Below are 115343 nucleotides of genomic sequence, written 5' to 3'. Positions count from 1 at the left end.
ACCGATCGTCGGGGAAAAGTTGTGATCATTAACGAAAAAGCACAGGAAATGTTAAATATTTCCCAGGAAATAGCTTTTGGAAAATTAATTATGGATATTTTGAATAGCGAAATGACTTTAAGACAGTTATTAGAAATAGAGGAAGAACTTCTTTTCGATTTTTCTACTAATGACAATCAAGTGATTTTACGAGGCGGTTTTTCTTTGATTCAAAGAGAATCTGGATTTATCAGTGGGTTAGTTTGTGTGCTGCACGATGTAACCGAACAAGAAAAAATTGAACGGGAGCGTAAAGAGTTTGTTTCCAATGTATCACATGAATTACGAACTCCTTTAACAAGTATGCGCAGTTATTTGGAAGCTTTGAATGATGGAGCTTGGAAAGATGAAGAAATTGCTCCCCAATTTTTAAAAGTTACTCAAGAAGAGACTAATCGTATGATTCGAATGGTACAAGATTTGCTGGAATTATCCAGAATGGATTCTGGAAAGAGCAATCTTCAATTAGAATTGATCAATTTGAATGAATTATTCCACCATGTTCTGGATCGCTTTGAAATGATGATAAAAACCAGTACAGATGAGCCGCTTAAAAATTACTCTATTGAGCGGGAAATCACGAAACAAGAAATCTGGGTAGAGATCGATGCAGACAGAATTATGCAGGTATTAGACAATATTTTAAATAATGCCTTTAAATATTCTCCTGATGGCGGAATCATTACGTGCCGCTTAGTTAAAACACATAACAGTGTAGTGTTAAGTATTGCGGACCAAGGAATGGGTATTCCGAAAAAAGATTTATTGCATGTATTTGATCGCTTCTTCCGTGTCGATAAAGCAAGAGCACGATCAATGGGAGGAACGGGTCTAGGATTAGCTATTTCTAAAGAAGTTATTCAACATCATGGAGGAAAGATCTGGGCGGATAGTACAGAAGGAAAAGGAACTACATTCTATATTTCTCTGCCATATGTTCCATATGAAGAAGGTGATTGGGAATGAATTGGCCGTTAATAAGAAAAATCGTCTTGACTCTTTTAATTGTGCTTAGTTTATTTTTAACGGTCCTGTTATGGCGTAATCCAGGGGGCTATGTTGTTCAAACTGAGAACAATGAGGCACCGGTTGTGTCTTCCGTTACTTTTGATCGTCAATTATCCACTGTCTTTGGTCCAACTGAAGTAGCTGAACATACGAATCAAGGAACATTTATTACAAAAAATAAAGCAGTTTTAAGCAGTTTATTTACTGCTTTTCAAAATTTTGAAGTCAATGATGTAACAGACCCTATTACAATGAATGGCGAAAATTATATCGATACAGTGAGCCAAGCAAGCAATGTAGAACTTATTTTCTCCAGTGCTATTCCTTTTGGATTATACCAAGATTCTTTTTCTTTTCTTCCAAGAGAGTATGAAAACAGAACCTTTAATAGAATGTATCTCTCTCTAGATAACCCAGGAGTTATTTATTTCTACAATACTCGTTCAATGCTGTTTTATGAAGCTGAAGTGTCCAATATAGATACAGATTTAATACCCACTGCATTGAAAGAAAATGAAAGTAGTCATATAGAGGCGGAGTCTGTTTCCTTAAAGGAACACATTACTTATTTGCCTGTAAACTCTCTAGAGTTGCCCGTACTCAATTATCTAGTCGAAGAGCAGCCGAATAGTTTATTTATTGAGCGCTTATTCGATGATACTTCAGAAATTCAAACGGTCATCAATGAAGAACTTTCACGTTACTATGATTATTTCAGTGAATTGAGCATTGACAACGAGAAAGATATCTTAACGTATACACGTCCCCAAGTAGGAACGGATAATGATAGTTTGTCCACTACTGTATTGAATAGTTTTAATAAATTGATTCAATATGAGCATTGGCCTAACGAATTATATTACTATGGATATTCTTCTGTCACTAATGAAGTGGAATTCCGGCGTTATATTAAAGGGTATCCGATTTTCGGGACACCTGACTATGGCGGTACGTTTGTCACGGTTTCCGATAACAGTATGACAGCTTTAGAAATGCCGACAGTGGTAGCACAGACGCCTATTTCGGATCAAGAAACGGATAAAGAACTGTATGCTGTAGATGAGTTAACGTCAGTTCTTGCCAGTGCCGGGCAATCATTAAACGATATTGACGATATAAAAGTAGGCTATACGTGGAACTACAGTGATGAGTCTAATCGAGTTGTTACTCTAGAGCCTAATTGGTACGTTAAAGTTAATGGAAACTGGATGAGCGTTCAAACGCTGATAAGCTCATCTAAAGGAGGTGTTGATGATGGATTTTAAAAAAATCGAAATCATCTTTATCCTTGCATTTTTATGCTTAAACGGATATCTGTTGTGGCGTGTTTTAGATAACAGCCAAAATGATTTCACTGGGATTGCTACAAATCAAGTAGATTTGATTGAGGAAATGCAAGATGAAGGAATTGAATTGCCGAATTTTGCAGATGAGGCTCATGAGGTTCCATATGTTCAAGCAGAAATCAATAATCTGTTAGAAGAAAATTCAAGCCGTTTGACTAATCAAACAGGCATTATTGAGAACAATGGGTCACTGTATGCCAGTATTTTGTCAGATCCTATAAAATTGTCTCAAGGAGCAGAACTGACATCTGGTGATTTAGAAGTGTTGACGGAATTTATCTTGAGTGATGCCATTTTATATGGAGATCAATATCAATTCATTCGTTATATTCCTTCTACCAGACAAATCATTTATGGGCAAATAGCAAATAACATTCCTATTGTAGATGGAACAGCAGATATTATTTTCCATTTGAATGGAAATAAAGAAATCATTTCTTATGAACAAAAATATGTTGGACCGATCACAGTACAAGGAGAAAGCAGGACCTTGATCACAGATCAAGATGCCGTAGAAATCCTTTATCAAAATAATGAAATTCCTACTGGGGCTGAAGTGAGTAAACCGATATTAACTTACAGCCGGACGCTGAACTTGGAAGATTTGAGCATGTATGTGCCGGTATGGTTGATAGAAGTGGTAACCAGTACAGATGGTGTACTGAAACGTGTTGATGCAGTAAACGGAAGTGTTATTCAAGAAAGCAGCAAGGAAACACCTTCAGATTCGAGCAGCGAGTCGAGTGAATCGACTAGTGTTGATGAGTAATAATCAAACAGGAACAGATCAAAAAGGGACGAGGGTTTAAATGGCAATGCAAACAGAAGGATTAAGAGTGAGTATTCTGGCAAGCGGAAGTTCAGGAAATATTACTTATATCGAATCCGACAAAAAGAAATTACTTGTAGATTGTGGACTTAGCGGTAAAAAAACCACTGCATTATTAAGCCAAATCAACCGTACTCCACAAGAATTAGATGGTATTTTAATTACTCATGAACATAGGGATCATGTTCATGGAGTAGGGGTTATGGCTCGGAAATATAATTTAGATATTTATGCTAATGAACAAACTTGGCAAGCAATGTCTCCTATCATTGGAAATATCAAAACAGAGCAAAAACATCTTTTTGAGATGGGCAAAACAATGACAATAGGTGATATAGATATTGAAAGCTTTGGTGTCTCACATGATGCCATAGCCCCTCAATTCTACAGTTTCCATAAAGACAATAAATCTTTCGTGATGCTGACAGATACTGGGTACGTCAGTGATCGTATGCGAGGAATCGTGTCAAATGCGGATGCGTATCTATTTGAAAGCAATCATGACTTGGATATGCTTCGTATGGGAAGATACCCATGGAGCTTGAAACAGCGCATCTTAGGCGATAAGGGTCACTTATCAAATGAAGATGGTGCTTTAGCTCTTAGTGATGTGATTGGAGACAATACTAAAAGAATCTATCTGGGTCATTTAAGCAAGGACAATAACATGAAAGAAATTGCTTATGGTACGGTGGAAAGTATTTTAAGAGAAAAAGGCAAAGGTGTCGGTGAAGCATTTCAGCTTTACGATACCGATCCAGATGAAGCTTCTTTATTGTTCTCTTTGTAATCACTTATTTAAAAAGCTTTTTGTCTTCTAATGTTAATAAAGAAATTTCCTCCGTCCTATAGGGCAGCTTATGGAAAGCCATGGGAACGCCTTGAGCCGGAAGTTTCAAGGCTATAAGCAACACCATATTCCTCCTGAAATTACTAGAAATGGTTTCTAATAGGTTTAGGGTTAAGAATAAATGATTTTCTGTTTACCAACGATAAATATTGTAGAACCATTTAAAATAGCGAGTAGTAGAGGAAGGTGGTATAGGACCATCTTCCTTTTTGGATTCTTCATCATTCTAATGTTAGTAAAGAAATTTCTTCCGGCCTAGGGATTGCTCCTGAAATTTCTAGGAATGTGTTTCCATTAGGATTAGAATTAAAAAGAAGTGCATTTTCTATTTACCAACGTCAAATATTGTAGAACCTGTTTTTGTTCGCTTTTTTGTCACAAATATAAAAAAAAATTTTGTTCTTACTAGTTCCTATTTTCTTTTTAAAATGAACCGTGATAGACTTTGGTCAACAACTTAAGATATTTAATCATGTTTATGGGCTATTGTTTAATAACGTTCTTCCTCTAATCACACATACCATATTCATGCCTCTTATTTTTACTCTCTAATATTTCACAGATCACTGTTATTTTCTTACACATTATTCAGGCTTGTTTGTTTGTGCTGTATTTTACCATTAGACAAATTTGTTTAATGTTCTAAATTAGTTCACCAACGGGTATCTTCAAGAATGAAGTTTTTAAAAGCTGTTCATATCATTCTCCTCAAGACTTACCAAGCACACCTCGCCCCTCTTTTAACGGAATCGAGTGCGCCGTTGGATTCTTGGAGATACTCTCTTAAAAAAACATTTTTTTAATGGTTTTACATCGCCCAAAACTCTCACTACATACCCAAAGATCCTACTCCTGCAACCCTAAAGGTACACATTCACATGAAGAGAATTAAAATTCTGTTGGTACATTTTCTTTGGTGCAATTCATAGGCAAACATATAAAAGCTGATAAATTAGGAGGAACTCCAATGGACAGAATGATCACTATGGCCGAATGGATTCGTTTATTGCAGCAAAAATGGTATTGGGTAGGATTATTTTTGCTGCTTGGAATAGGAAGCGCGCACATTATCACCATTTATGTCATCGAACCAGAATATAGCGCAGAAACGAATCTTTTGGTCAGTAGAGCAACAGAAACCAACCAAGCTATAGAACTGGGAGAAATCGAGACAAATATTCAAATGATCAATACTTATCGAGACATTATCCAAGATCCAGTAGTGCTAGATAAAGTACAAGAAGAATTGGGAGATAGATTTTCTGAAGAAGAGCTAAAAGACAAAATGGAAATTATCATTCAATCAGACTCGCAAATATTTGGGATCCGGGTTATGGATACAAACCCTCAACGTGCGGCCTTGATAGCAGATACGATTGCTGCAGTCTTTAAAGACAATGTAGGATCTGTCATCAATATAGACAACGTAGCTATCTTGTCCTTAGCTACAGTCCCTTCTGCTCCAGTTTCACCAAACTACTTATTCAATATGGTCATTGGTGCAGCGGCAGGAATTGCACTTAGTACAGGGCTGATTCTGTTCCGATTTGTGGCCGATACAAAAGTTCATGATGAGAATTTCGCTGCGGATCAGTTAGGATGGATTCAATTAGGAAGTATATCTACCCTGTCTAAAAAAGAATTGATCCATTCCGATCAGCTTCTTTCTTCTCAAATGAAAGGAAATAAAGATCCTGTAGAAATAAAACGTGTGACTAGAAAGGAGCCTAACCATGTTTAGACAAAAGAAAACGCAGCACAATGAAGAAGGGAACAGTTTGATTACATTGATGAAACCCAGTTCAGTTATCTCTGAGGAATTTAGAACGCTTCGAACGAATATCCAATTTTCGATGGTAGACAAAAAATTTAAGACACTGATGTTTACATCTGCAAGTCCAGGAGAAGGAAAAACGACGGTAGCTTCAAATGTTGCTGTAGTATTTGCTTCACAAGGCAAAAAAATTCTTTTAGTAGATGCAGATATGCGCAATCCTAGTGTGCACCAACTGTTCAACGTATTAAACCATAAAGGATTGACCGATTTACTGACTGATGATCAAACGAGGATACAGGACATTGTTCACCAGACAGTCATTAAGAATCTGTTCATCCTGAGTTGCGGAATCATTCCTCCAAACCCATCGGAACTATTGGCTTCTAATAGAATGGATCAATTGCTGAGACGATTAAAGGATTCTTTTGACTTGATCATCTTTGATTTGCCTCCTATCTTAGCTGTTACGGATGCCCAAGTAATGGCGAATAAAACGGACGGAACGATTTTTGTGATCCGAGATGGAGTAGCTGAAAAAAATAATTTATATAAAGCAAAAGAGTTACTGGATCACGTTCAGGCAAATGTTATTGGAGCGGTGTATAATGACAAAAAAAGATCAACAGATGCTGCATACCATTATTATGGGATTGAAAATTGAGCACAGTGATGAGCCTGCATTAATGCTTTGAAGGAGGTGGAGAAATTGATTTCTATTATCGTGCCTGTTTATAATTCTGAAAAGCATTTAGTGAGGTGTTTAAACAGTTTACGATATCAGACGTATCACCGGATAGAAATTATTTTGATCGATGATGGTTCCAGTGATTCCAGCAGAAGCATTTGCGAAAGATATTGTAAAATGGACGAACGGTTTCATTTGATCAACACGAATAAAGTAGGGATATCAGCGGCTCGTAATATAGGTGTATTGTCTTCAGAAGGCGAGTATATTGGATTTGTTCATCCTGGAGACTGGATAGATGAAGACATGTTTGAGCAGCTGATGACTATGCTGGATAAGTACCAATCAGAAGCTGTCATCTGTCGTTACACGGAAGAAATAAGAAATCAATTGATTTTTCCTCCTGGTCCAGAAGTGATCCGGCTGTTAAGTCCGGAAGAAGCGATCAATTTGATGTTATTGCAAAACCGGACAGAAAGTTTCCTATGCAATAAGCTCTTTTCAGCTAGTTTATTTAAAAGCGGAACAATGATTTTGTTTGATCAAAAATTGCACTTATATGCAGACTTGGATATTTGCTGCCAACTTTACTTTAAAAGTCAGTCAATATTGTGTGTGCCAGAATCGAAGTATCATTATATGACAGAAAATCATGTATGGAAAAAAGAGTTTTATGACAATTACTTTTCCGGATTAGCGGCTTTACTAAAAATAATGGATCGATTAAAAATACACTCTACTCAGTTATTATGGCGGATCAAAGAAATGTATATGCGTTTGAATCTGTATTTGCTTCTGGTTGGATACAAATATAAACCAAATGGAAAAAAACAGCTCAAAGAATTGAAGCATAACTTGTATCGTTTTAAACTGTCCGAATTAAAAGATGCTTCTCTCAAGCGAAACATCCTAATGTTACGCATCAGCATTCCTATAAGTTATTCAGTTTTTGGTTATTCGATATTATACAAACACCTTGAAATAAATTCATAGTTTAAAAAAGGATGGACCTCTCTTAAAATAGAGGTTCATTTTTGTCTATTGGATCAAGTAAGCGTTGAATTGGAGAGCTAATTTTCATGGAATTTTCTTTTTTATGATAGAATAAAGAATAAGAAATGTTGTTTTATCTCAAAGGATTCATATAAAATTCAAAACTCATTTGTAGAATAGAGTTACAAACAAATTATATTAAGAGGTGAATGAGCGGTGAAAGATACATTAAAAAAGAGTTTGGTATTCGGTTTAACTGCTGTGGCACTTGCAGGTTGTCAAGCGACTTCTGATGAAGGAGCTAGTTCAGATGCTGCATCTACTCAAACAGATGGAGAAACCACACAAATGCGCGTAGAAGTTACTTCAGAAATCACAGATGCTGTGGCAAAAGTAGAAGATTCGGTTGTTTCAGTTATCAATATGCAACAACAAAATACAGAAGGATTTGGTGGAGTTTTCGGTGCAAGCGAAGAGTCATCCATCGAAGACAGCGAGTTGCAAACTGCTGGAGAAGGTAGTGGCGTCATTTACAAAACTGATGGGGATTCCTCATACATTGTTACCAACAACCACGTTATCGAAGGATCAGATGCTATTGAAGTATTGTTAAAAGATGGTACTAAAGTAGAAGCTGAATTGGTGGGATCAGATTCTTGGACAGATTTGGCTGTTTTGAAAATCTCTTCTGAAAATGTAACGACGGTTGCTGAGTTCGGCGATTCTGATGTGTTGACGGTTGGAGAGCCGGCATTAGCTATTGGATCTCCATTAGGCACCAACTATGCTTCTTCTGTTACTTCAGGTATCATCTCAGCTAAAAACAGAAGTGTTCCAGTGGATATTGATGCTAACGGAGAAGTAGATTGGGAAATGACAGCTATTCAAACCGATGCAGCGATCAATCCCGGTAACTCTGGTGGGGCATTAGTGAATATTGCAGGACAAGTCATTGGGATCAATTCAATGAAAATTTCATCAGATACTGTAGAAGGTATGGGATTCGCTATTCCAAGTAACGATGTAGTAGATATCATTGCTGAATTGGAAGCCAATGGTGAAGTGGTTCGTCCGGTACTCGGAATCAGCTTATTGGATCTAAGCCAAATTTCAGAACAACAACAAACAACTGTATTGCAATTGCCTGATGATATCAATTCAGGGGTAGTGGTAGCTCAAGTTCAGTCAGGATCCTCAGCTGAACAAGGCGGTATGGAACAATACGATGTTATTGTAGGATTCAATGGAGAAGACATCACCGACACCATTGAATTACGACAAGCTATCTATGGTACAGAAGTAGGCCAAGAAGTAGAAATAGAAGTCTACAGAGGCGGAGAACGAATGACTCTAAATGTAGTCATGACATCATCTAGTGACTTGATGTAGAACGCTGTTAAGTTCACCGGTAAAAAAATAGAATAGTAAAAGAGATAGGAGTGGGCACCTGTATCCCACTCCTATTTTTTTTGTCTTGTGGTAAATAGATGCCTGTCGATAAATTAAAGTAAAGGTCGCTTTTTGTGGATAACTTTTGTAGAATAAGGAGAAAGGTTAAATTTACGGGCTGTAAAACTTATCCACAAAGTTGTTAACAGTTGTGTATAAGTTCAAGGGAAAGTAGAAAAACAAGGGCGAAAACCTTGTAAAGGCATGCTTTTGAAAATAGTTTAACGAAAATAAGAGATGTGGATAATTACAAATAAAAATTTATCCACAAACTATATTTTGTAGTGAACGTATATTCGTATACTAAATGTTGATGCTGGATTGTGGATATGTGGATAACTTCTGTGGACAACATGTGATTAAAGGGGGATAACTGTGAATATCAAAATTATAACAGTGGGAAAACTAAAAGAAAAATATCTAAAAATGGGCATTGCAGAATACGCAAAAAGATTAGGACCATTTTGTAAATTAGAATTAATTGAAGTTCCAGATGAAAAAGCGCCTGAAAAACTGAGTGAATTGGAAATGATCCAAGTAAAAGATAAAGAAGGCGAACGCATCCTAGCTAAAGTTCCAGACCAAGCTCATGTATTTGCCTTAGCTATTGAAGGAAAACAACGTACTTCAGAAGAATTTGCTCAGGAGATCAATCAATTAGGGATCCAAGGGAAGAGTAACTTGGTATTTATTATTGGCGGCTCTTTAGGATTAAGCAAGGATGTAATGGATCGAAGCAATACGAAGATTTCTTTTGGCAAAATGACGCTGCCTCATCAATTGATGCGACTCGTTTTAATTGAGCAGATTTATCGTGGGTTTAAGATCAATCGGAATGAACCGTATCATAAGTAAATGAGGTTTTGGTAGTATTAACGTATTTCGTTACCATATACAATAATAAAAATTTGAGTTGAATATTTGTGTATACGAAACAAATATTCAACTTAATATGCATATCCAAAATGAAAGTTATAGGAGGGATACTATGCTTTTTAAAGTAAAGTTAGTTATTGAATATGATAATTTCGTAGAATTATCTGAAAATATTGAGTATAAAGTATTAGGTGAAAAAACATTATTAGAAAAAAATATATCGACAGGATACCAAGATTTTAAAAAGGTAGTTACAGAACTGAAAAGAACAATGTTTTCTAGTGGTGTTCATCGTAATTCAACTGACATAGTTTATAATGAAGGTTTTCTATCGGTTATATACAAAGTATTAAATATACCAAAAAGTTATGGTATTGAAGAAGCAGAAATAATAAAGAAGGTACAGGTTTCTTTTGAGGAATATTTATATAACTTTGAAGAAGTAAATATTATTGATAATTCCACACGATTAACTCAGAACATTAATTCTCAAATGATTAGAATCGGTTCCCAAGGATTAAACTTATCGTTTGAGGATACTGAAAAAATATTTAACTACTTAAATGAAAAAAACATTAGTTACAAAATTTATCAAGGGGAATCTGTATCTATTGAGGTAGGTGCAAGTGGAGGTTTTTCAAATATACTGATATTAATAGGTGGTGCAGCCGATGCGCTCACTATTCTAACAGCTATTAAAGATTTATTTGGGGGAGAGGAGTCTGCTGTTGTTGGTCAGAAAATAGATAATACTTTAGAAAAAAAAGCTAAAGAACTAATATCTAAAAGGTTCGATATTCACGTTAATCAAGTATTCTTTGTGGAACAAAATAATCAATACAATAAGAAGCAATTTATTTTTAAAACAAGAATTAATAATCAATTTTACGAAGTAATTTATGATGAAAATAATAAATTAGAAAGAGTGAGGACTACTGAAGACATATATTAGAGTAGATATACATAATTACTAATATAAAAAATCACAGAGACAAAAGATACTGAGAACCGTATCATAAGTAGATGAGGTTTTGAATTACTATGATGCAATTACAAGAGATAAAACAAAGTTTAGGTTACTTTGTTTGGTCTTATGTTGGAGGTATAAATGAAAAATAAAAAAAAGAAACATGAAATAATAATTTTTATTCTTCTAGTTTTATTCATTAGTATAAGTGCTATATGTGATGTTCTAAATGTTAAAATTATTACTCTGCCTATTACAAATAATGAATTTAGTACTTTAGTAATCGATTTATTTGGAATTCAAGCATCTGTTTCGACATTAGGTATAGCATTGTTAGCTTTATTACTGGAAAGCACAAGAGAGAAGAGATATGGACTTAGAGTTGGGCATTTTTTAATGACCAACCACTATAAAGTTTTTACACATCAATCGATTATTCTTTTTGAAATAGCTATCTTATTTCTTAATTATATATTTTTGATATTTAAGTTTTTAAATGGAAGTGTTTCTCTCTTTATAATCAGTTTATTTTTGGTAAGCTATTTGACCCATGATATTTTGAAATTGTTTATAAAAAAAGATGAAGTTTATAAAGATTTACAAAAGCATATTGTATTTGAGGTAGCCAATGGAATTGAAGAAGATGCAGAACAAATACTTAAGAATTTAAATAATCATTTAACAGAACTAGCTTATGAGCATAAATTATTAGAATTAAAAGAAAATTTTGAAATTTATTATGGTATTTATAATAATTCCAACAAAGAGAGAAATAATTTGATAGAAGTTCATTATGAGGAAGTATTCAAAAGAATATCATATTTTAGTACGAGGGATGTTAACGAAGTATTGTATAATTCACTTTTAAATATGTATAAAAGTGCAAATGAAGCAAAACGTCAAGTTGATTTTGATAACAACTTATTAATTCAAATGTTTGATATACTATCTTCTTTTCCTCAAAAATATTTTTACAAAGAAGCTGACTTTCCATATATCACGTTATATGAACAAATAAGAATTAATAAGAATCTTTCATCTGATAAGAGACATAAAAATTCCTCCCGAACTACAAGGTATGTTGTTCAAGTTTATAATCAGTTATTTCAAAAGGTTGATTGGGAGAGTTCATTTTTAAAAATACGCATGAAAGCTTTTCATGATATTTTAATTGGACACTTGAAAAGAGATGGAGAATTAGATGAAGTTGTTTCTTATGTGAGAGTATTGTTAGATAATAAGGAAAAACAAGTTTTAGAAACCACGTTTTTTTCTGAAATTGAATATTATAGAGAAGAAAACCTTCCACTCTATAATCAGTATTGTCTGTCAATTCTTACTTACTGTTTCTACATTCTGTTGGAAGATGTTAATTCAAATAAAATTAAAAAGTTACAGCCGTTTATTAAAGACATTGTTTTACAATACACACCCTCTATAAATGAGTATTTATATGAACTAGATGTTAAACATAATGATTTTTCCAATCTAATCCAAGATGTCACCTATCAGATTGGTGATTGGGAAGTATATCCTGACAGTCCTATAGGTTCTTCTAGTAAGTGGTTAATAATGGATAAAGTAATACGTAATTTCTTTATGGATTTGTTTTTGCATAAAGCTTATAGAACTGAAGACCTATCAGTTTACATTCAACAATCTGGATATGAAATTGACCAATTATATAATGATATTTTTCTAAGTAAAGATAATTTTCAAAAACAATATGTCATATTTAGTGATTTATTTATAGATGCATTTAATGCAATATCAGAACAATTAGAAACGGCAAAAAAAGCTATCAATCGTAATTATATTTCAAAAATATTATATGAAGCAGAAGAGATTGATGTAAACATTTATCAAAATATTGCTAGTGAATTAGGAAATCAAATACAGGAAGAAATAAATTATAAGTTGGATATAGGTCCTATAAACGAAAAACATTTAGAAAAGAAAGTTAGACAGGATGGGAAAGTATCTGAAAAAATGGCTATTAATCTTCTAGAAGATAAAAGATTTTTTAAAAAATACTTTTTCAAGAGATTTAATTCAATTATTATTAATGACTTCTTACAAGTCTTTGACAAGTCCCTGATTAAGATAATAGTAGCTTATCAAGAAAAAGAAAAACTTAAAAAGCTATTTGCAGAGCTTCCAGAAAATTCCAATCATTTTGATACTTTACTTGGCTCTCTTCCTCAAATTTTTTTCTACAAAGATTCTTGGCTAGACAAATACCAATCAATGCTAGAAGAAACAAAGTATAAAGTCGAATTAAACGGATTACGTAATGAAATTTTTTTACTGAACTCAAATGATTTAGAAGTCAGAGTCAAAAGTCTTTCTGTCACCTTTGCGCCTTTGACAAAAGAAGAGATATTAGTTATGGCTAATAAAGTAGGTTCACTTTACCAATTTGATGATAGTAGATCAGGGCGAAACTTGCTTTTCGAAGAAGATGAATTAATTCATTTGGCTTCATTAAAATATCGAAATGTAATTTGGGATTTAGAAATCGAATATGGGTTTAACTCTAATTCAAAAGGAATATATTATAAAATTGAAACAAGTAAGTAAGAACATTCTATAAAAATTAGGTTTGAAAAACCAATAAATTTCTGAAGCTAATAGCAGTAACAAAACCTCATTTAAACATAATACGGAGAACCGTATCATAAGTAGATAAGGTTTTTAGAAAGCAATGAATTTACAAGGGATTTTAAGTGTTGACAAGAAAGAATTAAAAAAATGTAAGCCTATTGGCAACAACCAACAGGCTTACATTTAAAATAGTCAAAAAATTATTTTGCGCGCTTTACTTCGATTCGATAGCCGTCAGGGTCTGTCACAAAGAAATAAGAGGGTGTGCCGCCTGAAAGTCCTCTTAACTCACCTGTTTCGTAAGCAGAAGCTTTACAAACTTCATGCATTTTTTCTAAGTCACTGACAGTCACACCTAAATGACTGAAGCCATCTCCTACATTATATGGCTCGGCATCGTAATTGTAAGTGAGTTCAATTTGAACAGATGAACCGGGCGAATTCAGATAAACTAAATCAAACTTATTTTCAGGGAATTCTCTGCGGCTGGCAATTTCAAAATCGAATAGATTAGTATAAAAATCTAAAGTAGCCTCAAGATCTCTGACACGCAGGCAAATCTCAACGAGTTGTTGTTTCATAATAATATCATCCTCCAATAGTTTCTTATTGTTATTCTAGCATGAATAGATCGTATAGGCACGCCCGTGTTATTTTCTATATTGGTTTCTAATCTATTAATAGGCAAAAAGCGCAGAGTTTAATCTGTTAATACGAGCGTTCATTGACAAAATTACATTCGACAAAGAAATAGTTGGTAGACTAAATGAATTAACGAAAGAAGCAGAGCTCACTAAGGAAGTTGAGGGTTTCGTATCATAATTACGGATATAAAAAACCACAGTGATAAACGATGCGGAGCAGCTTATCATGAATAGATAATAAGCTGAAATTTGTGCATAGTAGTACAAGAGTAGTATGATGAAGTTACTAATAAATAGTATGAGGAGTGGTAGAATGGCAGCGTACAAATTACCAAAAGTGTGGCAGTGGGAAGAAGAGAATTCAAAAAAAGGCGGCAATCGTCCAACAGCTGGCAGTCGTTTTGAACAGAAATTACCAGTAGGAGAAGCTACGTTCCAACTTTATTCGTTGGGAACACCGAATGGTATCAAAGTTACGATCATGTTCGAAGAGCTGAAAGAATTAGGTGCAGAGGGCATAGATTATGACTTGTATACTATTAATATTGGAGAAGGCGATCAATTTGGTTCTGATTTTGTCGAAATCAATCCAAATTCTAAGATTCCAGCTTTAGTAGACCAAAGTCAAAGCCCTCGTGTGGACATTTTTGAATCAGGTTCTATTCTTCTTTACTTGGCTGAGAAATTTAATGAACTGATTCCGAAAGATATTCATGGTCGGACTGAAACCCTAAATTGGTTATTCTGGCAAATTGGAGCAGGTCCGTATGTTGGGGGAGGATTTGGTCACTTTTTCGCTTATGCTCCCGAGCCTATGGAATATCCGATCGATCGCTTTACGATGGAAACGAAACGTCAATTGGATTTGCTCGACAAAACCTTAGCACAGCGTTCTTATATAGCTGGTGACACTTATACCATCGCAGATATTGCCATCTGGTCTTGGTACGGTCGTTTAGCTTTAGGAGAATTATATGAAGGCTCGTATGAATTTTTAAATCTGGATGAGTACACTCATCTTTTGGAATGGTCTCACCGCATTGCAGAACGACCAGGTGTCCAAAGAGGTCTGGCAGTGGAATATCAACCGATTGGGGAATAGTTCATAAAAACGAGGTAGTGAAGTTTTTCTTTTCATAGCTTGAGGAAAGTCTTATTTAGATATATCACGAACTAAGAAGGATAGGTATAAAATTACATTTAAAAAGAGGACATATAATGATTGCAAAAAGTGAAGAGGACTTTAATGGACTAAAAGAAATTGGCCGTATTTGCGGATCCATCAGAAATAAATTAGTCGAGTGTACTAAGCCCGGAATGACTACAAAAGAGCTTGATGAAATGGCAGAAAAGAGTTTTGAAGAAGCTGGGGCTTTGTCCGCACCTAAAGAAACATATAATTTTCCAGGGTATGTGTGCATAAGTGTAAATGAGGAAGTAGCGCACGGAATTCCAGGAGGTCGGGTTATCCAAGAAGGTGATCTTGTAAATATTGATGTATCAGCTTCTAAAAATGGGTATTTCGCAGACACTGGGATTTCTTTTGTGGTTGGTCAGGGAGAGACAAGTAAAGAAAAAGTATGCGAGGTTGCTAAAGAAGCCTTCTACGCAGGTCTTAAAAAAGCAAAACCAGGATCTAAAAAAAGCGCCCTTGGAAAAGCAGTACACAATGTAGCAAAACGACAAGGATTGACCGTAATTAAAGACCTTACTGGACATGGCATTGGACGTTCCATTCATGAAGCACCGGACCATATTTTTAATTATTTTTCTCGTTGGGATGATGAGCTCTTAAAAGAGGGTATGGTGATTGCTTTTGAACCGTTTATTTCTACTCTGGAAGAGGAAGTACTCGAATCCGAAGAAGATGAATGGACACTACTTACTCAGAAAAGCTTGGTGGCTCAATACGAACACACCATTATTCTTACGCAAGAAGGACCGATCATCACTACTTTGTGAGAGTAGCAGGAATAAATTGGCTCTTCATCTTCTAACGTTAATAAAGAAATTTCCTCCGGACTATGGGATTGCTTATGGAATGCCATGGGAACGCCTTGAGCCGAAAACCGCGTCTCAAGACTTGCAAGCGTCAAACCCCGAGTAAAAGCTGAAGCTTAACTCGGGATAATTCTCATTGCATCCTTTTCATGGTTATAAGCAACCCCATAGTCCTCCAGAAATTTCTAAAACTGAGTTTCTAATAGAGTTAGAGTTAAAAAGAAGTGTATTTTCTACTCACCAACGTTAAATGTTGTAGAATCGATAAATTTGGTGTTTGCTTAGACAGCAAACACCATTAAATAGGTCCAGACTATAAAAATAGAACTTCTTTATTTTTAGAAGTTCTATTTTTATAGTCGATAGGCGGTATAACTGAATTTTTTGTTTAGGATAAAAATCAAACTAAGGGGGAAAAGCAATGGATGTTAAACCTATCAAAGCTCTTTCTGACAATTATATTTGGGTCATTAAAGAAGGCACCGAAGCAGTAGTGATCGATCCCGGAGAAGCTGAAGGCGTCATAGATTACTTGGAGGAACAACAGCTGGATTTAATCGCTATTCTTTTGACTCATAATCACGATGACCATATTGGCGGGGTGAAAGAAATCTTAGCGAAACACCGGGGTACTCCTGTATATGGACCGAAAGAAACGGAACCTTTAGCTGATTCTATTGTTCAAGAGGGAGTCTCTTTCAAGTTGCTGGGCCAAAATATTCAAGTTTTCAAAACTGGTGGTCATACTGCTGGACACATCAGCTTTTTAATGGGAATGAGTCTCTTTTGTGGAGATGCTTTATTTTCAGCTGGCTGTGGTCGAGTCTTTACAGGAGATTATCAAGCTCAATATGGTGCTTTGCAGACATTCAAGCGTTTAGACGATAAAGTACAAGTCTATGCGGCACATGAATATACACAAACCAATTTGAACTTTGCTCATTCTGTGCAGCCGTCTAATGAGGTGATTTCTGAAGCCTTGGGCCACGTCAATCATTTGCGCGCACAAGGAGTGCCGACACTACCGTCAACCATCGGTCGGGAGAAAGAAATCAATCTGTTTATTCAGGCAGAAACGCTGGAAGATTTTATAGACTTGCGTAAAGCACGTGACGAATTCTAAAAAATTTTCCAAATCTAAACTAAGGAACCAAAACTCATTGATGTATTCACAGTGAATCTTCTTATAAGTGATAGCAAAGAGCGAATCCAACATCAAATTCTAGATTCATCTACATTGAAAACCCCCAAGCATTTTTCTGCTTGGGGGTTTTTGTTCTTATCGATATGGTCAAAATAACTTAATAGTTTAACGCTTTTAAATCTTCTATAGTCACTTCTTGCTCAGTATAGCCATCTACCATAAATCCGCTTAAATTTGAGAACTCTTTAACCAAGATGTCATAAGCGGCTATTTCAGAATTGAAATTATCTTCATTTAATTTTGAGATAAGCTCTTTCGTTTGAGCTTGAGTGTCGCTGTCCAGTTCCCAGCTGTCAGGTCTAAGTCGTCCCATTTCATCATATTCAGACTTTTCGCCATAAATCATTTCGCGGTAAATGCGGTCTTGGTGCATAATGGGTGTTTCGTGAGTTCCTTTGTCTGACATGACTTTGTATAGAGCGATGCAATAAACAGGGAAAAATGGAATCACTGAACTGGCTTTAGTTGTAACTGCAGTAGCAACCACAATTTCGGCTTTTCCGTTAATATCAGCCAGCAATTCATTAATGTTCTCCGCCTTTTCATCACAATCCGCTTTAGCAAGACCAAGAGTACCTCCACCGTAATAAGGACGATTCAACTCTGTTCCTAAATAAGAATAATTAGTTGTCAGCACTCCATCAGCCAATACACCTGCTGCTTTTAGGGCTTCCATCCATAACTGCCAGTCTTCGCCACCCATGACTTTGACTGTACCTGCGATTTCTTCATCAGTTGCAGGATCCAGAGTCTCAGTATAGAAAGAGTGGTTTTGCATATTAATATTCGGACCAACTACTGGCTCGCTAAGAGCTTTAATGGAGGAAGTATAGGTTTCTCCAGTATCAGGATCTGTTCTTCTGCCGCTTGCCAGACTGTAAACGACTAGGTCGACTTTACCGCCAAATTCATTTTTTATATAATCGATGATCTCTTGTTTGCTCTCATGGCTAAAGGCGTCTTGTACAAAGTTTTTGGCGACTAAGCCTTCTTTTTCAGCTGCTTCTCGAAAAGCGATATTGTTGTACCAACCAGCTGTTCCTAGATTCTTTTCGTTTTTTGGTCCCTTTTCAAAAGAAACACCAATGGTATCTGCTCCTGCACCGAAAGCTAGGCTGATACGGGTAGCTAAACCATAGCTTGATGAAGCACCAATGATCAATACTTTTTTCGGTCCTTCATAAGTCCCTTTGCTTTTCACATAGTCAATTTGATTCAGTACTTCTTGTTTGCATCCAAGTGGGTTTACGCCTAGGGCTACATTTCCCCGGATATTTTGTTTGAATTCCAACATGATTTATTTTCCTCCCTTAAACTGTCATAGGAATATCATATCAGAAAAAGGTTCTCAAGAATAAATAATCTAACAAAACTTCAAGTTTAAGTTAGTCCTTAGTTTTATCGACTGGCAGATAAATTAAAAAAATAGTTCATTCAAGTAAAGGAAACAGTTCTTATCTAATGGGTATCAAATTGCCTTATATGCTGTCGCAAACGTTTATATGTGAACGGTTTGTGTCAATGGATAATGAGCCGATTTTGATGTACCTATATAAAAAAAACTGTGTTACATTAAAAGTAAAAAATGACTAAAAGAGGATGCCCTATCATGAATTCACAATTGACTGCTTATGTATCAATTATCTGTACGTCTGGTGTATTGAACTTATATTTATTCTTATATGTGTATGTTAATCGGCCCCGTTACAAAAGAATTGCGCATATTTTTATGGTTTACACTGCAACAATAGCTGTTTATTGTTTTGCTTCAGCTTTTGGATTACTAGCTACAACGCTTGATCAGATCAAATTTTGGACAGTTATGCAATATGTGGGGATGCCGATTTCTACGCCGTTAGGACTACTGTTTGTTATGCAGTATTTAGGCATTTCAATTTCAAGAAAAAAAGCTTTTTCTCTTCTGGTTGTTCCTTTGATTACGTTAGTCATGGTAGCAACGAATGACTGGCATCATCTTCATTATCGAGTGTTTGAGATCGACTCATCTTTAGGCGCTCCTTATATACGGCAGGAAATAGGGCTATGGTATACGATTCATGGAATCTACATATTTACCTGTATGCTGGTTGCTTTGTTATTGGCTATCTCTCATTGGAAAGAGACTGCAAAAAATTATCGCCCACAATTATTTGCTTTAATACTCGGACAATTGATTCCTATACTGACAGCTTTTCTGTATTTAGTAGGATTGACCCCTGAAGGAGTAGACCCAGTTCCGATGGTCTTGTGGTTGTCATCTCTGTTGTATTTGTGGTCGATCAAATCTTCCCGTTTGTTCACGCTGATGCCCATTGCAAAAGATGCGATATTTAATGGCATCAATGATGGTGTAATGGTATTGGATGAGTCTCGCCAATTGATCGAGTTCAATCAGACATGTGAAGAGTATTTTCCACAATTAAATAAAACTCTACTTGGAATGGACTTTTCTAAAATTTGGTATCCATTGTCAGGCAATTCTGTTCCATTAAATCTTGAAGTGACCAGTCAGTCCCAAGAAGTACAGGTGATTGTGAATGGTGTCAAAAGTATGTACCAGATTCGTATCTCACCATTGATACAGGGGAAAAATAGTAAAGGTTTAATACTGATTTTTACAGATATTACTGAACTCAAAAGACTCCAAACTAAATTGGAGTACCAAGCCAATTATGATGGACTGACTCATATATATAATCGACGGGCCTTTATGGAACGCTGCGTACAAGATTTTGAAGCATCGAAACGAGAATACACTCCGTTTACAGTAATACTGATGGATATTGATCATTTTAAGCAGGTGAATGATACATATGGACATCATATAGGAGATCAAATACTTAAGCATGTCGTAAACATTTGTGAAAATCAGTTAACGGAAGGACTGGTGTTTGCTAGATACGGTGGGGAAGAATTTGCTTTGTCTCTGAGTGGTTATACAGCAATAGAGGCAGCAGCATTAGGAAATAAATTGCGTAAAAGTCTAGAGATTCAGAATCTTCATTCTGCAGAAGGAGACATTCCGGTTACGTTCAGTATGGGAGTGGCCGAAGCGATACAAGAGGCAAAGGAGACTGTAGATCAGTTGTTGATCAAAGCGGACAAAGCATTGTATTCAGCAAAACAATCAGGGCGTAACCAAGTACATGTCTATACGGAAGATAAAGTAAAGGCTGGCTGAAAAAGAATGTAGTAAATAGAGATGGAGCCTCAGTGAGCTTCATCTCTATTTGATGTCCAATAAAAAATACTTGTCTATCATTAAAATCAGTCTCTATTTAAATAAATACACAATTATTATAAAGCGAAATAATGAAAAATGCGGCCATTCAGGTTGTTAAATGAAGGTACATTTGATATATTTGAAACTATTAAATTCTTCGTTTATAGATAAGTCGAAGTCGTTCTTTCGTACTATAAACCAGCTTTGGCATAAAGAAGAATAAAAACGCGCTAATTGTGAGTTAACCACAGAATCGGCGTTTTTTTTTATATCATTCGTTTGATTATCGTTCTGAAAACCAGATTTCTACCAGATACTTAATGGCAATATTTCAAACATGTTGAGCGTCATATGAGGAGATTTAAATAACCAAAACACCAGATGGAATAGAAAATAATTTGTGAAGGGATCTGGATAACGTGCAGAAAGAAATTGTTCATCAACTACCTAAAGTAGAGTTACACTGCCATTTAGATGGTTCTGTGCCGATGAAAACATTAAAGAAACTAGCGGAAAAACAACAACTTGATGGAGCTTTACTGGATCAAGTAGTGGCACCGGAAAAATGCAGAGATTTATCGGATTATCTAAAAAGTTTCGATATCACTCTCCAACTCATGCAAACCCGTGAGCAGCTTGAAGAGTCAGCTTTTGCGACTGCTGAAGCAGCGGCTTTGGAAAATGTTCGTTATATGGAATTGCGTTTTGCTCCGCTCTTGCATACAGAAGCAGGAATGACGTTACCAGAAATTATTTCAGCGGTCAGTGAAGGGGTCCATCGAGCCATGGAACAATACAATATCCTAGTGAACCTATTGATTTGCGGTATGCGTCAGGATTCTAACGAAGAAAATCTTGCGATGTTGTCCGAATTGACACAAACGCAAGAAAGCTTATTGGTTGGTTTTGATATGGCAGGACCGGAACCTGATTTGGCAAATGACCACATTGAACCTTTGACTGCTTTTGCGCAAGAAAAAGGCCTGCAAATTACCCTTCATTCTGGCGAATGCGGTTGTGCTCATAATGTTGTTCAAGCAATCCATTTAGGAGCCGACCGTATTGGACATGGCATCGCCACTCAAATGGATGAAACAGCACAGGCACTGTGTGTGGAAAAAGGAACGGTCATCGAATTATGCCCGACGAGTAATATTCAAACGAACGCGGTGGATAGTTGGGAAGATTACCCCTTGCTTGATTTTATGGAAAAAGGGATCCGCTGCTGCATCAATACCGACAATCGTACGGTTTCCCACACGTCACTGACTAGAGAGTACTTGTTGTTGGCTGAACATTTAGGAATCAATTATGCAACGATGAAATCATTGAATTTAAATGGCCTGTCAGGAGCCTTCACCACTGCAGAGGTCAAGGAAAAACTTGCTGCAGTCATTGAGATAGCTTACGCGCCTTATAGTTGAATTAGGAGAAAAAAGTGGAATCTACTAGCATGAGTCTAGTTAGGTTCCACTTTTTGTGCGCTTAATTATAGAATTTTATACATTATTCCGCTTGTTAATGCATACATTAATATAAATTATTTCATTATACCTTGGGATTATAAAATTACATTGTTCGAAGTTGAACGAAATAGCTTTTTTACTCTCCTATACTATTTTATATAAATAGGGTGACGATGAAAAAACAAGTTAAATCAACAATTTATTACAGATACTCTAAAGAAAGAGCAATAAAGTAATGAAATTTTTGTTAGTAAAAAATTCACAAAATTATATAATTTTTTATATATTTAGTTGACGATTATATTTCTGGAAGGTATAATTCGAGGTGTAAAACAAATGTGAAAATGAGCACAAACTAAACCGCCGCTAGTTATTGTATGGAGGGATGGACGTGAATATAGAGCGATTTGTTGAAGCGCGTAAAGCGATAGGACTTTCTCAAAGTGAAGTGGCCGAAGGGATCTGTACACAAGCTACCTTAAGTCGTTTCGAAAATAACGGAAAAGTACCAAGTTTAAAAATCCTTATTCAGCTGTGCAATCGTCTGGGGTTGCCTTTAGGCGAGTTGTTCCCAAAAGTAGGCGTAAAATATTCAGAGATCATTGAAAAGATGAACCAAGCTGAATTTTTTTTGATTACGAGTGAATATGAGCAAGCTAAGCAGCTGCTCAACACCATCTCAATCAGTAGTGATATAGAAGAACCTAAGCTAGCAATGCGTTACCATTATTTAAGTGGTTTTGTCATGATTTTTCAGAAGCATGCAATTACGGATGTTCTTTTTATGTTCGATCACATTTTATTAGCTGAAGAGACTGAAGATTCTATTATTTTTCGTTTACTAGCTTATACGGGGAGCGGAATGGTTTATTCACGCGAAAATGATCAAGAGAAAGCTGAATTTTATTTTAATAAGATTTTGGAAAAAATTTACAGTTATCCAACCACAACCACTGAAGATACTTGGAGAGTACTCAATATTGTGTTTCAATGTGGTCTGTTTTATTCCAAAATCCAAGAAATAGACATCAGTAATGCTTTGCTCCATTATGCTGTTGCTATTTGCTCAGATAATCACGTAACGTATTATCTTGCTAGAGCAGCTATTCAGTTAGCTAAAAATGCCATTATAGAACATCAACCAAAAGAAGTGATTTTGGAATTGATTTATGATGCTAGAGCCTATTCAAAAATCAATCGAAATAAAATCGCGTTAGCTGAACTAGCAAGTTTAGAAAAAGAAGTCTTGTTGAGTCAAGGAGATGAATAAACTGATACAAAAAAGAGAAACGGTTCGTTTAATGGGAACTGTCATTGATTTATTAGTGGAACATGAATCTCCAGAGCCGATAATGTCTGAAGTAATCAATCGGTTAAAAGAATACGAACATCGATTCAGCGCCAATGATCCCAGTTCTGAATTGATGGCCGTCAATCGCCATGCAGGGATTTGTCCTGTTACTGTTCATCCCGAGTTGTATGAATTGATCCAGATAGGAAAGAGACATAGTTGTGCTCCAGGCAGTTATTTGAATATTGCTATTGGTCCGTTAGTCCAAACGTGGCGAATTGGATTTGCTGATGCCAAAGTGCCTTCAGAGCCAATTATCAAGGCGCTGCTGAAGAAGATAGATCCTCACAAGATTATGTTAAACGACAAAGAAAAATCAGTTTATTTAAGCGAGAAGGGGATGTCGATTGATTTAGGGGCTTTAGCAAAAGGCTATATTGCAGACTTAGTCATTCAGTATTTAAAAAGCGAGGGTGTGGCCTCTGCATTAATCAATTTAGGCGGAAACGTCGTTGGGTTAGGACCTTCTCAAACTTCTAAAAAAAAGTATTGGACTATAGGGATTCAAAATCCCAACTTGGATCGCGAACACTATTTGACCACGTTGAAAATCAAAAACCAATCCGTCGTGACTTCAGGAATTTACGAAAGAAGTTTAGTGAATAAGGGGAAAACCTACCATCACATTTTAAGTCCTCATACAGGGTGCCCTATCGAAACAGAGGTAGCCAGTCTGACTATTCGGTCGGATCGATCGGTGGATGGGGAGATATGGTCTACTCGCTTATACGGTCAATCAGCTGATGAAATCATCACTGAATTGAACAGAGTAGAAGGAATAGAAGGATTAGTGATTACAAAAGACGAACAGTTATGTTATTCAAAGGGTTTGGAAAAAATAAACGGTTAAAAATCGAGGAAATTGAAAGGAAGTAAAAAAATGAAAAAATTTATTGGATTAGTAGGAACAAACTCAGACCACTCAACAAATCGTACATTGCTGCAATTTATGCAAAACCATTTTTCCGCTAAAGCAGAAATTGAGATTTTGGAAATCAAAGACATGCCGGTATTCAACAAGCCTGAAGATAAAGGAATTCCTGAAATCGTGCAAGTGATGGCAGATAAGATCAATGATGCAGATGGCGTTATCATCAGCACGCCAGAATACGATCATACTGTTACCGCGGCATTGCTGAATGCGCTGAGCTGGCTTTCTTATGGTATTTTCCCTTTTGTTGATAAGCCCGTAATGATTACCGGAGCCTCTTACGGAACTTTAGGATCTTCAAGGGCTCAATTACACTTGCGTCAGATTTTAGATGCTCCAGAGTTGAAAGCACGCATTATGCCAAGTTCTGAATTTTTGCTGAGTCATTCTTTACAAGCTTTTGATGAGGAAAATCAGCTGAATGATCATGTCCAAGTGCAAAAATTAGAGGGGTTATTTGAAGATTTCTTAGATTTTGTCACTATTACGAATCAATTGAACCATGCACATGCCCAAAACAAAAAAGAAGCAGAAAACTTTTCTTGGGAAACAATATAAAGATAGGGGTTAAAAAAATGAAATTAGTCGGTATTGTAGGATCCAACGCAGAAGTATCGTATAATCGTACATTATTAAAGTTTATCAAAAAACAATTCAGCTCTTTATTTGATCTAGAGATCATCGAGATCAAAGATGTTCCAATGTTCAATCAAAGTGATGATCAAACGAACAGCCCGATTATTCAAAAAATAAACAGAAAAATCCTAAATGCAGATGGTGTGATTATTGCCACACCAGAACATAACCACACGATACCTGCCGGGTTGAAAAGCGTGCTGGAGTGGTTGTCATTTAAGATTCATCCTTTAGAAAATAAACCGGTCATGATCGTGGGTGCTTCTTATTATGATCAAGGATCTTCTCGTGCACAGCTGCATTTGCGCCAAATTCTAGATGCTCCAGGTGTAAATGCCATGGTGTTGCCCGGAAATGAATTCTTATTGGGCAAAGTGAAAGAAGCTTTTGATGAGAATGAAAATTTAAAAGACCAAGGAACAGTTGGATTTTTAGGCAGTTGTTTAGAAAAATTCCTTCAGTTCATCAAAGTGGTCACTGTAATAGAAGGGCCTAAAAAAATAGAACTTGAACCAGAAGATCTATACGCAACTGGCAAAATCAACACAACCATTGAAGACATTGATATGTACGCAGATGATTGGTTGGAACAAGCCGCAGAAAAAGTTGGTGCAGTAGAAGGAAATACGTATGTTAAATTGGATCGTGGATTATTAACGGTTGATCAATTGAATTGTTTCTTAGCTTCAATGCCAATGGAATTAACTTATGCAGACAGCAACAACCAATTCTTATATTACAATCAAACCAAACCGGCAGAGGAAATGTTAGCTGCTCGTGTTCCTGGACAAGTAGGGAACCCATTAGCCAAATGTCATCCAGAAAAAGTGCATAAAAACGTAGGGTATGTGATTCAACAATTGCGTTCTGGAGCAATGGATGCATTTCGTGTCAATGTGCCAACACATGGTCCTGACAAATATGTCGTGCATAATTATCAAGCTATGCATGATAAAGAAGGAAACTTTGCCGGAATCAATGAGTTTATTTTAGACTTTAAACCGATCATTGATTGGTATTTGAAACAAACTGGTCAAACATTAGTAGGTGATGTAGACGCTGTTTCTGGTGCTTCAGCTAAAGACCATAAAACAGAAGACGTCGATGCCACTTCAGGAGCTTCTATGAGTGCAAAAGAAGAAACCACAGAAACAGTGGACGCAGTCTCAAGTGCATCTGTTAAAGGTTAAGCTAAATGAAAAAACTTCTCGGTTATGAGAAGTTTTTTTCTTTGCCCACTAGTAAAGTTAATGGTTGGTTAAATCAAAACTTCAATGTCAGCAGCTTCATCGATATCTTTTAAGGTGAAACACATCGCGCCCCATTTACTTTTAAATTAAAAAAATCTATCATTAGCTATATCGTTTTTTACTGGGAGGTTTACTTTTGAATAAAGAAATTAAGAAAAATCCGCTTTTTTTATTAGGACTATTCAACTTTCTTATGGGAATGTTTTTTATTTTTCAAGACGAATTAATAGCAAGACCTGCTGCTTATCTCTTTCAACTAAATTTTATTATTTTGCTTTATCTTGCTAAAAAAGAAATAAAATAAAATCGAGTAAAGCGACACCCAAAAAAGTATCTGAGTTTCATTTTAAAAAAATGACACCAAGTACTTTTTGAAAGGCCTCTAATAATAAATAGAATGGACTGACGACCGTAAAGAAAACAGAAAAGCTGTAGATTCTCACCCTTGTTAGTAAGGGATTGATGAGAGATGTTGTTAATAAGGACTTGCCTTCTCTTAAAAATGATATGATGGAAACATTATGCATTAAGGAGAAGAGTAAAGAATGAAGGTTCATGTGTTGTATGAAGATAATCATTTGCTGATGGTTCAAAAACCTGTCAATATTCCAGTACAAGCAGACAAAAGCGGGGACTCAGATTTGCTGACAGTACTGAAAGAAGACCTGAAAGTGCGGTATCAAAAACCTGGAAATGTGTATTTGGGACTTATTCATCGATTGGATCGTCCAGTTGGCGGTGCGATGGTGTTTGCTAAAACATCCAAAGCAGCATCCAGGTTATCAGATATGTTCCGCCGTCGAGTCGTCGAAAGAAGCTACCTTTCTGTCGTTCACGGTGTCCCAAAGCAGAAAAAAGGGCAACTGGTTCATCATCTTCATAAAGACAAAAGAGAGAACAAAGTTTTCGTCGACCCCAAACATCCAAAAGCTAAAAAAGCCGTGTTGGATTATGAGGTACTTGAGTCTAGAAATAATTTTAGTTTGCTTTCTGTCAAACTTCACACAGGAAGACCTCACCAAATTCGTGTCCAATTGTCTTCAATAGGTCATCCGATTTTTGGAGATCAAAAGTACGGACAGCACGTCAACAAACCTGGACAGCAAATTGCACTTTGGGCGGATGTGTTGTCATTTGACCACCCTATAAAAAAAGAACCTATAGAGGTGTATTCTTTGCCTCACATGGGTCATCCGTGGAATGTATGGAGTCATTTGAATCAAAGAGAGAAACTGTTCAGCGTTCCAAGACTCAGTGGAACAAACCCATAGATCGAGAAAGTCGTTATTTCTTTTAGTAGAAGGAACGGCTTTTTTTTATATCTAAAGTCCCGTATGACCTAAGTCATTTTCCCTGACATACATCAGATAGAATAATATGATAGCGCTTTTTTATTGAATGACTGCATGCTAAGATAATGTCATCATGAATAAAAGGAGAATGAACTGATGGGGGAAAAGAAAAAATTTAGTGAATCTGTTCAACGATTTGGACGAACACTTTTGCTGCCGATAGGGGTGTTAGCACCTGTTGGGATGATTTTAGGGATCAGCGGGGCTTTTGTACAGCCTTATATGATTGAACGGTTTGCATTTTTAGGGAATGAGAACATCAATGCTTTATTGGTCAGCATTCGGACGATCGCCAGTGTTATTTTTGACAATATTCCACTATTGTTTGCAATGGGAGTCGCTTACGGGATGAGTAAAAAAGATAAAGGAATTTCCGTTTTTGCAGCTGTTACTGGATATTTGACTTTGATTATTACGATGAATGTCTGGTTGACTTTGACCGGTAAAATAGCGGATCCGGAAGTGATGACTCAAGTCGGTCAAATAACTGTTTTAGGAATCCAGACAATGAACATTAGTGCAGCTGGAGGAATCATTACTGGTTTAGTAGCAGCTTGGGCAACGGATCGTTTTTATAATTTGGAATTGCCGACAGCTTTAGCGTTCTTTTCAGGTAAGAAGTCTGTTCCCATTATTACTATTGGGATCATGATTGCAATCGGTGCTTGCTTACCGTTTATTTGGGAATTATTTGTTGGATTATTGATGAGATTATCAGTTGTTTTCTTAAGTGTTATGGGACCTTTCTTTACGGCAGCTGGAGAACGATTATTCATCCCATTTGGTTTGCACCACGTATGGAACGCTTTGTTCCGCTTTACTGAAGCAGGTGGTTCTTATGTGATCGGAGGAGAAACATTTGTCGGTGTAGTACCGGCAATGAATGAGGTATTGTTCAATCAAGGTCCTAACAGTGAGTACTGGACTATGATGCCTGATTTGACACGTTTTATGGCGCAACAACAAATGTTAGTGACGTTATTCTTATTCCCAGCGATCGCGTTGGCAATGTACAAAACAGCACGAGCTGAAAACAAAACAGAAGTGAAATCAATGCTGATCACAATGGTTTTGACAGCTATGCTTGGAAATGTTACTGAGCCGCTTGAATTTACTTTTGTCTTTATAGCTCCATTATTATTTGTAGTTTACGCGGTAATCGTTGGAATCGGAGCTGTTCTATTGTCTTTAGCTAATGTAGCAGTAGGGTATATTCGAGGGACGATTTTTGACTTTACCATTTTTGGTTTGCTTTATGAAAAAACCAATTGGATTTTCCTAGTATTGATTGGCGCAGGTTTAGGCGTCTTGACCTATTTCATTTTCAAATGGGCTATTTTGAAATACAACATCAAGACCCCAGGACGAGAAGAATCTCAGAACTTAGACAATACCTTAATCAGAGAAAAACGCTATGGTGAGATCGCTGATATCGTAGTACAAGCGCTAGGTGGAAGAAGCAACATCGATCACGTAGAAAATTGCATTACACGATTGAGGATCGATATCAAAGACGTTAATGTCGTGGACAAAAATCTGTTGGAAAAATCCGGCTGCACTGGGTTCTTTTTCCCAGCAGCTAAACATATCCATATCGTTTATGGTCCACAAGTAGAGTTTGTCAGAAACGCTGTAGATGAAGCACTGGCTTAAATTATTTAGGAGGTTTTCTATCAAATGAGAGCATTATATGATTCAAAAAGCAAAACAATAGATGACAGAGGGATAAAAGCATTATTTTCCGACGAAGAAAAATATAAAACGTGGTTGTTGTTTGAAAGTGCGCTAGCTCAAGCTCAAGCTGAAGAAGGGTTTATCCCCGAGTCAGCAGCTAGAGATATTAAAACAGCTGCTAAAGTCGAAAATATCGACTTTGAAGAAATGGATCGAATCTACCGTAAAATTGGTCATGGTTTCGTGCCGTTCTTAAAAGTACTCGTAAAAGCGTGTCCGGAAGAAAGCGGGAAATACGTCCATTACGGCATCACAACACAAAACATCCAACAAAGCTCTCAATTGTACATGGTCAAACAAGTCCATGATAAATACATGCAACTGTTAGGGGAAATTTTAGGAAACTTAAGCAAGTTAGCGGAAGAAAACAAAGATGCTGTTATGCCGGGACGTACACACGGTCGTCATGCGACTCCAATTACTTACGGATACAAAGTTTCTGCATGGATCAGTGATTTCATTGAGTGTTATGAACGAATGCAGGAAGTAGAAAAGAGAGTCTTTAAAATCATGATGGGTGGAGCTGTAGGAACATTCAGTTCCATGCCAGAAGTGGGACCGGCTGTGCAAAAACGGGTGGCTGAACTGACTGGAATGTATCCAATGGAAGTCCCATCACGTAATATCAGTACTCATAAAATAGAATACATGATGAATTTGGCATTGATGGCGAATATTTGCCACAAAATAGGGGAAGAAGTCTACAGCACAACACTAGAAGAAATCGGTGAGATTTCTGAAGGATTTAGTAAAGGAACGGTTGGGAGCAGTACAATGCCACACAAGATCAATCCTAAATTAGCTAAAGGGATCGTAGCCAATTCACAAAAACTGTATTCTTTACCAGGCGTTGGAATGTATTCTTCTGTGAGACCTTATGAAGGTGATAGCAGCTCTTATATGCTGTTTGACGGTATATTGGAGGAAGCGTTAGAACTAACTACAGAAGTTCTTTTAAGAACGGAAGAATTGACTCGTACGATGGTTCCGCATAGAGAACGAATGCTGCATAATGCATTGAGAAATCAAGGCCTGGACAATTGTGAGCATGTGATGATGGAACTAGCTACTAAACTCGGAAAAGACAACGCTCATTCGTTGATGTACGATATTGCCATGAAAACAGCTGATGAAGGTGAAGACTTTTACACTAATTTGATGGCAAATGAGACGATAGCTAGTGAATTTACGGAAGAAGAAGTAAGAGCCATGATCGATCCGCGCAATTACATCGGATTGTCTGTTCAAATTGCTGAAAAAGAAGCTGGACGTGCTGCTGCACTGGCAGAAGAAATAGCAGCAGAATATACGAATTAATTTTATTGTGTCTGGAGACCTCAATTTATATAATGGAGAGGTCTCTTTTCCTCGTTTGAGACTGTTTTACAGAAAGGTGAGAAAAGAATGGATACGAATGAGAAAAGTTTAGCTCTGCATAAAGAAAAAAAAGGTAAAATCTCTGTTGAAAGCAAAGTTTCGATCAATACAAGAGAGGATTTAGCTTTGGCTTACACGCCAGGCGTTGCGGAACCATGCAGAAAAATCCATGAAGACGTGAGAGAATCTTATACTTATACGTCAAAAGGGAATCTTGTGGCGGTCGTAACAGATGGAACAGCTGTCCTTGGATTAGGAGATATCGGACCAGAAGCTGCAATGCCGGTAATGGAAGGAAAAGCGATCTTGTTTAAAGAATTCGCTGGAGTAGATGCTGTTCCGATTTGTCTAGATACAAAAGTCTCTGAAGAAATCATTCAAACGGTACGTTTTCTAGCTCCAACATTTGGCGGGATAAACTTAGAAGATATTTCTTCGCCGAGATGTTTTGAAATCGAAAAACAACTGGATGATCTGTTGCCGATTCCTGTTTTTCACGATGACCAGCATGGAACAGCTATCGTGGTAGTTTCTGGAATCATGAATAGTTTGCGTTTGATCAAGAAAGAGTTAAGTGAGATAAAAGTTGTGTTGAACGGACCTGGAGCAGCTGGTACAGCCATCATAACGATGCTGATGGATATGGGGATAAAAGAAGCTGTCATCTGCGACGAACATGGTATTTTAGCAGAAAACAGACAAGGACCAATGGACGAACATAAAAAACGATTGGCACAGCGCTCTAATCCTCAACAAGTAAAAGGAAACCTGAGTGACGCTATGAAAGGTGCAGATATCTTTATCGGAGTTTCTGTTGGAGGAATCGTTACGCGTGAAATGATTCAGTCTATGGCAAATGATGCGATCGTATTTGCGATGGCCAACCCAATACCTGAGATCATGTATAATGAGGCTAAAGCAGCCGGTGCACGTATTATGGGGACAGGCCGCTCAGATTTTCCAAACCAAATCAACAATGTACTGGCTTTCCCAGGTATTTTCAAAGGAGCATTGGCAGTACGTGCAACAACGATCAATAAGGAAATGAAAGTTGCTGCCGCAAAAGCAATTGCAGACATGATTCCTGAAGAAGAATTATCGGAAGACTATATTATACCGGATGCTTTAAATAAAAAAGTTGCGGAACAAGTGGCTGAGTATGTCGCTCAAGCTGCTCGAAACACCGGAGTAGCGACTATCTAGGAGGAATAAGAGTGGATAGAATCGAAAAGGACTCTCTTGGAGAAATAGCCGTTCCCCAAGATGCTTTATGGGGTGCTCAAACCCAACGGAGTATAGAAAATTTTCAAATTGGAACAGAAAAAATGCCGCTAAAGTTGATTGAAGCCTTGGTTCAAGTGAAAAAAGCCTGTGCTATTGTAAACAAAGAAGAGGGCAAGCTTTCTTCAGATAAAGGGACCAGCATCCAAGAAGCTTGTGCGCTGGTATTGGATAATTTGAACGAGTATGAATCGCAATTTCCATTGTGCTTATGGCAAACCGGAAGCGGAACGCAAACCAATATGAATGTAAATGAGGTACTGGGCCACTTAGCTTCTAAGACGACTCCTGTGCATCCTAATGATGATGTGAACCTGTCACAAAGCTCGAACGATGTATTTCCAACGGCTATGCATATTGCAGCTTATAAAGAAATCCAAGAACAACTACTACCAGAAATGAAAAAGTGGCTAGAAGTCATTTCAGCATTGATGGAACGATATGAAGGAGTCATCAAGATAGGCAGAACCCATTTGCAAGATGCCACACCTCTTACATTTGCTCAAGAACTGAGTGGATGGAGAAGCATGATTGAAAACAGTTTAAAAGCAATAGAAATGAGCAGCAGTTCTTTATTGAAGCTGGCTATTGGAGGAACGGCCGTCGGGACTGGAGTAAATGCATCCAGTGATTTCGGTGTCAAAGTGTCTCGAGAGCTGGAGAAAGCTTTAGGGATTCCATTTGTCAGTGATGAGAACAAGTTCTTTGCTTTGACTAGTCATCAGCCATTGTCATTTGTTCATGGTTCTTTGCGAGCATTAGCCAGTGATTTGATGAAAATAGCCAATGATATCCGTTGGCTGGCGAGCGGTCCCCGCAGCGGATTGGGAGAGCTGTCTTTACCGGTCAATGAACCGGGAAGTTCAATCATGCCGGGAAAAGTTAATCCTACTCAAGCGGAAGCTCTAACGATGATCGCCGCTCAAGTTATGGGCAACGACACCACGATTCAAGTGGCTGCCAGTCAAGGGAATTTCGAATTGAACGTGTATAAACCTGTCATTATTCATAATTTCTTGCAAACGGTCGGTTTGTTAACGGACGGGATGCGCTCACTCAGAGAAAAATGTCTGGTTGGATTGACCGTAAATACCGATCGTATGGATGAATTGGTTCATCGTTCGTTAATGCTCGTTACAGCTTTAACGCCTCACATCGGGTATGAAAAATCAGCTGAGATCGCTCATAAAGCGTTAAAAGAAAATACGACATTAGAAGAAGCCGCATTGTCTCTAGAATATGCGTCTAAAGAAGAATTGAAGCAGTGGTTAAATCCAACTTCCATGATCTAAAGAGTGTGATATACTGAAGGTATACTGCTAAAAGGATGAGTGCCATGCTTGATTTTATAGATAGCTACGATGATTTGACTGAAAGCGAAAGAAAAGCTCTATCATACATGATGAATCATTTGGAAGAGATTCCGTACGTGAATATCAACCAACTTGCTGAACTTTCTTTTGTATCTAAAACCGTGATTATCAATCTTGCGCAAAAAATGGGGTTCAGTGGATTCAAAGAACTCAAGTACCATATCAATCAGCAACTGCGAGAAAAAGCTGTTACAGTACATAACAGCAAATTATCTGCAAAAGAAACAGTGACCAGCAGCATCGATAAAACTCTTTCTCTCGTTTCAGAAGAAGATCTTGATCGCTGTGCTGAAGAGATCATTCAAGCAAAGAATATTTTCATTATGGCTCGGGGAACTAGTAAGCCAGTGGGGTACTATCTGGAACACTTGCTCTTTTCATTAGGTCTGCACTGTTTTTTCATCAAGGATTATAATTTATCGGAGACTTTTACAAATTTGGTCACCGAAAATGATGTAGTGATCTTGATCTCGTTGTCAGGCAGTACGAAAAAAATCATTGATACAGCGCGCAAAGTCCATATGAAAAAAGCCAAAATCATCAGCTTAACAGCTTTTCAATCGAGTATTTTGGCATCTTATGCAGATTTGAAGCTGTATTGCCACACAGAAGAGATGGATACCAAACGAGACGATTCTATTTCGCGTATTGGATTCTTTTTGTTAGTGGATTTAATGGTAAGAACGATCAAAAAATATATTTAATACTCTATCGTAAAAGAAAGCCTACAAGTGGCTTTCTTTTTTTGTAGACATTTTTAAAAGCCTTATCTTTCGAATACTAACAGAAGATGGACTAGAATATAGGAAAGTAAGTACCATTATCAACTAGTCATCCAATAATTTGAAACTTAGAGTCGATCAGGAGGTTGTAAGCAAAATGGAAACTATTGAACATACGTTTATTGAAACAAACGGCATCAAGCTACATGTGGTTCAAGCAGGACCGAAAGAAGGAGAAGTGGTTCTTTTACTGCATGGTTTTCCTGAATTTTGGTACGGGTGGGAAAAACAAATCTCCGCTTTAGCGAGTCAAGGCTATCGAGTTTGGACTCCTGACCAGAGAGGGTATAATCTTAGCGACAAACCTAAAAAAATCCGTGACTATCAAATGAAAGATTTAGCAGCCGATATTGCCGGTTTAATCAAAGCCTCCGGAAAAGAAAAAGTCTATTTGGTTGGACACGACTGGGGAGGCATCGTTGCTTGGAGAGTAGCAAGAGAGTATCCTGACCTGCTGCACAAATTGATCATTTTGAATGCACCTCATGAACAAGCTATGGCTAAGCAAATACTGCAGCATCCGCTGCAAATTTTGAAAAGCTCTTATATCGGTTTCTTCCAATTGCGAGGAGTGCCGGAACGACTGTTTAGTGTGTCTGATTGGGAGCCAGCAGTGAAAGCGTTGAAAGCAACCAGTCAAAAAGGGACGTTCAGTGAAGAAGACTTGCAACGTTACCGCTCTGCTTGGTCGCAGCCCAGAGCGATGCGCTCGATGATCAATTGGTATCGCGCTTTAGTTCGTTACCCTTCCAGCCAAAAGGTTCCCGCAAGAGTAAAAGTCCCGACTTTTGTGATCTGGGGAGCTAAAGATCAGTTTTTAGGTCAAGAATTAGCGAGCAAAAGTTTAGAGTACTGCGATAAGGGTCGAGGAAGATTGATTGGAGAAGCGACGCACTGGATTCAACATGAAAAAGCCGAACAAGTAAATGAGTGGATGATTGATTTTATAAGAGAATAACCAAAATAGAGACAGTGTTTGCTGAAAGAAGCAGCGCTGTCTATTTCTGTGTTTTTATTGATCAAATTTGAAACGATATGCGATTAATGTTACGGTGGATAGTGGCTATTCTAAATCGGTGACCTGCTCTCAAGAGAGGAGGCCTCAAGAATAAATTGCATATAAGTGAATAAAAACAGGGGTATACTTCTGAGTATTAATGGATTCCTAATAGAAAGAGCTGCTTATTTGTACATATGGTTATCGGTAATCAAAAAAACAAAGTGGAGCGAAAAGACTAACTATCCCTTGATTGATGCATTTAATCATGCGTTGCTCAAGGACGAAACATTAGCCGAAATAAAAAAGTGGAATGCTTTTAATATGATGGAGGAAAAGAAATGAAAGTAAGAAACATAGGGATAACGATGGGATTGACAACGGTGCTGCTTGCAACAGGATGCGGTAGTAAAGAAGAAGATGCTGCAAGTGCGAATAACAGCATCAGTGAACAAGTAGAGCATACGATTATAGGTATCGAACCTGGAGCAGGATTGACAGGTTTATCAGAAAAGACATTAGAAGAATACGATAATCTAGAGGGATGGGAACTGGAAGAAAGTTCTACAGCAGGTATGTTGACGCTGCTTGGACAAGCGATTGAAAATGAAGAACCTATTATTGTTACAGGCTGGGCTCCTCATTACAAATTCACCCAGTATGATTTGAAATTTATTGAAGATCCTAAAGGAACATTGGGAGAAGTGGAAAGTATCCATACTATTGCCCGACTAGGATTTGAAGAAGAAATGCCAAATGCTTATAATATTTTGGATGCCTTTGAATGGGAAGTGGAAGATATGGAAAAAATTACGTTTGACGCCCAAACGAGTTCCATTGAAGAAGCTTCAGCAGATTGGATAGAATCCAACCAAGATAAAATCAATGGCTGGTTAGAAGGTACAGAAAAAGTAGACGGAGAAGAAATCGACTTAGTCTCAACGCCTTGGGATTCAGAACGAGCTTCTAGCCAAGTTCTAGCAACTGTTTTAGAGCAACAAGGCTATGATGTGACCGTATCTGATGTCGACCCTGCGATTTTATTTGAAGCAGTAGCAAACGGAAAAGCAGATGCTTCAATTTCTCCTTGGCTGCCTACTACACACAACTCTTTTTATGAAAAATACGAAGAAGATCTAGTAGATTTAGGACCTAACTTGACCGGAACGCAAAACGGTTTTGTAGTACCGGAGTATATGGACATTAATTCTATTAAAGATCTAGAACCAAAAGAATAAGAAATGAAAAATGCAGCCTCTCGATTCACGAATTTTGGCGAATCGAGAGGCTGCTTTCGTATAGAGGATGGAAAAGTGGGGCGTTCAATCTGTTCTATTAGTCAAGTGAGGATGCAATGGGCGGTCACTTGATCAATAGAACCTATCTATTAATCAAGTGAGTCCTAAATTCGACTTTACTTGATTAATAGACCGAATCTGAGCATCCATTTTGTCCTAGCAAAACCAAAATTACCTTATATTTAAAAAATAAAAAGCGGTTGGAAGAAAATCTTCCAACCGCTTTCGCTCTCTAAACTGTATAGTTGTCAAAGTATCCTTGGATGTAGACCATAGGTGTTCCTTTGTCTCCACTTCCAGAAGTTAAATCAGACAATGAACCAATCAAGTCAGTCAGACGACGAGGAGTTGTTCCTTGTGCTTCCATTGATCCAACCAAGTCTTCTTGTTTGTTTTCAATGTATTCAGAAATAGCTTGTTTCAATTCGTCTCCACGTAGTTGAGAGAAGTTGTTGTCAGCTAAGTATTTCAATTTCACTTCATTAGGTGTTCCTTTAAGACCTTCAGTAAAACCTGGAGATACTACAGGATCAGCAAGTTCCCAGATTTTTCCAACTGGATCTTTGAAGGCTCCATCACCATAAACCATTACTTCAACTGTTTTTCCAGTCAATTCTTTGATTTTTGCTTGGATGCCGTCTACGATAGGTTGGCAATTGTTAGGGAATAATTTTACGCTTTCTTCGGTTGCTTTATTTGAACCAAGCAAACCATAAGCTTCATTAAAGCCGCTACCGTTGATCGATTCTGAAAGGATGTCGTCAAGACCATAAACTTTTTCAGCACCATTAGCTTTCAGGATACGTTTTGTTCTGAAACGTGAATGGATATCACATGTCAGTATGCTTTTAGTGTATGTTAAAATGGTTTTTGGATTGTTCGAGAAGATAACTTCACATTCAGCGCCTTCTGATTCAACAATTCCTTTGTAGTAATCAATATAGTCTACTCCAGTAAACGGGTGGACAACTTGCCCAAAGTGTTCACGGAATTGAGGCTCAGTTAAGATATCAGTCCAAGGGTTGATACCTTTAGTATCTAACTCATCAATATTTACTAAGTGATTTCCTACTTCATCAGATGGGTAGCTCAACATTAAAACAACTTTTTTTGCTCCACGAGCGATTCCTTGCAAGTTGTTTGCAAAGCGGTTGCGGCTAAGGATCGGGAAGATAACACCAATTGTATCTCCAGCAAATTTAGCTTGAACATCTGCTGCAATATCATCAATTGTTGCATAGTTTCCTTGCGCACGAGCAACGATAGACTCAGTTACAGTTACAATATCGCGGTCTTCAATTGAAAAACCTTCAACTTTTGCTGCATTTAAAACTGTATCTACTACGATTTGCTCAATGTCGTCTCCTTGATTAATGATTGGGCCACGAAGTCCTCTTACTACTGTTCCAACTACTCTTTCCAATATGATCTCTCCTCTAATAAGGTAACCTAATTTCAAACCATTATTAACTATACCTTTTTATTGCAAAATTGTAAATTATTGGTCTTGATTTATCATGTAAAAATCAGAATTCTTTTACCAACCTCAAGAATAAAAATAAGACAAATCGCTGGCAATAGTTGGATAAGCAAAAATGTGTTTAGAGACTGCTGCAGCGGTAACTTTTTGCTCGATCAGCTGGCTGAAATAATTGATCAGTTCATCTGCTTCATTGTTCAAACAAGTGGCGCCTACTAATAAACCAGTTTTCTTATCTGTAACGACTTTGATTTTTGAGATAGATTCGTTTAATCGTCTGTAACTGAACCACTTACTGGCGTCTATAGTAGACAGTTCGTAGTCATTTTCGTTATTCGCTGCTGTTTCTGGCGTTACGCCAACTTGGGCTAATTTGGGACCGGAAAAAACCATCGTAGGAATGCTTGGATAAGATATAGGTTTAGTATTTTGTCCAGTCAAATGTGACACTAAATAGTCCGCTTCAAAACTCGAAACAGGGGTCAATTTAGGTTGGGTTTTAGACAAGACATCTCCGATCGCAAAGATAGCTGGATTGCTTGTTTGGAGAGAATCATTAACAGTGATCCCTTTTTTATCCCACTCAACTCCGGCATTTTCAAGGGCTAATGCTTCCGTATTCGGTATCCGTCCTGTAGTGCAGAAAACCAAATCGCTGTCTAAGTGAAAGTCCGAATCATCAGATAATGAATAACCATTCGAGGTCGCTTCGATCTTAGAAACTTCTATATTCAAGTGGAAAGTCACCCCTTTAGCTTCTAATTGTTCCATTAAAAGGTCGACCAGTTCTCGGTCAAAGGCTTTAAGAGGACTATCATTGTGTTGGATCACATGTACTTTCGCACCTGCCGCATTAGCGATGGCCGCAAATTCAAAAGAGATATAACCACCGCCCACTAAGGTGATAGTATCAGGCATTTCTGGAAGAGACAAAAAGTCATTACTGTTTAGGAAATGCTTTTTCCCTTCAATATCCAGCAATGAGGGACGTGCACCAGTGGCAATGACAAAGTGCTCCGCTTTTAGTTTGTCTTCATTTACTTTTAAAGTTTGGCTATTGATAAATTCTGCCTTGCCAGTGAACGTTTCTACTCCAGACGATTCCAAGCTTTCTTTACTTTGTTTCGGCACAGGGGCAGTGAATGTTTTTTTAAAAGCCATGAGTTCTGTCCAATTCACATGAGGGACAGTTTCTAATCCTTTACCTTGTAGTTGCTGAGCACGATCTATAGCCTCAACGGCGGAAACCAAAACTTTTTTTGGATCACAACCTCGGTTTGGACAAGTTCCTCCCCATAGATCTTCCTCTATTATAGCAACTTTTTTACCCGCAGAGGCTAAACCAGAAGCTGCTGCCATACCACCTACACCACTACCAATGACTACTATATCGAATTTTTTTTCCATTGTTAAAATCTCCTTTACCAAATGTTTTTTCCGCTAATTATCTGTATCCTCTTTGTAACACAGAAATTGAGACAATAAAAACGAAAGAGCTTGTAAAAGCTGTTTTATTCGGAAGGGTATGAGTGGGGAAATTAATAAATATATAAAATCGGAAGAGATGCAACAATAAATTTACAACTTAGAAAAATAAAATTAAAAAAAATTTGACAGAAAAAAATTAGTTGTGTAAGATGATCTTAGTTAAAAAATACGTAAAAAAGAAAGGAGAGAATTCCATGCGCAAAATGAACTGTTGTTGTTTAGTATGTTGTTGTTGTTTAAATGAAAATAAACACTCATGCTTAACACCAGACTCATTTGCGTAATTCTCTCTTTTTATAGTGCTTTTCTATAAAGACAGATAACGGTTTCATACAATCTTTTTCTCCATAATTGGATTTAAAGGAATGAAACTAGTTTGTTCTGTTGAAAACACTTATAAAAACAAATGATGAATGCCAAAGTGTGCATGAGTAGAACGTTACTCATGTGCGCTTTTTTTGTACCTTAAATTAGAAAAGGAGTAAAAAAATGCCTGTTAAAACAATCATAGACTTGATTGGGAACACCCCGCTTGTCGAAATTGAAGGAATCAAAATTCCAAATGGCAACCGTATCCTAGCCAAACTGGAATCGTTCAATCCTGGCGGCAGTGTAAAAGATCGTTTAGGCTTCAAACTGCTGCAGGACGGGTTCGATAAAGGATGGATCAATAAAGATACCACGATCATCGAACCAACTGCCGGCAACACAGGTATTGGGTTGGCTCTGGCAGCACAAAATTTTGGCTTGCGGACGATTTTTACGGTTCCAGAAAAATTCAGTCTGGAAAAACAAATATTGATGGAGGCTTTGGGAGGAGAAATCGTGCATACACCTACTGAAAAAGGCATCACAGGAGCGATCGAAAAAGCTCGCGAACTGCAGCAAGCAATCTCCAATAGTTATATTCCATTGCAGTTTGAAAATCCGGCTAATCCTTTAACGTATTACGAAACACTCGGTCCGGAAATCAAACGGGACTTAGAAAATGAGAAGTTGACTTCATTTGTGGCAGGTGCAGGCAGTGGCGGGACGTTTACAGGGACAGCTGCTTATCTAAAAGAATGGGACAGCCGCATCCGAACGGCGATCGTTGAACCAGAAGGCTCGATCATTGCAGGAGGACCAGTTCACGGCCATGAAACGGAAGGTATTGGAATGGAATTTATGCCTGACTTTATGAAGAGAGAACAATTTGATGCTGTCTACACTATTTCGGATGAAGAAGCCTTTTTCTATGCCAGAGAATTAGCCGGAAAATCAGGTCTGTTGATAGGAAGCTCAAGTGGAGCAGCATTTGCAGCCAGTATGAAAGAAGCAGAAATGCTGCCACCAGGAAGTACGATCGTGACTATTTTTCCAGACAGCAGTGAACGTTATTTAAGTAAAAATATCTATCAAAAGGAGAATCAGACAAAATGAATTTAAAAACAGCTCTTATCCATGGCGGGGTCAGTCGAGACAAAGCAACAGGTGCAGTGAATGTGCCGATTTATCAAACATCAACGTACAAACAAGAAAAAGTAGGGGTGCATAAAGGATTTGAATATTCACGAACGGGCAACCCGACTCGCTTTGCAGTCGAAGAATTGATCAAAGATATTGAAGGTGGAGTCAAAGGCTTTGCTTTCGCCTCTGGTTCAGCAGGAACGCATACTATTTTCTCGTTATTTTCACAAGGGGATCATATCATAGTAGGTGACGATGTGTACGGTGGAACTTATCGTCTGATCAATTCTGTATTGAAAAGATTGGGGTTGACCTTTACGGTAGTAGATACGAGTGATTTAACGACTATCGAACCAGCTATTCTTCCAGAAACAAAAGCCGTTTTCTTAGAATCGCCTACTAATCCATTATTGAAAATCACTGATATTCAAGCAGTGGCTGAAATCGCTAAAAAACACGATTTGATAACGATTGTAGACAATACATTTGCTACACCTTATCATCAACGTCCATTGACATTAGGTGCGGATATTGTCTTACACAGCGCATCTAAATATCTAGGTGGGCACAGTGACATCGTGGCTGGTCTAGTAACTACAAGTGACTCACAAATAGCGGAACAAATTGGTTTTCTGCAAAATGCGATCGGCGGGATTTTAGGACCTCAAGATAGCTGGATTTTGCAACGCGGAATTAAAACATTAGGCATTCGGATGGACGCTCATGAAAAAAATGCCGCAGCCATCGTAGAGTATTTAGACAATCATGCAGCTATCGAAAAAGTCTACTATCCTGGATTAGAAAGCCATGTCGGACATGAGATCGCGAAGAAACAAACCAGTGGATTTGGCGGAATGGTCTCATTCGAATTGAAAGAAGGACTATCTGCTAAAGCATTTGTAGAAAAGTTGGAATTGATCACTTTAGCGGAAAGCTTGGGCGCGGTCGAAAGTCTGATCGAGATTCCAGCCTTAATGACTCATGGTTCCATTCCTAAAGAAGACCGTGAAAAATCAGGTATCAAAGATGAATTGGTCAGATTCTCAGTAGGCTTGGAAGATGCTGAAGATTTGATCGCAGATTTGGAGCAGGCTTTAACATCTGTTTCATCATCTATGGAGGGATAATGAATGGGAAGAGAATTTCTGGATATTTTCACAGATTGGGCAACGGATTACGATGATTTTGTAACTGGAGAAGATGAAGAGTACAAGGAAGTTTTTTTAGGATACGACTCGATTTTGCAAGAACTGGTCAAACGAAGTGGCGAATTTGTTCTGGAGCTGGGGGTCGGGACTGGAAATTTAACGCGAAAACTGTTGGCAGCGGGGAAAAGAGTTTATCCCATTGAGCCTTCTGGAGAAATGAGGCAGCTAGCAGATGCTAAACTGTTGGGAACTGTCGATATTATTGATGGGGATATGCAAACTTTTCCGTTGCCTCCTTACAAAATAAACACTATTTTGAGTTCATATGTGTTCCACCATTTGAATGCCAACGAGAAAGCAGAAGTTCTGCATCAATATTATGAGCTTCTGGAAGATGGAGGAAGCGTAGTTTTTGCAGATACCATGTTTATAGACCGAGATTCTTATGAGCAAAAGCTAGCTGAAGCTGCTCACAACCAATTTTATGATCTAGAAGAAGATTTAAAACGAGAATACTATCCCTTGATACCCGATTTGTATCGCTCTTTCAAGGATGCTGGTTTCAGCGTTTCCTTTACGCAAATGAACCCGTATGTTTGGATCGTAGAAGGCAAGAAAGCAAATTAAACTAAAAAAGGAGTTTTTAATATGTCAGAAAAAACGAATGTTGAAAGTTTTAACTTGGATCATACAAAAGTCCGTGCCCCGTATGTACGTTTAGCGAGTGAGAAAACAGGACTAAATGGGGACCGTATTTTAAAATATGATGTGCGTATGGCACAACCCAATAAAGAACATTTGGACATGATGTCTGTTCACTCTTTAGAACATTTGACGGCTGAATTGATCCGCAATCATGCAGATTACGTGGTTGATTTCGGACCGATGGGATGCCAAACAGGTTTTTATTTGACAGTTGTGAACCACGAAGATTATAAAGATATCTTGGGATTACTTGAAAAAACAATGAAAGATGTATTGGTGGCTACAGAAGTTCCAGCCAGCAATGAAAAACAATGTGGCTGGGCAGCTCACCACACTTTAGCGGGAGCACAGCAAATTGCTCGTGACTTCTTAGCTAAGCGCAATGAATGGCATTTAGTATTTGAACACGCAGAAGCAGAATAGGTAGATTCGTCTAGTAGGAGATTGCGCTTCAAATGGCTCTAACCAATTAGAAAATGAGGAGCGAGGAAACGGTGAAATATACCAGTTCCTCGCTTTTTTGCGTTCCCTATTGCATTCATTTTTTTGGAAAAAGGGAACATAAAATTAAATTACGTTCCCTTTAAGAGGAGATTGCCTCAAAAAAGGAACGCAAATGGACTTTCGACACTTTAGAAGCAGCGTATCTTTTGGGATGGCATTTTTTTTATTTTACAATTCTCGCAAAGCAGCGATCAATTCAGTATTGCTGGCTGTTTTTTCATCTTTTGCTTTTAAAATACGCGCCGGAATGCCGCCAACTACCACATTTTCTGGAACATTCTCGATCACCACTGCTCCAGCGGCGACCACGCTACCTTTGCCGATCCGAACACCTTCGATAATGACAGCATTCGCGCCGATCAAGACATCGTCTTCTACAATTACAGGAGTGGCTGAAGCGGGTTCGACCACTCCAGCTAAAACGGCGCCGGCGCCGATGTGACAATTTTTACCAACGATAGCTCGGCCACCGAGAACTGCTCCCATATCGATCATACTATTTTCGCCGACAATAGCGCCAATATTGATGATAGCCCCCATCATGATTACTGCATGGTCGTGAATCTCTACTTGATCTCGAATGAACGCTCCAGGTTCTATTCGTGCATTTACATTAGTAGTATCCAGTAAAGGCACAGCACTATTTCTACGGTCGTATTCTAGTTCAACATCATTGATACGCTCTTTGTTCTCTTCAAGGATGGCTTTCAAGTCTTCGTAATCACCGAAGACAACTTTTGATAGTCCTTCCCCAAATACTTTACAATTAGGGAAATCAATGGCTTCGTTTAGATTGATGTAAGCTTTCACAGGTGTTCGTTTTTTAGCTTCTTTAATAAATCGGATAATTTCTTGTGCGTTCAATATTATTTCCTCCTAAGAATTCAATAGTTAAGTCACTAAAGCTATTTTTTGTATTCAAACACAGCGGGTCCATTCATGAAAATGTCCTCTGTACCTGAGATAGTCAATGTTCCTTGTTCTAGATGTACTTTTACACGATCTTCAACTAAACCTGCGTCTCTAGCTACCACAAAGCTGGCGCTGCAGCCAGTACCGCAAGCCAATGTCCAGCCGACACCACGTTCAAATGTTCGCACGATGATTTCTTTACGATTCAGCACTTGGACAAAATTGACATTTGTTTGGTGAGCAAACAATGGATGATGGCACAGTTTTTCTCCTAAATCGGTCTCCAGCATGGCTACTGCATCTTCTACGAAAACAACTGTATGCACAGTACCCATAAACAAACTGGTGAACGTGACGTCTTCTCCATCAATAGAGATTGTCCGATTGATGTAAGGAGCATCGTCAGCAGCATCAAAAGCATGGTTTGAGTAATCAGGTCGACCAATATTTACTTCGCAGTAGAACGGCTCATTTTGAAGAATGTCTACGTTCATCTCACCAGCTAATGTTTGTACAGGAAATCGTTCTTCTGTGGTCAAACCTTTGTCTAGGACATATTTGGCAAAACAACGAATCCCATTTCCGCACATTGGAGCTTCGGAACCGTCACGGTTAAACAGCAGCATCTCTAGCGGATTTTGTTTGACGACGATTAAGCCATCTGTATCAAATTGTTCTGAACTACACAAAGAGGTAGCCTCCATAGAATAGTCTTTTCCATTCTTGAAATCCGTGATCACAAAGGTATTTCCGCAGCCGTTATATTTGTAAACAGACATATACAAAACTCCTTTTTACAATTTTTTCCTCAAACAATAAAAAAAGACACCATTTCTGGCGTCTTAAATGTATACAATGGTTATGTAGACAGATGATAGCGCCTCTGCTTTTTAAGCAGGAGTGATATAGGTATTTCCCATATCCCCACGATATAAAATCTGCCGATTTCAATCGTTCGGCAATGGCTGCCTTTCATACATCGTCATCGAATGCCTTCTCTGGTGTATTACTCATCTACATTGCTACCTCTATTAAATTGTAAGTTGCTTTTTTGATGTTTTATATACTACCATTAAATTTTTCTGTTGTCTATTTGTCAGGAAAAAAAATTAGATATTGTATTTTTTCTGCAAACTGGTACACTTTTTTTCATAAGCAAAAAGGAGTGATCGAATGAAAGAACGATTGAATGAAGACGTCCTTAAAGTAGAGACGAGTGAGATACGAGCATTTAATCAGTATGCAGTAGACAATCAAGCCTCGCTTTTTCTGACTTTGGGGGAACCAGATTTTCCCACACCAGCACCCATAAAAGAAGCTGCGCTCGATTCTCTGAATAAAAACCAGACTCATTACTCATCAGCGCAAGGGAGCCTTGAGTTGCGAGAGGCGATTTGTGCATTTGAGAAAAAAACCAATCACATCGAGTATTCACCAGAAGAAGTAATGATCACGGTTGGTTCTACTGAAGCTATTTCAACGGCTTTAGCCACTTTACTCAACCCTGGGGAAGAAGTCATTATTTTACAACCGGCTTTTCCTTTATACCGTCAATTGATTCAAATGAACAGCGGAGTATGCGTGCCGATCGATACCTCTACTAATCAATTCCAACTTTCCAAAGAGATGTTGGAGGCGGCCATTACCGATAACACAAAAGCTATCATCATCAATTCGCCCAATAATCCTACAGGAACGATTCTTAATGCGTCTTCGTTAGAAGTGATTTATGAGGCCGTGAAGAAACACCAACTTTTTGTGATAAGCGATGATGTTTACAATCAATTGTTATTTACCGAACAACCTGAGCAATTAACTAAATACCAGGATATTCGTAGTTACATCATCATCTGTCAAAGCTTCTCGAAACCTTATGCGATGACTGGATGGCGTATCGGCTACTTATTAGCTGATTGGGACTTTATCGAAGAAGCCCTCAAGATTCACCAATATGTACTTTCTTGTGTCAACACCTTTATTCAAGATGCAGCTATAGCAGCACTGGATTACAATATCGAAGAGATGCTGAATTCCTACCGCTTACGGAGAGATTACGTATACAACCGCTTGAAAACAATGAATGTAGATGTGGAATTGCCTGATGGTACTTTCTATATATTGCCGTCTATCAAAAAATATGGGCTATCTTCATATGATTTCTGCCAGAAGCTAGTTCTTGAACAAGGCGTTGCGCTTATTCCAGGCAGTTATTTTGAAGCAGACGATTATGTGCGGATCAGTTTTTGTGTAGATATGAAAGTCTTAGAAGCGGCAATGGATAAATTGGAGATTTTTCTTCTGCAACTCCAAGTGAAGAAAAATTCAGACAAGAGAGAGCAGGACAAAAGACATTTTGACCATTGAATATAAACCAGCCTCCCCTTATGAGATGCTTTTTCTCATAAGGGGAGGCTGGTTTATAGGCATGTGGTCAGGCTTTTGGAACGCATTTAAAAGCACCCGTTTAATATGTGACAGAGATAAAGACTATTGTCCCAGTCCCTTTTTTTTCATAACGCAGATGCTTATCCTACAAGATTTATCAATAATGGTGCTAAGAATCCTGCTAAGACAACTGATCCAATGGATACTGTCACAAATCCACCCACAAGCATTTTAGGCGTCACTGAATCGAGAAATAATTGGCGTTCTTCGCTGTTTGAGAAATTGCTGTTGGCTACTTCAGCAGGCAAAATGGCTGTACCTGGAAAACCAAAGAGAGCCGTTATTCCTAAAGCGATACTCATCCAAGGTGAGATCTTTAAAAAACGACCGACCAATAAGGAGAAAAGCACATTTCCAATCGTTCCAAAAACAATAGTCGCTAATAAAGCTGGCAGTATATCTAGAAATACGTCAGGTGTGGCTGAAGCTAAATTGGAAAGGATGACTACAATTAGTGCTGGCATAGCCAAGCCGTAAGAATTTGCTTTTGTCAGAATGTTTTTTTCTAAAAAGCCCAATTCACTGAACAATACCCCCATTAATAAAGACATAATATTGGCATCGATCAATTGGAATCCTAATAAAGAGGTTAGCCCTTTAGCAGCAAATGAGGCTAGTAGAGCTACTACAGCAACCTTTGCTAAATAAACGTTTCCTGATTGGTATTTTTCAGGTAAGTCAGAAAATATTTTATAGGGGGAAGTTGTTTCTTCTTGTTGTACGCGCTCGATTTCGTTGTTGCGGTATTTTTCTTTAAACGATTTAACTTCTTTTTTCAGAGCCCAGCTGGCGATCGGATATCCGGCAAAACCTTGGACAACGACCAATAAAGAAGCCAGTAAAGCTAAATCGCTGCGTCCAATTGCATTAGCAGCTTCTGACATTTGAATCGCTGCAATCACGCCTCCAGATAAAGGTGGAGCTCCAACTAAGGCTGTCTCTATGCCCATCAATGGAGTAACGACCAAAAATAGTGCCACTGTAATTCCTATAATTGCTGCAACACAGATCACTACGGTTTTCCATTGTTCTTTTAATTGTTTGATATTCAACATCGTTCCCATATGAACCAGCAAGAAACCAATTAAAATGCTTCCGATCTGTAACAACATGGAGTCTTGGAAAATAGAGGTAGGCATTCCCAACCAAAAAGCGATTAAGAAGAAAACAGATGCGGTGAATAACATAGAAACAATACTTTTGGTTCTCACAGCGATCACATCGCCAAGGGCATAGATACAAAAAATAATCGTGATGGAAACTAAACTATTCATAAAAATCCTCATTTCTTTTCTTTACAGTAATGTGTTAAATGATAAAATAGTTAGAATATTTTGTCAATTCTAATTTTCTCACAAATTAAAGACACTGAGTTATTTAAAAACGTTGATACACCAATCTAAAAAGTAATGAGAATTCGATTTGACAAATGAAAAATGAATCGTTATAGTGAGAATTACAAAATATTCAGACAATTCAATTACTGCATAAAAGCAGCTGAACCTAAAGGAGCCGAGAGAATGAGTCAAGATACCATTACATTAACCAATCCCGTTAAAGAATTGATAGCTTCTAAAGAAAAGGAAATGATCGCTTTTCGTCGGCACTTGCATGCGAATCCAGAAGTGTCTTTAGAAGAATTTGAAACGACTAAAACAATAGCTGCTAAATTAGATGAATTAGGTATTTCTTACCGCTTAACAAAACCAACGGGGGTCATCGCTGAAATCAAAGGTGCTAAACCTGGAAAAACTGTTTTATTGCGTGCTGATATGGATGCTTTATCGGTTCAGCAATTAAATGAAGTAGAGTACAAATCAGTTGAAGAAGGAAAAATGCATGCTTGCGGGCACGATGCTCATGTGTCTATGCTGATGAATGCAGCTTCTGCGTTGAATCAATTAAAAGATACTTTCGAGGGTACAGTACGTTTAGTCTTCCAACCAGCTGAAGAAATTGCGGAAGGTGCAAAATTGATGGTGGAACAAGGTGCTGTTGATGGAGTAGATAATGCTTTTGGCATCCACATTTGGGCTCCTGGAAAAGTAGGAACCGTTTCTTGTCCAGCTGGACCTTCTTTTGCCGCTGCAGATATTGTGAAAGTAGATTTTGTCGGAAGCGGCGGTCATGCAGCACAGCCGCATTTAAACATTGATGCAGCTATCATGGCGTCCCAATACGTAGCGAATGTGCAATCCATTGTTTCTCGCGTAGTCGATCCGATGCAACCAGCTGTTGTGACCTTAGGAAAAATGGAAGTCGGAACACGTTTTAACGTTATTGCAGAAAATGCTCACATTGAAGGTACTGTGCGGACATTTGATCCGGCTACGCGCGATAAAGTAGAAGAATGTATCAAACATTATGCGGAAGAAATCGCCCGTATGTATGGCGGACAAGCAACGGTAGAATACCAACGGATGACTGAACCGGTAAACAATGAAGAAAGAACCGCTAATTTGGTTCAACAAGTTGCTGCGCAAGCTTTTGGCGAAGCGGCAGTCGATAATTGTCCTCCTACAATGGGTGGAGAAGACTTCGGTTACTATATGATGCAGATTCCTGGCGCATTTGCCACCGTTGGTAGTGGGAATCCGGATAAAGATACATGTTGGCCCCACCACTCTGGGCGTTTCAATGTCGATGAAGAAGCGTTAAAAGTCGGAGCAGAGCTGTATGCGCAATATGCACTGGCTTATTTAGGACAAGGTCAATTTTAATTAAACTTTACTCTGTGAGAGAAGGCGGGACTTCTTTTACAGAGTTTTTATTCATTCTTACAAGGAAATTCCGAATGTCGCGAATAAGGCTATGTGTAATGTTGTAAAAGAAACGAATTCTTAACGGCTAATTTACCTGAGTTTTACTTCCATCCTCTATAATGAAAGTGTTGGATGGGAGGACTTCCCATCATATAATAGTGTTAAAAGGCAGATGAGGTTCTGATGGGAATGAAATGCTTCATCTGCAAATAAAGCAAGTAAACAAGCACTAGTCTCTAAATAAGGTTTTAAAAGAGAGGAGTTTCCCATGCATTACTATGATCAACACATGCATACTCATTTTTCACCAGATTCTGTCGAAACTTTTGAACACTACTTGGAACGGTCAGCTGGTAAAAACTTGATCACAACAGAACACTTGGACTTCTTTAGTACGGAGCAAGCATCAGATGATGTGATTCCAGATTTTGACGGATATTCCGCGGAAATCGAGCGTTTGAATCAACTCTATGGCAATCGTATCTTAAAGGGAATAGAAGTTGGGTTTACGTATCCAGATAAAGAGAGAATTCAAAAGTTTTTGAAAGATAAAGATTACGATTTGATACTGATGAGCATCCATCACAATGGCAAATATGGATTCATGCAGTTGAGTAACGATGATGTTCCTTTAGAGAATCAACTGAAGGAATATTACAACTTGATGCTGCAAGGTGTACGTGAGTTCAAAAATGCCAATGTATTAGCTCATTTTGATTTCGGTCTGCGAAGTTATGAAGTGAGTGTAGCGGAATTAAGGATTGTAGAACCAAAGCTAATGGAGATTTTTAAAGAGGCCGTTCAACAAGATATGGCACTAGAATTGAATACGAGAAGCATGTACAGATACGGAAATGCACACCTCTATGAATATGCTATCGATCTTTATCGTTCTGTAGGTGGCACCTTATTTACTGTCAGTTCAGATGCACATGTAGTAGAAGATTATGAATTACGCTTTAAAGATGCTTTTACTATGCTGAGAGAGCATGGAGTAGATCAACTAGCAGTTTTTCAAAAGCAACAGCCGACTTTTGTCGAACTGCCTCAAAATGTGAGTGCTCAATAAATTGCAAGAGAAGAAGCAGTCTTAGGAGGCTGCTTTTTCTCTGCACACAATGTTATAAAAATCTAAAAACTTCCCCTTTTTCAAATTCAGTATGCTACTATATACATCAACAGCTTCATTTGGATAGGTAAAGGGGAAGTGGCTCTATGATGGGCGGAAAAGTAAAGGTTATACTATCGATGTTGATTTTTGGAACGCTGAGTATTTTTGTTCGGCAAATCCCACTGGAGACTAATCAGATTGCGTTTTATCGTGGAGCATTAGGAAGCCTATTTCTTGTGGGGACTCTGCTGCTTAAAAAAGAGCGGATCCCGTTTAAATCGATTCAGAAAAATGGGAAGTTTTTGCTGCTTTCGGGCTTTGCTGTAGGAGCCAACTGGATTCTTTTGTTTGAAGCTTATCGCTATACAACGGTTTCAAATGCGACAATCAGCTATTATTTTCAACCGATTATGCTGACGTTGTTGGCGCCGTTAGTGCTTAAAGAAGCTTTGACAGTAAAAAAATTCAGCTTTGTCTTACTGGCTATGATCGGAATGGTTTTTATTATCGGATTCAGCGGCAGCTCTATGGGATACAACCACCCGTTAGGCATCGGATTTGGCCTGACAGCAGCTTTGTTTTATGCTATTGCCATTATCTCTAATAAAAAAGTTACAGGCCTTAGCGACCTTCATTTGACCGCATTAACGTTGATCATCGCTACCGTCATTTTATTACCGTATGTATTGCTGACCACTGGACTTGGAACGAGCCAACTGACCATGCCGTCACTTCTGTCTTTGCTGGTATTGGGAATTGTTCATACGGGAATCGCGTATGTTTTTGTTTTTTCAGGTTTGCAACAAATCGAAGGGCAGACATTCGCGGTACTGAGCTATATTGATCCGTTAACAGCGGTCATCATCTCAGCTACTGTGCTGAAAGAGCCGATCTCCGGGTTGCAATTATTTGGCGGTGCACTCGTCTTAGCAGCAACCTTTATGAATGAGTATTTTACAGGAAAAGGACAAAAAACTGAGCAAATAAAAGAGAGATAAATCACGAAAAGAGGCAGAAGTGCTTCTTTTTTTATTGCTGGGAAATGATGGCATTTGATACGTTATCCCCAGTCAATCAAATGAAAGTTGAGAAAACCACCTCACAACAGAGCAGGTGAACAGACTAACATTGTTAACTAGAGCCTATTTCAAAGTAGAAACTTGATGAGAGAAGTGTGCATTCAATTTACACTAAAAGTCCTTATTTCTTCCTGAATATTTACAAGGAAATAGGGGGTTTATTATAAAGAGATATATTTTAAATACAAACTCTTAGAGATTCCGGAAGGAATTTCTTCAAAAAACTAAAAATGACCAGTTAGGAAAGAATGCCTACTGGTCATTTTGTTCTTATCTTCGGTCACCTAAAGGCATTTCTCCGCTCTCTATTCAAAACGAGCTGCGCAGAGCAGGCTTCCTATGATTTCGTTTTGACCTGTTATTGGCAAAGAGCGCCAATTACAGGTCAAAATCGAACTCTACGAAATCCTTAACGCTCTGCTCCGCTCTCTATTCAGCTAAATAGGCTGTTCTGAAGTGGAAGTAGCTTGCGTAGCGGTGGAATTCGATTCCTTTTACTTTGGGATCAATCAAATAGTTTGATGCACTTTGGTATAACGGTACTTGAGCTGCATCTTCTTCTAAGAGAATTTGCTCTGCTTTTTGATAGTTTTCAAATTGTTTGTCTGGATCATTAGCGTAAGTTGTTTTCGCTTCTGCAGCTAACTGATTGTATGTTTCGTTATTGTAACCGCCATAATTGTAAGCTGATCCGTCTTCATACAAGTTGAAGAAGTAGCCTAAATTATTATCACCGGCAATCCATCCAGAAATAGACATTTCATAGTTTGAATCGGAACGTGATTGATTAACACTGTTTTTCGGTTGTTTATCAATCGTTACAGTAACGCCCTCCAAGTTTTCTTGGATTTGGCTTTGAACATATTCAGCTGTTCGCGTAGAAGTAGTGTCTTCTGCCACAAGTAAAGAAATTTCTACTGAGTCGCCAAGCTCCTCTTGCGCCAATGCCCATTCTTCTTGCGCTTGTTCCAAATTGTACGTGTTGTAGTCACCACTGTACTCTCTAAAATCTTCGCCGGTTTCAGGATGTTGGTACAATTCGTTTGGAACCAATCCATTTAAAGCTACTGCGCCATCATTTAAAACGGTATTTACTAAGCCTTCTTTATTAATCGATAAAGCGATCGCTTTACGTAAGTGAGCATTGGCTAAAGAAGTACCAGGTTCTTTATTGAAATCAATGAATTGATTAGCGATATCATTGTGAGAGACAAAACCTTCTTCATTTTGATATTGTGCTACATATTGGCCGCTGACTTTAGTTAAGTTCAACTCACCAGAGGCATACAAGTTGATTCCCGTTTGCTCTTCTTTGATCGTAGTGAAGTCGATTTTTGTCAAATGTACTTCGTCAGCTGCATAGTAGTTTTCATTCGGTTCCAAGGTCCATGATTCATTACCTTGCTCCCAGTTTGACAATACAAATGGGCCGCTGTAAACACCTGTTTCAGCTGTTGTTGCATATGCTTCACCTTGTTCTTCTACATAAGCTTCATTTTTTGGAGCCAACCAAACAACTGAAATTAATGTTAAGAAAGAAGGCAGAGGTTCCACTAATTCAACTTTGAATACTTTGTCCGATACAGCTTCGACGGCTAATTCGGAAGGATCTGTTTCACCCGTACGAATTTCATAGCCGTTTACGACTGCATCCAACAAGTAAGCATTAGGAGCAGCAGCAGCAGGGTCAACTAGTTCTGTCCAAGCATAAACAAAATCTTGAGCAGTGATAGGATCGCCATTGCTCCAATTTGCATCATTACGGATGGTGAATGTATAAGTGCGTCCATCTTCACTGATTTCTACTTCCTCAGCGGCTAAGCCTGGAACAGGAGTGCTGTTTTCATCTAAACGATACAATCCTTCATAAAGATGCTGTGCTACGGTAAACGTGTTTTTGTCAGTAGTATAAGTAGTATCGATTGTGGTCATGCTCGCAGGAACGCTCACTGCTATTTCTTGTACTTCGGCTAATCCGTTACCATTACTGTCTGAAGAATTACTATCTGAAGCATTAGAGTTTCCTCCGCAAGCACTTAAAATAAAGACTGAAGCTAAGGCAACAAGACCTGTTTTTACAAATTTATTCATTACTGATTCCTTCTTTCCTATATAATTTTAATAACAAAAAAAGTCCTTCTTCTATACGCCGAAACGTATAAAAGAAGGACGAATGAGTTTAATCGATTCGTGGTACCACCTATCTTCGCAAAAATATCGCTATTTTTGCCTCAACCAGTACGCTTTTTAATGCAAAAGGTATACTGTTCCGCTGTAACGGGAGGACCCGTCTGATTCTAAGATAACGTTCACTGTTATCCTCAAACCAGCCGCTTCGAGACCATCTTCGAGTAGCATTCCAATGCTTGCTTTCACCTGACCAAGCTCTCTACAAAAGGAATGGATACTGTACTCTTCTCATCATTGCGTTTTTTAATTTATTAACTATTGATTAGTTACTGATAAATAGTTTATCATATAGGTAACGAAAAAACTAGCAAAAATTTAATCAATACTCACTAAAAAGTCTACCAAATAAAAAAATGGTTCTACGAGCTATGACGTTGGGAAGTAAAACGGAAATTATTTTTTATTCAATCCCTGCTAGAAACTCATTCTTAGAAATTTCTGGAGAAATATGGGGTGGCTTATAGCCATGAAAAGGATGCAATGGGAATTACTTAGTGTTAGGCTTTAGCCGTTACACTAAGTTTGAAGCTTGCAAGCCTGGAGACGTGGTTTTCGGCTCCAGGAGTTCCCATGGCGCTCCATAAGCCACCCCATAGGGCGGAGGAAATTTCTTTACCAACGCTAAAATATGAAAATCTAAAAAAATCCCCCGCTGAATAGCAGGGGATAAGCACAATAATCGTTTGAAATTAGTATTTCGCTAATTTTTCTTGAAGTTTTGGTACATCAGATTCACGACAATATACGAAGTGTTCGGGTGCAATTTCTCTAAGTTTTTCTTCTTCGCTATTTGAAGGACGCGGTGTATAGGCAAAACGTGTACGACTGCGTTCATAATCAGGATCAGGAAGAGGAATAGCAGATAAAAGACTTTCTGTGTAAGGGTGTAACGGTTTGTTGTAAACACTGTCAGCAGGAGCTAATTCAACTAATTTACCAAAGTACATTACGCCAATACGGTTACTGATATATTTCACCATAGATAGATCATGGGCAATAAATAAGAAAGTCAGTTTTTGTTTTTCTTGTAATTCCATCAACAAGTTAACAACTTGAGCTTGGATTGAAACATCAAGAGCAGAGATAGGCTCATCAGCAATGATCATTTTTGGATCAACTGCTAAAGCTCGAGCAATCCCGATACGTTGACGTTGTCCACCTGAAAACTCATGAGGATAGCGAGATGAATGGTCTTTATTCAAACCAACTAATTCCAATAATTCTTCCACGCGAGCGTCGATTTCATCTTCACTGTCGGCTAATTTGTGGATCTTGATTCCTTCAGCAACGATATCTCTTACTTTCATACGAGGATTCAAAGAAGCATATGGATCTTGGAAAATCATTTGCATATCTTTTCTAAAATCAAGTTGCTCTTTTCTGCCATTTAACGAGTGGACTTCAGTACCGTCAAAGTAGATTTCACCATCAGTAGGATCGTACAGACGAATGATGGCGCGTCCTGTAGTGGTTTTACCACAACCGGATTCACCAACAAGTCCTAACGTTTCTCCTTCGTAAATATCAAAAGAGATATCATCAATGGCTTTAACTTCGTTTTTAGTTCCTACGTTAAAGTACTGTTTTAAGTTTTTAACTTCTAAGATCTTTTTACGTTTAGTATCTTGGCTCATTTGCTTCTCCTTTCCCATCCCGATCTGTTGTTAGTTCGTCAACAGAAAGATTGTTTTGATCTTGTGTACCTTCCATGTCTTGACCACTCAATTGTGACAAGTCGTCTGAAGGTTGGATCTGCAATTTTTTAGCACGGAAACCGTTCTGACGCGCAACGATTTCAGCTGGCGGTGTAACTTTTGGAGCATCTGGATGCAGTAACCAAGTAGCTGCAAAATGCGTATCAGACACTTTGAATAAAGGCGGTTCATACATCGTGTCTACTTTTAACGCATACTCACTACGAGGAGCAAATGCATCCCCTGTAGGAGGGTTCAACAAGTCTGGAGGGGTTCCAGGAATAGCGTATAAAGAGCCGCTTGTTTCCAAAGTAGGCATAGAACTCAATAGTCCCCAAGTGTATGGATGTTGCGGATTATAGAAAATCTCGTCAACAGTTCCTACTTCAACGAATTTACCAGCATACATAACCGCTACACGGTCAGCAACGTTTGCTACTACACCTAAATCATGCGTGATAAAGATGATAGACGTTTTGGTTTTGTGTTGCAATTCTTTCATTAGTTCTAAGATTTGCGCTTGAATCGTTACGTCTAAAGCAGTAGTTGGTTCATCAGCGATCAAAATATCTGGGTTACATCCTAACGCAATCGCAATAACGATACGTTGACGTTGTCCACCTGAAAATTGATGAGGGTATTGCTTCATTCTTTTTTCAGGATTTGGGATACCAACCAAACGCAATAATTCTTCTGCTTTTTTGTAAGCTTCTTCTTTAGATACATCTTGGTGTTTTAAAATAGGCTCAGCAATTTGTTTGCCGATCTTTTGAGTCGGATTCAAAGAAGTCATAGGATCTTGGAAGATCATAGCAATCTCTGAACCACGAATTTTTTGCATATCTTTTTCTGATTTTTTAACAAGGTCTTCACCTTTGAAGAGAATCTCGCCGCTGTCGACATTGGCATTATTAGCTAACAAGCGCATAATGCTTCGACTAGTAACTGATTTTCCTGATCCGGATTCACCAACGATGGCCAGTGTTTCACCAGGTTTCAAATCGAAATTCACTCCACGAATGGCGTGGACTTGTCCTGCATACGTATCAAATGAAATATGCAGATCTTTTACTTCTAATATATTTTCCATCAGGCTTCCTCCTAATCTCTCAGTTTTGGATCAAACGAATCTCGTAAACCATCTGCTAATAAGTTGAAACTGATCATAATGATACTCATAATAGCAGAAGGATACCACATCAAGTGAGGCAAGAAACGGAACGTTTTGTATCCATCATTGATCAATGTACCTAATGATGCATCAGGAGCTGGAATACCGATACCGATAAAGCTTAAGAAAGCTTCAAAGAAAATAGCGGACGGAATTGAAAACATAACTTGAATAATAATAATACCCAATAAGTTAGGCATAATGTGTTTAAAGGCGATACTTAAAGAAGATTGTCCAAGTGTTTTAGCCGCTAAGACATATTCTTGGTTTTTCAATTTAAGGGTTTGTGCCCGAACGATACGTGCCATCGAGATCCATTCAGTTAAAGCTAAGGCAATGATAATAGACATGATACCAGGATCAAATACTAATAACATTAAGATCACGATAACCAAGTTAGGTACCCCAGAAAGAATTTCCAGAATACGCTGCATCACGGTATCTACTTTTCCGCCAATCCAGCCGGATAATAGACCGTAAGTTACCCCGATAATCAGATTCAATAGGGCAGCTACGAAAGCAATAAATAGGGATACTCGTGTACCATATAAAATACGAGACAATAAGTCGCGACCAAGACTGTCTGTTCCCAAATAGTAATATACGTCACTTTCAACGCCTTGCAGTTCATATTTATCTACACGTGTTCCATTTTGATTGATTGTTCCATTCAAACCGCTGATATCCAAACCAGGGATTTTAGGCGGTAAATTCGCATGTTCAATGGTTTGAACATTTGGACTTTGAGGAGCAATCATTGGAGCGAAGATACTCAATAAAGTGATAATAATCAAAAGAACCATACTGACCATAGCGACTTTATTTTTCTTTAGACGACGCCAGGAATCTTGCATAAAACTTAGAGAAGGGGCAGTGATTTTTTCATTATCTTGAACATCTAAACTATCTGCTTTAACAAATAAGTCTGGTGTCAATTCAGGCAGTGATGGTTCAGAGTGAAAGTTGTTGTTGCTCACCATAAATTATTTTCCTCCTTCTGTAGCTACTCTAATACGAGGATCAATAATTCCATAAAGAATATCAACCAATAGAATAACTGAAACTAATAATAATGAATACAGCATTGTCACACCCATGATCGTTGGGTAGTCATTAGTTAAAATCGATTTAACAAATTGTTCTCCAATACCAGGAATCGCAAAAATATTTTCCACTACCATAGAACCGGTCATTAAAGCGACAGCCATTGGTCCTAAAAGAGTAATTAGTGGAATCAAGGCGTTCCGGATTCCGTGTTTAAAGGCAACTTCCCATTTGCTCAGGCCTTTGGCTTTTGCTAATTCTACATAATCACTACTTAAAACATCTACCATCTCGGTCCGCATAAATCGTGCCGAATCGGCCAGCGGGGAAATCGCTAATGCAATAGATGGTAAAATAGACGATGCAAAGCCTGTCCATAAGGCGATAGGGAACCAACCCAACCAAACACCAAAAATCAATTGCAGCAATACTGCAAACACAAAGTTAGGGATGGAGCGGCCGACGATCGCGGTTAATGTTGACGTGGTATCGACCCACGTTCCTTGTTTCATGGCGGATACGACACCCAATACAATCCCCAGAATCGTTCCGACGACTACCGCCTGTATACCAATTTGAGCAGATGGGGCTATCCTTGACCCTATCAATTCTGCAACAGGAGTATTATTGAATTGGAAAGAAGTTCCTAAGTCACCTGTAACAAGTCCTAAAATATAAATTCCATATTGCACGATAATAGGTTCGTTCAAACCATATTTTTCATTCATAATAAAAATTTGTTCTTCACTTAGCTTATCTTGGTTACTATAAGGAGTACCAGGTAAGAGCTTCATGAGAAAGAATGTTATCGAAGCAATTAGGAACAAAGTAAGAAGCATATATAAAACGCGTTTTCCAATGTACTTTGTATAGCTCTTCATTGTGATCCAACCTCCGTAATAAAATTTGTTCATAGATGACAGTGTATCATATCAGTAGAGTAAAAAAAATAACTCAGAATTGTAAAATTGAATTGTATTTAACGTATTTTTTAGTTACATTAGAAATGTTCATTCAAAGAAAGGATTCACAAATCATGAAATTCACTAAAAAAAATCTGTTGATCTCATTTATTTTCGTTAGTGCGATTGTGCTTTATCAGTGGTTTAAGCATCAAACCATCCAATGGATTGAATTATCCAACAGCTTGTTTTTAGCGGCATTGCCGCTGCTGATCATCGGCCTTTTCGGTTTCGTTCTATCCAAAGGGACCTTTGATTTTTTTCACTACAGCATGAAAAGAATAGCCAGGCTGAGAAAAAGAAAGCAAGATTCAGACGAAATAGAAGATAACCACAGTCAAGACGCACTGTCTAAGTCAGTAGGAAAAAGTTATCAATCTGTTCTAACGATTGGAATCATTCTTCTAGCTCTCAGCATACTATCCTTATGGGATTACTTATTATAATCATAAAATAAAGCAATTATCAGCCAACTCAAAATTACGGAGGCTGATGATTGCTTTATTTTGTTCCTTCATCAAACGATTAAAAAATTATTTTTCAACAGTTGCCCATTTGTAAGTGTATTCTGCGCCTACTAAATGTTCTGCAATACCGTTAACGTAATCTTTTTCTAAAACTGCGTTTGCACGTTGGTAGACAGGAGCAATTATACCATCTTCAATCAAGATTTGTTCTGCTTGCAACAGCATATCCCAACGAGCATTTAAGTCATCTACTTCAGCACGAGCTTGTTGAACCAAAGTGTCGTATTCTGAATTAGAGTAATTTGAAGTATTGTTGCCATTTTCTGTTTCAAACAATTCTAAGAAGTTGATTGGATCAGCATAATCAGCACTCCATCCAGCTAATTGGATGTCGTACTCTCCAGCAGTATTAGAAGCTAGACGAACTTTAAATGGTACGTTGCGTAAATTGATTTGTAATCCAGGTAAATTAGTTACTAATTGACTTTGGATAAATTCAGAAGAACGCTTTGAGTTGTCTGTATCATCAGATAGGAGTTCTAAGCTGATAGAATCTACACCTAATTCTTCCAGACCAGTTTGCCAATATTCTTGAGCAGCCGCTACGTCATAAGTTGACAAGTCGCCATTTTGCTCACGGAAGTCTTCGTCAGTTTCAGGGTCTGTAGCAAGACCTTGAGGAACTAAACCGTTAGCTGGAACAGAACCGTCTTGTAATACGACTTTTGAGTAAGCTTCTTTATCGAATGCCATTGACAATGCTTTACGAATATTTTCGTTGTTCAATGGGCTTTCTGGATCACTCAGTCCAAATTTCAAGTAGAATACAGATGAAGTTGGCATTGTGTGCAATTCTGCATCGCCAGTTCTTTGAGCTACGTATTCACCTTTCAGCAAGATACGGTCAGTAGCGTCAGTATCGTATAAGTTCAAAGCAGTTGAGGTTTCTTTGATAACTTCAACATTGATTTGATCTAAAGCAACTGTTGCTGCATCCCAGTAATCTGGGTTTTTAGCGTATGTCCAAGATAATCCTGCAGCTGTCCAGTCTTCAAGTAAGAAAGGACCATTGTAAACTAAAGCATCACTAGATAATGCGTAGTTGTCACCTTGTTCTTCCACAAAAGCTTGGTTTTGAGGGTAGAACATAGTTAGAGAAAGTAAATCTTCGAAGTATGGAAGATTAGTAACCAATTGTATTTCCAACGTTTTATCATCTACAGCTGTAACGCCTAGTTCGTCAGCTGCCATTTCTCCGCCAATGATTTCTGAAGCGTTAGCGATAACGCCGTCCATCATGTAAGAGTAAGAAGCTGCTGTAGCCGGGTCAACCAGCTTTTTCCATGCATAAACAAAATCATTTGCTGTTACTGGGTCTCCGTTAGACCAGTTAGCATCTTCGCGAATTTTGAATGTGTACGTCAAGCCATCTTCGCTGATAGTTGGTTCTTCAGCAGCCATACCTAATTCTAAAGAGCCGTCGTCTTTTTGGCGATAGAGACCTTCGTTTACATTTGTCAAAACAGTAAAAGCAACAGTATCCGTAGCTTGCGTTGAATCCATAGTAGGGATCTCAGCAGTTTCTACTAAATTCAATACTTGTTGTTGTTCTCCAGAGTCGGAGGTTTCGCCTGAACCGCCGCCACATGCTGCTAATACAAAAGCAGTGCACAATGATAATAATAACAAAGTAGATTTTTTATTTATCATTTATTATTTCCTCCATTCAAATTTTTTAATACTGTATTAGTATAAGTGCACTCTTTATTAAAAACAAGTTTGAATTTAGCAAAACCTCTCATTTTTAATGATATATACACTATTGTATATTCTGAATATTCAAAAAATGCTTTAAAATAGGGAATCTTTGGAAAAATGCATTATTTGAACAAAGAAAAAAATTTTGTTTTGTTGACCATTTTTTTAGAGACTGCTACGCTAAAAATGGTATGCAAAAAGAAGAAAAGCAATGGATAAGAAAAAATGAACAAATTTAGCCACCGGATTAGATGCGTTATTTATAGTGAGCTGTGCAAATGATCCACAATAGAATTTGCCAGTTGTAAAAGTAGAATAAACACGAAAAAAGTTTCTAGGTTCTCTTTCTTCTATAATATTGTCCATATGATACGAACAAATTAAATAACCTCTTTCTGCGGCTGAGACAGCAGAAAGAGGTTATTTAATTGACTAAACGTTTTATTTTTCGTGAAGGGCTCCTTTTAGCGCAGAAGAATCAGCAGGAGGGTCACTGAGGATTTTTCGGACATCATCTAAATCTGCTTCAACATTCCACAAGAGAATTCCGACTGGTTTATCGTCTTTCAGATAGTAAATAACTTTTCCATCATCTACTTCATCAATCAACGTATCTAATTCAGGATCCAGTGTTCCGATAGCTTTCCATGAAATGTCAAACACGACAGAGTAGAAGTAAGGTGTATAGTCATAAGGTTCATTTGAACCCGCCATGGCTTTTCCGACAGCTTCTCCAGAATTACGGGCATGGTCCACATGTTCGATACGGTCGCGGCCTAGAATAGGGTCAGGATAAGAAGCGATATCTCCAGCTGCGTAAATATCAGGATCATCGGTTCTTAGGAATTCATTTACCACGACACCGTCCTCTACGTTCAACCCGCTTTCTTCAGCTAAAGAAACACGTGGGGAAACACCTAGACCAAATACAACAGCATCTCCGTTTAGTTCTGTTTCATCATCAAGGGTCAAGACAAATTCATCATCTTCTTTTCGGTAAGATTCAACGCGTTTGCCGCTCACCATTTCAACACCAGCTTCTTTGAATGCTGCTTCGTATTCATTTGCGATCTCTTCAGGGAATTGGCTGGAGCCTAATACTCCATCTGGATAGATCAAGGTGACGCGTGTATTATTCTGAATCAAACCAGCTGCTAATTCAGCTCCGATATAACCGCCGCCGACTACTAAAATATGTCGGTCGTTACCCGAAAGAGCACGTAACTTGCGGTAATCTTCCCAACTTCTGAAAAAAATCACTTGATCCGATTCGGGACCTTCGATTTTAGTCGGTTCACTACCAGTTGCCAACAGCAATTTTTGATAACCGATCACTGATCCGTCTGCTAGCTGGACCGTATGTCTAGCTCGATCGATGGCTGTAACTTCAGCTCCCAATTGGATTTCAGCACCTGTTTCTTCGGTGGTGTTTAAGGGGACTTGGTCATCAGTAAAAGAGTCGTCTGTCCACAGTTTTTTGGTCAAGGCCGGACGCGTATAAGGAACGTCTTTATCGTTGGATAAAATTTTGATTGACCCAGTACCGTCCTGCTCTCGAATCCCTTTAGCAGCATAGCCAGCAACCATACCACCACCAATAATCAGATAATCATATGCTTGATTTGCTTGCTGCATTTTTTGGATATCACTTAATTCTTCTGCCATTTTTATTCCTCCTTCTCCAAATTAAATCGTAGAAACTGAACCAGCATCAATGCGGTAATTAGAACCATTCACGAAAGAAGCTTTGTTTGAACAAAGGAAAGCAATCACTGCCGCGACTTCTTCCGGTTGTCCACGACGCTTCAGCTCGATATTGGGTCTTTTATTATCCAGAAATGATTGGATAGCTTCTTCTTTTGAGACATTCAGTTCTTTTGAACGCTCTTCCATCATAGTGTCTGTCATAGGTGTCTCGATAAAGGCCGGTGAGACAGCATTGACTAAAAGTCCTTCTTTGGCATAAGTTTTGGAGAGTCCTTTGACTAACGCCAGCATACCGGCTTTAGCGCAGTCATACGGGATTTCATCCAGATAAGCTTCTTCAGCATTTTCAGAAGAGATCATGACGAGCCTACCCCAGCCACCTATTCTTAGATCTGGCAAAAATTCTTTGACTGTACGCACAGCACCCATCAAATCGACATCCAGCGTCTCTCGCCAGTCTGCTTCATCGATTTCATGGAAAAGACCGCTTGCACCCGAAATGCCTGCTGAGTGTACCAAAATATCGATTTTACCAATATCTTGTTGAATCTGTTGATGCAATTTTTTCAGTGATTCGCTTTTCGTCACATCGGCAAGATAATGGTGCACGTTTGATTGGTCGCTTAAGCTTTCAGCAGCTCGGTCGAGTTTTTCTTGGTCTATCCCTGTGATAATGACGGTCGCACCTTCTTCCAAGAGTGTTTTAGCAGTTGCTAAACCAAGACCTGAATCAGCTCCGACAATTAAAGCTGTTTTTTCTTTGATCCCTAAATCCATGTGAAGAACCTCCCTTTAAGTTAAATCATTTGGACACGTTTTTTCTTCTGTATATAAAATGGTACACGTTCACCGAAACAGATTCAATTAATCCGCTTTTAGCTTTTAAAGAAGAGTGAAGCGCAGGCTGTAATGTTTTTGAGGAGGTTCTGTTTGAGAGGTGGTAGAAAAGGGTTAGATGGTGCTAATTTGATTGATAGCGTCCATTTAGGGTGATAGGAAAGGATCAAATGGCCCTAACTTGATCAGTAGCGTCCATTTAGGGTGGTAGGAGAGGATCAAATGGCTCTAACTTGGTCAGTAGCGTCCATTTAGGGTGGTAGGAGAGGATCAAATGGCTCTAACTTGGTCAGTAGCGTCCATTTAGGGTGATAGGAAAGGATCAAATGGCCCTAACTTGATCGTTAGCGTTCATTTAGGGTGATAGGAAAGGATCAAATGGCTCTAATTTGGTCAGTAGCATCCATTTAGGGTAATAGGAGAGGATCAAATGGCTCTAATTTGGTCAGTAGCGTCCATTTAGGGTGATAAGAGAGGATCAAATGGCTCTAACTTGGTCAGTAGCATCCATTTAGGGTAATAGGAGAGGATCAAATGGCTCTAACTTGTTTGGCAATGTCTATTTGAGGATATAAAATGAGAAGTCGACTCTGATAGGAAGAACGCCAAGCAGCTCGGATAAGCCAAAAAGACTGACCTAAAATCGAGGAATAATCGAATTTAGGTCAGTCTCTATAGTTGATTATGTTAGTCTGTAAAATTCTAGCCATTAGTTTTCACAAGGGGTAAATGTGGAACCACGTTTCAATTGTTATTTTTTGATTTCTACAGCAATTCCAAAATGATCGGAAACGAACGGTTCATTGACACCATTGAATATCACTCTAGAAGAACGCACGTTTACGGGACGATTGGAAAAAATATAATCGATGCGCAAACCACTTTGGTTATCTGTCCAGCCATCAATAGCTTCTGCAACGGTAAATCCAGCGTCTTTTTGGTTTGCCAAATGATAGGTGTCGAACCAAGTTTGGGTGACCAATTCGTAGCCTTCTTGCTCAACTTGAGCAGAATTATTGAAATCTCCCATTAAAAAGACAGGCGCTTTTAAACGATCAAAAACAGCAGTGCATTTCTCCCATTGTGCTGGGAACGGATCATGCTCATCATGCCACCAGCCCAAATGTAAACTAAAGAACCAGTGATCGGCTGATTTGATACCGATTACTTTGCGGCTTTTGTAATCGTCGTAAGCTGTATTTTCTGAAGCAAAAAACGAATAAACTTCTTGGATCGGATGCAAACTCAAGACGGCTAGTCCTTCATCATAGATATCGTACCCGATATGAGAAGGTTCCCAAGTCCAATAGTAAGCCAGTCCTTTTTCTTTCAACTTTTGCTGCAATAGAAAAGCGAAGTTGTCTTCTTTGAGGGGATACTCCTTATTGGCTTCATAAAAAGCAGTCAGTTCAGACGATTCCACGAGGGGAGACGTCATGAGCTGATTGACTTCTTGCAATGCAATCACATCAAAAGCGTGACGAATGATTGCGTCGCATAAGTCTTCCAATTTTTCTAAAGGATTTTCTTCCATCCAGCTGTGCGTGTTTAAGGTTAAAAATTTCAAAACTACACTCCTAATATATCATTGATGTCTGATTTTAAGACATCAGCTTTCGGTCCATAAACGGCTTGGATACCTGTTCCTTTTTTGACTAAACCTAAAGCGCCAAGTCTTTTCCAAGCGGCTTCATCTTTAACGACTTCAGGATCTTTAACCGTTACACGAAGACGTGTCATACAAGCATCTACATCTGAAATGTTGTCTTTTCCACCTAAAGCTTCGATAATTCCAGTAACTTGTGCATCAGCAGTGCCTGTTGCAGCGGGAACTCCTTCAGTTGCAACTTCACCGTCAGCATTTCCTTCTTCGATATAGTTGCCCAAACGACCTGGAGTAGCAATTTTAAATTTGCCGATCATCCAGTAAGAAACAAAGTAAGCCAAGAAGAAGAAGACCACACAAGAGATGACAAAGTTGACAACATCCCAGACTAATCCGGCATTGATAGACATTGGGATACGAGTCAAGAATTCAAGGATACCGAATGAGTGGACCCGCAAGGCAATAATATCTGCCAGCGCAAATGAAATCCCTTGAAGAACAGCGTAAACACCATATAAAGCTGGTGCGGCAAACATAAACATAAATTCAAGCGGTTCAGTAACACCTGTTAAGAAAACAGCTAAACCAGCAGATAGAAACATAGATTTGTATTTCGGACGTTTTTCTTTATCCGTACGACGGTACATAGCAAATGCAATCCCCAGTAAAGTCCCAGCTGCACCAATCATTTGACCTACTTTGAAACGAGCAGGAGTAACAGTTGTCAATAATTCATTGTAAGCAGCTGTATCGCCAGCATTTTTTAAGTTAACTAAGTCGCTGACCCATGCCAACCATAGTGGATCTTGCCCAAATACTTGACTTCCTGCAGCAGCTCCAGTCAAGACAGTGTAAGTACCACCAAGAGCTGTGTAGTTCACTGGGATCGTTAACATATGATGCAATCCAAATGGCAACAACAGACGCTCCAATGTACCATAAATAAATGGCGCAAATACAGGCGCTGTTTCACTAGAAGTTGCGATCCATTGCCCGAAGTTGTTAATACCAGTTTGAACAACTGGCCAGACAAGTGCCAATCCGATTGAAATAATCACGGACCATACAATGACTACGAAAGGTACGAAACGTTTCCCATTAAAGAAAGAAAGGGCTTCCGGTAATTTGCGGTAGTTATAATACTTATTGAAAATAACGGCCCCTACAAATCCAGAAATAATTCCGACGAACACACCCATGTTTAAAGCAGGAGCCCCAAGAACAGAAGTAAAGTAACCATCTACAGGAATCACTTGTCCAAATAGCGTAGCGGTTGTAGCGCCTTCAGTAACTAACATATCAGAGGTTACTCCAAAGATGGCACCTGAAGTCATATTGATCAAAATAAAAGCTAAGACAGCAGCAAAGGCTCCACCAGCACGTTCTTTAGCCCAAGAACCACCAATAGCAACTGCAAATAAGATATGTAGATTGTTGATAATAGCCCAACCGAGATTTTCCATCACACTACCAATGGTCAACACAAGAGTAATATCTCCGCTGAACATGGCAATCATTTTTCCAATACTAATCATTAATCCGGCGGCAGGCATAACAGCCACAACGACCATTAACGCTTTACCTAGTTTTTGCCAAAAATCAAATGAAAATAATTGTTTCATTTTAAATCCTCCTTTAAAATATTCAATTTGCTTATGCAAACGATTGCTTTAAATATAAGTCCTACCTTAAAAAAATGCAAGCGTTTTTAGGTTGTTAAAAGTTGTTACCGGTAACAGAAACGAGAAACGTTGTCATTTCAATGTTCTTTATTTACCTTGAGAAAAAATAAACCCCTTTCAAATTGACAATGCAATCGTTTGCGTTTAAACTTGCATTAGAGAACTTAGAAAACCAGCATTGCACCAGTTTTGACTAACGCAATGAACATACAGGAGGAAAAAAAGTGGCTTATAATAGACTATTTGAAATTGACGAATGGAAAGTAAAAACAACGGTATTAGATAAAGAAGAACGCAGATTGCAAGAAAGCTTGACCAGTATTGGAAACGGTTATATGGGAATGCGCGGGAACTTTGAAGAAGCTTATTCAGGGGACCGCCATCAAGGGAGTTATATTGGCGGCGTGTGGTATCCGGACAAAACACGTGTTGGCTGGTGGAAAAACGGCTATCCAGAATATTTTGGTAAAGTAATCAATACAATGAACTTTATTCAATTAGATATTGTAATGGATGGCGAAAAAGTTGATTTGTATACAGATACTGTTTCGGATTTTGAAATGGAATTGGATATGCAGCACGGAATCTTGAAAAGAAGTTATATAGTAGAAAAAGCTGGTAAAAAAGTTCAAGTCGTTGTTGAACGATTTGTCAGCTTAGACCAAAAAGAACTGTGTGCCGTTAAAATGGAAGTAACCAGTTTGACTGATGATGTGACACTAGAATTAATTCCTGCTCTTGATGGAAATGTAACCAATGAAGATTCCAATTACGATGAAAAATTCTGGCTTCCTGTTTCTCAAGCGAAAAACAGCTTAGTCATCGAAACGAAACCAAATAACTTCGGGATCGAGCAATTTACCGTAGGCGCTATGATGTCTAACCACGTGACTAATTTGGAAAAGACAGACGAATTGGTGACTGAGATGAAAGTCTCCCAAACGTATGCTGGAACGTTAGCAGCTGGTGAGAAAGCGGTCATCGAAAAACGCATCGTGTTGACGACTTCTCGTGATTACGCTAAAGCGGATGTAGAAAAACAAAGCCGTACAATCAGTGAAGTAGTGGATCAGTTGTCTTTTGAAGAATTGCGTATGCGCCATGAATCGCTTTGGTTGGAACGTTGGAAAAAAGCTGATATTGAAATCGGTGGCGATCCTGCAGCTCAACAAGGCATCCGTTTCAACTTGTTCCAATTGTTCTCTACTTACTATGGAGAAGATACTCGTTTGAATATTGGACCTAAAGGCTTTACGGGTGAAAAATACGGCGGCGCAACTTACTGGGACACAGAAGCTTATGCAGTTCCGTTGTATTTAGCTTTAGCAGATCCCAAAATAACCGAAAACTTATTGTCGTACCGTCACAATCAATTGCCTCAAGCGGAACACAATGCGCACCAACAAGGCCTAAAAGGTGCGTTGTATCCAATGGTCACTTTCACCGGGGTAGAATGCCACAATGAGTGGGAAATTACTTTTGAAGAGATTCACCGGAATGGTGCGATGGCTTATGCAATTTACAATTACACGAACTATACAGGCGACCAAACGTATTTGAAAGAAAAAGGTTTGGATGTTTTAGTCGGCATCAGTCGTTTCTGGGCAGACCGTGTGCATTACAACCGCAAAAAAGATCAATACATGGTACATGGAGTAACAGGTCCGAATGAATACGAGAATAACGTCAACAACAACTGGTATACAAATAAATTGGCTGCTTGGACATTGAAGTATACGTTAGAATCTTTAACACTTTCTTCAGAAAAACAAGCCACTTTACAAGTAACCAAAGAAGAAGCAGCAAAATGGCAAGACATCATCAATAAAATGTATTATCCTTATGATGAAACAGAGCAAGTTTTTGTGCAACACGATACTTTCTTAGATAAAGATTTGCGCCCAGTTTCTGAATTGGACCCAGCCGACTTACCATTGAATCAAAAATGGTCATGGGATAAAATCTTGCGTTCACCGTTCATCAAACAAGCGGATGTTTTGCAAGGAATTTACTTCTTTAAAGAAAATTACACGATGGAAGAAATCGAACGCAACTTTGATTTTTACGAACCAATGACCGTGCATGAATCTAGTTTGTCTCCGAGTATCCATGCGATTTTGGCAGCAGACCTTGGTAAAATGGACAAAGCCGTAGAATTCTATGCGCGTACAGCTCGTTTGGACTTAGACAACTACAACAATGATACGGAAGACGGCTTGCACATTACTTCGATGACCGGAAGCTGGCTGACAATCGTTCAAGGGTTTGCGGGAATGCAAACCGTTCATGAACACTTGTCTTTTAGACCTTATTTGCCGGAAAACTGGACGAATTATGCTTTCCACATCAATTACCGTGGACGCTTATTGAAAATTTCGGTGACCAACGAAGAAGTAGCGATCGTGTTGCTTGAAGGCGAAACCTTGGAAATGTCTGTTTACGGCGAATCCATAGTGTTAAATGACGTTTATACGACTGAAACCAAAGCACCACAAAATATGAACCAATAGAGAGGAAGCAACCAGCTTATGAAAGCAGTACTATTTGATTTAGACGGAGTCATTACGGATACAGCGGCTTACCATTTTGAAGCGTGGAAAGCCTTAGGAACTAAAATTGGGATTGAAATCGACGAAGAATTCAATGAACAATTAAAAGGAGTCAGCCGTACGGATTCATTGAACCGCATTTTAGAAAAAGGCAACAAACAAGACGCTTATTCAGAAACTGAAAAAGAAGCGATGGCTACTGAAAAAAATGATTTGTACAAAACGTTGATTGAAAAAATGTCGCCATCCGACTTATTGCCTGGCATTAAAGCCTTGTTGGACGAACTGAAAGCAAACAATATCAAATTAGGTTTAGCTTCTGCTAGTAAAAATGGTCCAACCATTTTGGATAAACTCCAAATCACAGACTATTTTGATGAGATCGTTGACCCAGCTGGATTAAAAGCTGGTAAACCGGATCCAGAAATTTTCGTGACAGGCGCTAAACAGTTGGGCGTTGATGTGAGCGAATGTGTGGGTGTGGAAGATGCAGCTGCCGGAATCGACTCTATCAATGCGGCTAATATGGTTTCTATCGGTGTGGGTGAAAGCAAAAATTTGGGAAAAGCTGCAAAAGTTGTCCCAAGCACGGCTGATCTGACTGTCGCTTTATTGGAAAATGTATGGAGTGAAACGATTGGACGCGCGTAAACAACACTATGGCTGGTATGAAGGTCAGGAAGTTTTTGAATATGTCCTGACGAATGATCAACAAGCGGTTTTTCGCTGCATCAATTATGGGGCAGTAGTGACGGGGATCGAAGTACCGGACCAATGGGGAAAAAAGGAAAACGTGGTTTTAGGGTTCAAGCAATTGGAGGATTATGTAAAGGATTCGCCTTATTTTGGGGCTTTTATCGGAAGAGTAGCGGGACGGATCGCTGATGGTACATGGTCAACTTATCAATTGACTCAAAACAATCGAAAGCATCATATGCATGGCGGAGAGCACAATTTCAGTCAGCTTGTTTGGGACAGTCAAATCGTTCAAGAAGACAATAGGATCGGTGTCGCTTTCTCATTGATGAGTCCAGATGGAGACAACGGCTATCCGGGGAATCTGCGAGTAACAGTGACCTATTATTGGACCAATGACAATATATGGGAAATGCTGGTTACCGCAGAAACGGATCAAACAACACTGTTTAATCCAACCAATCATACGTATTTTAACTTGAGCGGCAACACCAAACGCAAGATATTGGAACACACCTTGCAAATGGATGCAGAAAGCTATGCGGAAACGGACAAAACCAAAATACCAACAGGACGTTTACTTCCCGTTGCAGAGACAGCGCTTGATTTTAGAGAACCGAAAAGGCTGGCAGATGCGATCAATGAACGGCGTGAAGGGTTCGATACGCCATTTAAATTGTCTGGAGCAAAAACGATTCGGTTGTGTGAGCCAGAAAGCGGACGTTCTTTGAAGATCGAAACGAATCGCGAAGCAGTCGTTGTCTTTTCAACGACAGGAATGGACGAAGATTATTTAGTGGATGGAGAAAAAATGAGCAGCCACCGCGGAATAGCCTTAGAAACACAAGAATTTCCGGATGCCGTACACCATCCAGAATTTCGATCCATCATCTTGGAACCAGGGAGAATGCATCGGTCCTTTACCAAGTACACGTTTACAACACCAACGGAATAGCTTAAAATAAAGGCAGAAAGGATGTGCGCAGATGTCAGTCACAATCAAAGATGTAGCAAAAAAAGCTGGAGTTGCCACTTCAACTGTATCGCGTACCATCCAGGATTCTCCAAGCATCAGTGAAAAAACGAAGCAAAACGTTCGGCGCATCATGGAAGAAGTCGGATATCGGCCTAATTTGACCGCGCGCGGTTTAGTCAATCAGACCACTCAAACGATTGGAGTTATTTTGCCGGTCTCCCAAGGTCAAGCTTTTCAGAACACCTTTTTTCTCAGCATGATTCGAGGGATCAGTAAAGCCTGTAACGAGAAGAAGTATATGGTGTCGATCGCTTCGGGAACAACGGAAGCAGAGCTGTTGGAAAGTATTCAAACGATGGCCAAAGGCGGACGAGTAGACGGTTTTATCGTGTTGTATTCCAAAAAAGATGACCCTATTATTGAATACCTGCATCAAGAAAAAGTGCCGTATGCGATGATTGGTAAACCGTATAAATACGAAAATGAAATGCTGTATGTCGATAACGACAATGTGATTGCCGGAAAAGATGCGACCAACTATCTGTTGGAACTGGGTCATCAAAGGATTGCTTTTATCGGGGAAGATACAAAACAAATGGTGATTCGAGAGCGACTAAAAGGTTATGGGCAGGCGTTGGAAGATGCAGGATTGGCCGTTGATCCGGATTTGATGCTAGATGTGACTCTTCCTGAAGCAGCTTACCGCAAAAAAATCCAGCAGCTGTTTAGCAGCAGCGATTTTCCGACCGGTATCGTGGCCAGCGATGATTTGATCGCATTGAATATGAGCTATATGCTTAGTGGTTTTGGATTGAAAATCCCGGCAGATGTCTCGATTATTGGATTCAATAACTCGATTTTTGCGGAAAAATCTCAACCTGAACTGACTTCTATCGATCTGCATACTGATTCGCTGACATCACAAACTGTTTATCAGCTGATTGAATTGATGGAAGGCAAGCAAACATTGGCGGTCAAGATGATCTTGCCGCATCAGATTATTGAACGGCAATCGTGCAAAAGAAAAGGTCACTAGAAGAATAAGAAAAACCCGCTCTCTTCAACAATTGATTGCCGAAGAGAGCGGGTTTTTCTTGGAAATTTAATCTATTGGTTTTTTCATCATATAATATTGGTACGACTCTTGGAGTGTTCTTTGATAATATCAATGTCTTCTTTCAGTGGGATGCTCTATTCAGCGTGAAAGAGATATTCGTTTGATGAGTGAATGAAGGTTATTCTTCAAGTGAGCATTGAATAAGTCCCCACTTGAAGAATAAAGTAGGTTTACTTATTAAGTGGCATAAAATTAAGGTCTCACTTGAGTAATAAAATGGGTTTATTCTTCAAGTGGACATTAAATTAAGTCTCACTTGAGTAATAAAATAAAACAACAGTGCCAACGGCTGTCTCAGACTCGTTTTTTCCTATTCGTGCAGCATTTAAAGATAGAGTGAGGAGAAAACTTCCTGTTTCTTCGTTAATAAATGATAGCCAAAATATTCTTGAACAATTGCAGCTTAAATTCTTCACTACACTATACTTTGTCATAAAAAAAGACCCCAAAAAATTAGATTTTACTCTAACTTTTTGGGGTTGTACCTTCCAAGCGTTCCCATGGGTCTCACCAAGCAACCTCGAATTCGGAAGGAATTTCTTTTCCAACACCATAAAGTGAACATTCAACTATTAAGAAACTAAAATCAAAGCACTGTGCGGTTCTATCGTCATCGTACTTCCTTCTACCGTTCCCAACGCTTCTAATCCAGCGTGGTCTTTGTTAGCGACAATAGTCCAATGAGTAGGTAATTCATCAGTATGGCTCTCCAAAGTAACCTCATGTGTTTCACCAGATGAGTTCAAGATGACTGCCATCCATTTCCAATCGCTTTCTCCTGCGTAAGAATTCGGAATCGTATAAGCAATTAGATTTTCAATAGAGTCACGAGAAAAAGCCATAGCTTTCGCAGTTTGTGCGGTAGCGTCTCTTAACGGAGTAAATTTGCGGCGAATCTGACTCAACCCGCGGTAATAATCCACCAGGTCGCTATTCGTTTTAAGCAGACTCCAGTCCAGCTTATTGACATCAATAGAAGACACGAAACTGTTCTCGTCTCCAAATTTAGTACGGCCAAATTCCTCTCCTGCCTGCATAAACAAGGTACCTTGAGAAGTAAACAGCAAGGCAGCAGCTAATTTATTGATTTGAATGACCCAGTCATTTCTGCCAAAATAGGGCTCATCAAAAGTACTTTCCACCAATTTGTCATAAAGGCTTAAATTATCGTGAGCAGAATTGTAGCTCACCACTTGTGCTGGGTTTCTGGCCCAAGTCTTGTCAGCCAATTCATATTCTGAAGCAGCAGCACCAATCGTATTGGCACTGATTCCAGCCATGACGTCTGCATCGTGAAAATCAATCCCGTTTTGACCTTGCAGAAAACCTCCATCAGTCTTGTTGAAAACCGAACCTTTTACAGGATCTCTAAAATCGTCATTGAAAATGGCAATACCATCCATGAAATGAGATGCATTCCCTTTATTGGCAGGGATATTGGGTGTTTTGATCTCATTACTTCCGGCGTCCCAAGGTTCTCCGTAAAGAATCACATGCTGCAGGCCTTTTTCGTTTAATGCTGTGCGGATCGCATTCATTGTTTCAACATCATGCAACCCCATCAAATCAAAGCGGAAACCATCCAAATGATATTCTGAAGCCCAATATAAAATAGAATCCACCATATATTTGCGCATCATACTGCGATCGCTGGCTGTTTCATTCCCGCAAGCTGATCCATCCGCAAATTCACCAGTGTCCGTTTGGCGGTAATAATAGTCGGGAACGGTCAAATTAAAGCTGGAATCTTCGGTTTCAAGCGTATGATTGTAGACTACATCCAACACCACACCAATATCTTGTGCGTGCAGACTTTGGACCATTTGCTTAAATTCACGAATACGTGCTGAGGGATCGCGCGGGTCTGAAGAATAACGGCCTTCAGGGACATTATAATTTTTAGGATCATAGCCCCAGTTGTAATCTGAACCTTCCTCGTCGTTTTCAAAATCAAAAACAGGTAAGAGATGAACATAATTCACGCCCAGTTTGCTTAAATGATCGACGCCTGTAGAGAATTCTTTTTCGTTTTTGTAAGTTGTTCCCAGTTCCGTAAAAGCTAAATATTTTCCTTGATTTTCCAGACTGATTCCAGAATGTTCATCCGAAGAAAAATCGGCTACATGGACTTCCCAAATAAAAGCGTCGGTTATCTGTTGTTGGGTAACATGATCATCTTCAGACCAGTTTTCAGGATTGGTTTTATCAAAATCGATGATCGCTGCACGATTCCCGTTCACACCAGCTGCTGTTGCATGTATATCCATCGTTTCGTTGGATGTGCCGCTAACGGTGATGGTGTAAGTGTAAAAGAGGCCTTCGAAATCACCTGCTAAGCTGGCGGTCCATACATTGTTCTCATGCGTTAAAGGGTAAGATTGGATCAATGAATTCTCGGCACTGTCTCCAGTCTGGTAAAGATTTACCACAACTTTTTCAGCAAGAGGCGACCAAACTTTAAAGGTCGTCTTATTTTTTGTATACGTCACTCCCAGATCATTTCCAGAATAAGATTTACTTTCTAAATAAGCTAACTTTTCATCAAGAGTCATCACATGGATTTCCATCAAGTATCTTCCTTTCAAAATTAACATCCGTTTGTTTTTCAGCGTATAAAATTCTTACCCACAGTTTAGCATTTTTAGGATGGAAAAGCTTTCTAAAAAAACATGACCTGGATTTTTAAAAATTCAAGTCATGTTTTTTTACGACTATGCAGGTTCTTCCGTTTTTCCTAAATAATAAGTCAACAAGAAACAAACTACTGCAAGAATCAATCCAAGAATTAAAAATAGCAGAGCATTTGAACCTTGAAGATCATTTAAAGCGTTGGTGTTATACAGGATAGCAAATGGTGAAGCTAAAACTAATCCAAGAATTCCGCTGTAAGTTAAAGTAGGGTGATTTGTAAACAAGTACTCAATCAATTTACTGATTAGGAAAATCCCTGCTAGAACACCTATGCCAAACGGGAACAAAATTCCTGTATAATGCCATAATTGCCCCATATCCATGGAAGTTAAAGCATTAAAAAAGCCGGTGACCGAATTTAGAATACCATAATAATAACCAAGGACCATAAGTACCAGTGATCCACTAACGCCTGGTACGACCATAGTAGCCGAAGCAATGACCCCGATAAAGAACATGGTGATGACTGATCCAAATGAAAGAGTGATAGTTGACATCGTATTTCCTTCTGCTTGAACTAGTGCAAGACTGACAACAAGAGCAAAAAAGACAATGAATAATGCAATGTGGAAAAATGAAACTTTCTTTTGTTCTTGACGTAAAGCGAGTAAAAAAGATTTTGCCAAGATCGGAATCCCACCTAATATCAATCCAATAAAGGCTAATGCAGTGGGCAACGTGTATTGGCTAAGCAAGACTTCGATTAAATAAGAAAAACCAATAATGCCTAAAACCAATCCCCCGCCTAAAGGAAGCAAGATGCGGAAGCTTTTCTTCCAGTCCTTAACTAAATGTGTAATCGAATAAATCAAGTCATCGTAAATCCCTAGTGAAACCGCCATAGTTCCTCCGCTGACCCCTGGAATAATGTTGGCTATTCCCATTAACATACCTTTTAAAACCATCCATATATAACTCATTATTAATCTCCTTATGTTGTGATAATAAATACATTCATAATTGTACGGAAATACCAAATAGATAGCAATCTTTCTTCGGTTTTCTTTAAATTTTTTTAAGTGTCAAAAAATAAGGTAAATCTTATCAAATTGATAGGTTCTGGTACTATTCGTGTGGTAAAATAAGATTTTATAGATTATTTTGGAGGAGTTATAAGAGTGAATCATAAAAGTGAAGACAAATCAGCCAGGTGGAAAGATATAGTTGGTAGAGTTGTGTTGGTATTATTGGCATTATCCGTTATTTATGCTGTATATATGTTGTTTACAGCTCCTTCAGGCGTAGCAGACAACGGATACGAAAAAGTAAAAAGTGATTATGTATTGACATTGTTGCAATGTTTAGTAGGTGTGATCGTCATGTTTATTCCGTCACTCATTGAACGGAAATTTTCGGTGAACATCCCTGATATCATGGAAGTTATGTACTTTGTATTCTTATTTTGTGCAATCTATTTAGGAGAAGTACGAGATTTTTACTATCGTGTTCCCAGTTGGGACTTGATTCTTCACATGTTTAGCGGAGCGATGCTAGGAGCTTTAGGTTTTGTGGTAGTCAGTTTCTTTAACGATTCAGAAAAAGTGAACATCCATTTAAGCCCGATTTTTGTCGCTTTGTTTGCTTTTTGTTTTGCACTGGCGGCAGGAACGATTTGGGAAATTTATGAATTTTTAGCAGATGCTGTTTTAGGAACCAACATGCAGAAATTTATTACAGCGGATAGAACGGTGTTGGTTGGACGTGATGCTTTGGTCGATACGATGGAGGATCTGATCGTAGACGCATTAAGTGCTCTTGTAGTGTGTATTGCTGGATTTCTTAATCTTAGAAAACAAGAGAGAAAGGCACCAAGAAATTAATGTACGAATCACCGAAAGAGAAAGTCCACTGAAAAAATACCGCACATGGGTTGCAACCCATAAAAATATTGTGTAACATAGCATGGAATACAAAAAAAGATAGAGGCGCGATTTTTAAAAGTACAGTCACAGAGATGGCACGATGAAGTGACTAGAAAGGATGAATCGCCGAAGTTTGCAATATGGCCAAATATTGGAAGCTGGGGGTCAGCAGAATATGCTGATCACTGTCATAAATTTACAAAAATTTGTGGAGGACTATCAGCAAAAAGGTCAAATAATGTATATAATGCTATGTACAAAAGTGATGCCTTGAGTTGATTAGAGCTCTAGGTATCGCTTTTTTTGTGCTCAAAAAGAAAGGGAGTTTAGTAGTGAAAAAAAATATAGTTATTGGAATAATTGCGTTAGCGTTTGTGTTTATTACTTTTTCAGCTGACTTTACGACTGGCGCAGATGGCGCCATTCAGTTTGGCTGGTTTTCATTAGTTCCGCCTGTAGTGTCTATACTGCTGGCATTCGTAACAAAAAATGTCATCATATCTTTATTTTTAGGGATTTTTGCAGGAGCAATGGTGCTGCATTCAGTGGATGGAAATGTGTTGTTTGCAATCGTTCAGTCATTTTTAAGTATTGTGGAGTATACTTTATCTTCACTAGCTGACCGTTATAATGCCGGAATCATTCTGCAAGTATTGGTCATCGGCGGTTTGATCGCTTTGATGACTAAAATGGGCGGGACCAGAGCGGTAGCAAATGCACTGGCTTCAAAAGCTAAAGGCCCAATCAGTGCGCAAGTGATTTCATGGTTATTGGGATTATTTCTCTTTTTTGACGACTATGCCAATGCGTTGATCGTTGGGCCGGTCATGCGTCCCGTAACAGATGAAAAGAAAATCTCGCGTGAAAAATTGGCCTTTATTGTCGATGCCACAGCCGCTCCAGTTGCCGGAATTGCGTTGATCTCTACATGGGTTGGGTATGAAGTTGGCTTGATCCAAGATGGTTATGAAGCAATCGGACAATCGGTGAATGCCTATAGTGTCTTTATTGAAACGATTCCTTACCGCTTCTACAACATTTTGATGCTATTGTTTGTCGTCTGTACAGCCCTATTTTTAAAAGAATTTGGACCGATGCTCAAGGCAGAAAGAAGAGCGAGAAAATTTGATCCAACGAATATAGAAGAGATCAACCCGAGTCCTTCTTCCAGTGAGTTGGATGAAATGGAACCAGTAGAAGGTGTCAAATTAAGTATCTGGAATGCCATCATTCCGATAGGTACATTGATTGCAGCATCATTGATCGGATTTTACTTTAATGGATACAATGCAATCATGGCGGGAGAAAACGCCGAATTGATCCAATCTATGCAAAGCAGTCCCATTTCTTTTTCGGCTATCCAAGAAGCGTTTGGTGCTTCTGACGCCAGCATCGTGTTGTTCCAAGCTGCTTTACTGGCTAGTCTTGTGGCTATGGCAATGGGTGTGAAACAAAAAGCCTTTACGTGGGGAGAAGCTGTTGATACATGGATCAATGGAATGAAGTCGCTGATCATTACAGGAGCTATTTTGCTGTTGGCTTGGTCATTAAGTGCTTCGATCACTGATTTAGGAACAGCTGGATTCTTGGTATCTTTACTATCCGATTCTTTACCAGCGTTCTTGTTGCCTTCTATTATTTTCATATTGGGGTCCGTTATTGCATTTGCTACAGGAACTTCTTATGGAACGATGGGGATCTTGATGCCGTTAGCGATTCCGTTAGCAGCAGGGATTTCTGGAGACCCGGAATTTATTGTAATTTCAGCAGGAGCGGTATTGACTGGAGCGATCTTTGGAGACCACTGTTCGCCTATTTCGGATACGACCATTCTGTCTTCTATGGGAGCGGGTGTAAACCACTTAGACCACGTGCAAACGCAACTGCCGTACGCGATTGTTGTTGGGATCATTTCTGTTCTCTTTGGTTTCCTGCCAGCAGGATTAGGTTTGCCGATTTGGATCGTGTTGCCGGTGTCTATGATCGTTACAGCAGCTTTCCTATATTTCTTCGGGAAATCAGCAGACGAACCAGAGGCGCAATTGGGTGAGTAGAAATGAGTGTTAATAGGTGAACTTTTCGAAAACGAAAAGTATCTGAATCAATTTTTTGAAAGAAAAGAACTCGGTGACGGGTTCTTTTTTAATTGCAAAGCGAAGCAGATAAGACTGGTGTATTTTATTCATCAAGTGAGGTACAAAAGAAGCGTCACTTGATGAATAAAGCGGATTTAGTGATCAAGTGAGGTACAAAAGAAGCGTCACTTGAAGAATAAAGCGGATTTAGTGATCAAGTGAGGTACAAAAGAAGCGTCACTTGAAGAATAAAGCGGATTTACTGATCAAGTGAGGTACAAAAGAAGTGTCACTTGAAGAATAAAGTGGAGTTAGTGACCAAGTGAGACCAAAATACAGTGTCACTTGATGAATACTTCCGAGGGAACAAACTTTTTTCTCCACGCTGACGCGTTCCAGTTTCCTATACCTGATTTGATTTGATAAAGTAAGTCTACAAGGAGGGATAGAATGGTTAAATTACCAAATGGGGAAGAATATCCTAAATTTGGCATAGGGACGTGGCATTTGGGGGATAGACAAGAGAATCACCAGCAAGAAAAAGAAGTGATTCAATATGCGCTGCAACATGGTGTGACGTTAATTGATACTGCCGAAATGTATGGTAATGGAAATTCTGAAAAGTTAGTGGGTGACGCGATTCAAGGTTTCGATAGAGAAAGTTTTAAATTAGTATCAAAAGTATTGCCTCAAAATGCGAGTAAACAAAGAATGCGTCAAAGTTTAAACACCAGCTTGGAACGATTGCAAACAGATTATTTGGACCTTTATTTATTGCACTGGCTTGGACAAGTGCCGCTGCAAGAAACGATCGAAGTCTTTGAAGAATTAAAAGCAGAAGGTAAAATCAAAGCTTGGGGAATCTCCAATTTTGATTTAGAAGAAGTAGCATCATTGCGGAATAAAGCTGATGGTGACCAAAATCAAATCAATCAAGTATTGTACCACCTAGGCTCACGCGGTATCGAGGTTGCTTTGAAACCTTATATGGACAGTATAGGCATACCTGTGATGGCGTATTGCCCAATGGGACAAGGCGGTAATTTAAATTCAGGCTTGCAGCATAACGATACGATTCAAGCTATCGCTAAAAAGCATCAAGTAAGCGAAATGCAAGTAATTTTGTCCTTTATTCTTCATCAACAAAATACCATTGCTATTCCACGTACCGGAAATCTGGAACACATGAAAGAAAACATCGCTGCTCAAGATATCAAATTGACTTCAGAAGAGTTGGACAGACTGGATCAAGCATTTCCAGCTCCAACAAAAAGAGTGCCTTTGGATATTGAATAGCAAATAGTACTGCAATCTTCTATATAGAAGATTGCAGTTTTTTTTGAATAATAGCCAAACCAACGATACGTTGAATAAATTTGTTTCTTTAGCTGTCTAACGTTAGGATTGTTCATGCTTATTGTTACCCTTTAAAAAAATATGGTTGACAACGAGCGGAATAAAAGTAAACTGAAGATAAGAAATGACATACGGAGCGTGAAAAAATGGCAACAAAAAATCGTGTATTGGATTATTTAAACCAGCATAAAGAATCAGCAGTGTCAGGTCAGGAAATAGCCGACCATTTAGCTGTCTCAAGAACATCTGTCTGGAAAGCGATCAAATCATTGCAGTCAGAAGGCTTTCAAATAGAAGCCACTACCAACAAAGGCTACCTCTTGACCAATGAGCCGGATATTTTATCTAAAACCGTTCTGCATTCCCTGCTCAAAGAAGAACCGGATTTCATTGAAGTGTATCCGCAAATCGGTTCCACAAATGATGAAGCTAAAAACATCATTAATGAGCGCTCTATCAACAAAGGAATCTTATTAGCGGAAGAACAGACAAAAGGAAGAGGTCGTTTAGGCAGACAGTTTTACTCTCCTCACCAAACAGGTCTGTACATGAGCTTGATCTACAAAAATAAGGACCAGTTGAACGCAGCTTCCATCACTACAGTAGCAGCAGTAGCGGTATGTCAAGCGATTGAGAAACTAACTGGTAAACAACCCGTAATCAAATGGGTGAACGATATCTTTCTTGACGGACGCAAAATTTGCGGTATTTTGACAGAAGGAATCCTGAATTTTGAAACGGGAACGATTGATTCCATTATCATAGGGATCGGATTGAATTTTAAAGTTTCTGATTCAGTTCCTGAAGAGTTTCGATCCATTATCGGCGCTTTATTCCAAGAGCAAGAAGTAACGTTGACGCGCAATCATCTAGCAGCAGAAATTATCAACCAGCTAGATGATATATACCAACATTTAGACAGTATCCAGTATTTGGACGAATACCGGAAACGCTGTTTCGTTTTGGGTCAGGCAGTTTCGTTTACAGACAAACAGAAAGTCATGAGCGGGACTGCGCGAGCGATTGATGACGAAGGCGGATTAATTGTGGAACTGAACGATGGACAAATGAAGACCTTGCGTTATGGAGAAATCAGCATTCGATTGGTGGGAGGTAATGAAAAATGACTTTATCGGTTAGAGACCTTACGCAAATCAGTCTGATGGCTGCCTTGACGTTTATAAGCGGATTTATCCTTATTCCGATGGGACCCGTACCGTTTACTCTGCAGACTCTTTTTGTACTGGTGACAGGTCTGTTGTTAAAACCAAAAGCAGCCTTATTGACGCAAGTTTTGCACTTGTTGCTGAAATTAGTGTTTGGCGGAGGTCAATCAGTACTGAGTCCCAGCTTTGGCTTTTTGTTCGGCTTTATTTTAGCAGCATGGGCAATGAGCAGGATGTTGCTCAAGTGGGAAAACAACATGGTTTCTTACGCGAAAGCAACGATAGTCGGGACTTTCCTTACTTACTTGATTGGAATGCCTTACATGGCTCTGATTTTAAATGGTTACTTAGGAGCAGGCTATTCCATTACACAAGTCTTTTGGACAGGAATGGGCTTGTTTATACCAGGCGATTTGGTAAAAGCCGGGTTAGCTGTTTTGATCGCTATGAGAATAAGAAGACACATTCCTCTGTTTAATTAAAATGTTCTGTTAGCTAAAAAGTAGAAAAAGATTTATGATGAAAAAGAAAAACGATTTTATTTTTGGAGGGATTTACGTGATTACATTGGAAAATGAAGAACTGCTTGTTGAGATTTCATCTAAAGGAGCAGAATTGCAAAAGATTTACAATAGGAAAGCAGGTTTTGACTACCTTTGGAATGGAAATCCCGAATACTGGAGCAGCCACGCGCCGAACTTGTTCCCGATCATTGGCCGTTTGAATGAGTACAAATACAAAAAAGGCGACGCTGTCTTCGAGCTGCCGCAACATGGCTTTGCGAAGGAAATGGACTTTGAAGCCATCAAAGAATCGGATGAAAAAGCGGTATTCACGTTACAGAACAACGAACAATCAGCGGAAATGTATCCTTATAAGTTTACATTGACCATTGAGTACACGTTAATCGGTTCACTAGTCTCTGTGAGCTATAAAGTGGATAACCATTCAGAAGAACGCATGCCGTTTTCTATCGGAGGTCATCCTGCTTTCAACGTTCCGTTAAACGGAGCCGGCAACTACGAAGATTACACGATTACGATCAGTCCAAAAGAAGAGGTTAAATACTTCGAAAGCAACCCACTGCCTTATCGTAGTGGAAACCGAAAAGTGCTTCGTGAAATGCGCGATGGTGTGATGCAAATGAATCATGAAACATTCCGTGACGGTTTGATTATTATTGATGAGCCAAAATTGAATCAAATTACCTTGACTAGTCCTGAAGAACATGGGGTAACCTTAAACGTCAGTGACTTCCCATATCTATGTCTATGGACAAAAGAACAAATCGACGCACCATTTATTTGTATCGAACCCTTCTTTGGACTTCCAGATATTGCTGGTGAAATAGGCACGTTAGAAGAAAAAGACGGCATTATTTTACTGGAATCAGGAGACACGAAACAAATCAGCTTTACGATTGATACATTTTAAGCTGTGCAAATAAAAGAGGTTCTGGCTGCGATTAATTGCGGCTAGAACCTCTTTTTTTACTAGTCAATGGAAGAGTTAAAAAGATAGGTAGTATCATTTTGCAAAAAAAACACCAAGGAGGTTCTCCTTGATGTTTTTACTTTTAGGATCTTCATCTTCTAACGTTAGTAAAGAAATTTCCTCCGGCCTATAGGGTTGCTTATGGAAAGCCATGATTGTTGCTGCTTCAGCAGCTTACAAGCCTGGTACACTTGGGTGTACGCCCACAGTGTTTCCTTTTTTGCATCCTTTTCATCGCTATAAGCAACCCCATATTCCTCCAGTAATTTCTAAGAATGAGTTTCTAATGGGGTTAGAGTTAAACAGAAGTGTATTTTCTACTTACCAATGTCAAATATTGTAGAATCTACTTTTAGCCACTCTTTAGTTAAAACGAGTTGCACAGAGCAGACCATGCGTCTATAAGCCAATCCCCACAGTCAGGTAAAAAGCACCTGTCTGGGGGATTTTCTTATAGTCGCTGGTCTAAACGCTCTGTTCCGCTCTCTTTAGACGAGTTGCGCGCGGCAGATTGCACGTCGATAAGCTGAAAAGGGTCTGTTAGGAAAGTTCACCTAACTGACCCTTTTCTTCTTATAGCCGGTAATCTAAACGCCGCGCTCCACTCTCTAAACGCCGCGCTCCACTCTCTCTATCTAAGACGAGCTGCACAGAGCAGACCACATGTCTATAAGCCGAAGCAGTCCTGTTGATAAAAAGCATCAACTGGACTGCTCCTTCTTATAGCCAGTGGTCTGAACGCTCTGTTCCGCTCTCTAGCGGTCTCCGTTAAAGATTGAGTTTTTAACCAGTACGTAGTCTACTTTACGGATGGCTTCGAGATCTTTTCCGCCAGCGTATGAAATAGAGGATTGTAAGTCTTGTTTCATTTCAACTAAGGTATCTTTGATGCTGCCTTTGTGTTCAAGCATGATTTTCTTACCTTCGACGTTTTTGCGTTCGCCTTTTTGGTATTCAGAAGCACTACCAAAGTATTCTTTGTATTTTTTACCGTCTTTTTCAATCGTGTGTCCTGGAGATTCTTCGTGACCTGCAAATAATGAACCGATCATGACCATTGAAGCACCAAAACGGATTGATTTAGCGATGTCACCGTGATCACGGATTCCACCATCAGCAATAATCGGTTTGCGCGCAGCTTTAGCACACCAATTGATAGCCGCTAATTGCCAACCGCCAGTACCGAATCCAGTTTTTAATTTCGTGATACAAACTTTCCCAGGACCCACGCCGACTTTTGTAGCGTCTGCTCCAGCATTTTCCAATTCACGAACAGCTTCTGGAGTACCTACATTTCCAGCGATCACAAATGATTCTGGCAAATGTTTTTTGATGTGTTGGATCATATCGATAACCGATTGTGAATGACCATGAGCAATATCAATCGTGATATATTCTGGGATCAATGTTTTTTCAGCTAATTCTTCGATAAATGAATATTCGTTTTGTTTTACTCCTACACTAATAGAAGCAAAAAGACCTTTAGCGTGCATTTTTTCAATAAATGGGATACGGCTGGCTTCATCAAAGCGGTGCATAACATAGAAATAATTGTTGGCCGCTAATTTTTCAGCTAATTCTTCATCAATAACAGTTTGCATATTCGCTGGAACAACAGGCAATGCAAATGTATGGTTTCCTAAAGTAACAGTAGTGTCGCATTCTGAACGACTTCTTACAATACTTTTATTAGGGATCAATTGAACGTCTTCGTAATCAAAAATTTTCATGACTATTCCTCGTTTCTTTATTTAGTGTTGCTCTATTAGCACACAAAAAAACACGAACTTTTAAAGATTTGCATCTAATTAAAATTCGCACCTAGAACAATTTACACTATATTTATTCTTTTGTCAAAGGAAAAACGCAGAAAAAAACTGGTTTCTTCCTGTTTACAGATGGATTTGCCATAATCTCTTCTTTTTTGATTTTTAATATAAATTAATCAACCTTTCAAGTCTTTTTTGGTACAATAAAAACACTATCGAGAAATAACAAGGAGGAAGGAAATGCCAAGTCAGAAAAGGATTTTGGTTTTAGTTGGACCGAGCGGCAGCGGGAAATCAACCGTGAGTGATTTGCTGGTCGAAAAAGGTATCCCTAAATTGGTAACGTCAACGACAAGAAAGCCGCGTTTAGGAGAAGAGAATGGAATCCATTATTATTTCCGAACCAACGAACAAATGAAGGAAGAACCGTTTATTGAACAAACTTTTTATGCTGAGAATATTTATGGTTTATCTGTGAGAGAAGTCGAAAGCAAGTTGAGAAAGTACGACACAGTGCAAGTGACCTTAGATAAAAATGGCGCTCGTGTGATGAAGGAACAATTTGCAAAGGAAACGAAAGTGATCTTTTTTCAAATTACCGAAGAAGAAATGATAGAACGTATGAAAAATAGAGGCGATACTTTAGAATCCATTGAAAAGAGAATCGATTTCTGTCAAGCAACTAAAGAGCTGGAATCGCCTGAAGATACAGATTTAATTATTTCCAGCGGAACGCCCCAAGAGATTACCCAACAAATTCTGGATGAATATCATTAAAGTTATTTCAAGCAGGAAATACAGACATAATACCTGCAAAAGTAAAACATTCTTTAGAGCATAAAGATGGCTATCAAAGTGACGTATGGATGTGAAAAGAAATAGGGTATTAGAGGCAGGGGAATGTATAAAGCATTCATCTGCTTCTAATTGCATATGTGCCAATATGGAACCTCAAAATATAGGACAAATAATTTAATTTAGCTAGATACTTCTAAATTAAATTGTTTACATAGAAACAATTGAGTTATAAAGGAGGGTCAACCAGTCTGAAGTTCCTAACAATCATTGCTCTACTGTTATTTTGTAAGCGTATTTAGTTGACCGTGGAAACTGGTCAAGATTAGTACGCAGGTTATAGCTTCATAGGAGGTTTAAATGGAGAATGCAACGAATATTTTCAAACTAACTCATATGATTGAACAGGTAATCAATGGAAATATTGTTCGATTTACTAAAGATTTTTCTTATCCTATTGGCATATCAACCATTAGTGTTTTAAGTAAGATAGAAGCCAAAGGTCCGGTAAAGCACATTGACTTGACTGAACCATTAGGGTATTCCAAAAGTACGAGTACAAAAATGGCAGAAAAACTGGCCAAGCTTGAATTGGTAAAACGGATGTATGATAAGAATGATTGTAGAGCGATTTATTTAGAAATTACTCCTAAAGGTACGGAAGCACTGAAAGAAGCTAGGGTTTATTGAAATAACATTAAAAAATAAAAATGATTTTATTACTGGAACTGGAGTTTTTTTATGGCTCGTTTAGAAGAAAAAGTTATCATTATTACTGGTGCTGCTCAAGGTATGGGTGAGTCTCATGCAAGACGCTTTATTGCAGAAGAGTGGGCTGCTGTTGTTGCTAAAACGGAAGAAACATTTGGACCAGTGGATGTCTTAGTCAACAATGCGGGCATCACAATGGCAAATCTCTACTAGACACAACGGAAGAAGATTACCGCCGCATTGTGGAGATCAATCAAGTTTCTGTATTCTTAGGAATGAAAACAGTGGTTCCGTCTATGCAAAAAGCCGGTGGCGGTTCTATTGTGAACATCTCTTCTATGAACGGTATCGTTGGGGGAGCTGTTGGCTATACTGATACTAAATTTGCTGTTCGCGGTTTGACAAAAGCTGCTGCAAGAGAATGTGCCAATTATGGTATCCGTGTCAATTCAGTGCATCCAAGTGTGATTGCAACTCCGATGGTGGTTCAAGAAGATACAAAGGCTGTTATAGAGGCTTTTGCAAAACAAATTCCATTGAAAAGAGTTGCTCAGTCTGAGGAAGTAACCAACCTTGTATTGTATTTAGCTTCTGATGAATCCAGCTATTCAACAGGTTCTGAGTTTATTGTAGATGGCGGATTAACTGCTTATTAATGTAGACTCTCCAACAAACAAAATAGTAATTTTATAACTATCGGTGAAAAAGCAGCGAAGTCTTTCGGTGCTTTTTTGACGATTACCAGTAAAAAATTTGCTATACTGGATTGGAATTCAATTAGAAAAAAAGTATGAGGAGAAAAAAATGGATAAAAATACCATTAAACAGTTAACAAAAAGAATGAAGAAATTCAAAACATGGACAGAAGGAACGTTTGTCAATCCGATTTCTTACCGTGTAAATGGAAAATTGTATTATATGACAGGATTTACTAAAGGTGGAGAAAGTGTAGGGACAGCTTATTTTACTTTGGATGGAGAAGAAGTGAAAGCTGAAGCTTACGAAGCACAGACATACTTGTCTACATTTGCCGATATCAGCAAAAATATTTTTTCTATTGGAGAAGACCACTTGAAAATCGATCTAGATTATTATACGCTTCCTTTAGCGATTCCTGTGGATAGTGAACTATCAGAGGTCATTGCAGGACATCAAGCCTACCAAAAACTGTGGGAGTGGCACCAGGAATACAATCAATGCATTTTAGAATACAAGGACTATTATGAAAAAGATGTATTGATTCGGGAAGAGATTACCGTAGACGATGTTAGAAAGACACAAAAAACAGCTGCGATAGTCAATCTGTACCAATACGATACGCTCAAATTGTTATTGGAAAAAAATGCTGAAATAGAAGCCTATGTAGCGTATTTAGAAACTACTGCAGAATGGAAGAAGTTGACTAAAAATCAACGGTATTTTGTTAAAGAACTAACAAAAAATAAAGAAAGATTGAAGAATAGTCTACATACGTTAGATTTAATTGAAGCTGAAAATCGTGAAGAGATGCTGCAGCTGAATTTCGATTACGGAGTTAAAATAAATGTCGAGCAAATGATAGGGCAGCAACAATATATCCGTTACCCTTAATAAAATAAGCCTAAAAACGACGAATAATCGTCGTTTTTTTGTGCTCGCGTCACGAAAAAATTGTGCTATACTAAAATTTAGATGTAGAGAACAGAACGCATCGAATAAGCAGTACATAATCAGTAGTAAGATACTATCATAGAATGAAAAACAGAGGGGAAAAATGAAAATTTACTTGCTTTTAACGGATACAGGAACTGTTTTGAATACAGCGATTAAAAAATATACACGTAAACCTTACAATCATGCCTCTTTAGCTTTAGACAATCAGTTGACTCAAGTTTACAGTTTCGCAAGAAAGAATGTCTATAATCCGTTTTTTGGAGGTTTTGTTCGAGAAGATGTGACAGCACATCTATTAAACGAAGCTTTTTGTGAGCTCTACAGTTTAGAGGTCACGCCACTGCAATACAAACAGCTGCAGTTTATGATGAGTCAATTTGAGAAAGACAAAGACAAATATAAGTACAACTTTTTAGGCCTGTTAGCGATCGTGCTGCACAGAGACTTTAATCGTGACAATGCTTATTTTTGCTCACAATTTGTAGCTCATGCACTGAAAGAAGCCGATATTCAGCTGCATGATAAAGCTCCGCACCTGACGACACCGGATGACTTTAGACAACTTGAACAAGTCGAATTGATTTATGAAGGAACGGTTCAGGAGTATTTAGTCAAAGAAAATCCTATGTTTGATTTTTCTCGAGAAGCTGGTTTAACAGGAACACTACATCATTTTTATAAGCTTTGCCAAAAACGGTTAGTAGGATAATCAAAAGGAACGAGGAGATAGTATGTTAAAAGAAGTCTGCGTAGAAAACTTCACCAAGATTCCTAAAGCTATTCAACAAGGAGCCGATCGAATTGAACTGTGTGATAACTTGGCTGTTGGGGGAACAACGGTCAGTTTAGGTGTAATGGAACAAGCAATAGCTTATTGCAAAACCAAGGCGGTTCCGGTTATGGCCATCATCCGTCCTCGTGGCGGTAATTTTGTATATGACGATATCGAAAAGGCTATTATGCTGCGAGACATTCAACTGGCTCAACATGCTGGGGTTGATGGCATTGTTATTGGAGCTTTAACGGAAAAGAAAGAGCTGGACAAAGATTTTTTACGTCAAGTCGTTAAGTATGGCGGTTCCATGGAGAAGACATTCCATATGGCATTTGATGAGATTGCGGAAGATTTTCAGCAGAAAACTATCGATTGGTTATGTGACGCAGGCTTTTCACGTATTTTAACACACGGAGGTCCTTTGACTACTCCGATTGAAGAGCATTTTGTCAAATTAAGAGAAGGGATCAATTATGCTGGAGACCGGATCATTATTTTGCCCGGTGGAGGAATCACGCAAGATAATTTAGAAGAAATCCAACAAGAATTAGCGGTGCAAGAAGTACATGGCACAAAAGTCGTTGGAATATTATAAGCAGGAAAGTGGCCGTTAAAGGAATGCGGTCACTTTTTGTTGCCCTAAGTTAGTAAATTGAGCGATGACTAATCAGTGGCTTTTAAGACAAGAAAGCTATATGATGATAGTGAGGAAACAACAGGTAAAATGCAGTCAGAGTAATGGTTGTGTCAGGAAGAACTTCGTTAGGTAGCTAAATAGGAACACCTAATTTCTGTGAAAGCGAGGGATCTTTATGGAATGGGAAAAAGAACTCATTGCTGTGAACAAGCAGTATACGCCCTTAGACACTAAAGGCTTGATGGTCTCAGTAGGGGATAAAATGGTAACGTGGCAAGCAGAAAAGCTGTTTACAGCAGCGAATCTGACCAAGTTGCCCATCTATTTATTTTACTATGAAAAAGCTGTTCGTGGGCAAATGGATCTGCTGGAAGAAATCATTGTACCAACGGAAAGACGGATCGCAGGCAAAGGGGTACTGCATTTACTGCCCCGAATCGAAAAATGGACCATAGAAGATTTGCTGACAATGATGATCGCTGTTTCAGATCATGAAGCGACCAACCAATTGATCGCCCATGTTGGGCTCAGAACGATTCAAGAATGGATCGAAACAAAAGAATGGAAAAAAGATGTGAAGCTAAGACGTTACTTGATGGATTATGCTTCTGGCTTGACCAATGAAATCTCTCCTAAGGGAGCCATTGCAGTGATGAAAGACATCATTCAATTAGGAGAACAGAATCTGGAGTGGCAAGAAAAAATTGAATTTCCTTTAGTAAATCAACAATTTCGAAACGGATTGCCTGGATCATTAACCGAAAAAAATATCCCTATTCTGGAAATATTAAATAAAACAGATGAAGACAACACTGTCTTGCATGATGTGGCTTTATTCCGCTACAAAGACAAGAAAGTGTATATCGCAGCTCTTGCTATGGACGTCCAAGATGAAGCTCAAATGTATGCTTGGATGCAGGACATCGGAAAATTGATCTTCCAGAAAATCGAAGAACGCTGAATGTGGTCTAAGTTTGACAACAGTTAAAGAATGAGAACTTTTGGGTTACTAAAAGTTCTCATTCTTTTATTGTTGTTAAAAAGGAACCATCTGAGCTGAAAAATGACGTGAAAAATTCGATTCTTTTGTTATAATGGACGAATACTATATTTTAGGAGTCTTGTAAACGATGAAAAAATGGATAGATTATTACCTTAATCAGCAGCTAAAAAAAGGGAGTCGTTCTCAGATTGGGATTTTCTCTGGTAAAATAGGCTTATTTTCCAACCTGCTTCTCTTTCTGTTTAAATTAAGTGCAGGCTGGATATCTGGAAGCGTCTCTATTATAGGAGATGCAATCAATAGCATGGCAGATTTCGCGTCCTCTATCCTTACATTATTTGGTTTTCATATGGCTGCCAAACCTGCAGATAAAGAACACCCATACGGTCACGAACGTTCTGAATACATCATCGGACTAATGGTTTCCATCGGGATCATGTTTGTGGGATTTCAATTTTTATTAACTTCCATTCAACGCATCTTGAATCCAGAGCCTTTATCCACGACACCGCTTGTTTTTATCCTGTTGATAGTCTCAGTGATGATAAAGGTGTGTCAGGGGTATTTCTATAAGCGAGTAGCAAATACGATCCATTCCAATGCTATTGAAGCAGCGGCTCAAGACAGTTACAACGATGTTTACACCACATTGGTTGTGTTAGGTGCCTCCATCGTAGAAGTTCTTTTTGGCTGGCAAATAGACGGTTATGCTGGTACATTGATTGCGGTGTATATTTTATACAATGGAATCCAAATCATACGCGACTCAATTGATGACTTGCTTGGTCCAAGACCAAATGAACAAGAAATAGAAAAAATCACGCAGTTTTTAGACAATTATACGGCTATCGTGGGTTACCATGATTTACTGCTCCACCATTATGGCCCAAACAAAACATTTGCTACTATTCATATCGAGATCGATGACAGCTGGAGTTTGACAGAAGCCCATCGCGTAATCGATACTATTGAAAAAGAATTTAAAGAACAGTTAGAGGTAGAGTTGGTGTGTCATTTGGACCCGATCGCAATCCAGAATGAGGAACAAACGAACATTTACAAACAAGTCAAACGCATCTTGCAATCCTATCAACTGAATCTTAAGTTCCATGATTTTCGTGTGGAAGAAAAAAATGGAACAGCTATTATTCGTTTTGATTTAGTAGTTCCTGATAATATTGAAAAGACTACTAACCAAGCCCTCCACGCCTCTATCCAAAAGAAAATCCAAGAAGAAGTCGGAGCCTATGAAGTAGCCATTGAATTTGATCGCCTGTACTTGCTGAAAAAGTAACTCATTCAATAGAGTACTTTTAAAGAAAAGAGCAAAGCTTGTTTCATCCTACAGTAAAAGCCCTTTCCACTACTGACTAGTGAAAAGGGCTTTTATTGGTTTTAAATTAAGAAACAGATGCATCATAAATTTCTTGAATAGAATCTTTTAAGATCGCATCAAATTCTTCTTCCGATTGATTAGCGTATAGTCCTTCAGATAGAGCACGAGAGAAGCTGGCAATCAAGCCGGTGTTGTTTTTCAATTTTTCGTTGGCTTCTTCGCGCGGATAACCTCCAGACAAAGCCACTACTCGCAGAACGCGAGGATGTTCGATCAATTCTCTATAAAAATCAGCGACTGTTGGAATAGATAACTTGATCATCACATTTTGAGAGTCATCCAGTTGATCCAAGTACGTTAAGAGTTCTTCTTTCAAAAGACTTTCGCATTTTTCTTTGTCTTCACTGTAAATATTGACTTCTGGTTCAATAATCGGCACTAAACCGGCATTGAGAATTTGTTTTGCTGTTTCAAATTGTTGGTCTACTACTTGATGGATGCCGTCTCTATTGGGTTCTTTGATAACAGAGCGCATTTTCGTACCAAAAATATTTCGTTCGTTTGCGCGTTTCAATAAGTCATCTAAAGTTGGATTGGGCTTCATTAATTGAACGCCTTCAGCTTCTTCTGCCAAACCTTTATCGATTTTCAAGAAAGGGACAATGCCTTTTTTATCCCATAAATAATCTGCTGTATAGTCATCTTCGATCTTACGGTCCATAGTCTGCTCAAAAAGAATAGCCCCTAGTATCGAATTTGAATTAAATGATGGAGAGGTAATAATACGTGTTCTCATTTCATGGACAAGATCAAACATTGTATCTTCATCAGAATATGAATTTTCATCCACACCGTAAAGTGCTAAAGCTTTCGGCGTACTTCCACCACTTTGGTCCAGTGCAGCGATAAAACCTTTGCCATTTTTGATAATGTCTACCTGTGCTTTATTCACGATATTTTCAGCTCCTTGTTTTTTTTTTGAAAAAGTTGTTTATCGAATGGGTATTGATTTCAACCGTTAACTTCTTCATATAGATTATAACAATGAAACACTAAATCGTAAAAAGATAACCATTATGACTCATTTGTGACAGAGAAAAAAACTTTTCCTAATAAGAAGGTTATTATTTTACTCCTTAAATAAAGAACGTTATAGTAGTTTTAAAAGTAACTGCTTACATTTTAAAAGAATGTAAGCGAAAAAAATTTAGGAGGCAAGAGAATGGAAAAGAAATATATCATGTCGATCGACCAAGGAACGACCAGTACCAGAGCTATTATTTTTGATAAGGAAGGGAACCCGAAATGGACCTTCCAAAAAGAGTTTACTCAATATTTTCCTGAACCAGGTTGGGTAGAACATGATGCAAATGAAATCTGGATCTCTGTGTTGACGGTTATTGCCGGTGCTTTGATCGAGTCAGGACTTAGACCCGGTGAAATCGATAGTATCGGAATCACCAATCAACGGGAAACTACCGTGGTGTGGGATAAAGAAAATGGCCGCCCAATCTATCATGCAGTGGTGTGGCAATCAAAACAAACCAATGATATTTCTACAAAGTTAAAAGATGACGGCTACACAGATATGATCCACAAAAAAACTGGTTTAGTGATCGATTCTTATTTCTCTGCTACTAAAGTTAGATGGTTGTTGGATAAAGTTGAAGGAGCTCAAGAAAGAGCTGAAAAAGGTGAATTATTATTTGGAACGATCGATACATGGCTTGTTTGGAAGCTGACTGGCGGTGCTGTTCATGTTACCGATTATTCTAATGCCAGCCGTACGATGATGTACAATATTTATGACTTAGAATGGGATAAAGAGATTTTAGAAATTTTAAATATTCCCGAAGCTATGCTTCCTGAAGTAAAATCTTCTTCTGAAGTTTACGGAAAAACCATCGCAGAGCATTTCTATGGAGAGCAAGTTCCGATAGCAGGAATTGCGGGGGACCAACAAGCTGCACTGTTTGGGCAAACAGGATACGAAAAAGGTATGGTCAAAAATACCTATGGTACAGGTGCGTTTATTATTATGAATACCGGAAAAGAACCTATCAAATCTAAAAATGGACTGTTAACTACCATTGCTTACGGTTTGAATGGAGAAGTAACTTATGCTTTAGAAGGAAGTATTTTTGTAGCTGGATCTGCTATTCAGTGGCTTCGTGATGGTATGCGTCTGTTCAGATCATCTCCAGAATCAGAAGAATATGCTAAAAAAGTAGATACTACGGACAATGTTTATGTTGTCCCAGCCTTTACAGGATTAGGTGCCCCTCACTGGGATCAAGATGCACGTGGTGCAGTCTTCGGAGTTACACGTGGAACAACCAAGGAACACTTTATCAGAGCTACTTTGGAGTCGTTAGCTTATCAAACAAGAGACGTCATCGATACGATGAATAAAGATTCCGGCATCGAAACGACGACTATGCGTGTTGACGGTGGAGCAGCCAATAATGATTTCTTGATGCAATTCCAAGCCGACATTCTAGATGTGACGATTGAGCGTTCTAAAGTAAGCGAAACAACTGCTTTAGGTGCTGCTTATCTTGCAGGGTTAGCAACTGGATTTTGGAACAGCCAAGAAGAAATCAAAAAATATTGGGAAAAGAACGCTACATTCGAATCCAAAATGGATGCTGAAAAACGTGAAGACTTATATGCAGGATGGCAAAATGCTGTTGAGGCTACAAAAGTCTTCAAACACAAACCGTTAAGAAAAAGCGAAGACTAAACTATGAAACACGACGTTGTTCTTTAAGGAGGTTATGGAAACATGGCATTTTCAGGAAAGACTCGTCAAGAAAATATCGAGACTATGAAACAGATACCGCTGGATCTATTGATTATCGGCGGGGGCATCACTGGTGCAGGAATTTTGTTAGAAGCCGGAGCTAAAGGCATTTCCAACGGATTGATTGAAATGCAGGATTTTGCTGCAGGAACAAGCAGTCGTTCTACGAAATTGATTCATGGCGGCTTGCGTTATTTAAAGCAATTTGAGGTTGAATTGGTAGCGGATGTATCTCAAGAACGAGAAATCATCTACAATAACGCGCCTCATATTGTCCAACCAGCTCCAATGACGCTTCCGATCTATGATGAACATGGAGCTTCATTTGATTCTTTTTCAGCAAAGGTGGCGTTAAAACTTTATGATGAGCTTTCGGATGTGCAGGAAGAATACAAACATTACTTTTTGGATCGAGAAGAAACCTTAAGTAGAGAACCAGCTCTGAATAAGGAAGGGTTATTGGAGTCCGGTGTTTATTTGGATTACACTTCTGATGACGCTCGTTTAACGCTTGAATTATTGAAAAAAGCCCATGAATACGGTTCTGTCATTGCAAATTATGTTCGAGCTCTCGCTTTTATTTACGATACAGAGAATCAAATATGTGGAGTGAAAGCAGAAGATGTACTGACTGGCGAAGTATTTGAGATTCAAGCGACCGTGGTGATCAACGCCACAGGACCTTGGTCAGACACGATAAGAAAAATGAGTTTGCCGGAAACAGAAAGTCGAATGCGGCCCACGAAAGGTGTTCATTTAGTAGTGGACAAGAACCGATTGCCTGTAAATGGACCTATTTATACCGATACTGGTTTACAAGACAATCGTATGATATTTATTGTACCACGACGGGATAAAACATATTTTGGGACTACGGATACAGATTATCAAGGCGACATTGCCGATCCAAAAGTGACTGATGAAGACATAGTATATCTGCTTAAAGCTGTCAATCAGCGTTTTCCTGAAGCACATTTGACCAACGAAGACATTGAAGCCAGCTGGGCAGGATTAAGACCGTTGATCAGTGAGGGGAAAGGAAAAGATCCTTCTGCCGTATCTCGTGGAAGCTCTTTGAAAGAGTCGAGTGATGGCTTAATGACCATCGCTGGCGGAAAATTGACGGATTACCGTCGGATGGCTGAGGGATCGATCGATCTGATTGAAAAACGGCTGAAAGAGAAATCCGGCAAAGAGTTTCCAAAAGTTGAAACAAAAGCCATCAAGCTTTCTGGTGGAGATGTTCCATTAGGAGACGGGTTTGGTAAATATATAGAAGAATTATCAGCAAAAGGTGTGCAATTAGGGTTGCCCAAATCAGAAGCTATGCGATTAGTAGAATGGTATGGTTCAAACGCAGAAATCTTATTTAATGAAACAGAGGCTTTTGATCAATTACATGGATTAAATCCTGGAGAAGGTTTATCACTGAAATATTCTTTAGAACATGAAATGACACTGACACCAACCGATTATTTTGCTCGTCGAACAGATGCGTTACTATTTAATCATCCGCACGTGCAAGAAATCAAAGATGCAGTAGTAAATGTTATGGCTGATTTTTATCAATGGGATGAAGCAGCGAATAAAAAGATGAGTCAGGATTTGGAAAATGCAATACATGAAGTGAGCAGGAATTGAGGCTTAAGACTATGAGAATGAAAGAGAGGGAAAGAGAATGGACACAACTTTATGGCAACAGTTGATTGGAGAATTTATTGGAACAATGATTTTAGTGTTACTAGGGGACGGTGTTGTGGCGGGCACTGTATTAAATAAAACAAAAGGATTTAATACAGGTTGGCTGATGATCACATTAGGTTGGGGACTAGCGGTTACAATAGCTGTTTTCTCATCAGGATTTTTAAGCCCGGCGCATATTAACCCAGCAGTAACATTAGGAATGGCTATAGCAGGAGAATTTAGCTGGGATTTAGTATTGCCTTATATGGGTGCACAAATATTAGGAGGTATTGCTGGAGCAGTGTTGGTCTGGGTCCACTACATGCCGCACTGGAAAGCAACAGAAGACTCTGAAACAATCCTTGGTGTTTTCTCAACAGGTCCGGCAATTAAAAGTCCAATTTCCAATATCGTTAGTGAAGCTATCGGTACGGGTATGTTAGTATTTGGATTATTGGCTTTCACACAAGGTGAATTTACAGATGGATTAAACCCGATCGTAGTTGGTTTATTGATCGTATCTATTGGTCTTTCATTAGGAGGAACAACTGGATATGCCATCAACCCGGCTCGAGACTTAGGTCCAAGAATCGCTCACCAAATCTTGCCGATCGCCAATAAAGGCGACTCTGACTGGGGATACGCATGGGTTCCCATCGTAGGACCATTAGTCGGAGCAGCAGTAGCCGCGTTATTATACCAATTATTACCATTAGGATAGAAAGTTAAGCAAGGCGTTAAAAAAATATAAACGACGAGAATTAGGTGTTCTTTACCTAACTCTCGTCGTTTATATTTTAGTAGGATAAGCAGCGCGGGCTGAATTGTGCAACGCGTAAAAGGAAGGCGGTCAGCTAATATTAAAAAGAAACCTGACAGGGAGAAACATTTCCTGTCAGGTTTCTTTTTAACGATGAAGTGCAGAGAATTAACATCAACTAGGCCGCCTAGATGATGAAGTTTACAACTTGAATACCGAGACTATTTCTTTCTCGATAAAGTTCCAAACTAAAACTCGACTACTAAACTAACTGGTAAAAAAATTCTTTTAGATTTTTGAAGTTTTTAAAAATAGCGCTATCATTGATAAAGCAACGTTTTGATTGTGTTTCTGTGCACAAGAAAGACATGTTTTATTCAAAAAAATAAAAAAGCGGATTCTTTTTTGAGATATTAATCTTGTAAAGGGTTTCCTTTGATGATGCTATGTATTACATTGTGATACTACAAAACAAAAGTATTCTATAACACTCACAAAGGAAAGAGGAAATAAAATGGCAAAAGAAAGTTATGTAGAAGAAAATAGTACTTTAGCTACAGCGGCAAAAAAAGATGTACGTCCTTTCGGGATGAAGGATAAAATCGGATATATGGCAGGGGATATGGCCAACGATATGTTCTTTATATTTGCTAGTTCGTTCTTGATGGTTTACTATACAAATGTTTTAGGGATTAGCGGAGCAGCAGTCGGAACTTTATTCTTAGTAGCACGAATTGTAGACGCTTTTACAGATATTGGGATGGGACGCATCGTTGATACTTTTAAACCGGCAAAAGATGGCAGATTCAGACCATGGATACGTCGGGTAGCTCCATTTGCAGTTATTGGTGGTTTTTTGATGTTTGTTTATGTCGTAAAAGATTGGTCTATGCCAGCTAAAATGATTTACGTTTATGCAACTTACTTATTTTGGGGTAGTTTTTGCTATACTGGTATCAATATTCCTTATGGTTCAATGGCTTCAGTTATTAGTGACAAAGCAGAAGAGCGTGCGGCTTTATCTACATTCCGTAGTGTTGGAGCAAGTATTGCATCTATCGTTATCTCGTTTGCTGTTCCATTAGCTGTTTATACAACCAATAGTTCTGGTAATCAAGTGATTATTCCTGAACGCTTTACAATGGTTGCTGGTGTATTTGCTATTATTGCTTTAGTATTGTATGCGCTTTTGTACTTCTGGTCTACGGAAAGAATCCAACTCCCGGAAAAAGATGCTTCTGAAACTGAGTCGATGGGTGAGCAAATGAAAACCATCGTTAAAGGATTGACAACGAATAGAGCCTTATTGGGTATCATTGTTGCGGCCATTTTCTTATTGTTGGCACAATTGTTAGTAGGTTCAATGAATGCTTACTTATATACAGTTTACTTTACGAATACTTCAGGTCTTGCTATTGCGGGTGTTCTTGGAACGGTAGGGGTATTATTGCTGGCTCCATTTGCAAGTAAAATCGCTGCACGTTTTGGGAAAAAAGAATTCGGTACAATCGCTTTGATCTTCAGTGCTGTAATGTATGGAATTTTATTCTTCTTAAAACTGGATAATGTATGGGCTTTCTTAACATTTTCATTCTTAGGGAACTTAGGTATGAACTACTTTAACATCATTATCTGGGCATTTATCTCAGATATCATTGACTTCCAAGAAGTACGTACTGGCAATCGTGAAGACGGAACGATTTATGCAGTTTACTCTTTCTCTCGTAAAATTGGACAAGCATTTGCTGGTGGATTAGGGGGCTTTGCATTGACGGCTATTGGCTTTGTCTCTGGTGCAGCTTCTCAATCACAAGCAGTAGCAGATAATATTTACCGAGTGGCAACTGGAGTTCCTGCATTGGGTTACTTGATGGTAGCTCTTGCTTTAGCCTTCATCTATCCTTTAGGCAAAAAACAAGTGGAAGAAAACACACGTATCTTACAAGAACGTCGTGCAGCTGGGGAATAAGATATAAAAAAATAGGCTGTCTCAGTTGAGATAGCCTATTTCTTTATAGCGTTATTTCACTTTCAATTCAGCTAATTGTTTATCGATATCTTCCAGAGGAACTTCCACTTGCAAGAGAGAAGCTGCTGTATACGCACTTTCAATAAACGCTGTATCGTATAATGTGATATTTTTGTCTGAAGTTTCAATCGCCATTTCCAGATTCATTTTGGCACTGCCAAGATCGTAAAATGCGATGATCGTATCTTCTTCAAATTCTTCCACAGCTGCAGAAATCTTGTCGAAACTAGTTCCCACTTCGCCATCTTCTGTACCGCCAGCAGGTTTGATTGTGACATCAGCTGCTACTTGGCTTAATAGTTTCGTTAAGCCTTGCGCCACTTCTTCAACGTGTGAAACCAATAAAATACCAATTTCTTTACCCATTGTATACACCCGCCTCTAGCATAGTTTTGAAAAGATAGCTGCTGGACATGGCGCCTGGATCTAAATGACCAACGGAACGATCGCCTAGGTAAGAGGCCCGGCCTTTAGTAGCTTTCATTTGTTCTGTTTTCGCTGCAGCTTCTTCAATGATTTCGGTGGTTAAGGAATTTTCTTTGACAGCGTCTACTATCGGAATCCATTCGTCGACCATGGTTTTTTCTCCAGCGACAGCTTTGCCTCGTTTCTGAATACCATCTAAACCGGCTTCCAATAATTCAGCTAAATCTAGTCCGTCATTGTCCTTGCTGGCTTTAGCCATACTGATAAAAGCAGATCCATATAGAGGACCTGAAGCTCCGCCGATTTTGCTGACGAAAACCATACCGATGTCTTTTAACAAATCAGTTAAAGCTTCATATTCATTATCTGCTAGTTTCTCTTTCAACGCAGCAGCCCCGCGAGCTAAATTGTTGCCGTGATCTCCGTCACCAATTGCGGTGTCCAGTTCACTTAGATAAACTTTATTTTCTTGTAGTTGTTCAATAAATAGATCCATCCATTTAGTTACATTTTCAATTGAAAGCATATTGTGAGCTCCTTTCTTACCAAGCGATCGTTGTCACTGGTGCGTTTAAATAATCTAACCATTTTGTATCTTCTAATTTGACTAAAGTAACGGAGAGTCCAGCCATATCAATAGAAGTCATGTAATCGCCAACTTTTTTAAAGGGCAGTTTTAAACCATCTTGTTCTAATAATTGATGGACATCATTTGTGAAAACGAATTGTTCCATTAATGGAGTAGCACCCATTCCGTTAATCAACAGAGCATACTCTTCATCAGCGGACCATTGGAATTCTTTCTTCAATTGCTTCACTAATTCAGCTGCCAAGTCTTTTGAAGGTTGCAGTTTTTCTCGGCGGTAACCGGGTTCACCATGAATACCCACGCCAAATTCAATCTCATCGTCTGCTATATCAAATCCAGGTTTACCTACTTCAGGGTTAGTAGCTGGTGTTAAAGCAACTCCGATAGACTTGATAGCGGGAACTAATTTGTCCGCTAAAGATTTGATTTCTGTCAGAGAGGCACCTTCTTCTGCAGCGGCACCAAGAATTTTATGGACTAATACAGTACCTGCGATTCCGCGTTTTCCTGCAGTGTAGGTGCTGTCTTCAACTGCAATGTCGTCATCAACAACCACGAAATCGACAGGAATGTCTTCCATGTCTGCCAAGTCTTTAGCCATTTCAAAATTCATGATATCGCCCGAGTAATTCTTAACGATCATAAAGACGCCGTTTCCTTCATCACTGGCTTTAACGGCTTCTAGAATTTGATCTGGGGTAGGAGAGGTGAAGACTTCTCCGCATACAGCTGCAGACAACATACCTTTGCCTACGAAACCAGCGTGTGAAGGTTCGTGACCACTACCACCACCACTAACCAATCCTACTTTTCCATTTTGAGACTGTTTGCGATGAATCACGTTTGTTTCAGGTAAACGTTCAATTAATCCGTCGTAAGCAAAAACCATCCCTTTGATCATTTCATCGACGACTGCGGATGGTTCATTAATGATTTTTTTCATGACTCTTCCTCCCATTTCAATATAGTTCATTTCATCTCTATTGTAACCGTTTGCTTGGCAAAGGACAAATAGTAACTTGGAGATGATTTGACAAAAAAGCTTGAGAATAAAGTTGTAGGATAAGGTAATTATTGAGATAATGAAATAGAGCTAAACTTGCAACAAGTGAAGATAAATTAAGCTTACAACAAATAAAGAAAAGTGACGAGAAATTTAACTTCGTTCTACAGGGGGTGTGTCAAATGAAAGAGGAGACCAAAATATTTCAATTAGCTAAAGACCTCTATCAAGCCGCGTTTTGGGAAGATTATTGGGACACAGACATTTTAGCTTTACAGTTTCCAAGTAGAACTGAGCCTGTTTTTATCTCTATTTTAGGAAAAAGCGATGGCAATTATGGATTTCTTTTTTACCGTAATTTAGAAGAATTAAGGTATTATTTTGAAATGGCAAAGCAGACTCAAATAAGAGATTTGGAAACCTCGTTAGATTTTTTGCTCCTGCAAAAAGGCATCTCTTTAATGTATGAAAATCGTTCAGATTTAGAAAAAGAAGATTATGATAGAATAAAAAGCAGTGGTGTTGTATTTAGAGGAAAAAAAGCTTGGCCAGTGTTGATTGATTATAAACCAGGTTTTTATCCTGACGATGTTGATCCAATCGAAATACCATTTGTGATTGAAATAATGGAAAAATTGTTGAAGATGGGACACGACTTCCGCTCTAAGTTGGATGTATACGACACGGAAGAAAATAAAGAGAGGGTATTTTTACGTACATACCAAAAAAATGGAAAGTATAAAGATGATTTATTTTCCGTTCCGCTGACTGTTTTACAAGGCACAGCTGTTCAAGTGTATGAAAAGCAAGAAATTAAAATAACCGATTTTGAGATGAGACGGGCAGAATCTTTAAAGATCGGCAGCTCTATTTGGGAATTGGAATTAAATTATGTCGCTTTGCCAGTAGAAAATGAAGCAACTGAGCGGCCTCGTTTTTCTGTCATGTTGATGGTTGTGGATGCCAAAAGCACCGAGATCGTACTGGGTGAACTGGTTGAATTTGATGAAATCGAGCGTATTCAGCGCCTTTTTCTTAAAGCTTTAGTTGCTACTAATGTAAAACCGCCAACTATAGTAGTGAATATTGGTCGTTACAAACAGATTTCCGGAATATTTGGGGAGATGTTGAGTAAATTAGGCATTGGATTGACACCCGTGTATAAATTGCCTTTGATTTCTGTGGTGCAAAAGGATATGGTAGACTTTTTTGACGAGATTGAAAACACGTAGCATCATTCATTCAATACATGGAGGGTATAATAAACAGATGAAGACGTTGGTGATTATTTCGCATCCTGAGATAACTGAATCGGGAACCCAGCAATTTTTGTTGAGCTCGATTGCAGATAATGACACAGTAGAAGTACATCATTTAGAAGGAATTTATCCCGATAGAAAGATAGATGTGCTTGCTGAACAGAAGTTGCTGAAAGAGTATGACCGTATCGTATTTCAATTTCCATTCTACTGGTACAGTTCTCCGCCGATGCTGAAGCAATGGCAAGATGAAGTATTGACGGATGGATTTGCTTATGGAAAAAACGGACATCAATTAAAAGGGAAAGAGTTCGGATTAGTGCTGTCGATTGGGGTAAGAGAAGCTGAATACCAAGCTGGTGGAAGAGAAGCGTTCAGTATCCACGAATTGACGAAACCTTTTCAAGCCATGGCAGTTAAAACAGGAATGTCCTATTTGAAATCCTTTTTGATTTATCAATTTTCTTATATGATAGAAATCCAAAAGATGACCTTGCTGATCGAATACCAACAATTTTTAATTCGAGCAGCTGATGATAGCTTGCTGACGAGAGAAAATTGGTTGATAGATCAATTGTTGAAGACCGATAAAGAAACGCTAGCTCCTGGTGATGAAGTGATTTTACAACACGCGGTAGAAGCTATTGAAGAGAATCGGGATACGATAGATGGTTTAAAGATGGTTTTAGATGAGATGAACGGGTAAGAAAACGAATAAATTGGAGAGAAGAGTATGGATCAAAATGAGTGGATAGTGGAAGAATTGGAACGTGTTTTTCAAAATAGTCGCGACTACAAACAAAAAGCTCTGATTGCTGCGACTCAACAATTGATCAAAGAACAAGCTTTGCGCGTAACGCAAATGGAAGGGGAACTTGATGGAACCCTTTGGAGTCCAAGAAATTGGAGTGAGTAGCGGGGTATTTTAAGTATTTTATAAAAAAAGCGGTCAAACCGATTGAAACAACTCGGTTTGACCGCTTTTTTATAGTGAACCACAACGTTTCTCTCGTTAGAAATGTCCTAATAAACTGGAAATCTTACGAGTGGTTTCGACAATTTTTTGGATGTAAATATCTTTATTTTTTACTTCCGAAAGCGGCAAGGAGATGCTGATAGCTCCTGCAGATAAATCCTTGTAGCTCGCAAATGAAGCCCCTATACAAACGATGCCATACTCATTTTCTTCATTGTCTATCGCGTAACCTTGTTGACGAACAGTATCGATTTCTGCTAAAAAGTCTTCAAGATTTGTGATGGTATGAGTAGTTTTAGGCTGGATGTCAACTTGATTCCAATAGTCAACAATAGCGCTATTGGTTTTAGTAGCTAAAATAGCTTTTCCGACAGCTGTGACATACATAGGTGCTTTTTTACCAATTCTGGAATGCATCCGAGTTTCGGAATCTTGAGAATCGTGTTTATCTATATACAATACTTCGTTATCATCCTCAATGACCAAATGAACGGTTTGGTTGATTTCTTGAGATAACTGACGAATCATACTTTTAGCAACATTTAAAAAATCTATATTTTGTACTCTTCTATTTCCTAATTGAAATAATTTTAAAGAAATACGGTATTTTTTTGTAGTTGCATCTTTTTCAATATATCCATTTTCAAGTAAAGAGTTCACTAAGCGATGTGTAGTTGCTTTATGCAGCTGCACTTTTTCACTTATTTCCATTAGACTTAAATTGTCATAATTGGAAAGAACCTCCAAAATAGATAAAGCTCGATCTATGGTTTGTACTTTACCTGGGGAATTATTAGCCATATTATTACTCCTTTAAAAAATTATGGGTTGCTGTTTAACCGGTTCCAAATCTTAACAAGTTTTATTATATGAGATAACTTTTCAATGTACAAGTTGATGGAAAGAAATAAACGTAAATTTTGAAACGAATAATTCTACATTTGAACTAATTGTGACAATAAGAGGTAATATCAGACTAGAATAAATACAACTAGACCTCTTGTATACTTTTTCGGATGAAAAACCTTGTCTTATATTGTGAAGAAATAATTAATATAAAAGATGGACAAGAGAAAACGTTGTTATTCATAGTACATAACTAAAGAAAACCATTATACAAGATAGTAAAGTACGATTAACAGAATTTAGAATAATTTTCTGCTAATTTGTTCAAAACAGCACAATAAAGTGAAAAGACGTTCTCTCTCAAACTGCTAACATATGTAAATTTTCTATACCAATTAAAATAGGGATAAAGAAATCGGAACTCTGTAAAAGCTGAAAAAACATTGAAAAATGAGAAATTAATGAAAAAATACGGCAAAATGTTTCGTAAAACCGAAAGTTGTTTCATAATGTGGAACTAGATGCTGAAATATGATACTTTTTTTATGCGAAGTAATCTACAAAAGTCAATTGAAAGCGATGGCATATTGTTAAAATGACCTGAATAAGTTCAATCGAGTTTGTAAGAGAAGCACAATATTAGTTAGAGGTGGTAAGGAATAAAGTAAGAATGCTGGATGCAATGGATACGCAGATGACGAAGTATTAATGGTTGGAGATGCTCCTGGAGATCTTTCTGCAGCGCTTAAAAACAGTGTCTTGTACTACCCGATTTTATTTGGAAAAGAATCCTTCTCTTGGAAACGTTTATCAAGTGAAGCAGCTCCACGCTTTACAAATAAAACCTATACAGGCGAATACCAAGATTCAGTTATTCAAGAATTTGATGAGTTATTGAAACAATATTCTTAATTCGAAGTAAAGTTTTGACCGAAACTGTAATTACTTTAAGGAGGATTCAATAAAATGGCGAAAGTAGATTTAACAGCAAAACCGTACAACTTAAACGAAGAACAAATCAAATGGGTAAACGACACAATCGCTGGCATGTGAGACGAAGAAAAAGTTGGACAATTGTTCACGAACTTATTCTTTTTCGGAGAAGATAAATTCAGCGGGAACACGTTGACGAATAAAGAAATCTTAGAAAAATACCACATTGGAGGAGCACGTTACCAAGGTGGTACGGCTAAACAAGTTCAAGAATTGATCAACTCGCTACAAAAAGATACGAAAATTCCTTTATTAGTAGCTGCTAACTGTGACGCAGGTGGTAACGGAGCTGCTAATGATGGTACGTATATTGCTTCTGGAGCACAAGTTGAAGCTTCTGGCGATACTACAGTGGGATACAATGCGGGATACGTTTCAGGACGTGAAGAAGCTGCAATGGGAGTAAACGTCAACTTTGACCCATGTGTGGATATCTTGAAAAACTGGAGAAACACGATCGTTAACACTCGTGCTTACGGTACGAACGCAGACGACGTGATCAAATACACGAACGCTTATCTTGAAGGATTAGACCAAAGCGAAGTGATCAAATGTATCAAACACTGGCCTGGTGACGGTACTGAAGAACGCGACCAGCATTTAGTTTTAGGTGTCAACGAATTATCTGTTGACGAATGGGAAGATTCATTCGGACGCGTTTACCGCAACCACATCGACAACGGTGTTGAAATGATCATGGCTGGACACATTGCTTTACCTGAGTACCAAAAAGCTTTGGATCCAACATTGGAAGACAAAGATATCTTACCTGCAACATTAGCTCCTGAATTGATCGAAGACTTATTGAAAACGAAATTAGGTTTCAATGGTATGGTTATTACAGATGCTTCTCACATGTTGGGTATGACATCCGCTATGCGTCGTGAAGACTATGTTCCTAAAGCAATTGCTGCTGGATGTGACATGTTCTTATTCTTTAACGACATCGATGAAGACTTTGGATTCATGCTAAAAGGATACCAAAACGGTGTGATCACTGAAGAACGTATGACGGATGCTTTACAACGTGTTCTAGGATTGAAAGCTAAATTGAACTTGCACAAAAAACAAGCTGACGGTACTTTAATCAAAGATGAATCTGAACTAGAAGTTGTCGGTTGCAAGGAGCATTTGCAAATGCGCGCTGACGCAGCTGATAAAGGGATCACTTTGGTCAAAGATACTCAAAACAACTTGCCGATCAGCCCAGAAACACACAAACGTATTCGCTTATACGTTCTTGAAGGCGAAAAAGGCGGAATCTATGAAGGCGGGTCTGATATCGCTCAAAAAATTACAGACGAATTGACTTCTCGCGGATATGAAGTAACGTTGAACGATGGTTCTACACGTGTGAAAGGTAAAACACTGGAATACCGCGAAAACGTTGATTTAGCTCTAGAAGTTTCTGATATTGTTGGTTACGGTGCTCAAAACAATTACCGTATCCAATGGAGTACAGCCATGTCTAATGAAGTCCCTTGGTTCGTATACGAAGTACCAACTGTATTCGTATCTCTAAACTTCACGACTCATTTGCATGATGCAACAATGGTGAAAACATTTGTGAATGCATACCACAATAATGATGAAACCATCAAACAAGTGATCGACAAATTAGAAGGTAAATCAGAATTCAAAGGAACTCCGAACGAAAACGTTTGGGCAAATAAATGGCAAGCTAAACTATAAGAAGCTGATTGTTTAAAGTATTTCCTTTTTTTGAAGACACGTATTTGACTAGCTCCGGCTAGTTGGGTACGTGTTTTTTTTTGTATAGTTTTGGGCTTTTCATCTTCTAGCGTTGGTAAAGAAATTTCTTCCGGACTACGGAGTTACTTATGGAAATCCATGGGAACGCCTTGAGCCGAAAAAAAGTCTCAACGACCATATCTTAAGTCGAGATCAAACAATATGGTAATTAACAAGGTCTTAACTACCATATCTTTAAATTAGTTAACTGGATATGGTCTAAACTAGCTTCTCAACGACCATATCCTCAAACTCTTTAACCACATATGGTTCAAACCAACCCTTTAACTACCATATAATAAAAAAACCTCAACGATATGGTCTCGCCTCTCAATAAAAGAGGATAATTGCAGCAATAAGTTTGGGCGTAAGCCCACAGTGTTTCCTTTGTTTTGCATCCTTTGCATGGCTATAAGCAACTCCATATACCTCGGGGAATTTCTAAGAATGAGCTTTTAACAGATTTTGACTGAAAAAGAAATTTAGTTTTTATTTACAATGTCCATGGAAAAAGACAAATTAGTTCTAAAAAATACTATTAAACAGGCAAGAAAAGAAAAAAGTTTGTCTCAAAGAGAATTAGCTGAAATTATAGGCGTGTCCAGAAACACCATCAGCTCTATTGAAACCGGTCAATTTAATCCAACTGCAAAATTAGCGTTGATATTAAGTATTGCTTTAGACAAAAATTTTGAAGAGTTATTCTATTTTTAAAGGTGCGTCCAATTCCAATTGGTATATAGTTTACCTTTAGTAAGTAAATTGCTATACTAACTTTAAGGAGTAATCCTTTTAGATACAAGAAAGGAGCCAAAATAATGATTAGAGTATTGCCTCGTATTAATGAATTGGCTAAGAAAGCTAGAATAAGTGGATTAACTGAAGAAGAGAAAAGGGAGCAAGCCTCTTTAAGAGAGCAGTATTTGACAGTTATCAGAGGCTCCTCTAAAGAACTGCTTTTGAGCAGTACGGTAGTGGATATCTTAGGAAATGATGTTACCCCTACCAAATTAAAAGTGGCTCAAGGCAAATTGCACATTCAAGCAGAATGGCAAAAAAATCCCGATTCATTTTACGAATAAACGAATATACTTTTTAAGAGCCTTGATTCAATTCAAGGCTCCTCTTTTTGCGCTCTTTAAGTTGTATGTTATGGTAAAACCAGAGATAGAAACGGAAGGGGAATGTATGAATGAAAGTATTAGTTGTCGGAGCACATGGAAAAATTGGGAGTCAAGTTGTTAATATGCTGGAAGAGAGTGATACTCATTCCGTCACAGCCTTTGTACGTAAAGAAGAACAAGTTGAAGAACTGAAGCAAAAGGGTATTGAAGCTCGTTTGGGCAATTTAGAGGGTTCTGTAGCTGATTTAGAAGAGGCTGTTAAAGGCGTGGATGCAGTAGTCTTTTCAGCTGGATCAGGCGGCAGTACTGGCGCAGACAAGACTTTACTAATTGACTTAGATGGCGCTATAAAAGCCATGGAAGCTGCTCAAAATGTAGGTGTTAACCGATTTGTAATGGTCAGTGCATTTGGTGCTGACAATCGGGAAGGTTGGAGTGGAGACATGAGACCTTATTACGTTGCCAAGCACTATGCAGATAAGGCCTTGGAACAAAGCGGTTTAACGTATACGATTGTTCGCCCTGGTGGGTTATTGGATGAACCAGCCAAAGACAAAATTAAAGTTGCAGGGAATTTAGAATTATCTGAATCAGATGAACGAACTGTTCCTCGCGAAGATGTAGCCAAAGTGATTGTAGCTAGTTTAGACAACGATAAAACTTACCGCAAAGCCTTTGACTTAGTGACCGGAGAACAAGCGATTGAAGAAGCTTTGAATCAACTATAGAAATTAGAAGCACCACAACTGTTGGGTTTTAACAGTTGTGGTGCTTTTTTCCTAAAAATAGATTGTGTTCATTTTTTAGGATGGTAAGATAGTAATGAATCATTTTTTGAAAGCGGTATCTTTTTATTGCGTTAGGAAATAAATTAGAGTAGGAGGGATTATAAGCTATAAACTAACAAGTTTACAATTTAAAGAAAATTTCGAATGAAAAAACAAAATGAGGGAGTATACTAACGAAATGAATAATCACACTTATAATGCTTTTCATCTCCGTTTTGGAGATAGAAATTTGATCCCGGAATTAAAAATATTGATAGAAAAGGTACTCGCTCCAGCCGGAGTAGATATGCTTATTCTAGAAATTGATAAATCATTTGTTTTTAAAAGTCATCCCGAAATTGATGGCGGGAAAAATGCATTAACAACAGATGATGCTGCTAACTTATCAGCATTTTCGAAAAAATTAGGTATAGAGATTGTACCATTGATGCAAAGTTTAGGACATCAAGGTTGGGGAGGAAGTAGAAGTGCGTTACTGACAGCGTATCCTGAATTTGATGAAACACCTAACACTCCGTTGGATGCTGAATGGCCGGAAATTTTTTGTCGCAGTTGGTGTCCTCAACATCCAAATGTAAATGAAATCGTTTTTGATTTGATGGATGAACTGATCAATGGATTTTCTGCAAACTATTTCCATATTGGAATGGATGAAGTATATGAAATAGCGAGTGATCAATGCGAGCGATGTAAGGGTGGAAATCGCGCAGAATTATTTACTAAAGCTGTAAATGATATGTATTCCCATTTGAGTAAAGAATGTGGAGTAACAGTTATGATGTGGGGAGATAGATTAATTGATGCAGAATTATTTGGTTATGATAACTGGGAAGGAGACTCATTTGGTACTTTCCGTGCAATCGAAAACATACCAAAAGATATAGTTCTGTTAGATTGGCATTATGATGAACGCGAAAATGGATTTCCAACACCAAAATACTTCATAGAACATGGATTTTCTGTAATGCCATCATGTTGGTTCAAACAAGATGTTGCTGAACAACTATTTAATGAAGCAAACGCAGCTGCGAAAGAATTGAAAGCTTCTAATCAGTTTTTTGGTAGACTAGTTACTTCTTGGCATTCATGGAATGAAGAAGCTTTTGATCGCTTTATTGCATTTTCGGAGAAAGAAGGACAAGATGGAGAAGAACAGTGGAGACTTTATAATACGCTGCAAAAAGTTGCTTCAATGAAATAGTATTAAAGGTATATCTTAGAAGGTCTATTTTTTATTTAGAGACCTTCTTATTTTTTTTTGCAGAGTTTTTAAACAATGAGATATAGAAAAAGCACTCGTAAAAGCCTATGACTAGCAATTAAGCAAAAGGAAAATGTGTATATAACGTTCAATGTGTATTTATTGCAGTTGTATTGAAAAGGCTTTCAAACTCCTTTAAACTAAAAAGTGAGCTTAAATACGAAAAATATAGGAGGAAAATATAGTATGCTAAAATTACATCTTATTGGTGATTTGCAAGATCTGGAAGCTGGGTTGAAGTTACTGTCTCATGAATATAAGTTTGAAGAAAACGAGACAGGAATTCCACTTGAAATTCAAAAAAGTTTAGAGGAAGACAAACTATCCATTAGTTATGACGGTCAAAAAGGAATCATTGAGTACACGTCTAAAAATTCTTTTTTCAGGTTATTAAACTTATGGCTTCATCAATATAAAAAGAATCCTACTTTCTCAGTTCAAGAAAAGGATTGCTTTGATAAAACAGGAGTGATGGTAGATGCATCAAGAAATGCTGTTTTAAGTGTAAGTGGAATGAAACGAGTACTGAATTATATGGCTAAACTCGGTCTAAATCTAGTTATGCTGTATACAGAAGATACATACGAAGTAAAAGAGTACCCATACTTCGGTTACTTACGAGGAAAGTATACACGTGAAGAAATGAAAGAGATGGATGATTACGCTTTTGAATTGGGTATAGAAATGGTTCCATGTATTCAAACACTAGGACATCTTTTCAATGCTCTAAAATATGAGTATGCAAATGGAATCAAAGATACCTCAGATGTTGTACTTGTCGGCGAAACAAAAACATATGAGTTTTTAGAAAACTTGATTCAATCGGCTACTGAGCCATTTAGATCAAATCGTATTCATATCGGAATGGATGAAGCATTTGGATTAGGAACAGGTGTCTATCGCTCAAAAAATGGTATACGAGACAGCTTTACTATTATGAATGAACATTTAGAAAAAGTTATTGCTATTACTAAAAAATATGGTTTAGAAGCAATGATGTGGAGCGACATGTATTATCGTTTTGGTTCAAAAACTGGAGATTACTATGATTTAGAAAGTGATATTCCTGAAGAAGTTATTAACGAGATTCCAGACGTGGACATGGTTTTGTGGGATTACTACCATGAAGATGAAACAGTATATGACATTTTGTTAGAAAAACATAAAGAAATGAAGAAAAAAGTTATATTTGCAGGTGGAGTATGGACCTGGAATGGAATCGCTCCAAACTATGGGAAATCATTTGAAACAACAAAAGCAGGGTTAGCTAGTGTTAAAAAGAATGGTATTAGAGAAGTATTTGCTACGTTATGGGGTGATGATGGTGGAGAAACACCCATTTTATCTGCACTGCCTGGGTTACAACTATTCGCTGATTTATCTTATCGAGATGAAGTAGACGAAACTCAAATGAGAGAAGAGTTCCAATACAATACAGGACATTCTTTAAAAGAGTTTATGTTATTAAATGATTTTGATGAAACGCCAGGCGTTATGGAAAATAATTTAAATACCTCGGCTGCATCGAAGTTTTTATTATGGCAAGATCCATTATTAGGACTGTATGATCAAAGGGTTGCAGGACTTGGCTTAGGCGAACACTACCAAAACTTAGCAATTCAATTAAAAGGATTAGTCTCTAAAGAAAATGATTTGCTTCCATTATTTGAGTTCTATCATACATTAGCCGTGGTTTTAAGTGTAAAAGCTGAATTAGGAATTCGTTTAAAAACTGCGTATGACACAGATGATAAGGATGCATTGAGAAATGAAGTAGAACAAATGAAGACTCTTCAACGTTTACTTAATGAGCTCCGTATAGCACACCGAAATGTATGGATGAAATACAATAAGCCATTCGGATGGGAAGTTCTAGATATCCGTTATGGAGGGACAATTTCTAGAATGAGTACAGCTGTTGACCGAGTAACTTATTATTTAAATGGGAAATTGGATGAAATTTCCGAACTAAAAGAAGATAAATTGCCATTCTCTAATCCTTATTACCTTGGGGAAGGAACTTTAGGAAGAGGATTATATAAAGACATGGTGACACCAAGTAAATTATCTGGTGTTTAATAAATAAGTGAAGTGTTAGATTTAAAGTGGATAGAAAGGTGGAGGAAAAAATGAAAAAAGTGCTTTTATTCATTATAGCTGGAATTTTTTTAACTGGATGTAATTCGGTAGCAGTATACCAAGACCCGAAAACGGTTAGTTACTCTCTCGAAGGTGAATACGATAATGCTAAGGATGCGCAGGAAGTAGTTCAAGTTATTCAAGATAATTTACATTACGCTCAAGAAGAAGACATGGAAGGGTACCTATCCACTCTCGTTTCCTCCGCACGAGAAGAAACGGAAGCAGAACTTTCTTCATTTTTTGAATCCTATGACTTGGAACACACTATTTTAAGTATAGAGGCACTAGATCAAGAAGAAAATCGTATGCTGATAAAAACAGAACAACAAGCGGTTATGGTGGATTCAGTAGAGGGAGCAGAACAGTATCGAGACCATATAGCAGAAGCAAATCATACGGTGATAAAAGAAGATGGAGAATGGAAAATTGAAGAAACGATAATGACAGACACACTATTTTTAGATTAGAGGGAAAAAGATGAAATACGCAAATTGGAACAATGAATTAGGGAAGCCAGAGTGGTTTTTACATGATCGATTTGGAATGTTTCTTCATTTTGGATTGTTCAGTCTAGCTGCACGCCATGAATGGCTAATGACCACAGAAAAAATTTCTCCAGAAGATTATCAGCACTATTTTAACCATTTTAATCCAGAATTAATGGATATGAAGGTATTAGCTAAAGCAGCAAAAGAAACGGGTATGAAATATGCAATACTTACGACTAAACACCATGAAGGATTTGCCTTGTGGGATACTGAATATTCAGACTATAAAATTACAAATACTTCATTTAAAAGGGATTTAGTACGAGAATTTGTAGAAGCATTTCGTGCTGAAGATATCAAGATTGGTTTATATCATTCTTTAATCGATTGGCATCACGAAGACTTTACAATAGATGGTCTTCATCCACAAAGAGAGGATGAAGAATATAGAAAATCAAACAACACTCGAAAAATGGATGTTTATTTAGAGTTTTTAAAAAAACAAGTAACAGAATTATTGACAAACTATGGAAAAGTAGATTATCTTTGGTTTGATTTTTCATATGGCCATCGTGATTGGGGATGGTCCAAAGGAAAAGGCAAAAACGAATGGAAATCAAAAGAAATTTTAGATGTAGTGACAGAATTGCAACCAGATATTCTAGTTAATGATCGATTAGACTTAGGTTTAGGTGTTGTAACACCTGAGCAATACCAACCCGTTCAGCCTCTTGAAAAGGATGGGCAACCAGTCATTTGGGAAGCTTGTCAAGCTATGAAACCAACCTGGGGTTACGATCGTGACGCGAAAGATTGGAAAAGCAGTGAAGTATTGCTAAAAATGTTGATTGAAACAGTATCCAATAATGGGAACTTTTTGTTAAACGTTGGTCCAAATGGGAAAGGTGAATTAGATAAAAGAGAAGAAAGCAGACTAAATGATATTGGTGACTGGATGAAACGAAACAATAAATCCATCTATGGAGCAGGACAAAGCTCATTTGAAGCTCCAAAAGACTGCCGATATACACAAGTGGGAACTAATAAATTGTATCTTCACATTTATTCTTGGCCATTAAGACACATTCATTTACGAGGATTAGCTGGAAAAGTGCAATACGCACAGTTTTTGCATGATCATTCTGAAGTTTTCTTTAGAGAATTTAATCCTGAAGAGGTCATTACAAGTACAGAAACGCTCATTGATAAGGATAGTGTCATGTTAGAATTACCTGTCGAAAAACCTGAAGTTTTAGTTCCTGTAGTCGAGATTTTTCTGAAAGATTAAGGAAACGAAACAAAAGTATAAGGAGTGCAGTTATGCAATGGTGGAAAGAAACAGTCGTATATCAAATTTATCCGAGAAGCTTCCAAGATACTAATAACGATGGGATTGGTGATCTTTCAGGAATCATAAAACGTTTGGATTATTTAGAGAAGTTAGGCATTGGAGCAATTTGGTTAAGTCCGGTCTATCAATCACCTAATTTTGATAATGGGTATGATATCAGTAACTATGAAGAGATCAATCAAGAATCCGGCTCGATGGTTGAAATGGAATTACTTATCGAAGAAGCAAGGAAAAGAAATATTCATATTTTAATGGATTTAGTATTAAATCACACAAGCGACAAACACCATTGGTTTTTAGAAGCAAAAAAAGGGAAAGATAATCCATACCGCGATTATTATATTTGGAGAGATTCAAGTAAAGGAAAAGAACCAAATGACTTAACAGCAGGATTTGGTGGATCAGCTTGGGAATATGACCAAAAGAGTGAACAATATTACTTTCATTTATTCAGTAAGCAACAGCCGGACTTAAATTGGGAAAACCCTCGATTACGGCAGAAAATATGGCAAATGATGAGATTCTGGCTCGACAAGGGAGTGGCAGGTTTTCGCTTAGATGTTATTGATTTGATAGGCAAAGTCCCGGATGAAAAAATCACTGTAAATGGACCAAGATTGCATGATTATTTGCAAGAAATGTATCGAGAAGTACTTTCAGACAGAAATACCCTAACTGTTGGAGAAGTTTGGAGTGCCTCTCCAGAAGTCGCACAGCTTTACGGTGACCCTTCAAGGAATGAGTTATCAATGATTTTTTCATTCGAACATATGGTATTAGATGAACAACCAGCTAAATCTAAGTGGGACTTGAGGGTATTCACTTTACCCGAACTAAAGCATGCTATTGCAAAGTGGCAAGTAGCGTTAGATGGAAAAATATGGAATAGCTTGTTTTGGAACAATCATGATCTCCCAAGAATCGTATCTAGATGGGGAAATGAAAAAGAATATCGTGTAGAAAGTGCAAAGATGTTTGCGATCATTCTTCACCTATTAAAAGGTACACCTTACATCTATCAAGGAGAAGAAATTGGAATGACTAATTTTCCAATTTCTGATATTTCAGAAGTTAATGATATTGAAACACGTTATATGTATTTCAAACGAATTCAACAAGGATACTCACAAAAGGATATTTTTCATTCTATAAATACTAAGGGACGAGATAATGCTCGAACTCCAATGCAATGGAGCGATAGTAAAAATGGTGGTTTTACTAAAGGAGAACCTTGGCTCCATATCAATCCCAATTATTCTGATATTAATGTAGAAGCAGCATTAGTTGATCCAAATTCTATCTTTTATACCTATCAGAAATTGATTAGATTGAGAAAAGAAAATCCTATAATTATTTGGGGAAAGTTTAAATTGCTTCTTCCAAACCATCTGCAAATATTTGCTTATGAACGCACTTATAAAGAAGAAACTTGGATCGTGGTGGCAAATATGAGTGAAAGCTATGTATCTTTTAGTTTGAATGATAGTCTAGATAAAAAACAATCAATTATTGGAAATTATCCAAATAAGGTTTATCAATTGAATAAACTTAATTTGCGTCCGTATGAAACGTTTGTTGTAAAGACTCACAATTAATAAAAACAATTTTGGGTTTTTTTTGTTAAACGAGTGAGAAGAACGATAGAAATAAGAGGTCATGTCTATTTCTATCGTTATTTTTTAAAGTTTGGTATGGCGCAAACCAAACCTTATTTGATAAAACCGTTTTTTTGTTGTAAACTAATTTCATATGAAAAGACACTAGTGTTGCATAAATATAGTCAGAATATTCTGAATTATTATTTTCTTGAAAAAAGTAAAAAAAATCGAATGCTTACGCAAAGGATGACTATTTCCAGAAAATTTTGCTTATTTAGCTGATTCCA

96 protein-coding genes, 2 pseudogenes, 2 riboswitches and 1 other annotated feature (1 of these 101 running past the window's edge) are annotated in these 115343 nt (G+C 38.3%); of the genes and pseudogenes, 73 read left to right on the top strand and 25 right to left on the bottom strand.

From position 1 onward, the window contains the following. The 11 genes from walK to ACEN4L_RS06445 form a co-directional block, all read left to right on the top strand. On the top strand, positions 1-1005 hold the 3' portion of the coding sequence (gene walK / locus ACEN4L_RS06495; RefSeq protein ID WP_407096337.1) for a cell wall metabolism sensor histidine kinase WalK. The gene continues 834 nt to the left of window position 1, outside the view; the window shows 1005 of its 1839 coding nt (coding positions 835-1839); its start codon lies off the left edge, out of view; it ends in the stop codon at positions 1003-1005. Next, complete coding sequence (locus ACEN4L_RS06490; protein ID WP_407096338.1) at positions 1002-2312, top strand: YycH family regulatory protein; 1311 nt, start codon at positions 1002-1004, stop codon at positions 2310-2312. Before walK ends, ACEN4L_RS06490 begins: the two co-directional genes overlap by 4 nt. Further along, entirely contained in the window at positions 2302-3162 is an 861-nt protein-coding gene (locus ACEN4L_RS06485; protein ID WP_407096339.1) for a two-component system regulatory protein YycI, read from the top strand. Before ACEN4L_RS06490 ends, ACEN4L_RS06485 begins: the two co-directional genes overlap by 11 nt. Before the next feature lie 40 nt (positions 3163-3202). Continuing rightward, positions 3203-4012 (top strand): MBL fold metallo-hydrolase, encoded by an 810-nt coding sequence (locus ACEN4L_RS06480; protein ID WP_407096340.1) that lies wholly within the window; start codon positions 3203-3205, stop codon positions 4010-4012. Between the two features lie 1027 nt (positions 4013-5039). Then, positions 5040-5813, top strand: coding sequence for a YveK family protein (locus ACEN4L_RS06475; RefSeq protein WP_407096341.1), 774 nt, complete (start codon positions 5040-5042; stop codon positions 5811-5813). After that, positions 5806-6510 (top strand): CpsD/CapB family tyrosine-protein kinase, encoded by a 705-nt coding sequence (locus tag ACEN4L_RS06470; RefSeq protein ID WP_407096342.1) that lies wholly within the window; start codon positions 5806-5808, stop codon positions 6508-6510. The genes ACEN4L_RS06475 and ACEN4L_RS06470 overlap by 8 nt, the downstream gene beginning before the upstream one ends. Before the next feature lie 45 nt (positions 6511-6555). Then, entirely contained in the window at positions 6556-7527 is a 972-nt protein-coding gene (locus ACEN4L_RS06465) for a glycosyltransferase family 2 protein (protein ID WP_407096343.1), read from the top strand. 216 nt (positions 7528-7743) lie between these two features. After that, positions 7744-8916: a S1C family serine protease gene (locus tag ACEN4L_RS06460; protein ID WP_407096344.1), complete on the top strand. Its 1173-nt coding sequence runs from the start codon at positions 7744-7746 to the stop codon at positions 8914-8916. Positions 8917-9351: 435 nt separating this feature from the next. Next, positions 9352-9831 (top strand): 23S rRNA (pseudouridine(1915)-N(3))-methyltransferase RlmH, encoded by a 480-nt coding sequence (gene rlmH, locus ACEN4L_RS06455; RefSeq protein WP_407096345.1) that lies wholly within the window; start codon positions 9352-9354, stop codon positions 9829-9831. Positions 9832-9964: 133 nt separating this feature from the next. Then, positions 9965-10804 (top strand): hypothetical protein, encoded by an 840-nt coding sequence (locus ACEN4L_RS06450; protein ID WP_407096346.1) that lies wholly within the window; start codon positions 9965-9967, stop codon positions 10802-10804. A gap of 156 nt (positions 10805-10960) precedes the next feature. Next, complete coding sequence (locus ACEN4L_RS06445) at positions 10961-13399, top strand: hypothetical protein (protein WP_407096347.1); 2439 nt, start codon at positions 10961-10963, stop codon at positions 13397-13399. A 224-nt stretch (positions 13400-13623) separates the two neighbouring features. Here the strand turns inward: ACEN4L_RS06445 and ACEN4L_RS06440 are convergent, their stop codons facing one another. Next, entirely contained in the window at positions 13624-14004 is a 381-nt protein-coding gene (locus ACEN4L_RS06440; protein WP_407096348.1) for a VOC family protein, read from the bottom strand. A gap of 376 nt (positions 14005-14380) precedes the next feature. Here ACEN4L_RS06440 and yghU point away from each other — a divergent pair, with 376 nt between their 5' ends. From yghU to gloB, 3 genes are all read left to right on the top strand, one after another. After that, positions 14381-15169, top strand: coding sequence for a glutathione-dependent disulfide-bond oxidoreductase (gene yghU, locus ACEN4L_RS06435; RefSeq protein WP_407096349.1), 789 nt, complete (start codon positions 14381-14383; stop codon positions 15167-15169). Between the two features lie 116 nt (positions 15170-15285). Beyond that, positions 15286-16029, top strand: coding sequence for a type I methionyl aminopeptidase (gene map, locus ACEN4L_RS06430; RefSeq protein WP_407096350.1), 744 nt, complete (start codon positions 15286-15288; stop codon positions 16027-16029). Positions 16030-16489: 460 nt separating this feature from the next. Further along, positions 16490-17191, top strand: coding sequence for a hydroxyacylglutathione hydrolase (gloB, locus tag ACEN4L_RS06425; protein WP_407096351.1), 702 nt, complete (start codon positions 16490-16492; stop codon positions 17189-17191). A 178-nt stretch (positions 17192-17369) separates the two neighbouring features. Here gloB and fabV read toward each other — a convergent pair whose 3' ends face one another. Then, positions 17370-18566, bottom strand: coding sequence for an enoyl-ACP reductase FabV (gene fabV, locus ACEN4L_RS06420; RefSeq protein WP_407096352.1), 1197 nt, complete (start codon positions 18564-18566; stop codon positions 17370-17372). Between the two features lie 315 nt (positions 18567-18881). On the opposite strand from fabV, the gene ACEN4L_RS06415 reads away from it, so the two are divergent. From ACEN4L_RS06415 to ACEN4L_RS06345, 15 genes are all read left to right on the top strand, one after another. Next, positions 18882-20453, top strand: a complete 1572-nt coding sequence (locus tag ACEN4L_RS06415) for a histidine kinase N-terminal 7TM domain-containing protein (protein ID WP_407096353.1) — start codon at positions 18882-18884, stop codon at positions 20451-20453. A gap of 461 nt (positions 20454-20914) precedes the next feature. Then, positions 20915-21919, top strand: coding sequence for an adenosine deaminase (gene add / locus ACEN4L_RS06410; RefSeq protein WP_407096354.1), 1005 nt, complete (start codon positions 20915-20917; stop codon positions 21917-21919). A gap of 427 nt (positions 21920-22346) precedes the next feature. After that, positions 22347-23231 (top strand): helix-turn-helix domain-containing protein, encoded by an 885-nt coding sequence (locus ACEN4L_RS06405; RefSeq protein ID WP_407096355.1) that lies wholly within the window; start codon positions 22347-22349, stop codon positions 23229-23231. Beyond that, on the top strand, positions 23224-24162 hold the full coding sequence (locus tag ACEN4L_RS06400; protein WP_407096356.1) for an FAD:protein FMN transferase: 939 nt from the start codon (positions 23224-23226) through the stop codon (positions 24160-24162). Before ACEN4L_RS06405 ends, ACEN4L_RS06400 begins: the two co-directional genes overlap by 8 nt. Positions 24163-24192: 30 nt before the next feature. Beyond that, on the top strand, positions 24193-24801 hold the full coding sequence (locus ACEN4L_RS06395; protein WP_407096357.1) for an NADPH-dependent FMN reductase: 609 nt from the start codon (positions 24193-24195) through the stop codon (positions 24799-24801). Between the two features lie 17 nt (positions 24802-24818). Continuing rightward, positions 24819-26069 (top strand): NAD(P)H-dependent oxidoreductase, encoded by a 1251-nt coding sequence (locus ACEN4L_RS06390; RefSeq protein WP_407096358.1) that lies wholly within the window; start codon positions 24819-24821, stop codon positions 26067-26069. 196 nt (positions 26070-26265) lie between these two features. After that, positions 26266-26433: a hypothetical protein gene (locus ACEN4L_RS06385; RefSeq protein WP_177192522.1), complete on the top strand. Its 168-nt coding sequence runs from the start codon at positions 26266-26268 to the stop codon at positions 26431-26433. A gap of 241 nt (positions 26434-26674) precedes the next feature. After that, positions 26675-27400 (top strand): RluA family pseudouridine synthase, encoded by a 726-nt coding sequence (locus ACEN4L_RS06380; protein ID WP_407096359.1) that lies wholly within the window; start codon positions 26675-26677, stop codon positions 27398-27400. Positions 27401-27577: 177 nt separating this feature from the next. Beyond that, positions 27578-29134, top strand: coding sequence for a PTS transporter subunit EIIC (locus tag ACEN4L_RS06375; RefSeq protein WP_407096360.1), 1557 nt, complete (start codon positions 27578-27580; stop codon positions 29132-29134). 24 nt (positions 29135-29158) lie between these two features. Next, positions 29159-30532, top strand: coding sequence for an adenylosuccinate lyase family protein (locus ACEN4L_RS06370; protein WP_407096361.1), 1374 nt, complete (start codon positions 29159-29161; stop codon positions 30530-30532). Between the two features lie 87 nt (positions 30533-30619). Beyond that, positions 30620-31795 carry an NADP-dependent malic enzyme gene (locus ACEN4L_RS06365; protein ID WP_407096362.1) on the top strand — a complete coding sequence of 392 codons (1176 nt, stop codon included), beginning with the start codon at positions 30620-30622 and terminating at the stop codon, positions 31793-31795. 11 nt (positions 31796-31806) lie between these two features. Beyond that, entirely contained in the window at positions 31807-33165 is a 1359-nt protein-coding gene (gene fumC, locus ACEN4L_RS06360; protein ID WP_407096363.1) for a class II fumarate hydratase, read from the top strand. Positions 33166-33209: 44 nt separating this feature from the next. Then, a complete protein-coding gene (locus ACEN4L_RS06355; protein WP_407096364.1) occupies positions 33210-33950 on the top strand; it encodes a MurR/RpiR family transcriptional regulator in 741 nt (246 codons plus the stop codon). A 175-nt stretch (positions 33951-34125) separates the two neighbouring features. Continuing rightward, positions 34126-34986: an alpha/beta fold hydrolase gene (locus tag ACEN4L_RS06350; RefSeq protein ID WP_407096365.1), complete on the top strand. Its 861-nt coding sequence runs from the start codon at positions 34126-34128 to the stop codon at positions 34984-34986. Between the two features lie 380 nt (positions 34987-35366). Further along, positions 35367-36263 (top strand): glycine betaine ABC transporter substrate-binding protein, encoded by an 897-nt coding sequence (locus ACEN4L_RS06345; RefSeq protein WP_407096366.1) that lies wholly within the window; start codon positions 35367-35369, stop codon positions 36261-36263. 292 nt (positions 36264-36555) lie between these two features. Here the strand turns inward: ACEN4L_RS06345 and ACEN4L_RS06340 are convergent, their stop codons facing one another. Then, positions 36556-37746, bottom strand: a complete 1191-nt coding sequence (locus ACEN4L_RS06340) for a coenzyme F420-0:L-glutamate ligase (RefSeq protein ID WP_188204121.1) — start codon at positions 37744-37746, stop codon at positions 36556-36558. 123 nt (positions 37747-37869) lie between these two features. Then, on the bottom strand, positions 37870-39210 hold the full coding sequence (locus tag ACEN4L_RS06335) for a dihydrolipoyl dehydrogenase family protein (RefSeq protein ID WP_407096367.1): 1341 nt from the start codon (positions 39208-39210) through the stop codon (positions 37870-37872). A gap of 570 nt (positions 39211-39780) precedes the next feature. On the opposite strand from ACEN4L_RS06335, the gene ACEN4L_RS06330 reads away from it, so the two are divergent. The 4 genes from ACEN4L_RS06330 to ACEN4L_RS06315 are packed head-to-tail and all read left to right on the top strand — an operon-like array spanning position 39781 to position 43016. Then, positions 39781-40713, top strand: coding sequence for a PLP-dependent cysteine synthase family protein (locus ACEN4L_RS06330; RefSeq protein ID WP_188204119.1), 933 nt, complete (start codon positions 39781-39783; stop codon positions 40711-40713). Further along, positions 40710-41867, top strand: a complete 1158-nt coding sequence (locus ACEN4L_RS06325; protein ID WP_407096368.1) for a cystathionine gamma-synthase — start codon at positions 40710-40712, stop codon at positions 41865-41867. The genes ACEN4L_RS06330 and ACEN4L_RS06325 overlap by 4 nt, the downstream gene beginning before the upstream one ends. A gap of 3 nt (positions 41868-41870) precedes the next feature. Next, positions 41871-42515 carry a class I SAM-dependent methyltransferase gene (locus ACEN4L_RS06320; protein ID WP_407096369.1) on the top strand — a complete coding sequence of 215 codons (645 nt, stop codon included), beginning with the start codon at positions 41871-41873 and terminating at the stop codon, positions 42513-42515. Positions 42516-42536: 21 nt separating this feature from the next. Further along, a complete protein-coding gene (locus tag ACEN4L_RS06315) occupies positions 42537-43016 on the top strand; it encodes an S-ribosylhomocysteine lyase (RefSeq protein WP_407096370.1) in 480 nt (159 codons plus the stop codon). A gap of 249 nt (positions 43017-43265) precedes the next feature. Here ACEN4L_RS06315 and dapD read toward each other — a convergent pair whose 3' ends face one another. Together dapD and dapF are read right to left on the bottom strand one after the other, a co-directional pair. Further along, positions 43266-43961 carry a 2,3,4,5-tetrahydropyridine-2,6-dicarboxylate N-acetyltransferase gene (gene dapD, locus ACEN4L_RS06310; RefSeq protein WP_407096371.1) on the bottom strand — a complete coding sequence of 232 codons (696 nt, stop codon included), beginning with the start codon at positions 43959-43961 and terminating at the stop codon, positions 43266-43268. 41 nt (positions 43962-44002) lie between these two features. After that, positions 44003-44788, bottom strand: coding sequence for a diaminopimelate epimerase (dapF, locus tag ACEN4L_RS06305; protein WP_407096372.1), 786 nt, complete (start codon positions 44786-44788; stop codon positions 44003-44005). An 88-nt stretch (positions 44789-44876) separates the two neighbouring features. Next, positions 44877-45048: riboswitch (Lysine riboswitch) on the bottom strand. 134 nt (positions 45049-45182) lie between these two features. On the opposite strand from dapF, the gene ACEN4L_RS06300 reads away from it, so the two are divergent. Further along, the gene (locus ACEN4L_RS06300) at positions 45183-46373 is read left to right on the top strand and encodes a pyridoxal phosphate-dependent aminotransferase (protein WP_407096373.1); all 1191 of its coding nucleotides are present in this window, start codon (positions 45183-45185) and stop codon (positions 46371-46373) included. Between the two features lie 161 nt (positions 46374-46534). On the opposite strand, the gene ACEN4L_RS06295 is transcribed toward ACEN4L_RS06300, so the two are convergent. After that, positions 46535-47728 carry a hypothetical protein gene (locus ACEN4L_RS06295; RefSeq protein WP_407096374.1) on the bottom strand — a complete coding sequence of 398 codons (1194 nt, stop codon included), beginning with the start codon at positions 47726-47728 and terminating at the stop codon, positions 46535-46537. 246 nt (positions 47729-47974) lie between these two features. Between ACEN4L_RS06295 and ACEN4L_RS06290 the strand changes: the two genes are divergently transcribed. The 3 genes from ACEN4L_RS06290 to ACEN4L_RS06280 all read left to right on the top strand — a co-directional run bounded on the left by ACEN4L_RS06290 (position 47975) and on the right by ACEN4L_RS06280 (position 51325). Continuing rightward, the gene (locus ACEN4L_RS06290) at positions 47975-49174 is read left to right on the top strand and encodes an amidohydrolase (RefSeq protein ID WP_407096375.1); all 1200 of its coding nucleotides are present in this window, start codon (positions 47975-47977) and stop codon (positions 49172-49174) included. A 310-nt stretch (positions 49175-49484) separates the two neighbouring features. Further along, positions 49485-50285: a histidinol-phosphatase HisJ family protein gene (locus ACEN4L_RS06285; protein WP_407096376.1), complete on the top strand. Its 801-nt coding sequence runs from the start codon at positions 49485-49487 to the stop codon at positions 50283-50285. Positions 50286-50431: 146 nt separating this feature from the next. Beyond that, positions 50432-51325, top strand: coding sequence for a DMT family transporter (locus tag ACEN4L_RS06280; RefSeq protein WP_407096377.1), 894 nt, complete (start codon positions 50432-50434; stop codon positions 51323-51325). A 510-nt stretch (positions 51326-51835) separates the two neighbouring features. Here the strand turns inward: ACEN4L_RS06280 and ACEN4L_RS06275 are convergent. The 5 genes from ACEN4L_RS06275 to opp3b all read right to left on the bottom strand — a co-directional run bounded on the left by ACEN4L_RS06275 (position 51836) and on the right by opp3b (position 58386). Beyond that, entirely contained in the window at positions 51836-53497 is a 1662-nt protein-coding gene (locus ACEN4L_RS06275; protein ID WP_407096378.1) for a peptide ABC transporter substrate-binding protein, read from the bottom strand. A 71-nt stretch (positions 53498-53568) separates the two neighbouring features. Further along, positions 53569-53840 (bottom strand) — a binding site (T-box leader). A 445-nt stretch (positions 53841-54285) separates the two neighbouring features. After that, positions 54286-55230: an ABC transporter ATP-binding protein gene (locus tag ACEN4L_RS06270; protein ID WP_407096379.1), complete on the bottom strand. Its 945-nt coding sequence runs from the start codon at positions 55228-55230 to the stop codon at positions 54286-54288. Continuing rightward, positions 55214-56380 carry an ABC transporter ATP-binding protein gene (locus ACEN4L_RS06265; RefSeq protein ID WP_407096380.1) on the bottom strand — a complete coding sequence of 389 codons (1167 nt, stop codon included), beginning with the start codon at positions 56378-56380 and terminating at the stop codon, positions 55214-55216. Before ACEN4L_RS06265 ends, ACEN4L_RS06270 begins: the two co-directional genes overlap by 17 nt. Positions 56381-56391: 11 nt before the next feature. Next, the gene (opp3C, locus tag ACEN4L_RS06260) at positions 56392-57441 is read right to left on the bottom strand and encodes an oligopeptide ABC transporter permease (RefSeq protein WP_407096381.1); all 1050 of its coding nucleotides are present in this window, start codon (positions 57439-57441) and stop codon (positions 56392-56394) included. A 3-nt stretch (positions 57442-57444) separates the two neighbouring features. Next, positions 57445-58386 carry an oligopeptide ABC transporter permease gene (gene opp3b, locus ACEN4L_RS06255; protein WP_407096382.1) on the bottom strand — a complete coding sequence of 314 codons (942 nt, stop codon included), beginning with the start codon at positions 58384-58386 and terminating at the stop codon, positions 57445-57447. A gap of 155 nt (positions 58387-58541) precedes the next feature. On the opposite strand from opp3b, the gene ACEN4L_RS06250 reads away from it, so the two are divergent. After that, positions 58542-58913, top strand: a complete 372-nt coding sequence (locus tag ACEN4L_RS06250; RefSeq protein WP_407096383.1) for a DUF3899 domain-containing protein — start codon at positions 58542-58544, stop codon at positions 58911-58913. 87 nt (positions 58914-59000) lie between these two features. Here the strand turns inward: ACEN4L_RS06250 and ACEN4L_RS06245 are convergent, their stop codons facing one another. The 5 genes from ACEN4L_RS06245 to ACEN4L_RS06225 form a co-directional block, all read right to left on the bottom strand. After that, entirely contained in the window at positions 59001-60644 is a 1644-nt protein-coding gene (locus tag ACEN4L_RS06245; RefSeq protein ID WP_407096384.1) for a peptide ABC transporter substrate-binding protein, read from the bottom strand. A 489-nt stretch (positions 60645-61133) separates the two neighbouring features. Next, positions 61134-62357, bottom strand: coding sequence for an NAD(P)/FAD-dependent oxidoreductase (locus tag ACEN4L_RS06240; protein WP_407096385.1), 1224 nt, complete (start codon positions 62355-62357; stop codon positions 61134-61136). Positions 62358-62378: 21 nt separating this feature from the next. Further along, positions 62379-63176 (bottom strand): SDR family NAD(P)-dependent oxidoreductase, encoded by a 798-nt coding sequence (locus tag ACEN4L_RS06235; protein WP_407096386.1) that lies wholly within the window; start codon positions 63174-63176, stop codon positions 62379-62381. A gap of 811 nt (positions 63177-63987) precedes the next feature. Then, the gene (locus tag ACEN4L_RS06230) at positions 63988-64803 is read right to left on the bottom strand and encodes an endonuclease/exonuclease/phosphatase family protein (protein ID WP_407096387.1); all 816 of its coding nucleotides are present in this window, start codon (positions 64801-64803) and stop codon (positions 63988-63990) included. Positions 64804-64805: 2 nt separating this feature from the next. Then, positions 64806-66464 carry a PTS transporter subunit IIBC gene (locus ACEN4L_RS06225; protein ID WP_407096388.1) on the bottom strand — a complete coding sequence of 553 codons (1659 nt, stop codon included), beginning with the start codon at positions 66462-66464 and terminating at the stop codon, positions 64806-64808. Between the two features lie 284 nt (positions 66465-66748). Between ACEN4L_RS06225 and ACEN4L_RS06220 the strand changes: the two genes are divergently transcribed. From ACEN4L_RS06220 to ACEN4L_RS06205, 4 genes are read left to right on the top strand one after another with little or no spacing between them, the layout of a single operon-like run. Further along, positions 66749-69034 (top strand): glycoside hydrolase family 65 protein, encoded by a 2286-nt coding sequence (locus tag ACEN4L_RS06220; protein ID WP_407096389.1) that lies wholly within the window; start codon positions 66749-66751, stop codon positions 69032-69034. Positions 69035-69052: 18 nt separating this feature from the next. After that, entirely contained in the window at positions 69053-69724 is a 672-nt protein-coding gene (pgmB, locus tag ACEN4L_RS06215; protein WP_407096390.1) for a beta-phosphoglucomutase, read from the top strand. Beyond that, the gene (locus ACEN4L_RS06210; RefSeq protein WP_407096391.1) at positions 69702-70724 is read left to right on the top strand and encodes an aldose epimerase family protein; all 1023 of its coding nucleotides are present in this window, start codon (positions 69702-69704) and stop codon (positions 70722-70724) included. Before pgmB ends, ACEN4L_RS06210 begins: the two co-directional genes overlap by 23 nt. A 31-nt stretch (positions 70725-70755) precedes the next feature. Then, complete coding sequence (locus ACEN4L_RS06205) at positions 70756-71781, top strand: LacI family DNA-binding transcriptional regulator (RefSeq protein WP_407096392.1); 1026 nt, start codon at positions 70756-70758, stop codon at positions 71779-71781. A 653-nt stretch (positions 71782-72434) separates the two neighbouring features. On the opposite strand, the gene pulA is transcribed toward ACEN4L_RS06205, so the two are convergent. Together pulA and ACEN4L_RS06195 are read right to left on the bottom strand one after the other, a co-directional pair. Beyond that, the gene (gene pulA / locus ACEN4L_RS06200; protein WP_407096393.1) at positions 72435-74429 is read right to left on the bottom strand and encodes a type I pullulanase; all 1995 of its coding nucleotides are present in this window, start codon (positions 74427-74429) and stop codon (positions 72435-72437) included. Positions 74430-74573: 144 nt separating this feature from the next. Further along, positions 74574-75473 (bottom strand): DUF368 domain-containing protein, encoded by a 900-nt coding sequence (locus ACEN4L_RS06195; RefSeq protein WP_407096394.1) that lies wholly within the window; start codon positions 75471-75473, stop codon positions 74574-74576. A 198-nt stretch (positions 75474-75671) separates the two neighbouring features. Between ACEN4L_RS06195 and ACEN4L_RS06190 the strand changes: the two genes are divergently transcribed. The 6 genes from ACEN4L_RS06190 to ACEN4L_RS06165 all read left to right on the top strand — a co-directional run bounded on the left by ACEN4L_RS06190 (position 75672) and on the right by ACEN4L_RS06165 (position 82446). Next, a complete protein-coding gene (locus tag ACEN4L_RS06190) occupies positions 75672-76373 on the top strand; it encodes a hypothetical protein (RefSeq protein ID WP_407096395.1) in 702 nt (233 codons plus the stop codon). 92 nt (positions 76374-76465) lie between these two features. Then, positions 76466-76642, top strand: a riboswitch (Lysine riboswitch). 105 nt (positions 76643-76747) lie between these two features. Beyond that, on the top strand, positions 76748-78469 hold the full coding sequence (locus ACEN4L_RS06185) for a Na+/H+ antiporter NhaC family protein (RefSeq protein WP_407096396.1): 1722 nt from the start codon (positions 76748-76750) through the stop codon (positions 78467-78469). Positions 78470-78940: 471 nt separating this feature from the next. Beyond that, a complete protein-coding gene (locus tag ACEN4L_RS06180) occupies positions 78941-79786 on the top strand; it encodes an aldo/keto reductase (RefSeq protein WP_407096397.1) in 846 nt (281 codons plus the stop codon). Positions 79787-79992: 206 nt separating this feature from the next. Beyond that, positions 79993-80973 (top strand): biotin--[acetyl-CoA-carboxylase] ligase, encoded by a 981-nt coding sequence (locus ACEN4L_RS06175; protein ID WP_407096398.1) that lies wholly within the window; start codon positions 79993-79995, stop codon positions 80971-80973. Next, entirely contained in the window at positions 80970-81494 is a 525-nt protein-coding gene (locus ACEN4L_RS06170) for a biotin transporter BioY (protein ID WP_407096399.1), read from the top strand. Before ACEN4L_RS06175 ends, ACEN4L_RS06170 begins: the two co-directional genes overlap by 4 nt. A gap of 76 nt (positions 81495-81570) precedes the next feature. Further along, positions 81571-82446: an aldose 1-epimerase family protein gene (locus ACEN4L_RS06165; RefSeq protein WP_407096400.1), complete on the top strand. Its 876-nt coding sequence runs from the start codon at positions 81571-81573 to the stop codon at positions 82444-82446. A gap of 815 nt (positions 82447-83261) precedes the next feature. Here ACEN4L_RS06165 and guaC read toward each other — a convergent pair. Further along, positions 83262-84236: a GMP reductase gene (gene guaC, locus ACEN4L_RS06160; RefSeq protein WP_407096401.1), complete on the bottom strand. Its 975-nt coding sequence runs from the start codon at positions 84234-84236 to the stop codon at positions 83262-83264. 279 nt (positions 84237-84515) lie between these two features. Here guaC and ACEN4L_RS06155 point away from each other — a divergent pair, with 279 nt between their 5' ends. The 8 genes and pseudogenes from ACEN4L_RS06155 (at position 84516) to ACEN4L_RS06120 (ending at position 91143) form a co-directional block, all read left to right on the top strand. Then, entirely contained in the window at positions 84516-85052 is a 537-nt protein-coding gene (locus ACEN4L_RS06155) for an AAA family ATPase (RefSeq protein WP_407096402.1), read from the top strand. A 378-nt stretch (positions 85053-85430) separates the two neighbouring features. Further along, the gene (locus ACEN4L_RS06150) at positions 85431-85760 is read left to right on the top strand and encodes a MarR family winged helix-turn-helix transcriptional regulator (protein WP_407096403.1); all 330 of its coding nucleotides are present in this window, start codon (positions 85431-85433) and stop codon (positions 85758-85760) included. 51 nt (positions 85761-85811) lie between these two features. Further along, positions 85812-86437, top strand: a pseudogene (locus ACEN4L_RS06145) (SDR family NAD(P)-dependent oxidoreductase). 148 nt (positions 86438-86585) lie between these two features. Beyond that, positions 86586-87371: a hypothetical protein gene (locus ACEN4L_RS06140; RefSeq protein WP_407096404.1), complete on the top strand. Its 786-nt coding sequence runs from the start codon at positions 86586-86588 to the stop codon at positions 87369-87371. 163 nt (positions 87372-87534) lie between these two features. Next, positions 87535-88143, top strand: coding sequence for a hypothetical protein (locus ACEN4L_RS06135; RefSeq protein ID WP_407096405.1), 609 nt, complete (start codon positions 87535-87537; stop codon positions 88141-88143). Positions 88144-88165: 22 nt separating this feature from the next. After that, positions 88166-88804: a copper homeostasis protein CutC gene (locus tag ACEN4L_RS06130; protein WP_407096406.1), complete on the top strand. Its 639-nt coding sequence runs from the start codon at positions 88166-88168 to the stop codon at positions 88802-88804. Positions 88805-89021: 217 nt separating this feature from the next. Then, positions 89022-89807, top strand: coding sequence for a serine hydrolase (locus tag ACEN4L_RS06125; protein WP_407096407.1), 786 nt, complete (start codon positions 89022-89024; stop codon positions 89805-89807). A gap of 169 nt (positions 89808-89976) precedes the next feature. Continuing rightward, complete coding sequence (locus tag ACEN4L_RS06120; RefSeq protein ID WP_407096408.1) at positions 89977-91143, top strand: cation diffusion facilitator family transporter; 1167 nt, start codon at positions 89977-89979, stop codon at positions 91141-91143. Positions 91144-91249: 106 nt separating this feature from the next. On the opposite strand, the gene ACEN4L_RS06115 is transcribed toward ACEN4L_RS06120, so the two are convergent. After that, on the bottom strand, positions 91250-92137 hold the full coding sequence (locus tag ACEN4L_RS06115) for a fructose bisphosphate aldolase (RefSeq protein WP_407096409.1): 888 nt from the start codon (positions 92135-92137) through the stop codon (positions 91250-91252). Positions 92138-92407: 270 nt separating this feature from the next. On the opposite strand from ACEN4L_RS06115, the gene glpK reads away from it, so the two are divergent. From glpK to ACEN4L_RS06095, 4 genes are all read left to right on the top strand, one after another. Further along, positions 92408-93928 (top strand): glycerol kinase GlpK, encoded by a 1521-nt coding sequence (glpK, locus tag ACEN4L_RS06110; RefSeq protein WP_407096410.1) that lies wholly within the window; start codon positions 92408-92410, stop codon positions 93926-93928. A gap of 42 nt (positions 93929-93970) precedes the next feature. Next, complete coding sequence (locus ACEN4L_RS06105) at positions 93971-95629, top strand: FAD-dependent oxidoreductase (protein WP_407096411.1); 1659 nt, start codon at positions 93971-93973, stop codon at positions 95627-95629. 37 nt (positions 95630-95666) lie between these two features. Beyond that, positions 95667-96392 carry an MIP/aquaporin family protein gene (locus ACEN4L_RS06100; RefSeq protein ID WP_407096412.1) on the top strand — a complete coding sequence of 242 codons (726 nt, stop codon included), beginning with the start codon at positions 95667-95669 and terminating at the stop codon, positions 96390-96392. 553 nt (positions 96393-96945) lie between these two features. Next, positions 96946-98400, top strand: coding sequence for an MFS transporter (locus ACEN4L_RS06095; protein ID WP_407096413.1), 1455 nt, complete (start codon positions 96946-96948; stop codon positions 98398-98400). A 51-nt stretch (positions 98401-98451) separates the two neighbouring features. On the opposite strand, the gene dhaM is transcribed toward ACEN4L_RS06095, so the two are convergent. The 3 genes from dhaM to dhaK are packed head-to-tail and all read right to left on the bottom strand — an operon-like array spanning position 98452 to position 100418. Further along, entirely contained in the window at positions 98452-98826 is a 375-nt protein-coding gene (dhaM, locus tag ACEN4L_RS06090) for a dihydroxyacetone kinase phosphoryl donor subunit DhaM (RefSeq protein WP_407096414.1), read from the bottom strand. Then, positions 98819-99412 (bottom strand): dihydroxyacetone kinase subunit DhaL, encoded by a 594-nt coding sequence (dhaL, locus tag ACEN4L_RS06085; RefSeq protein WP_407096415.1) that lies wholly within the window; start codon positions 99410-99412, stop codon positions 98819-98821. Before dhaL ends, dhaM begins: the two co-directional genes overlap by 8 nt. Before the next feature lie 16 nt (positions 99413-99428). Beyond that, positions 99429-100418 (bottom strand): dihydroxyacetone kinase subunit DhaK, encoded by a 990-nt coding sequence (dhaK, locus tag ACEN4L_RS06080; protein WP_407096416.1) that lies wholly within the window; start codon positions 100416-100418, stop codon positions 99429-99431. Positions 100419-100660: 242 nt separating this feature from the next. Here dhaK and ACEN4L_RS06075 point away from each other — a divergent pair, with 242 nt between their 5' ends. From ACEN4L_RS06075 to ACEN4L_RS06065, 3 genes are read left to right on the top strand one after another with little or no spacing between them, the layout of a single operon-like run. Then, a complete protein-coding gene (locus tag ACEN4L_RS06075; RefSeq protein ID WP_407096417.1) occupies positions 100661-101710 on the top strand; it encodes a DUF6930 domain-containing protein in 1050 nt (349 codons plus the stop codon). Positions 101711-101747: 37 nt separating this feature from the next. Then, positions 101748-102443 (top strand): NAD(P)H-dependent oxidoreductase, encoded by a 696-nt coding sequence (locus tag ACEN4L_RS06070; protein ID WP_407096418.1) that lies wholly within the window; start codon positions 101748-101750, stop codon positions 102441-102443. A gap of 27 nt (positions 102444-102470) precedes the next feature. Beyond that, a complete protein-coding gene (locus ACEN4L_RS06065) occupies positions 102471-102653 on the top strand; it encodes a hypothetical protein (RefSeq protein ID WP_407096419.1) in 183 nt (60 codons plus the stop codon). A gap of 96 nt (positions 102654-102749) precedes the next feature. Here ACEN4L_RS06065 and ACEN4L_RS06060 read toward each other — a convergent pair whose 3' ends face one another. Then, the gene (locus ACEN4L_RS06060; RefSeq protein WP_407096420.1) at positions 102750-103514 is read right to left on the bottom strand and encodes an IclR family transcriptional regulator; all 765 of its coding nucleotides are present in this window, start codon (positions 103512-103514) and stop codon (positions 102750-102752) included. Between the two features lie 753 nt (positions 103515-104267). On the opposite strand from ACEN4L_RS06060, the gene ACEN4L_RS06055 reads away from it, so the two are divergent. From ACEN4L_RS06055 to ACEN4L_RS06010, 10 genes and pseudogenes are all read left to right on the top strand, one after another. Beyond that, complete coding sequence (locus tag ACEN4L_RS06055) at positions 104268-104471, top strand: hypothetical protein (RefSeq protein WP_407096421.1); 204 nt, start codon at positions 104268-104270, stop codon at positions 104469-104471. A 54-nt stretch (positions 104472-104525) separates the two neighbouring features. Beyond that, positions 104526-106244, top strand: a pseudogene (locus tag ACEN4L_RS06050) (glycoside hydrolase family 3 protein). A 564-nt stretch (positions 106245-106808) separates the two neighbouring features. Then, entirely contained in the window at positions 106809-107018 is a 210-nt protein-coding gene (locus tag ACEN4L_RS06045) for a helix-turn-helix transcriptional regulator (RefSeq protein ID WP_407096429.1), read from the top strand. A 104-nt stretch (positions 107019-107122) separates the two neighbouring features. Continuing rightward, positions 107123-107386, top strand: a complete 264-nt coding sequence (locus ACEN4L_RS06040) for a DUF896 domain-containing protein (RefSeq protein ID WP_407096422.1) — start codon at positions 107123-107125, stop codon at positions 107384-107386. A gap of 110 nt (positions 107387-107496) precedes the next feature. Further along, positions 107497-108156: an SDR family oxidoreductase gene (locus ACEN4L_RS06035; protein ID WP_407096423.1), complete on the top strand. Its 660-nt coding sequence runs from the start codon at positions 107497-107499 to the stop codon at positions 108154-108156. A 238-nt stretch (positions 108157-108394) separates the two neighbouring features. Further along, on the top strand, positions 108395-109417 hold the full coding sequence (locus ACEN4L_RS06030) for a family 20 glycosylhydrolase (RefSeq protein ID WP_407096424.1): 1023 nt from the start codon (positions 108395-108397) through the stop codon (positions 109415-109417). A gap of 246 nt (positions 109418-109663) precedes the next feature. After that, positions 109664-111556 (top strand): beta-N-acetylhexosaminidase, encoded by a 1893-nt coding sequence (locus ACEN4L_RS06025; protein ID WP_407096425.1) that lies wholly within the window; start codon positions 109664-109666, stop codon positions 111554-111556. Between the two features lie 50 nt (positions 111557-111606). After that, positions 111607-112086 (top strand): hypothetical protein, encoded by a 480-nt coding sequence (locus ACEN4L_RS06020; protein ID WP_407096426.1) that lies wholly within the window; start codon positions 111607-111609, stop codon positions 112084-112086. A 10-nt stretch (positions 112087-112096) separates the two neighbouring features. Next, a complete protein-coding gene (locus ACEN4L_RS06015) occupies positions 112097-113395 on the top strand; it encodes an alpha-L-fucosidase (protein WP_407096427.1) in 1299 nt (432 codons plus the stop codon). A 32-nt stretch (positions 113396-113427) separates the two neighbouring features. After that, positions 113428-115053 (top strand): glycoside hydrolase family 13 protein, encoded by a 1626-nt coding sequence (locus ACEN4L_RS06010; protein WP_407096428.1) that lies wholly within the window; start codon positions 113428-113430, stop codon positions 115051-115053. The last annotated feature ends 290 nt before the right edge of the window (positions 115054-115343 follow it).

Origin of the sequence: Desemzia sp. FAM 23988 (genome assembly GCF_045528365.1) — a bacterium.
Lineage (GTDB): Bacteria > Bacillota > Bacilli > Lactobacillales > Carnobacteriaceae > Desemzia.
This window is presented reverse-complemented; position numbering and strand designations above follow the sequence as displayed.

Excerpts from the sequence above, each read along its gene's own strand:
- pgmB (WP_407096390.1), top strand. The coding sequence starts at position 69,053 with ATGAAAGCAGTACTATTTGATTTAGACGGAGTCATTACGGATACAGCG.
- ACEN4L_RS06010 (WP_407096428.1), top strand. The coding sequence starts at position 113,428 with ATGCAATGGTGGAAAGAAACAGTCGTATATCAAATTTATCCGAGAAGC.
- ACEN4L_RS06290 (WP_407096375.1), top strand. The coding sequence starts at position 47,975 with ATGAGTCAAGATACCATTACATTAACCAATCCCGTTAAAGAATTGATA.
- opp3C (WP_407096381.1), bottom strand. The coding sequence starts at position 57,441 with ATGGTGAGCAACAACAACTTTCACTCTGAACCATCACTGCCTGAATTG.
- ACEN4L_RS06105 (WP_407096411.1), top strand. The coding sequence starts at position 93,971 with ATGGCATTTTCAGGAAAGACTCGTCAAGAAAATATCGAGACTATGAAA.
- ACEN4L_RS06355 (WP_407096364.1), top strand. The coding sequence starts at position 33,210 with ATGCTTGATTTTATAGATAGCTACGATGATTTGACTGAAAGCGAAAGA.
- ACEN4L_RS06415 (WP_407096353.1), top strand. The coding sequence starts at position 18,882 with ATGAATTCACAATTGACTGCTTATGTATCAATTATCTGTACGTCTGGT.
- ACEN4L_RS06325 (WP_407096368.1), top strand. The coding sequence starts at position 40,710 with ATGAATTTAAAAACAGCTCTTATCCATGGCGGGGTCAGTCGAGACAAA.
- ACEN4L_RS06480 (WP_407096340.1), top strand. The coding sequence starts at position 3,203 with ATGGCAATGCAAACAGAAGGATTAAGAGTGAGTATTCTGGCAAGCGGA.
- ACEN4L_RS06125 (WP_407096407.1), top strand. The coding sequence starts at position 89,022 with ATGGAATGGGAAAAAGAACTCATTGCTGTGAACAAGCAGTATACGCCC.
- ACEN4L_RS06330 (WP_188204119.1), top strand. The coding sequence starts at position 39,781 with ATGCCTGTTAAAACAATCATAGACTTGATTGGGAACACCCCGCTTGTC.
- ACEN4L_RS06440 (WP_407096348.1), bottom strand. The coding sequence starts at position 14,004 with ATGAAACAACAACTCGTTGAGATTTGCCTGCGTGTCAGAGATCTTGAG.
- ACEN4L_RS06170 (WP_407096399.1), top strand. The coding sequence starts at position 80,970 with ATGACTTTATCGGTTAGAGACCTTACGCAAATCAGTCTGATGGCTGCC.
- ACEN4L_RS06395 (WP_407096357.1), top strand. The coding sequence starts at position 24,193 with ATGAAAAAATTTATTGGATTAGTAGGAACAAACTCAGACCACTCAACA.
- dhaK (WP_407096416.1), bottom strand. The coding sequence starts at position 100,418 with ATGAAAAAAATCATTAATGAACCATCCGCAGTCGTCGATGAAATGATC.
- yghU (WP_407096349.1), top strand. The coding sequence starts at position 14,381 with ATGGCAGCGTACAAATTACCAAAAGTGTGGCAGTGGGAAGAAGAGAAT.
- ACEN4L_RS06370 (WP_407096361.1), top strand. The coding sequence starts at position 29,159 with ATGAGAGCATTATATGATTCAAAAAGCAAAACAATAGATGACAGAGGG.
- ACEN4L_RS06015 (WP_407096427.1), top strand. The coding sequence starts at position 112,097 with ATGAAATACGCAAATTGGAACAATGAATTAGGGAAGCCAGAGTGGTTT.
- ACEN4L_RS06300 (WP_407096373.1), top strand. The coding sequence starts at position 45,183 with ATGAAAGAACGATTGAATGAAGACGTCCTTAAAGTAGAGACGAGTGAG.
- ACEN4L_RS06150 (WP_407096403.1), top strand. The coding sequence starts at position 85,431 with ATGGAGAATGCAACGAATATTTTCAAACTAACTCATATGATTGAACAG.
- ACEN4L_RS06390 (WP_407096358.1), top strand. The coding sequence starts at position 24,819 with ATGAAATTAGTCGGTATTGTAGGATCCAACGCAGAAGTATCGTATAAT.
- ACEN4L_RS06035 (WP_407096423.1), top strand. The coding sequence starts at position 107,497 with ATGAAAGTATTAGTTGTCGGAGCACATGGAAAAATTGGGAGTCAAGTT.
- ACEN4L_RS06130 (WP_407096406.1), top strand. The coding sequence starts at position 88,166 with ATGTTAAAAGAAGTCTGCGTAGAAAACTTCACCAAGATTCCTAAAGCT.
- ACEN4L_RS06350 (WP_407096365.1), top strand. The coding sequence starts at position 34,126 with ATGGAAACTATTGAACATACGTTTATTGAAACAAACGGCATCAAGCTA.
- ACEN4L_RS06225 (WP_407096388.1), bottom strand. The coding sequence starts at position 66,464 with ATGAAACAATTATTTTCATTTGATTTTTGGCAAAAACTAGGTAAAGCG.
- ACEN4L_RS06180 (WP_407096397.1), top strand. The coding sequence starts at position 78,941 with ATGGTTAAATTACCAAATGGGGAAGAATATCCTAAATTTGGCATAGGG.
- ACEN4L_RS06485 (WP_407096339.1), top strand. The coding sequence starts at position 2,302 with ATGGATTTTAAAAAAATCGAAATCATCTTTATCCTTGCATTTTTATGC.
- ACEN4L_RS06375 (WP_407096360.1), top strand. The coding sequence starts at position 27,578 with ATGGGGGAAAAGAAAAAATTTAGTGAATCTGTTCAACGATTTGGACGA.
- ACEN4L_RS06380 (WP_407096359.1), top strand. The coding sequence starts at position 26,675 with ATGAAGGTTCATGTGTTGTATGAAGATAATCATTTGCTGATGGTTCAA.
- ACEN4L_RS06075 (WP_407096417.1), top strand. The coding sequence starts at position 100,661 with ATGAAAGAGGAGACCAAAATATTTCAATTAGCTAAAGACCTCTATCAA.
- ACEN4L_RS06470 (WP_407096342.1), top strand. The coding sequence starts at position 5,806 with ATGTTTAGACAAAAGAAAACGCAGCACAATGAAGAAGGGAACAGTTTG.
- ACEN4L_RS06280 (WP_407096377.1), top strand. The coding sequence starts at position 50,432 with ATGATGGGCGGAAAAGTAAAGGTTATACTATCGATGTTGATTTTTGGA.
- ACEN4L_RS06245 (WP_407096384.1), bottom strand. The coding sequence starts at position 60,644 with ATGATAAATAAAAAATCTACTTTGTTATTATTATCATTGTGCACTGCT.
- ACEN4L_RS06030 (WP_407096424.1), top strand. The coding sequence starts at position 108,395 with ATGAATAATCACACTTATAATGCTTTTCATCTCCGTTTTGGAGATAGA.
- ACEN4L_RS06155 (WP_407096402.1), top strand. The coding sequence starts at position 84,516 with ATGCCAAGTCAGAAAAGGATTTTGGTTTTAGTTGGACCGAGCGGCAGC.
- ACEN4L_RS06045 (WP_407096429.1), top strand. The coding sequence starts at position 106,809 with ATGGAAAAAGACAAATTAGTTCTAAAAAATACTATTAAACAGGCAAGA.
- dhaL (WP_407096415.1), bottom strand. The coding sequence starts at position 99,412 with ATGCTTTCAATTGAAAATGTAACTAAATGGATGGATCTATTTATTGAA.
- ACEN4L_RS06040 (WP_407096422.1), top strand. The coding sequence starts at position 107,123 with ATGATTAGAGTATTGCCTCGTATTAATGAATTGGCTAAGAAAGCTAGA.
- guaC (WP_407096401.1), bottom strand. The coding sequence starts at position 84,236 with ATGAAAATTTTTGATTACGAAGACGTTCAATTGATCCCTAATAAAAGT.
- ACEN4L_RS06400 (WP_407096356.1), top strand. The coding sequence starts at position 23,224 with ATGAATAAACTGATACAAAAAAGAGAAACGGTTCGTTTAATGGGAACT.
- ACEN4L_RS06195 (WP_407096394.1), bottom strand. The coding sequence starts at position 75,473 with ATGAGTTATATATGGATGGTTTTAAAAGGTATGTTAATGGGAATAGCC.
- ACEN4L_RS06065 (WP_407096419.1), top strand. The coding sequence starts at position 102,471 with ATGGATCAAAATGAGTGGATAGTGGAAGAATTGGAACGTGTTTTTCAA.
- ACEN4L_RS06405 (WP_407096355.1), top strand. The coding sequence starts at position 22,347 with ATGGACGTGAATATAGAGCGATTTGTTGAAGCGCGTAAAGCGATAGGA.
- ACEN4L_RS06490 (WP_407096338.1), top strand. The coding sequence starts at position 1,002 with ATGAATTGGCCGTTAATAAGAAAAATCGTCTTGACTCTTTTAATTGTG.
- ACEN4L_RS06070 (WP_407096418.1), top strand. The coding sequence starts at position 101,748 with ATGAAGACGTTGGTGATTATTTCGCATCCTGAGATAACTGAATCGGGA.
- map (WP_407096350.1), top strand. The coding sequence starts at position 15,286 with ATGATTGCAAAAAGTGAAGAGGACTTTAATGGACTAAAAGAAATTGGC.
- ACEN4L_RS06025 (WP_407096425.1), top strand. The coding sequence starts at position 109,664 with ATGCTAAAATTACATCTTATTGGTGATTTGCAAGATCTGGAAGCTGGG.
- gloB (WP_407096351.1), top strand. The coding sequence starts at position 16,490 with ATGGATGTTAAACCTATCAAAGCTCTTTCTGACAATTATATTTGGGTC.
- ACEN4L_RS06450 (WP_407096346.1), top strand. The coding sequence starts at position 9,965 with ATGCTTTTTAAAGTAAAGTTAGTTATTGAATATGATAATTTCGTAGAA.
- ACEN4L_RS06320 (WP_407096369.1), top strand. The coding sequence starts at position 41,871 with ATGGGAAGAGAATTTCTGGATATTTTCACAGATTGGGCAACGGATTAC.
- ACEN4L_RS06175 (WP_407096398.1), top strand. The coding sequence starts at position 79,993 with ATGGCAACAAAAAATCGTGTATTGGATTATTTAAACCAGCATAAAGAA.
- ACEN4L_RS06315 (WP_407096370.1), top strand. The coding sequence starts at position 42,537 with ATGTCAGAAAAAACGAATGTTGAAAGTTTTAACTTGGATCATACAAAA.
- ACEN4L_RS06020 (WP_407096426.1), top strand. The coding sequence starts at position 111,607 with ATGAAAAAAGTGCTTTTATTCATTATAGCTGGAATTTTTTTAACTGGA.
- ACEN4L_RS06120 (WP_407096408.1), top strand. The coding sequence starts at position 89,977 with ATGAAAAAATGGATAGATTATTACCTTAATCAGCAGCTAAAAAAAGGG.
- pulA (WP_407096393.1), bottom strand. The coding sequence starts at position 74,429 with ATGGAAATCCATGTGATGACTCTTGATGAAAAGTTAGCTTATTTAGAA.
- ACEN4L_RS06240 (WP_407096385.1), bottom strand. The coding sequence starts at position 62,357 with ATGGCAGAAGAATTAAGTGATATCCAAAAAATGCAGCAAGCAAATCAA.
- fabV (WP_407096352.1), bottom strand. The coding sequence starts at position 18,566 with ATGTTGGAATTCAAACAAAATATCCGGGGAAATGTAGCCCTAGGCGTA.
- glpK (WP_407096410.1), top strand. The coding sequence starts at position 92,408 with ATGGAAAAGAAATATATCATGTCGATCGACCAAGGAACGACCAGTACC.
- ACEN4L_RS06235 (WP_407096386.1), bottom strand. The coding sequence starts at position 63,176 with ATGGATTTAGGGATCAAAGAAAAAACAGCTTTAATTGTCGGAGCTGAT.
- ACEN4L_RS06365 (WP_407096362.1), top strand. The coding sequence starts at position 30,620 with ATGGATACGAATGAGAAAAGTTTAGCTCTGCATAAAGAAAAAAAAGGT.
- ACEN4L_RS06060 (WP_407096420.1), bottom strand. The coding sequence starts at position 103,514 with ATGGCTAATAATTCCCCAGGTAAAGTACAAACCATAGATCGAGCTTTA.
- ACEN4L_RS06135 (WP_407096405.1), top strand. The coding sequence starts at position 87,535 with ATGAAAATTTACTTGCTTTTAACGGATACAGGAACTGTTTTGAATACA.
- ACEN4L_RS06345 (WP_407096366.1), top strand. The coding sequence starts at position 35,367 with ATGAAAGTAAGAAACATAGGGATAACGATGGGATTGACAACGGTGCTG.
- dhaM (WP_407096414.1), bottom strand. The coding sequence starts at position 98,826 with ATGGGTAAAGAAATTGGTATTTTATTGGTTTCACACGTTGAAGAAGTG.
- ACEN4L_RS06295 (WP_407096374.1), bottom strand. The coding sequence starts at position 47,728 with ATGAATAGTTTAGTTTCCATCACGATTATTTTTTGTATCTATGCCCTT.
- ACEN4L_RS06095 (WP_407096413.1), top strand. The coding sequence starts at position 96,946 with ATGGCAAAAGAAAGTTATGTAGAAGAAAATAGTACTTTAGCTACAGCG.
- ACEN4L_RS06285 (WP_407096376.1), top strand. The coding sequence starts at position 49,485 with ATGCATTACTATGATCAACACATGCATACTCATTTTTCACCAGATTCT.
- ACEN4L_RS06475 (WP_407096341.1), top strand. The coding sequence starts at position 5,040 with ATGGACAGAATGATCACTATGGCCGAATGGATTCGTTTATTGCAGCAA.
- ACEN4L_RS06445 (WP_407096347.1), top strand. The coding sequence starts at position 10,961 with ATGAAAAATAAAAAAAAGAAACATGAAATAATAATTTTTATTCTTCTA.
- dapF (WP_407096372.1), bottom strand. The coding sequence starts at position 44,788 with ATGTCTGTTTACAAATATAACGGCTGCGGAAATACCTTTGTGATCACG.
- ACEN4L_RS06265 (WP_407096380.1), bottom strand. The coding sequence starts at position 56,380 with ATGGAAAATATATTAGAAGTAAAAGATCTGCATATTTCATTTGATACG.
- ACEN4L_RS06055 (WP_407096421.1), top strand. The coding sequence starts at position 104,268 with ATGGTTGGAGATGCTCCTGGAGATCTTTCTGCAGCGCTTAAAAACAGT.
- opp3b (WP_407096382.1), bottom strand. The coding sequence starts at position 58,386 with ATGAAGAGCTATACAAAGTACATTGGAAAACGCGTTTTATATATGCTT.
- ACEN4L_RS06275 (WP_407096378.1), bottom strand. The coding sequence starts at position 53,497 with ATGAATAAATTTGTAAAAACAGGTCTTGTTGCCTTAGCTTCAGTCTTT.
- ACEN4L_RS06205 (WP_407096392.1), top strand. The coding sequence starts at position 70,756 with ATGTCAGTCACAATCAAAGATGTAGCAAAAAAAGCTGGAGTTGCCACT.
- ACEN4L_RS06250 (WP_407096383.1), top strand. The coding sequence starts at position 58,542 with ATGAAATTCACTAAAAAAAATCTGTTGATCTCATTTATTTTCGTTAGT.
- ACEN4L_RS06100 (WP_407096412.1), top strand. The coding sequence starts at position 95,667 with ATGGACACAACTTTATGGCAACAGTTGATTGGAGAATTTATTGGAACA.
- ACEN4L_RS06335 (WP_407096367.1), bottom strand. The coding sequence starts at position 39,210 with ATGGAAAAAAAATTCGATATAGTAGTCATTGGTAGTGGTGTAGGTGGT.
- ACEN4L_RS06140 (WP_407096404.1), top strand. The coding sequence starts at position 86,586 with ATGGATAAAAATACCATTAAACAGTTAACAAAAAGAATGAAGAAATTC.
- ACEN4L_RS06270 (WP_407096379.1), bottom strand. The coding sequence starts at position 55,230 with ATGAGCCAAGATACTAAACGTAAAAAGATCTTAGAAGTTAAAAACTTA.